Consider the following 115,343-nt stretch of genomic DNA (forward strand, 5'->3'; position numbering starts at 1 on the left):
GTTTTGTCGCCAAACAGCTGCCGGAGAATGATCGCGAAGCCATGCTGAACGAGGGTATTGCCTGCTACAAAACCTTTATTCGCGGTTTGTTGGATGTCACCGATAACCTTTCCAGCGGTGAAGTGATTCCGCCCTTGGATGTGGTGCGTCACGATGAAGACGACTATTACTTGGTTGTGGCGGCGGATAAAGGCACTGCGACGTTCAGTGACATCGCCAACTCCTTGTCGGAAGAGTACAACTTCTGGCTGGGCGATGCGTTTGCATCCGGCGGCAGCCAGGGTTACGACCACAAGAAGATGGGCATCACCGCTCGCGGCGGCTGGGTTTCTGTCGAGCGCCACTTCCGTGAAATGGGCGTGAATACAGCGACTGACGACTTTACCGTGGTGGGCGTGGGCGACATGTCCGGAGACGTGTTCGGCAACGGCATGTTGCGTTCTGAGCATATTCTCATGGTGGCCGCCTTCAACCACATGCACATCTTTATCGATCCTAATCCAGATGCCGCGTCCAGTTTCGTAGAGCGCAAGCGCCTGTTCGAGCTGCCGCGCTCCACGTGGATGGATTATGATAGCAAGTTGATCTCGGCGGGCGGCGGCGTGTTCTCGCGCAACGCCAAGTCGATTCCGATCAGCCCTGAAATGAAGGCGCGCTTCGGCATCAAGCAGGATCGCCTGCCTCCCAACATGCTGATCTCACAGTTGTTGAAAGCCTCGGTGGATCTGCTTTGGTTCGGCGGCATCGGCACCTATGTGAAATCCTCGGAAGAAACGCACGCAGACGTGGGCGATAAAGCCAACGACGCGCTGCGGGTCGACGCGAGCGATCTTCAGGTGAAAGTCATCGGTGAAGGCGGCAACCTGGGCATGACCCAGTTGGCTCGTATTGAATACGCCTTCAACTATGGCCGTCTGAATACCGACTTCATTGATAACGCCGGCGGCGTCGACTGTTCTGACCACGAAGTTAACATCAAGATCCTGCTGAATGAGATTGTCGCCGGCGGCGACATGACCATGAAGCAGCGTAATAAGTTGCTGGCGGACATGACTGAGTCCGTTGCTGATCTGGTGTTGATGAATAACTATCGTCAGACCCAGGCGTTGAGTATTGCGGAAACTGATGCGGCGACTCGCATTGAAGAATACCGCCGTCTGATTAATCATCTGGAATCTATCGGTAAGCTGAATCGCGGTCTGGAGTTTATTCCGGACGATGAAACCATCACCGAACGTAAATCCATGAAGCGCGGCCTGGTGAGACCGGAACTCTGTACGCTGATTTCCTACGTCAAAGGCTGGCTGAAGGAGACCCTGATCGACAGTGATCTGGTGGATCACGAGTATCTGGCCAACGAACTGCACACTGAATTCCCTCAGGTGCTGGTGGAGAAATTTGGTCGTCAGATGCGCGACCACCGCCTGCGTCGCGAGATTATCGCCACTCAGGTCGCCAATGACATGGTCAACCACATGGGCATCACCTTTGTGGACCGTCTGCGTCAGTCTACTGGCGCGCCAGTGGCGGCGATCGCTCAGGCGTACGTTATCGCCAGAAATGTATTCCAGGTGCAGAATCAATGGGCGGCGATTGAAGCCTTGGATTATAAGGTCGGCAGCGGCATGCAGATCGCAATGATGTCCGAACTGATCCGTTTGGTGCGTAGAGCGACCCGTTGGTTCCTGAGAAATCGTCGCAGCGAACTGAATGTCATGGAGAACATGGATAAATTCTCCACCGGCATTGACTACATCGCGCATCACTTCAAGGAGCTGCTCTCCGGCGACCAGCTCAAACTGTGGCAGGAGCGCTATGACGGTTATCGTCAGGCTGGCGTGCCGGATGAACTGGCTGCGACAGTGGCGGGAACGCCGTATCTGTACTCCGCTTTGGGCATCATTGAGGCGCAGGAACAGACTAACGCCAGCCTGGATTACGTGGCGCGTATGTTCTTCCGCATGGGCGAAAGACTGGATATGCAGTGGTTTGCGCATCAGCTCAATATCGCGCAGCCGGCGACGCATTGGCAGGCGCTGGCGAGAGAGAGTTTCCGCGAAGATCTTGACTGGCAGCAGCGTGCTCTGACGGTCGGTATCCTGCGCATGACGGACGCGCCGGAAGACATTGATCAGCGTATCGACGCCTGGTCAGAGTGCAATACGGACCTGATCGAGCGCTGGCGCGGTATGTTGACCGAGCTGAAAGCGACGAAAGATCCAGAGTTCCCTATGTACTCTGTGGCCCTGCGTGAGTTGTTGGATCTGGCGCAGAGCACTACGCACGCCACCACCAAGGTCTGATAATGTAACTTAACGCTGTCACAACCCTCCGTCCAACATAGGGGGGAGGGTTGTGATGGTTTGTTTTTATAGAGTTGATCAGTAACAGCAGAGTGTTCCAGAGATGCGGCAAATCATCGTCGACATCTATATATCCGCAGATGAGTACTTGAACGTTTACCGCGGTAGCGCAAAAAGCGTCAACGCCGTAAGCCGGGAAGGGCTCAGGGTTCAATTTCCCGCTAATATCCTGCAGCGCTTCGTAACCCGAGAGGGTATTCGGGGTTCATTTGTCATCACTTTCGATGACTCCAATAAATTTCAGTCCATTGAGCAACTGGCTTAACGCCGGTTTTATTCGCCTTGCGTCAGCCAATCTGGGTGTTGAAGCGCAATCTTCAGTAACGCCGCGACGCTGATGGCGTCCGTAATTGCGCCGCTCAGCGCCATGTCCACGGCTTCTTGCAGCGGCAAGCGTTGGACTTTTAACTCCTCTGTTTCATCTGGATTCCAACCGACTTGCGTAAGCTTGCGCGCAACATACACCACGCCCTGTTCGTCGGTGACGCAATTACTGGTGTGCAGGCGCATTAGCTCCGACAGCTCATCGGCAATCAACCCCGTTTCTTCTTGTAGCTCTCTGCGCGCGGCGTCCGCTGTCCATTCATCGTGAGGAGCGCCGCCCATAGGGATCTCCCAGGAGTAGCATTCGGTCGCATAGCGATATTGTCCCACCAGCCAGGTGTAGCCATGGTCGTCGACCGGCACGATGCCGACCGCTTTGTTCTTCATATGCACAACGCCATAAATGCCGGGCTTGCCGGTGGGGGCGATGACCTCTCGATGCTCCACTTGAATCCAGGGGTTAACATAAACCTGATTGCTGGAAAGAGTGCGCCAGGGATTGATTTCAGGAGAGTCGGACATAATGGATTCCTTGTGCGACGTAGCTCGATGGCTTGAAATGATAAGAATGAGTGGAAACTTATAACAAAAACGCCGGGGGAGAAAAGCTCCGCCGGCGTTCGGGAATGGTGTAGGTTGAGTCTGGCGTCGATATCAGGAGTGTTTGACGAACCAGTAACGTTCCCAGGCGACCAGAACCCGTTCCGGGTACCAGGTTTTGCCCAAGCTGCCGTTGTAGCGGGCCAGAGCTCGAATCAGGTTGCCTTTCTCTTTGTCCAGGTAGTGCTTGAGAATGGTGCAGCCATAGCGCAGGTTAGTGGCGACATCGTGGAGGTTATCATCCGGTCGCCCGATTTCGTTTATCCAAAACGGCATCACCTGCATCAGGCCGCGCGCGCCGGCGCTGGAAACTGCGTAGGGATCAAAGCGGCTTTCCACATGCATTACCGCCAGTACAATTTCCGGATTGAGGCCGGCGCGGGATGCTTCCAGATGCACCAGTTTCAGTAATTCAAGACGCTGATTGGTGTCTTTGATGTACTTTTCCATGCGGGTGGACATATCCACCAGCCATACTTCGGCGTCAAAGCGGTCAATAAAGCTTTGGGCCTCGTTAACCGTGCGCTTTAATACGGCGCGCAGCTCCGGATCCGGCTCTTGTTGGCCGGCGGCAAGGGCGGAGACCGGCGCAAGCGCCAGCAGCATGAAAATTCCGAATAACCAAGACAAGCCCTTGCCTCGAACAAGGGCGGGGCGCACTGAATAACTGTACTGCATGATTTAATTGACTATTTTTTCAACTTCTCTTTGATGAAGTTTACAACAGTATCCACTGCCATATCTGTGCTGTCGGTATCACGGCGGCCTTTGTATTCCACATTGCCTTCCGCCAGACCGCGATCACTGATGACGACTCGGTGTGGGATGCCGATGAGCTCCATTTCCGCAAATTTAACGCCGGGGCGTTCATTACGGTCGTCCAGCAGAACATCTACGCCGGCTTGCAACAGTTCTGCGTAAAGGCTTTCTGCTTTCTCGCGCACTACATCAGATTTATGCATATTCAAAGGAACCAGGGCGACCTGGAAAGGCGCCAGGGCGTCCGGCCAGATGATGCCTTTGTCGTCGTGGCCCTGCTCAATCGCGGCGGCGACCACCCGGGAGACGCCAATGCCGTAACAGCCCATTTGCATCACGGTAGCTTTGCCGTTTTCGTCCAATACGGTGGCGTTCATGGCGGAGCTGTATTTGTCGCCCAGTTTGAATACGTGTCCAACCTCGATGCCTTTTTTGAGCACCAGGATGCCTTTGCCATCGGGGCTGAGATCGCCTTCCACCACGTTACGCAGATCGGCGGTTTCCTTTATTTCGCAGTCACGTCCCCAGTTAACGCCGGTGAAGTGCTGGCCTTCTTCGTTGGCGCCGCAGACAAAATCCGCCAGCACGGCTGCGCTGTTGTCGACAATAGTGCGAAGAGACAGATTCACGGGGCCAATGGAGCCAGGCTTGCAGCCCACCGCCGCCTCAATGGCTTCGTCGCTGGCGAACGTCAACGGGGACGCCACGCCAGGCAGCTTCTCCGCTTTGATTTCATTGAGAACATGATCGCCGCGCAGCACCAGAGCGATTATCGGAGCAGTCTCTCCTTCTTCCGCTTCGCCCAGCACCAGCAGAGTTTTCACGGTTTGCTCCGCAGGCAGTTTCAAAAATGCGGAGACGCTTTCAATTGTGCGTTGATCAGGCGTCGCTACCTTGGTCATGTCTTTGGACGGCGCAGGCGCCTGCTTGAGAGTGGTCAGGGCTTCCGCTTTTTCTAAGTTGGCGGCGTAGTCGCTCTCAGTGCTGAACGCGATCAAGTCTTCCCCGGAGTTGGCCAGTACATGGAACTCATGGGAAGATGAACCGCCAATGCTGCCGCTATCCGCTTGCACAGGACGGAAGTCCAGGCCGAAGCGAGTGAATATGCGGGTGTAAGCGTCGTACATGACCATGTAGGTTTCGTCCAGTGATTCCTGACTCACGTGGAAGGAGTAGGCGTCCTTCATCAGGAACTCTCTGGCGCGCATGATGCCGAAGCGAGGGCGGCGCTCATCGCGGAACTTCATTTGAATCTGGTAAAAATTAGCCGGTAGTTGTTTGTAGCTTTTCAGCTCATTGCGAATCAGGTCGGTGATGACTTCTTCATGAGTCGGGCCGACGCAGAAATCGCGATTGTGACGGTCGTGAATGCGTAGCAGCTCGCAGCCGTATTGCTCCCAGCGGCCGGATTCGATCCATAGTTCTGCTGGCTGCACCGCCGGCATCAACACTTCCTGGGCGCCGGAACGGTCCATTTCCTCTCTGACGATATTTTCAACTTTTTTCAGAACCCTCAAGCCAAGGGGGAGCCAGGTATAGAGACCTGCGGCCAGCTTGCGAATCATGCCCGCGCGCAGCATCAACTGATGGCTGATGACTTCCGCGTCGGCAGGGGTTTCTTTCAGGGTGGCGATCAGGTATCGACTTGCGCGCATATATCTTCCCAGGAATACAAATAAATAAGGTTAACTACCGGTAATGGTTTATTTTTACTGCCGCACTATTGTAGAAGCGATGACTCCTTGCGTACAGGCGCGATTGTATTAATTGCGAATACGGCTCAGAGGGCGGCCCGACGGCCGCCATGACGATCGGATTTATCGCAGTTTTCCCCAAAACGGCCCATCCAAGCGGCCTTTTTCGCGTCATACAACAGTTTGTCATGAGAACGCAACCGGCCTCATGGTTTATGCCATATACCTGCTTGGCAACCCTGGGGCGATGAGGCAAACTCACCAGCGTCCGATGATACAGTTGAGCCTATGATGCTGACCGCGCACGAAATTCAAAACATCATCAGAACCGGCGTGCCGATGGCGGAGTCCATCGATTTCCGGGTTGATGAGGTCTCAGGCAAGAACGCTATCGCCCGAATCCCGTTTTCAGAAACCTTTGTGCGCCCCGGAGGGACTCTTTCCGGACCCATCATCATGTCGCTGGCGGATGCATCCATGTATGCAATTATCCTGGCGACTTTAGGGCGTGTGGAAATGGCTGTCACCAGCAATTTAAACATCAACTTTTTGCAACGGCCCAAGCCGGAAGACCTTTTGGCGGAGGCGACTCTGCTTAAACTTGGCTCCCGGATTGCATTTTGTGAAGTAAATCTGTACTCGCCGAACAGCGATGGTTTGGTCGCACACGCAACGGGAAGTTACGCGTTGCCGCGGTAAGGGGGGGAGGAGCCCGCCAGGCGCGTCGCAGCTAGTAGACTGCTGTACCGCAATAATAGCCGTACCCACAACAATAAAAACCAAATGAAATGACTTTGATCAGAGTACTAACTCAAGAACGATCAGTACTAACCTCGTGGAATAACTACAGGAAGTTATGACTATGAACATTACCGCCAGTAAAAACTCAGAAGCGCTGCAGGAGCTCGAACAGCGCAGGCAGCCCGTGCAAGAACGCAGCCGGGAAAGAGTCGAGCTGATATTAAACGAAGCTGCCATTCTTATCAGTGAAGTTGGCGTGCAGGGAGCGAAAACCTCGGAGATCGCCCGTCGCGCGGGTATTTCCCTAGCGTCTTTGTATCGCTATTTCCCCAACAAGGCCGCTATAGTCAAGGCCTTGGCTGAGCGTCATATCAAGACGTTGAGCACCGTCATGGAGGAGTTTGTAAACGAGTTTGATCTGGAGGAAGGGTTTGACAAGCTTATCGACACCTTCGCCCATTTCTACCGCTCTGAGCCAGGTTACAAAGAAATCTGGTCGGGCGTCGAGGCGATGCCTGAGCTTCAGCAATTGGATCTCGGCGAGTTGTTTGATAACGCCCAGGCTATTACCAATCGCGCCAAATTGCTGTATCCGCAAGTAGAACAAGAGCGTCTGTGGTTAATATGCGTGATGCTGCCCAGAGCCTGCGGCGCTATCCTGAGGCTGGCCATGACGATGGAAGAAAAGCCTGAGTCAATCATGCTGACGGAATTAAAGTTGATGGTGAAGTCGTACTTGCGTCAACGTTTAGGTGAGCTGGACGCGGCGGCGTAACGTCGTGTGATTGGTTACCCCGCATTGGGCCTGAGGTCAGGGAGTGCGGAAACATATAAATGAAGACGTACCGCAAATAAGCAAGCGTCATCCCTGTCGCCAATACTTGGCGGCGTCTTCTTACGGTGTATTACCGGAGGACTGAAAGCGAGTCAGTCAATGACGTCTTTCAGCGCCTCCTCAAGCATATCAAATTGAAAACTGAAGTTTTCTTCCAATAAACGGGCTGGTATCGCCTTTTGTCCCGTCAACAACATCCTCGATAGCTCCCCCATCGCTAGCCTCAATGCAAACGCTGGCGCTGTGCAGAATGCAGGGCGATGAAGCAGTTTCGCCAAGGTGGCGGTGAACTCAGCGTTAGTGACCGGCGTAGGGCTGACAGCATTGTAGGGGCCGCTGCATGTAGGCGTTTCGAGCAAATGCAGCAGAACTCTTAGCAGGTCTTGAATATGGATCCAGGGCATCCACTGGCTTCCGTCGCCGAATTTCCCCCCCAGACCAAGTTTAAAAACGGGTAGCATTTTCTGTAGGAAACCCTCTTTTCCCACCACCAGGCCGATACGGGCGATGGCGACGCGCATGCCAATACTCTCTGCACTTAGGGCGGCGGCTTCCCATTCGCTGCACAGTTCATGTGTGAACTCCTCGTGGGGCGGGTTATGCTCTGTCACTAATAGGTCTTGCTGGTCTCCGTAATAGCCCACGGCGGATGCGGAAACCATTGCTTTGGGGAGCGTTTCCATTTGCTTGCACATGTCAATCAGGTCGTGGGTCAGCGCAATACGGCTTTGCTTCAGCTTTTGCTTACGCGCTTGTGTCCAGTGTCTGTCTGCTACGGGCTCGCCAGCCAGATTGATGATGGCGTCAACCGGTGTTTCTATCAGGTCCGCGCGCAGCTCTCCGATACTGCGGCAGCGCTCTCCCACAAGATGAGATACCTGTTCAGGTCTTCTGCTGAACACAGTAGTGTCGTGTCCACTGGCCCATAGCGCCCGGCACAGTTGTTTGCCGATAAAACCTGTACCCCCGGTCACCAGGATGTGCATGCTTGGATCTCCTTAAACTCTTCCTTTCAACATGTGAGTCGTCGACTGTGCGTGAGTAGTGCGCAGTGGCGATTGGGCTATCTTGTGCCTAATCGGGCGTCTATACAATAAGTTGTTTAAAACTCGACTCTTAGCTCGCTCAGTTAAGGATTTAGCGGCGTAAGCATCTCGCTGCAGTAAGTATCTGAGGCGGCTTGTGGTCTCTCGCAATTATATGCGACCTTGGTCAGCGTGCGCTGGACTGTAGAAGGTCGCGAACAATTCCTTCAACGGCGGCGATGAATAGAGGGTGCTCCCCAAGGGGTGGCAGCAGAGTGATGTCGACGCCAGACTTTTTGGTCAGCGCGGCGGTCATGGCGGGGACATCCTCTCGCAAATGTTTCCCTGCGGCGAAAAAAAGAGGCAGGACCGCTATGGACTGCGCACCCTGATCTTTAGCTTTTATCACGGCTTGTTCCAGTGTGGGTTCCGCAAGCTCCATGAACGCCAGGGAAACCTGAGTGGCGCTTTGGGAAAGGCGTTCCGTCAGTGCGATAAAAGGCTGCAACCAGTTGTTGTCACGGCTGCCATGAGCGAGAAGTATTGTGTGGTCGAAAGTCATAATGAATTGTCGAATCTCCAAGTATGTGCATGGTACGCCGATTAGGCCGGTTTGGTTTGCTGCTTTCTTATTAAGAGGCCTATTTTCTTGACTTGGACGTCTATAATCGAGAGCTTACTCAGTTTTAGGCGGGAAACGAATATCCACTTTGGTTTTTGCGTTGCGTTTTGTGCTGATGGTTACGGAGGGGTGATGTGGTCGGACGGCGAAATTTTACGTTATTGGTTTGGCGAGCAGGATGAGAATGGGTTGCCGCCTCAGGAAAATCTCCGGCGTTGGTTTTCTGAGGCTAAGAGTTATGACCGTGAAATTCGTCGGCGCTTCTTAACGACGGTTGTCCTGGCTTCGGAGCAGGGGTTGCAGCATTGGCGTGATAGTTCCGAAGGCGTACTGGCCCTGATTCTTCTGCAGGATGTTTTACCTCGTTATATCTTCCGTGGCGGCGCCATGGCGTTTGACCAGGATAAGGAGGCCAGAAAAACGGCGCGGGAAGGGCTCAAAAAGGCGCTGGATGTCAGGCTTGAGCCGGTTCAGCGAATCTTTTTCTACATGCCGCTTTTACATTCGGAGAAAGTGTCCGATCAAGAGGAGTCAGTCGCGCTTTATCGACAGCTCGCTGCGACCTGTGAGGCGGGTCCGTTAAGGGACTTTGTCAGTGGCTTCGCAGGCAAGGCGGAAACGAACCGGGACGTCATTCGCCAGTTTGGGCGCTTCCCCCACAGAAACAAGGTATTGAGGCGCGCGAGTCGGCCGGAGGAGGTTGAGTTTTTGCTCTCTTATCCGGCCGTTTACGACTGATCTTGCCTGACGGCTAATTTCTTACTCTAACGCTGCCCACCTGTGAGGATTTTCTGTCTCCTGGGTCACAATGTTGACCTTTGCTGGCTGAGCCTTGTATCCCCCTTTGTTAACATGCGTGGTTCGTCACAGTTTCCTGGACTTTGCGTCAACGGCTCCTGAGTGACGTCTGGAGCCTGGAAGTAAAATAAGAGTTAGTTATGTCTAGTAGCCTTGAATTGGACTTTCCCGCTGTAGATCAGTCTTTATGTGAATCGATTCAATACCAGGGAAGAAAGGCCTCAAGGGTCAAGAGCGAGCAGCGACGCCGAGAGATATTGCAAGCCGCTTTACGTATCGTAGCGAAGGAGGGCGTGCAAGGCGTCAAACATCGCGCCGTGGCGAAAGAGGCGGGCGTCCCCTTGGCCTCCACCACTTATTACTTCAAAGACATCAATGAGTTAATTACTGACGCTTTCATGCTGTTCGCGGAAAAAAGCCGTGAGAAGCTGGAGTTCTTCTACTCTGAACTACGCCGTCTCGCCGAAGTGTATGACGCCGCCTCTGTAATGGAGGATGAGGGACGCAAGCGTGAATTCGCCAACGCGTTAGTGGAAATGGGGACCAACTATGTGCTGGGGCAGGTCCGGCACCACAAGTCTGAGCTTATGTCTGAGCAGGCTTTTTTAATGGAGTCTGTGCGGGATGAGAATCTGAGCGCGTTGGCGCGGCGATATAAAGACGCTTGGTTATCCGGTTTGGTGGAATTTATGCAGTCGCTCGGGTACGAGACCTATGTCGAGGATGCGGCCATTATTATGGGAATGGTGGGCAATCTGGAGCAGGAGGGCGCGCTGCAAGGCGGTCGTATAGACGAAGATAAGGTGCGCAGAGTCTGGCGACGCCTTCTTTATATGATGCTGGATATACGCTAGGCTTCGGTCCCCCGCTTTTGTTTTATGAAATGAAAAAAAATCAAAATAGGGGTTGCGCGCTTTCGGAACGCTAATTATAATGCGCCCACTTCTGTTGAGGAGCGCCTCGAAAGAAGCTGCAAAGCAAGCTAACATCATGATTAGCTTGATCTTTTAAGCGGGAATAGCTCAGTTGGTAGAGCACAACCTTGCCAAGGTTGGGGTCGCGAGTTCGAGTCTCGTTTCCCGCTCCAAATTTTCTCTTCAAGTTTCCATTTCAATCCTTTCAAATAATCCAGTACTTATTCCCAGTCTCCTATTGGTTTCTCTGGATTTTCGGCGTTTTCTTCAACCATCGTCTAAACTTAAAGCCAAGCAGGTCTGTATGGTCTGTAAGTTGGTATCTACCCTGGGGTATTAGGTTATGGCGAGTGTTTTGGACTCTGTTGATCAGCGCACCAAGCTGGTGGGTGAGAATCGCTTGGAGCTTCTCTTGTTCAAACTGGGGATGAGACAGATTTTCGCGATCAATGTGTTCAAAATCCAGGAAGTGCTAAAACTACCCAACTTGACGCAAATGCCGCATCGCCATCCTGTCGTATGTGGCGTTAGTCATATTCGCGATACCACTGTTCCAGTGATTAATCTGTCTCAGGCGATAGGGTTTCGGCCATTACAGCCGGATAAGGACTCCACTATCATCGTGACGGAATACAATCGCACAGTGCAGGCTTTTCTGGTGTCCAGCGTGGACCGTATCGTCAATATGACCTGGGAGCAGATTCTGCCTCCGCCTAAAGGGGCGGGCGGTTCTCATTACGTGACAGCGATAACCTATTATAACGACCAGATTGTTGAAATTATTGATGTGGAGCGCGTGCTGGCGGATATTCGTCCGTATTCCACTGACGTTTCCGACACGGCGCTGACGGAGAATATTCGAAAGGTTGCTCAAGGTAAGGAAGTGCTGTTGGTGGACGATTCGCCGGTAGCGATCAGTCAGGCGATTGGGACCTTGCAGAAAGTCGGGCTGAAAGTGATTACCGCCAGAAATGGTCTGGAAGCCTATAACCTCCTCAAGAAATGGGCTGATGAAGGCGTCAATGTACCTGAAAAGCTTCTAATGGTGGTGACCGACGCTGAGATGCCGGCGATGGATGGTTACAGGCTGACTACGGAAATTCGTAACGATCCCCGCCTGAAAGACCTGTATGTGGTGCTGCATACCTCTCTAAGCGGCAGCTTCAACAAGGCGATGGTGGAAAAGGTGGGGTGTAACAACTTTTTATCCAAGTTTCAGCCGGATGAACTGGCGGCGTTAGTGCAATCGCGGCTTAATTCATTGGCGGCTCGCTAGGGCGCTGCAAAGAGCTCTTCTCTCGACCCTTGTCCTCTGATGTAGACCTAATTAGACTGCCTGTTTCCGCCTGCTTAGAATAGGCTGTTTTATTTTTTCGCGTCGACAACCCACGCATTTTGTCCCTTCCCTGTATACCCAGTGCGCTATGCCTGCGTTGAGGCGAGAGCGCGCTTAGGAGAGAGTTATGACGGATATCCGAGTTACCGAGTTAAATATTTACCCCATTAAATCCTGTGCGGGCGTTAGTCTCAGCAAAGTGGCGATTACGAATTGGGGGGTGGATCGCGATCGACGTTTTATGCTGGTGGATGCGAATGGCAAATTCATCACGGCGAGAAAGCATCATCGGCTGGTATTGGTGAAGGCGGTTACTGCGGATAATGGTTTGATGTTGTCGGCGCCAGGAATGAGCGGCTTGTATATTGAGGCTCCAGATCGGCAAGATGCATCCATGGAGTCTGTGCAGGTATGGAAAGACGAGGTGTCTGCGGTGTTTGTCGATGCGCGCGCAGATGCTTGGTTTAGTGAGTTTTTGGGCGAGCAGGCGCGTCTTGTGTATATTCCTGAGCACAGTTTTCGGCAAGTGGATCGGGCTTATTACGACGCGCCGCAAAAAGTCAGTTTTGCTGATGGCTATCCTATTTTGGCCACCTCTGAGTCCTCTTTGGAGGACCTGAATGGCCGCTTAAATAATCCTGTTAAAATGACTCATTTTCGCCCGAATATTGTCGTGGCTGGCGCCGATAGCTTTGCGGAAGATCATTGGCGGCGATTGCGCATAGGCGAAGTGGAGTTTGCGGCGGTTAAGCCTTGTTCAAGATGTGTCTTTACGACGATTGATCCTGCTACGGGCCATAAATCTCCGGACACTGAGCCTTTGCGTACTCTTGCGTCTTATCGTAAAACTGAGCTTGGTGCGATATTCGGGCAAAACCTGGTGCAATTGAATCACGGGATTATTTGCGTTGGCGATAAAGTGGAGTTGCTCGACTAAGTGGTTGGGGCGCGGGTCTCTTTTCAAATAACGAATTCAGAAACTATTAGATTTTAGAAGGTTACGATGGCATTGCTACGGCTGAAAGATGTTTCCCTGGCGTTTGGAATGGCTCCGTTGCTGGATCATGCGGACTTGGTGATTGAGTCACAGGAACGGTTATGTCTGGTCGGCCGCAACGGAGCAGGTAAATCCACGCTTTTGAAAGTGTGCGCCGGTGAAATCAAGCCGGATGGCGGCGAAATAAATAGAGGCAGGGATCTGAAAATGGCCTATCTGCCGCAAGAACTACCGGAGCGAGGCGACGCCAGTGTGCGCTCTGTGGTGGCGGAAGGGCTGGCGGAAGTGGGGGAATGGCTTGCGGCCTATGACGCGCTGACTCAGCAAGGCGCAGAAGGTAATGTGGCGGAGCTTGAGCGCCTGCATAACAAGATCGAGACACATGACGGCTGGCGTTTGCGTCAGAAGGTCGAAGCGGTGATGCAACGCCTGGAGCTGCCGGGCGATAAGTCTATCTCTGAATTGTCAGGAGGCTGGCGTCGACGTGTATTTCTGGCGCGCGCTCTGGTGCAGGAGCCGAACCTGCTCATGCTGGACGAACCCACCAACCATCTGGATATCGACATGATCACCTGGTTGGAGGAAGAGCTGTTGCAGTTCGGCGGCAGCGTACTGTTTATCTCTCATGATCGTGCTTTCATCGACCGTCTGGCGACTCGCGTCATTGAGCTGGATCGCGGCAAATTGTCGAGCTGGCCGGCGCCCTATGACGCCTATCTGGCCAAAAAAGAGGAACAGCTTGCGGCGGAGGAAAAGGAGTGGGAGCGCTTCGATAAGAAACTGGCGGAAGAAGAAGTTTGGATTCGTCAAGGAATCAAGGCGCGTCGTACTCGTAATGAGGGGCGAGTCAGAGCGCTGAAAAAACTGCGGGAAGAGCGCAGGCAGCGACGCGACCGGGTAGGGCAGGTGAGTCTGAAGGTGGAATCCGAGGAGCGCTCAGGCAATTTGGTGGCGGAGCTGAAAAATGTCAGTTTTGGGTATGCGGACCAGCCCAATCTTGTGAAGGATCTGAGCTGGCAGTTGATGCGCAAAGATCGGGTGGGCTTACTGGGTCCTAACGGTTGTGGTAAATCGACGTTTATAAAGTTGATCCTGGGCGGCTTGGAGGCGACGGAGGGCGTTATTAAGCGCGGCTCTCGGCTGCAAGTGGCCTACTTTGACCAATTGCGCGGGCAAATCGACCCTGAAGCCAGCGTCTGGGATAACGTCGCCAAAGGAAAAGATTTTATCGAGGTTGGCGGTCGTAACGTTCATGTCACCGGCTACCTGAAAGACTTCTTGTTTTCCCCGGAAAGATTGCGTACTCCCGCCAAAGCGTTGTCCGGCGGTGAAATTAACCGGCTGTTGCTGGCCAAGCTGTTCACCATGCCGGCGAACTTTTTGGTGCTTGATGAACCTACCAACGACTTGGATATGGACACGCTTGATCTGTTGGAGAATCTGCTGGCGGAGTTTGACGGCACAATTCTGCTGGTGTCTCACGATCGTTTCTTCATCGACAACGTTGTGACCAGCACGCTGGTGTTCGAGGGGAATGGCAAGATATCCGAATATCCCGGCGGTTATAACGACTGGTTGACGCAGCGTCCAGTGGTCAAGGCCGAAGCCAGGTCTGCTGAACCCAGGGCTCAGGCCGCTAAGCCAAAAGCGGCGTCGGACGGCGGCAAGGCGGCCAAGCTCAGCTACAAGCTGCAGCGCGAACTGGATGCTTTGCCCAAGGAAATTGAGCGACTGGAAGCTGAAGTGGCTGCTATGCAGGAAGAGGTGTCCGCCGCTGATTTCTATAGTCGTCCCCATGAGGAGGTGAGCCATGCGCTTACGTCTCTGGCGGAGTTGGAGCAAACTCTGGAAAAGACCATGGAAAGGTGGATGGAGCTTGAAGAAATGGCGGGCGGGGGCTGATCGAGGGTTACAAATTTAAAAATATTGGCATCCGCAAATCCGCTACACTTGAAAATAAAAGGAGTAACTTCAGCAGCCGACGGACTCCGTTGAGAAAGTATTAGTCTTCTGTCGCCTTAATTGATTACGGAGAGATAAAGCTATATGCGGGTGCGTTACGAATTCCGTTTCGATGATAATCGAGTGTTGGACTACATCATCGAGACGGAGAGAGAAGACAAGAGCATGCACTCAGAGCCGCCCGCCGAGTGGACTGAGCTGAAGAATTGTCAGTGCTCGAACTGCCCTCTCAAGAAGGACGCTGAACGCTATTGTCCCGCCGCGCTCGACATGCAGAAGATTGTTGCGGACTTTCGTTCCGAACCGGCTTTTCAGAAAGTCGAGGTGACTGTTTTCACCAAGGAACGCAATTACCACAAGCGCACAGGCCTGGAAGAGGCGCTGCGCTCGTTGATGGGGTTGGTGATGGCGACCAGTCACTGCCCCATACTCGGTGAGTTAAGGCCCATGGCCATACACCACATGCCGTTTTCCAATGGCGAAGAATTTATTCTCCGGTCTGTCTCTATCTATCTCGTGCAGCAGTACTTTAAGTTTCGCGATGGGGAAAAGCCGGATTGGGAGCTTAAAGGGCTGGTGGAGCGCAACCGCCGTCTACAGCTGGTGAATCAGGCGTTGTGGCAACGCATTCACTCCGCCTGCGACGGCGATTCCAACTTGAAGGCGTTGTTGAGCTTTTTTTCGTTGGCGTCGAGCGTCACATTCTCACTGGAGACACAGTTACAGAAGCTGCGCAAGTCTTTTGAGTCTGGAGAGTGGGTGGCTCCGCTATAGCGGAGCGCGTTAGACCGGATTTATTTCATTGAATGCTCAGTCGCTGATGCGGATCGCCAAAACATCGCATTTCGCGCCGTGCAATACGCCATTCGCCGTGGAACCCAACAATAACTGCAATCCGTGGCGGCCGTGGCTGCCGACAATGACCAAATCAATGTCATTCTCTTCCGCGTAGCGGTGAATTTCCCCTTCCGGGCGTCCTACCAGCACCGCCGTAGCGCTATTGGTCAGCGCGTGCTCTTCTATCAGTTTTTGCAGTTTTTCTTCGCTGTGTTTTTGTAGTTGTTGCTGGATATCTCCCAGGTCCAACGGAATGTCGCCGCCATAGGCGTAACTGATGGGTTCGATAACGTGCGTCAGATGCAGGCGGGCCTGAGTCGCCTGTTGCATCTTCAGGGCCTTGGCGATGACTTGTTCGCCTTCATCGCTAAGGTCCAGGGCGACGAGAATATTCTTATACATGATGTGCTCCTTTTGGCTGTAATGGTCCGAAAGTATTTTCCAAGTGTGTAACTTTTCGGTAGTGTCCGCAAAACTGAAAACAGCTTAATGCTAATGAAACATGCGTTGAGATGACAGCGGACAAAATCAGGTGAAAAAGTGCTTCCTGGTTTCGTGGGAGCTGCGACGCGTTGAGTGGCCTTTGGACAGGATGAACGGCTAATGACAACAGCTTTGATAATCATTTTTTGTGTGGTGGGAATTGTCGGCGGCTCAATTTTCTGGGTGTTGCCAAGTCCGGAGGAACGACGACGCATGCGCTTGCGTCAGCAGGCCCTCGCGGCGGGGTTTAGAGTGCGACAGACTGCGCCGGAAAAGCTGGATGAAGCATTGAAAAACCTGGAAGCCGATGCGTGGCGCACCCACTTTTACTATAAGGCGATACCGGCGTCGCGAACTCCTCGCAGGGTGCTGTACGCCAATCAGGGTGGCGAGTTGAAGCAGCAGTCCATAAGCGGAAATTTTCCTCATGAACTGCTTTCAGATGATGATCTGCGTGAGCTGTCTTCCCAGGTTAAAGCAGTGCAAATTACGGGGCATGAAGTGGGTTTCCTGTGGGAGGAGAGGGGAGCGCCGGAAGACTTGGAGAAGGTGCTGCAACGCATTAATAAGGTAGCAGTGGCCGCTGGCGGACGCTGATAAAGCACGCCTGAGTCAAGGTTGTAAAGCAAGATTAATAGCGGCGTGTCTAAGCGCCGCTATAGGCTTTGGCGAGACTGTCCAGATCGCTGATGATCCTTTTTGAATACAGGTTCACGACGTAGGAAACGTTGTTCTCGTTGTAGTTGATATAAGAGTTCTTGATGAATTCCCATTTGGTCGAAATGTTGTCTAAAGTCTTGCGCGTGGCGTCGGTGTTTTGCTGTGACGCCAGGAGCCGGGCGATGTTTTTGTCAAAGCTGATCGCCTGAACATCCATGGGCTCCTCGCTTTTGGCTCCTTGGAATATTTGCGTCACGTTGGAGGCGCTGCGGGCGGAATACTTGGTCAACATGCTTTCCAGGATGATCTTGGAGTTGCGCACCAGCTCAATCACCTCCGGGGGGCGGTGGCCTGAAATTTCCATGGTTTTGTCGTAAGTCCTTTCCGTGGCGCCTACCAGGTCGATATTCACCTGCGCCATGTCGCCCACCAGCCGCAGGTCAGGGTAGCCCACCTTCACAATGTCGTTCATATTGGTGGTCAGCAGTTCCTTGTACTTGAGCCAGGTGGCGCTCATAACGCTCAACTCTCCCTGCACCTCAACGATGCCGTCCTGAGATTCCAGGGCTTTAAAGGTTGCGTTCATAAAATCGATTTCCTGGTTCACCTCGGATTGGATGTCTTTGTCGCCAGGATTCAAAGTGAAATTGTAATACGCATTGATGGTCTGATAAGAGTGCGTCTGCACGTCGTGCAAATGCTTGAGAATGGCTTCAGCTTGCGCATTGTTCAGCGCAAAGGAATGTGACGAATACAGGGCGAGAAGTGCAAGAAAACAACACCAGAGAGGATTCCGGTGTATACCCGATTGGCTCATAGACACGCTCTCCAGGAAATTTGGGCGCAGAAGGCCACCTGCTATTTTTATAATTATGTTTCCGACTTGCCGGTGCGGCTTTCCACTGTTTTTTTTAAATTATTTCCAACGACGCCTTCAATGGCCGGCCTGGCTACCAACCGCCGGTTTATAAATAGAAAAAATAGGGGAAATGCCTGCGCTAGTCAAAAAGTTATAAGCTTATTGTCCTATTATGTGGGGGCGCTCAGGGCGCATCCAAGGGACGCCTAACTTAAAAAGTAAGGTGAAATATACTGCATAATTTCATGAAAAATAAATCTTAAAAATTTTTAAAGCGGCTGAAAATGCCATAAGTGTAAGCAATTATTGACAAAAATCGCCGCCAAATTTTCGGGAAGAGATTGACAAACGAGCCAAAATTATCCATGTTGTTGCGACCTGATTCAAACGAGCGTATGAATTGTTGTTCGATGCATCGGCTTTGATTCCGAAGCTCCGGAGAAGGGCGGCCCGGCAAGGCGTCCGTTGGGGACCCGTAAATAGGGCAATAAACCAGTGCTAAACAATGCTTGGAGATCCGTTGATGATTTACGCAGGTAAAGCCATCACAGTCAAAGAGATCGAGGATGGTATCGCAGTACTAACTTTCGATTTGCAAGGCGAGTCTGTAAATAAATTTAACCGCTTGACGCTGACTGAGTTGGCGGAAGCGACCCAGAAACTACAAAGTCAACAAGGCATTACTGGCCTTGTCGTTACCAGCAACAAAGATTGTTTCATCGTTGGCGCTGATATCACTGAATTCCAGGAATTGTTTGCCGGCTCTGAAGAAGAGCTGGTCGCCAACAACCTGGAAGCCAATAAGATTTTCTCCGCTGTTGAAGATCTGCCATTCCCCACAGTGACCGCCATTAACGGCATCGCTTTGGGCGGTGGTTTTGAGATGTGTCTATCCACTGACTTCCGCGTCATGTCCACCAGCGCGAAAGTGGGTCTGCCGGAAGTAAAACTGGGTATCTTCCCAGGATTCGGCGGAACAGTGCGTTTATCCCGTCTGGTTGGCGCCGACTATGCGATCGAATGGATCTGCGCAGGCGGCGAAAAGAGAGCGGAGCAGGCGCAGAAAGAAGGCGCTGTAGACGCGGTGGTCGCTCCAGAGAAGTTGATGGATGCAGCCCTGTCTGTGTTGCGCCAGGCGATCGAAGGCAAGCTGGATTACAAAGCGCGTCGGGAAGAGAAAACCGGCAAGCTGAAGCTGAACCCGATGGAAAGCATGATGGCGTTTGAAACCGCCAAAGGCTATGTGGCGGGCCAGGCTGGACGTAACTATCCGTCGCCTGTTGAAGCCATCAAGGTGATGCAGAAGCACGCGGGCATGACTCGCGACAAGGCGATCGAAGTGGAGGCCAAAGGCTTCGCGAAAATGGCGAAAACCTCTGTGGCGCACAGCTTGATCGGTTTGTTCCTGAATGATCAGGAGCTGAAGAAAAAAGCGAAAGATCTGGAGCCTAAGGCCGGCGAAGTCAAACAGGCGGCGGTATTGGGCGCAGGCATCATGGGCGGCGGCGTAGCGTATCAGTCCGCGCTGAAAGGCACGCCTATCCTGATGAAAGACATCAATCAGTCCGGTATTGATCTGGGTCTGAAAGAAGCCAAGAAACTGCTGACCAAGCGCGTCGACAAAGGCCGCATGAATGCAGGGGAAATGGCGGATGTTCTGAACCGCATCACTCCGACGTTGAGCTACGGCGATTTCGGAACGGTGGATCTGGTGGTTGAAGCGGTTGTTGAAAACCCGAAGGTCAAAGACATCGTTTTGCGTGAAGTGGAAGATCTGGTGCGGGAGGATACAATCCTGACCTCCAATACTTCTACTATCTCCATCAATCGTTTGGCGCAGAATCTGAAGCGTCCGGAAAATTTCTGCGGCATGCACTTCTTCAATCCAGTGCACATGATGCCTCTGGTGGAAGTTATCCGTGGCGAGAAAACCAGTGAAAAAGCCATCGCCACCACTGTGGCGTACGCCAAGGCGATGGGTAAAACGCCTATCGTTGTGAACGACTGCCCTGGATTCCTGGTTAACCGTATCCTGTTCCCCTATTTTGGCGGCTTCATTGGTCTGGTGCGCGATGGCGCCGATTTCCAGCAAGTTGACAAGGTAATGGAGCGCTTCGGCTGGCCGATGGGTCCTGCTTACCTGCTCGACGTAGTAGGCATGGACACGGCGAAGCACGCCGGCGACGTGATGGCGGAAGGTTTCCCGGATCGCATGAGCTACTCCGAAACCACCATAATCGACGTCATGTTCGATAAAGGTCGTTACGGTCAGAAGAGCGACAAGGGCTTCTACGCTTACGAGCTGGATAAGAAAGGTAAGCAGAAGAAAATTGTCGACGACAGCGTTGATGCGCTGATCAAATCCGTGCAGAAGTCTCAGCGCGACTTCTCTGAAGAGGAAATCATCGAGCGCATGATGGTGCCTTTGTGCATCGAAACCGTTCGCTGCCTGGAAGACGGCATCGTCGAGACTGCGGCGGAAGCGGATATGGGCTTGATCTTCGGCATCGGTTTCCCTCCGTTCCGTGGGGGCGCGTTGCGTTATATTGACTCTCTGGGCGTGGAAGAGTTCTGCAAGATCGCTGATAAATATGCGGATCTGGGCGCTCTGTATCATCCGACCCAAGGGCTGCGCGACATGGCTAAGTCCGGCAAGAAGTTTTTCGGCTAATTGCTGATAGAGAATTCCCGACGGAGAAAATGATATGAGTCTGAATCCAAGAGACGTTGTCGTTATCGACTGTGTTCGCAGCCCGATGGGGCGCGCCAAGGCGGGTTGCTTCCGCAACGTGCGCGCAGAGACGCTGTCAGCGACGTTGATTGACGCATTATTCGATCGCAATGACAAAGTAGACCCTGCGGAAGTTGAAGATCTGATCTGGGGTTGTGTAAACCAGACCCTGGAGCAAGGTTTCAACGTGGCGCGGCAGATTTCCCTGCTGACCCGCATTCCGCATACTTCGTCAGCGCAAACGGTAAACCGCTTGTGCGGTTCCGCCATGTCCGCAATTCATACTGCGGCGCAGGCGATCATGACTGGCAATGGCGACGTGTTTGTAGTGGGCGGCGTTGAGCACATGGGGCACGTGCCTATGACTCAAGGCTTTGACCACAACCCTGCCGCAAGTAAGTATTCCGCTAAAGCATCCAACATGATGGGGCTGACGGCGGAAATGCTGGCGAAAATGCACGGCATCAGCCGTCAGCAACAGGATGAGTTTGGCGCTCGCTCCCACCGTTTGGCGCACGAAGCCACGCTGGAAGGACGCTTCCGTAATGAAATCATCTCTATTCAAGGGCATGACGACGATGGCTTCCCTGCGCTGATCGAGAATGATGAAACGATTCGTCCTGAAACCACGGCTGAAAGTCTGGCGCAGCTGCGTCCCGCTTTTGATCCTAAGAGCGGCACGGTTACGGCGGGTCAGTCTTCTCAGTTGACGGACGGCGCTTCCGCTATGTTGCTGATGTCCGCTGAGCGGGCTCAGGCATTGGGACTGACGCCAATGGCGAAAATTCGCTCTATGGCTACCGCCGGTTGCGATCCCGCCATCATGGGATATGGTCCTGTGCCGGCGACCAAGAAAGCGCTTAAGCGCGCAGGCCTGAAAGTGGAAGATATTGATTTCTGGGAGCTGAATGAGGCCTTTGCCGCGCAGTCTCTGCCAGTTATCAAAGATCTGAAACTCATGGACGTGGTCGACCAGAAAGTTAACCTGAATGGCGGCGCTATCGCTTTGGGTCACCCTCTGGGTTGCTCAGGCGCGCGTATCTCCACTACCTTGCTGAATATCATGGCCGCCAAAGGCGGTACGCTGGGTGTATCCACCATGTGTATCGGTCTGGGTCAGGGTATAGCGACCGTTTGGGAGCGCATCTAGCACGTTGAGGCTTCGGCTCGGGAGATTAGGGTCGGAAGCAATGAAATCCGGCGTTCCGTAAGGGGCTCCGGATTTTTTTATGAGTGGAGATGTTGGTCTGGAAAGCTGAGTAAGGTTTTTACTGAGTTTCCTGGGAGCGATTCTGGGGTTCGCCGTCTCGCATCAGGCTTTTGATCTTGTCGGATATCTCTTTGATCTGATCGTTCTTGTTGGGAATTTCCAGGCGTGTGCGCTTGAGCGCCTCGCGAGCGTGCTTGAAGTGCTTTTCGGCCCCGGCTTTATCGTTCTGCGCCACCAGATTTTCCGCCATTTGCAGTTGGCTGCCGACTTCTACATCCAGCGCCATTTCCCGCAGGTGATGGCTGTACTCTTCATAAAGAGGGACGGGTAGCGAGCCGCGCAGCTTGAAGCGTTGCAATTTTTGCAGGCACTCGGAAAGGGAGCGCTGGATGGCGGCGATTGCTGCGTCGCTGGTCACTATTTTTTCCGCCTGGGGTAGAAGAACGCCGGTTTTCAGATCACGCTCCCTTTGTTTCAGGTTATCCAGTAGGATGCGTAGCTCTTCGGACTTGCGATCCATTTTGGTCATGGATTGCGCGATCTCGATCATGGCGTGATTGAGGCTGATGGCGATGTTGGCGGAATCATCCACTCGCATGATGACCTGAAATAACGAATTAATTTCTTCGTATTTTTGTTTTAACGATTTAAGTTGGCTTTGACGATAAGCTAACGCCTGCTGTCGCGAGTACATAACGCCGCTAACGATGATCGAAGCAGTTATGAAAATAGCGAGTAAGACGATTAAAGTTGTCATATAAAAGGCGACGGAAGCATTTTTAAATTTATGTGTCGTTCTTATTAAGTGTTAACGACATTGCGGGGTAGGGCAAGTTATCGGGGTTAAATAGACGCCGACAAATCGGGCCTAGCCGGCTATTTTTACTTTAAATACCAGATTTTCTGGCAATCACTTGACCCGTCGACTACAACCTCTAATATATGACGGCTATTTCAACTAGGAGCAAAGAACCATCCGCTATGGGTAAATCGCTGGTAATCGTGGAGTCCCCTGCAAAGGCAAAAACCATAAACAAATATCTTGGTTCGGAATATGTAGTCAAATCCAGTGTGGGGCATATTCGTGATTTGCCGACCAGTGGAGGTAAGGAAACATCATCTCCGAAAGAGCGTGCGGCGGAAGCGGCGAAAATGCGCAAGCTGCCTGCTGAAGAGCGCGAAAGCATCAAGAAACGTAAAGCCCGGGATCAATTGATCTCTCGCATGGGAGTTGACCCTGAAAATGATTGGGCGGCCCGCTATGAAATCCTTCCAGGTAAAGAAAAAGTCGTTGAAGAACTGAAGCGTCTGGCGAAAAGCGCTGACCAGATCTATCTCGCAACGGACTTAGACCGCGAAGGAGAGGCGATCGCCTGGCATCTCAAAGAATCTATTGGCGGCGATGACTCCCGTTATCGTCGCGTGGTCTTTAACGAGATCACAAAATCCGCCATAACTGAGGCGTTCAAAAGCCCCAGTCAGCTTGATTACAACCGCGTAAACGCCCAGCAGGCGCGTCGCTTTCTCGATCGTGTGGTCGGCTACATGGTGTCGCCGCTGCTGTGGTCCAAGATTGCGCGAGGCTTGTCTGCGGGGCGGGTGCAATCTGTCGCGGTGCGGCTGATTGTCGAGCGTGAGCGTGAAATTCGCGCCTTTACGCCGGAAGAGTACTGGGAATTGCATGCGCTGCTTTCCAAGAGTAAGCAGCAGGCTAAATTCCAGGTCGCCAAGTACAAGGGCGAGAATTATCGTCCCACTAATAAAGAGCAGTCTGACAAGCTGACTGCGCTGCTGGAGTCGCAGGCGTTCAAGGTTGTCAATCGCGAAGATAAGCCCTCTGTCACCAAGACGCCGGCGCCATTTATCACTTCTACCTTGCAGCAGGCGGCCAGCACCCGTTTGGGGTTTAGCGTCAAGAAAACCATGGTGTTGGCGCAGCGCCTCTACGAGGCGGGTTACATCACTTATATGAGAACGGACTCTACCAACTTGTCCGCTGATGCAGTGAGCGCATGTCGTGAATTCATCGGCAAAAAGTTTGGCGATAAATATTTGCCTGACAACCCGAAAACTTACGTAAGTAAAGAGCGGGCGCAGGAGGCGCACGAGGCGATACGTCCTTCCGATATCAATGTGGGGGCCAATCAGATTTCCGGTCTCGAAAAAGACGCCGAGAAACTGTATGACCTTATTTGGCGTCAATTCGTAGCCTGTCAGATGGAAAGCGCGCGTTTCCTGAGCACCAGTATTCAGGTGCAGGCGGGGGATTTTGAATTAAGAACCCGTGGTCGACTTCTGCAGTTTGACGGCTTCCTTAAAGTGCTGCCTGCACAAGCGAAGAAGGATGATGAGGCCGAGTTGCCCGCGTTCGAAATTAACGATCAGTTGGATCTGGATAAACTGGAGCCGACTCAGCACTTTACCAAACCAGCGCCGCGTTATACGGAGGCGACCCTGGTTAAGGAGCTGGAGAAGCGGAGTATCGGGCGTCCTTCCACGTATGCGTCAATCATTTCCACTATTCAGGAGCGCGGCTATGTGAAACTGGCCAACCGGCGTTTCTATGCGGAGAAGATGGGCGATATCGTTACCGATCGTTTGACGGAAGCCTTTACGGATCTGATGGATTACGGTTTTACGGCGAAGATGGAAGGGCAGCTGGATGAAATTGCCTCTGGCAACGAGGGCTGGAAGCAAGTTCTCAATGCTTTCTACGCCGACTTCGCCAAAAAGCTGGAGAAGGCGGATATGGAAGGCGGTATGCGCGCGAATCAGGCTGTGCAGACAGAGATAACCTGTCCGACCTGCTCGCGTCCAATGCAGATTCGCACGGCTTCCACCGGCGTATTCCTTGGCTGTTCCGGTTATGCGCTGCCGCCGAAAGAGCGTTGCAAGACGACGATCAACCTGATACCTGGCGATGAGGTGATTCGTGCGGACGATGAAGAAGGTGAGGCGAATGCGCTGCGTGCGAAAAAGCGTTGCCCGATTTGCGATACCGCCATGGACAGCTATGTCATCGATGAAACCCGCAAGCTGCATGTATGTGGTAACAATCCGGATTGTGAAGGCTATGAAGTAGAAGGCGGCCAATTTAAAGTGGCTGGCTACGACGGGCCGACGCTGGAGTGTGATAAGTGCGGCGCCGAGATGCAGCTCAAAACCGGACGCTTTGGAAAGTACTTTGGCTGCACCAGCTCGACCTGTGGAAATACCCGTAAGTTGCTTAAGAATGGCGAACCTGCTCCGCCCAAGATGGAGCCTGTGGTGATGCCGGAGCTGGCGTGCGATAAGGTTGACGATATCTTCGTGTTGCGCGACGGCGCTTCTGGATTGTTTCTGGCGGCGAGTAAGTTTCCCAAGAATCGTGAAACCCGTGCGCCGCTGGTGGAGGAGTTGATCCCTCACAAGAAGGAAATCGATCCTAAGCATCACTACCTGCTGGAAGCGCCTACGCGCGATCCGGAAGGAAATCCGGCGATAATTCGCTTCAGTCGCAAGACCAAACAGCAATACGTCATGTCAGAGAAGGGCGGCAAGCCTACTGGCTGGTCGGCTTTCTATAAAGATGGAAAGTGGGTGGCTAAAGACAAATAGTCGGTAGGCAGTGAAAAGAAAAAGGGCGGTTTGATCACCGCCCTTTTTTGTTTGCCTGATATTTGGGTTAGCGCTTTGAGATAAATGTGTTGGTGTTGGTCTATCTCTTTAATCGCGCTAATAGGCTGGATGTGTCCCAGCGTCCTCCCCCCATGGATTGCACTTCGGCGTAAAATTGATCGACGAGGGCGGTGATGGGGAGGCGAGCTTTGTTGTTTGAGGCCTCACCTAAGCAGATGGAAAGGTCCTTGCGCATGAGGTCCACTGCGAAGCCGTGCTCGTAGTCTCCGGCAATCATGGTTTTGTGGCGGTTGTCCATTTGCCAGGATTGCGCGGCGCCTTTGGAGATGACGTTCACCACTTGCTGTGGATCCAGGTCGGCCTGCTCTGCAAAGTGCAGCGCTTCCGCCAATCCCTGCACCAATCCTGCGATGGCGATCTGGTTGGCCATTTTGGTCAACTGGCCGCTGCCAGCGTGTCCCATCAAGGTTGCTGCGCGACTGTAGTGTTTGAATAGGGGTTCCGCTCTCGCAAAGTCTTTCTCTTCGCCTCCGCACATGATGGTCAATGCGCCGTTCTCTGCGCCTTGTTGTCCCCCGGATACGGGGGCGTCAAGAAAGCCGATGTTGCGCTCCTGGGCGGCTTCAAACAGTTCTTTGGCGACACTGGCTGATGCAGTAGTGTGGTCGATGATCAGGGAGCCTTTGCGCAACTGATTGATTAGGCCTTCTTCGCCAAGATAGATGCTGCGCAGATCATTGTCGTCGCCGACGCAAGAGATAATGACGTCGCATTGGGCGGCGTCTCGCAGTTTGCGAATGAACTTGCCTGTGTGGGTCTTCAGCCAGCGTTCCGACTTCTCGACGTTGCGGTTGTAAACGGTGACTTGGTGGCCATTGTTGGCGAGGTGGCCGGCCATCGGGAATCCCATGACGCCGAGGCCGATGAAGCAAATTCTTCCTGTTGCGGCGGTTTCAGTTGATTCCATGTTTATCTTCCTGGAGTGGTTAAATCCGATGGGTTAATAGTGCGCGGGTTGCTCCAATAAAGAAAGGCCGCATAAGCGGCCTTTGCAAGTCAACCGGCAAACTAATTATTTGCTTGGGTAGTCTCTGGTGGTGTGTCCGGTGTACAGCTGGCGCGGACGACCGATCCGGTAAGAAGAGCTCACCATTTCATGCCAGTGAGAGAACCAGCCAATGGTTCTCGCCATGGCGAAGATGACGGTGAACATGGAAACCGGGATGCCGACGGCGCGCAGGATGATGCCGGAGTAGAAGTCCACGTTGGGGTAGAGTTTCTTCTCTACGAAGTATGGGTCTTCCAGGGCGATGCGCTCCAGTTCGCGTGCGATGCGGAACAATGGGTCGTTCTCGCAGCCAAGCTCTTTCAGTACGTCGTCGCAGGTCTGCTTCATGACTTTGGCGCGCGGGTCGAAGTTCTTGTAGACCCGGTGTCCAAAGCCCATCAGGCGGAAAGGATCGCTCTTGTCTTTGGCGCGCTGAATGAACTCTGGGATGCGGGACTCGTCGCCAATCTCCAGAAGCATATTCAACACAGCTTCGTTGGCGCCGCCATGTGCAGGTCCCCATAGCGCAGCAATGCCGGAAGCGATACAGGCGAAGGGGTTGGCGCCGGAAGAGCCGGCCAGGCGTACGGTTGATGTGGAGGCGTTTTGTTCATGGTCCGCATGTAAAACAAAGATGCGATCCATGGCCTTGGCGACCACTGGGTTAACTTGGTAAGGCTCGCAAGGAGTGCCGAACATCATATGCAGGAAATTGCCTGCGTAGTCCAGATCGTTTCTGGGATACATGAACGGCTGACCTGTGGAGTACTTGTAGCACATCGCCGCCAAAGTGGGCATTTTCGCCATCAGGCGGAATGCCGCAATTTCGCGGTGGTGCTCGTCAGAGAAGTCCATAGTGTCGTGATAGAACGCGGACAGGGCGCCGACAACGCCGCACATGATCGCCATTGGGTGAGCGTCGCGTCGGAAACCGTTGAAGAAGTTTCTCAGCTGCTCGTGGATCATGGTGTGATTTTTAACCGTGCTACGGAACTCTTCCGCCTGTTCCGCAGTAGGCAATTCGCCGTGTATCAGTAAGTAGCAGACTTCAAGATAGTCGGACTTTTCGGCCAACTGTTCTATAGGATACCCACGGTGTAGTAGTACGCCATTGGCGCCATCTATATAAGTGATTTGCGATTCGCAGGCGGCTGTTGATACGAAGCCTGGATCGTAGGTAAACAAACCTTCTTCAACCAATCCTCTGACATCTATGACGTCTGGGCCGGTGGTGCCGGAATAAACCGGAAGCTCGATTGTTTTACCATTGACCGATAACGTCGCTTTCTTGTCAGTCATGGTGCTCTCCTATATCGACTTAAAGTGATGCGTACGTGTTTACCGGGCATAGACGCCCGGTCGTGTTTACAGGCCGACTTCTAAGTAGGTCTGACGTTGATTGCGCAATGGCGTCGGTCGCTTCCAGCGCCGGTTAGGTCCGGCGGGTGGCGGCTGACGCTCGTCAGTGGCCTCTCAGCCTTTATTCTGGCTTTATACAAGGTCGGCTTAATAAAAAGCGAGGTCATAATAATGGTCTGACCGACTTTTTTTAAGCCCTTGTAATGAAAATACTGCCGAGGATGTTTAAAAAACACCAATTAAAATAGCTTATAAAGAGGAAGGGCGTTGCTTTATCAGTAAAGAATGCGGCGCCTGCGAATACGTAAAAAATACTTCCGGGTATTGAGCCGAGGGGCTTTACGCTGCGTATGGAAGATTAAATTGCCGGTTCAAATCCGAAAAGCTCATGTCCGGCGCTAAATTAAGTGGCTTATAAACGGTTGTTGCGTTTGTAATTTACCAGGTGGGAAACTATAATCTGCAACCCGTAAGCGGAGGCCTCATAAGGATTCCCGCCGCCAAATAGGTCCATTCTTAAATAATCCGCCTGTATGGCTATAATCGAGTGTGAAGCTGTGAATAGCAAAAGACCTGTTAATCTAGATCTGACGAAATTCCATTTTCCTCTACCCGCAATTACATCTATTCTGCATCGGATATCAGGTGTAATTATCTTCATTGCAATGGCGTTCCTGTTGTGGGGGCTCGACGCATCTCTGGCGAGCAAGGAAAGTTTCGCTTCCCTTCAGTCAGTCATGGACAGTTTTCTTGCAAAACTAATTCTGTGGGGCATTCTTGCCGCATTGTTCTATCACTTCGTCGCTGGCATCAAGCACCTCATCATGGATGCTGGGATCGGTGAAACCCTGAAGGGCGGGCAGATCGCAGCGAAGGTTGTGATAGCCGTGTCTGTTGTGCTCATTCTGTTGGCGGGAGTTTGGATATGGTAACCAGCGTCACCAATTTAGGCCGTAGCGGCGCATACGATTGGATGGTGCAGCGGGTCTCCGCTGTTGTGTTGGCTCTTTATACTGCATTTATGGTTGGCGTCCTGGTGTTTACGCCGGATCTGACCTATGAAGTATGGAGCGCGCTGTTCGCCAAGACTTGGATGAGAATTTTCTCCCTGGCCGCGCTGGTGGCGCTTGGCGCCCACGCGTGGATCGGTTTGTGGACGATTACCACCGACTACATGAAAAACGGCGTGATCCGTTTCGTTGCGCAAGCAGCGTGCGGAACCATCATGTTCGTTTACTTCATCTGGGGCGTGCAAATTTTGTGGGGGCTGTAATCCATGTCTAAACTTAGAACTCTTTCATACGATGCGATTGTAATCGGCGGCGGCGGCGCTGGGATGCGTGCGGCGCTGCAATTGACGCAGTCCGGCGTAAAAACCGCTTGTATCACCAAAGTATTCCCAACTCGTTCTCACACTGTGTCCGCTCAGGGCGGAATTACCTGCGCTATCGCCAGTTCGGATCCGAATGATGATTGGCGTTGGCACATGTACGACACCGTCAAGGGGTCGGACTACATCGGTGATCAGGATGCAATCGAATATATGTGTTCGGTCGGTCCTCAAGCCGTATTTGAGCTGGAGCACATGGGGCTGCCTTTCTCCCGTACGGAGACTGGACGTATCTATCAGCGTCCTTTTGGCGGTCAGTCCAAAGATTTCGGTAAGGGCGGTCAGGCTGCCCGTACCTGCGCGGCAGCGGACCGTACTGGTCATGCGCTGTTGCACACTCTTTATCAAGGCAACCTGCGCGGCGGCACAACCTTTTTAAATGAATGGTACGCAGTCGATCTGGTGAAAAACCAGTCGGGCGCGGTAGTCGGGGTGACGGCTATCTGCATCGAAACTGGTGAGACTGTATACGTTAAAGCCAAGGCGACAGTTCTGGCTACCGGTGGCGCAGGCAGAATCTATGCCTCCACCACTAACGCACTAATCAATACTGGCGATGGCGTCGGTATGGCTCTTCGCGCAGGCTTCCCGGCGCAAGACATGGAAATGTGGCAGTTCCATCCAACTGGCATCGCCGGAGCAGGCGTGTTGGTGACGGAAGGTTGTCGCGGAGAGGGCGGCTACCTGATCAATGGCGAAGGCGAGCGTTTCATGGAGCGCTATGCGCCCAACGCAAAAGACCTGGCTGGTCGTGACGTCGTCGCCCGCTCCATGATTATGGAGATCCTTGAAGGTCGTGGTTGCGGTCCTGATAAAGACCACGTATTGCTGAAGCTGGATCATTTGGGTGAAGAGACGCTGCATCTGCGTTTGCCTGGCATCGTGGAACTGTCAAAAACATTTGCGCACGTAGATCCTGCGAAGGAGCCTATTCCAGTTGTGCCGACCTGTCACTACATGATGGGTGGTATTCCGACTAACATCGGTGGTCAGGCGCTGACTCAAGATGCAAACGGCAACGACAAGGTTATAGACGGCCTGTTCGCCTGCGGCGAAGTCGCATGCGTATCCGTGCATGGCGCAAACCGTCTGGGCGGCAACTCGCTGTTGGATTTGGTTGTATTTGGTCGTGCAGCGGGACTTCACATCGAGAAGATGTTGAAAGACGGCTATGGCGTGGATGACGCATCCGAATCCGATATCGACGCGACCATGGCGCGACTGGACAGACTGAACAGCGGCTCTGGCTCCGAAAAAGTGGCGGAAGTACGTAAAGACCTGCAGAACACAATGCAGCTATATTTCGGTGTATTCCGTGATGGCGAAAGCATGCAGAAAGGTCTGAAACTGCTGGAAGAGTTGGGCGGTCGCGTGAAGAACACAGTGCTTGAAGATAAGAGCATGGCGTTCAATACCGCTCGTATCGAAGCTTTAGAGCTGGATAACCTGTACGAAGTCGCTTATGCGACAGCTGTTGCGGCTGAAGAAAGAAAGGAAAGCCGCGGAGCGCACGCCCGTAACGACTACACAGAACGGGATGACGACAATTGGTTGAAGCACTCTCTCTACTTCCCTCTGGACAAGCGGGTAAGCAAACGGGAAGTGAACTTTGCGCCTAAAATTGTGGAGCCATTTCCTCCGAAAGCTCGTAGTTACTAGTGTCGTTGGGGAGACAGAGTTATGTTGGTAAGCATCTATCGTTATAATCCGGAAGTTGACGAAGCTCCCTTCATGCAGGATGTGGAGCTGGAAGTTCCTGCGGGCAAGGACCTGATGGTTCTGGACGTGCTGGGACTGATGAAAGAAAAAGATCCGACCCTGGCGTATCGTCGCTCATGCCGTGAGGGCGTGTGCGGCTCTGACGGCATGAACATGAACGGCAAAAACGGCTTGGCGTGCATCACTCCTCTTTCTCAGGTGGTGAAGAACAACAAGCTGATTTTGCGTCCGTTGCCAGGGTTGCCGGTTATTCGCGACCTAGTTGTGGATATGGCGATTTTCTACAAGCAGTACGAGAAAATTAAGCCATTCCTGGTGAATGACAATCCGCCTCCGGCGATTGAGCGATTGCAGTCACCCGAAGAGCGTGAAAAGCTGGACGGCCTGTATGAATGTATTCTATGTGCGTGCTGTTCTACTTCATGCCCGTCGTTCTGGTGGAACCCAGATAAGTTCGTTGGTCCCGCAGGCTTGTTGCAGGCATACAGATTCCTGGTTGACAGTCGCGACACTTCTACCGAAGAAAGATTGGCGAATCTCGACGACCCGTTCAGCGTATTCCGCTGCCGGGGAATCATGAATTGCGTAAGTGTATGCCCGAAAGGTCTGAATCCAACCAGAGCCATCGGCCACATACGCAATATGCTCTTACAGCGTGCTACTTAAAACTATAATTTAAAAAATTACACTGTTACGGTCGTTGCTGAATTAGCTGTCTATACTAAGAAGCTAATAGCGCCCGCGTGTTGCAAAACATGCGTGCGACATAAACAAACTGAACTGGTAGGAAATCCACTCCCTCCTTCAATCGGACGGGGTGGTTTACTGTTGTAAACCTACGGGGTTATGCAGATGTCCTCTGCGCTATCTGTGGTTTGGCACGCCTTTGCGACGCTGGAACGAGCCGTAATCAGTGGCCTTAAGCAGATAGTTCCCTGATGCAACCAAGGCGAGCTATATGCACGAAAGCACGATGGAGCAGCTGTGGCGGACTTCCCATTTGGCAGGTGGGAACTTTGCCTATGTTGAGCAACTCTATGAGACCTATCTCACCGATCCTAACGGCATACCCCAGGCCTGGCGTGAGTATTTCGACAAACTGCCAAAAGAGGAAGGACTACCCAGTCAGGATATTCCTCACTCCGTCATTAAAGAACAGTTCCTGAAACTGTCACGCAGACGCGCAGCGGCTGTCGAAGCCAGCCCAACATCATTGGTCAGCACCGAGCACGAACGTAAGCAGGTCAAGGTGCTGCAGCTGATTAACACCTACCGTTTTCGTGGACATCAGAAAGCCAAACTGGATCCTCTCAACCTGATGGTGCGCGAGCATATCGCGGACATGGAGTTGGAATATCACGGCTTGACCCGAGCGGACCTGGATACTGTATTTCAGACCGGCTCATTGTGCTTCGGCGTAGAGACCATGACGTTCGGCGAGATTATTCGTGGTTTGGAGTTTACCTACTGCGATACCGTCGGCGCTGAATACATGCATATCGTTAACACTGAAGAAAAACGCTGGGTTCAGCAGCGTCTTGAATCAGTGCGCTCGCATCCTGTTTATGAGAAAGAGCGTCGCTATCACCTATTGGAAAGATTGAGTGCGGCGGAAGGTCTTGAAAAATACTTATCTTCGCGTTATCCAGGCACCAAGCGCTTTGGCCTTGAAGGCGGCGAGAGCTTGATTCCTTTGCTGGATGAATTGATTCAGAGAGCGGGAAGCTACGGCGCCAAAGAAATCGTTATCGGTATGGCGCACCGTGGCCGTCTCAACGTGTTGGTCAACACCTTGGGCAAAAACCCCAAAGCCTTGTTTGACGAATTCGAAGGCAAGCGTCTGTTGGATGAAGGCTCCGGCGACGTGAAGTATCACCAGGGCTTTTCTTCCAACGTTCTGACTCCGGGCGGCGAAGTTCACTTGGCGTTGGCGTTCAATCCTTCGCACCTGGAAATCGTTTCTCCGGTGGTGGAAGGCTCTGTAAGAGCGCGTCAGGATCGTCGTGACGATACCGGCGGTGATGCAGTTGTGCCTGTCATCATGCACGGCGACGCGGCGTTCGCTGGCCAGGGCGTCGTCATGGAAACGTTCCAGATGAGCCAAACCCGTGGCTACGGCGTTGGCGGCACTGTCCACATCATCATTAATAACCAGGTCGGTTTCACTACTCACCGCCGTGAAGACGCGCGCTCCACCGAGTATTGCACTGACGTTGCGAAAATGGTCCAAGCGCCAATTTTCCACGTTAACGGCGATGATCCGGAAGCGGTTCTGTTCGTTACACAGGTGGCGATGGATTACCGCAACACTTTCAAGAAAGATGTGGTTATCGACCTGTTGTGCTACCGCCGCCGCGGACACAACGAAGCGGATGAGCCTTCTGCGACTCAGCCGTTGATGTATCAGTGCATCAAAAGCCTGCCAACCACCCGCCAGATTTACGCTCAGCGGTTGATTAACGAAGGCGTTATCACCGAGGAAGAATCCGCTCGCCTGGAAAACGAATATCGTGATTTGCTGGATAAAGGCGAACACGTCGTTAAAAGCTTGGTGAAAGAGCCTAATAAAGAGTTGTTTGTTGACTGGTCTCCCTACCTGGGCCACCAATGGACAGCCAAGTGCAAGACTGGCATCAGTCTGAAAACGCTGCAGAAGCTCGGCCGAAAAATGGATGTGCTGCCCGACGGATTCGTGCCTCAGCGTCAGGTCTCCAAAATCTTGGAAGACCGCAAGAAAATGACCCAAAGCGCCATGCCGGTGAACTGGGGATATGCAGAAGTTATGGCGTATGCGACCTTGTTGCATGAAGGCCATAGCATACGTCTTACCGGTCAGGATGTTGGCCGCGGCACTTTCTCTCATCGACATGCGGTTCTTCACAATCAGAAGGACGGTGGTTTGCATATTCCGTTGCAGCATTTGGCGGAAGGGCAGCCCGTATTCGACATTTACGACTCCTACCTCTCTGAAGAGGCGGTGTTGGCGTTCGAATATGGCTACGCCACCACCAACCCGAAAACGCTGGTGATCTGGGAGGCTCAGTTCGGCGACTTCGCTAACGGCGCCCAGGTGGTTATCGACCAGTTCATCACCAGTGGCGAGCATAAGTGGGGCCGTCTATGCGGTCTGACCATGTTGCTGCCGCACGGCTATGAAGGGCAGGGACCGGAGCACTCCTCAGCGCGTCTGGAGCGTTACCTGCAGTTGTGCGCTGAGCACAATATCCAAGTCTGCGTGCCGACTACCCCTGCGCAGGTATTCCATATGCTGCGTCGTCAGGTTAAGCGTCCGCTGCGTAAGCCTCTGGTGGCGATGAGTCCGAAGAGTCTGCTGCGCCATAAAGACGCGGTCTCTACGGTTGAGGAGCTTGCCGAAGGTCACTTCCACACCGTCCTTGGCGAGATCGACGACCATATCGATCCGAAGCAGGTTCGTCGGGTCATTATGTGTAGCGGTAAGGTGTATTACGACTTGTTGGATAAGCGTCGTAATGAAAACATACAGGACGTGGCGATTATCCGCATAGAGCAGTTGTACCCGTTCCCCGAAGACGACTTGGAAGAAGTTTTGTCTGCGTACAAGAAGTTGACCAATATCGTCTGGTGTCAGGAAGAGCCAATGAACCAGGGCGCCTGGTACTGCAGTCAGCACCATATGCGTAACGTCCTCGCGAAGACGCACCCGAAACTCTACCTCGAGTACGCTGGACGTCCGGGCTCCGCCGCTCCTGCTGCGGGCTATGGCCATGTCCATGCGGAAGAGCAAGCTAAATTAGTTAACGATGCCTTTACTATTTAAACAGGCGCTTAGTTAGTACAAAGGATAAAAGATGGCGATCGAAATCAAAGCTCCTACTTTCCCAGAATCCGTTGCGGACGGCGTAGTGGCGACTTGGCATAAAAAACCTGGGGAATCCGTGGCTAGGGACGAGCTACTGGTCGATATCGAGACGGATAAAGTGGTGCTCGAGGTTGTAGCGCCTGCAGCCGGCGTCATTGAGAAAGTTCTCAAAGGCGAAGGCGAGACGGTGCTTAGCGAAGAAGTTATTGCAGTATTTAAAGAGGGCGCGGCTGGAACGGCGGCGCCTGCTACGGCGGAAGAAAAGCCACAGGCAGCTCCTGCGGCGACTGAAGCCAAGTCTGGTCAGGAAGCGATTCTGAGCCCATCCGCGCGTAAAATGGCGGAAGAGAACAATCTGAATCCTTCCGACATTCAAGGCACAGGTAAAGGCGGCAGAGTGACCAAGGAAGACGTGATTAACCACTTGTCTTCCAACACTACCAGCGTTACCGCTGAAGTGAAGTCCTCCGCTCAGCCTGCAGCGGCGCCGACTATGCCTGCTATCGAATCTCCAGCGGGAGCGCGCCCTGAGAAGCGTGTGCCGATGACTCGTCTGCGCGCAAGCATCGCGCGTCGTCTGCTGGAAGCTCAGCATAACTCTGCAATGCTGACTACCTTCAACGAAGTCAACATGAAGCCGATCATGGATCTGCGTAAGCAATATAAAGATCTGTTCGAGAAGCGTCATAACGGCGTGAAACTGGGCTTCATGTCCTTCTTCGTTAAAGCGGCATGCGAAGCGTTGAAGCGTTTCCCCGCTGTGAACGCTTCTATTGATGGCAACGACATCGTTTACCACGGTTATCAGGACGTTGGCGTAGCAGTATCCACTGAGCGTGGCCTGGTTGTGCCTATCCTGCGCGATGCGGATCAGATGGGTCTGGCGGAAATTGAGTCCACCATCGGCGACTTCGGCAAGAAGGCGCGCGACGGCAAGCTGGCTATCGAGGATATGACCGGCGGAACGTTCACCATTTCCAATGGCGGCGTTTTCGGTTCATTGATGTCCACGCCGATCCTGAACCCGCCGCAAACCGCCATTATGGGAATGCACAAGATCCAGGAGCGTCCGATGGCTGTAAACGGCCAAGTGGTGATTCTGCCGATGATGTACCTGGCGCTGTCATACGACCACCGCATGATCGATGGTAAGGAAGCGGTACAGTTTTTGGTGACTATCAAGGATCTGCTGGAAGATCCTGCGCGGATTCTGCTGGATCTTTAATTCAGCGCTTTCGCCGCCGAGTTTTCCGGCGCGTCATGCTCCCTCCGCGCGGTTGCGGAGGGGTATTGCCGGAAAACCTTTTATGTACCTATAACTAAGAATTGGAAAGTAATATGGCAGATAAATTCGACGTAATCGTCATCGGTGCGGGTCCCGGTGGATATGTCGCTGCGATTCGCGCGGCGCAGCTCGGATTGAAAACGGCGTGCGTGGAAAAATGGAGTAACGATGCAGGTAAGCCAGTATTTGGCGGCACCTGTCTGAACGTGGGATGTATTCCTTCCAAAGCGCTGCTGGAGTCTTCACACAAATTCGAAGAAGCCAAACACGACTTTGAAACCCATGGCATCATGGCGAAAGACGTCTCCGTTGACGTAGCCAAAATGCAAGATCGTAAAAACAATATCGTCAAGAACCTGACCCAGGGCATTGCTTCTCTGTTTAAGGCGAATGGCGTTACTTCCATTCATGGCGCAGGTAAGCTGCTGGCCAACAAGCAAGTGGAAGTCACTGACAATGCGGGCAATGTTACTGTGTATGACGCAGAAAACGTCATCATCGCAACAGGCTCCCGTCCAGTCGAAATTCCTCCTACCCCGCTTAATGAGCATGTTGTCGACTCCACCGGCGCGCTGGAATTCAGCGAAGTGCCCAAACGTCTGGGCGTGATCGGCGCTGGCGTTATCGGTTTGGAGCTGGGCAGCGTTTGGGCGCGTCTGGGCTCAGAGGTTGTGGTATTGGAAGCGCAGGATACCTTCCTGGGTTCAGTGGATCAGCAACTGGCAAAAGATGCGCTCAAGCAGTTCACCAAACAGGGCCTGGATATTCGTCTGCGCGCCCGGGTAACTGGTTCAGAAGTGAAACGTGGCGTGGTGAAAGTGTCTTACAGCGACACCAAAGGCGACCATGAACTGAAAGTGGACAAGCTGATTGTCGCCGTCGGCCGCGCGCCGAATACCGACAACCTGTTGGCTCCTGATTCTGGCGTAAATCTGGACGAGCGCGGTTTCATCTTCGTTGATGATCAGTGCAAGACCAACATGCCGGGCGTATGGGCGATCGGCGATGTTGTGCGTGGCCCCATGCTGGCGCACAAAGCGTCTGAAGAAGGCATCGTTGTGGCGGAGCGTATCGCTGGCCACAAAGGCCACGTCAACTATGACTGCATTCCCTGGGTTATCTACACTCATCCGGAAATCGCCTGGGTTGGTAAGACAGAAGAGCAGTTGAAGGCGGAAGGTGAAGAGTACAAGGTCGGCACATTCCCATTCGCCGCCAGCGGTCGCGCTATGGCCGCCAACGCGACAATGGGCATGGTGAAGATCCTGGCTCATAAGGACACTGACCGTATTCTTGGCGTGCATATTGTAGGTCCTCAGGCGTCGGAAATGATCGCTCAGGGCGTTATTGCGATGGAGTTCGGCTCCAGCTCAGAGGACTTGGCCATGACTGTATTCGCGCACCCCACGCTTTCCGAAGCGGTGCATGAAGCAGCTCTGGCGGTGGAAGGCAAAGCCATCCACATCGCCCAGCGCAAGAAGCGCTAAGGCTAAATAAGGAGGGGGTCGCCCCTCCTTTTGTTTTGAGAGCGTCGGGAAGGAGCGCGACCGCCCCTTCGGCGAGCGCGGCGTAAGTGAGACGTCAAAGCGTCTGGCTGGCCGCCGTTGAAGAGACAGGGCGCCGGACAGGGCTCTCGATATAAAGAGTGTGTTAGAGAGGTCACCTAAGCGGACATAGCGCAGTTTTGCGCGCAGGCTGAGAAGTTTGAGTCTCATGCTGGAAGCCTGCTCGCGAGAATATGAAACGTTGTGCTCGTTTGCACGGTGGTAAATAAGTCGAAAGCTGACTAAAAAGCGGAAAACGTTATGAATCTTCATGAGTATCAAGCTAAGCAACTCTTTGCGGACTATGGTCTGCCCGTCTCCAAGGGCTTTGCCTGTGAGTCTGCGCAAGAGGCCATGTCTGCCGCTGACTCCATTGGCGGAAGCCAGTGGGTGGTTAAAGCGCAGGTTCACGCAGGCGGCCGCGGTAAAGCGGGTGGCGTTAAGTTAGTATCTTCCAAGGAAGAGATTAAGGCATTTGCTGAGAAGTGGCTTGGTCATAACCTGGTAACCTATCAGACCGACGAGAAAGGTCAGCCTGTTAACAAGATTCTGGTTGAATCCTGCACGGACATCGATCAAGAACTGTACCTGGGCGCGGTAATGGATCGCGGCACGCGTCGCATCGTGTTCATGGCGTCTACCGAAGGCGGCGTTGAAATCGAGAAAGTTGCTGAAGAAACGCCAGAGAAAATCCTGAAAGCAGTTATCGATCCGCTGGTGGGCGCACAGCCTTACCAGGCGCGTGAACTGGCGTTCGCACTGGGTCTGAACAGTGATCAGGTCAAGCAGTTCACCAAAATTTTCCTGGGCTTGGCGAAACTGTTCCAAGACTTGGATTTGGCGCTTCTGGAAGTGAACCCGCTGGTTATCACGAAAGCCGGCAACCTGCACTGTCTGGACGCGAAAGTAGTTGTAGACGGCAACGCACTGTACCGTCAGCCGCGCATCCGCGACATGCATGACCCTTCGCAGGAAGATCCACGCGAAGCTCACGCAGCCAAGTGGGAACTGAACTACGTTGCGCTGGAAGGCAACATCGGCTGTATGGTGAACGGCGCAGGCTTGGCCATGGGCACCATGGACATCGTTAAGCTGCACGGCGGCGCGCCGGCTAACTTCCTGGACGTAGGCGGCGGCGCGACTAAAGAGCGCGTTACCGAAGCGTTCAAAATCATTCTCTCCGACGACAACGTAAAAGCGGTTCTGGTCAACATTTTCGGCGGCATCGTTCGTTGCGACCTGATTGCTGACGGCATTATCGGCGCTGTAGAAGAAGTTGGCGTCAAGATTCCTGTGGTCGTACGTCTGGAAGGCAACAACGCCGAGCTGGGCGCTAAGAAACTTGCCGACAGCGGGTTGAACATTATCGCAGCGGAAAGTCTGACTCATGCTGCTGAAGCCGTGGTTAAAGCAGCGGAGGGTAAATAATGAGTATTTTGATCGACAAAAATACCAAGGTCATCTGCCAGGGTTTCACTGGCTCCCAGGGCACATTCCATTCTGAACAGGCGATTGCGTACGGCACCAAAATGGTTGGCGGCGTGACTCCTGGTAAAGGCGGTCAGACTCACTTGGGTCTGCCTGTGTTCAACACAGTTAAAGAAGCTGTAGAACAAACTGGCGCGGAAGCGTCTGTTATCTACGTTCCTGCGCCTTTCTGTAAAGACTCCATCCTGGAAGCGGCTAACGCAGGCATCAAACTGATCGTGTGCATCACTGAAGGCATTCCTACTCTGGACATGCTGGATGCGAAAGTGAAGTGCGACGAGTTGGGCGTACGTCTGATCGGACCTAACTGCCCAGGCGTTATCACTCCTGGTGAATGCAAGATCGGCATCATGCCTGGTCACATTCACAAGCCAGGTAAAGTCGGCATCGTTTCCCGTTCCGGCACCCTGACTTATGAAGCCGTTAAGCAAACCACCGATTTCGGCTTTGGCCAGTCCACTTGCGTGGGCATCGGCGGCGACCCGATTCCTGGCTCCAACTTCATCGACATTCTGGAAATGTTCCAGAAAGACGCTCAGACTGAAGCGATCGTTATGATCGGTGAAATCGGCGGAACTGCGGAAGAAGAAGCGGCGGAGTTCATCAAGAACAACGTCACCAAGCCTGTTGTTTCTTACATTGCCGGCGTAACTGCGCCTGCTGGTAAGCGTATGGGCCACGCTGGCGCGATCATCGCGGGCGGCAAAGGCACTGCGGCTGAAAAGTTTGCTGCGCTGGAGCAAGCTGGCGTTAAAACAGTTAGAAGCCTGGCCGATATCGGCAAGGCGCTGGCTGAAGTGACTGGCTGGAAATAAGTTTTCCGTCTGTCTGAAAAGCCGCCTTATGGCGGCTTTTCTATTTTGAGTCGATGGTTTATCGCCTTCGCCCCAGTCGGTAGAAAGGCCGGCATTCCACTCCCAAATTTCACTCCCGCCCTTTTAACGCTATAATCCCACGCAATTAGGCTCATATTTGGCGTAATTTCTGACGCCGTCATAACTGGTACTTTAATAAAAACTTGGGGAAATAGCTTGGCCTCTGTGGATTCGCAGCGTCGTGTGTTGTCGGGAATGCGACCGACGGGAAAACTCCATCTGGGTCATTACCATGGAGTGCTGAAAAACTGGGTACAGTTACAGCATGAGTACGAATGCTTCTTCTTCGTCGCCGATTGGCATGCTCTGACCACTCACTACGAAACTCCTTACGACATTGAACAGTCCGTATGGGAAATGGTGATAGACTGGCTGGCCGCGGGCATTAATCCGGGTTCCGCCACTATGTTTGTACAGTCACGCGTGCCGGAGCACGCGGAGCTGCATCTTCTTCTATCCATGATCACGCCTTTAGGTTGGCTGGAGAGAGTGCCGACCTATAAAGATCAGCAGGAAAAACTCAAAGAAAGAGACTTGGCCACTTATGGGTTCCTGGGTTATCCGTTGTTGCAGAGTGCGGATATTCTGGTGTATCGCGCAGGCTGGGTGCCGGTAGGCGCGGATCAGGTGTCACATATTGAGATGACGCGCGAAGTGGCGCGCCGTTTCAACCACCTTTATGGTCGTGAGCCGGGCTTTGAAGAGCAGGCGGAAGCAGCGATCAAGAGAATGGGCAAAAAGACCGCCAAACTGTATGAGAGCTTGCGCAAGCGTTATCTGGAGCAGGGCGATAGCGAGGCCCTGGAGACTGCGCGGGCGCTGCTGAGAGAGCAACAAAATATCTCTCTGGGTGACAGAGAGCGTTTGTACGGATTTCTCGAAGGCGGGGGTAAAGTTATTCTGCCCGAGCCACAGGCCTTGCTGACTCCTGAGGCGAAAATGCCGGGTCTCGACGGCCAGAAAATGTCCAAGTCGTACGGCAATACGATTGGTTTGCGTGAAGACGCAGACAGCATATCGGAAAAAGTCCGCACCATGCAGACGGACCCACAGCGGGTGCGTCGTACGGACCCGGGCGATCCGGACAAATGCCCGGTGTGGCAGCTGCATCAAGTGTATTCCGACGAAGCCACTAAGTCCTGGGCGCAGCAAGGATGTCGCTCCGCTGGTATCGGCTGTATCGAATGTAAAAAGCCGGTGGCCGACGCCATCATTGAAGAACAGCGCCCGATGCGTGAGCGCGCCAAGCGCTATGAAGAAGACCCCGGGCTGGTGCGCAGTATCATCGCAGAAGGTTGCGATCACGCCAGAGACGCCGCCAAGGCGACCTTGGAAGAAGTTCGCAGCGCCATAGGTCTGGCGTACGACTGATAATGCAAAACGCCGACGCCCCCTCGGACAGCCAGGCAGAGCAGCTTCCCGTTCAGCAGGAACTGCCATTGGCGATGGTGGGGGGCAGTCCGTTTACCGAGCTGCCTTCTGATCTGTATATTCCACCGGACGCTCTGGAAGTTTTCCTGGAGTCGTTTGAAGGTCCGCTGGATCTGTTGCTGTATCTGATCCGTCGGCAGAATATGGATATCCTTGATATCAACGTAGCGGAAGTCACCCGTCAGTATATGGAATACATTCGGGTGATGGAGGATATGCGCTTCGAGCTGGCGGCGGAGTATCTGGTGATGGCGGCGATGCTGGCGGAAATAAAGTCCCGCTTTCTGCTGCCGCGACGCAAGGACGATGATGAGGAAGAGGATGATCCCCGTGCGGAATTGATTCGACGCTTGCAAGAGTACGAGCGTTTCAAAACAGCGGCGGAGCGTATTGATGAGCTGCCGCGCATGGATCGTGACTTCTACTCGGCGAATCCGGAGATACCCAAACTGCAGCGCGAAAAGAAGCACCCGGACGTGTCATTGACGGAAGTGTTGCTGGCGCTGCAGGAAGTACTGAAACGCTCAGAGCTGTTTGAGCATCATCAGATTGAAAAGGAAAGACTTTCCACTCGGGAGCGTATGACCCAGGTTTTGGAAAGAGTGTCGGCGGACCACTTCACCCTGTTTACGGATCTGTTTCCCTTCGATGAGGGCAAATTAGGCGTCGTAGTGACGTTTCTGGCGGTGCTGGAACTGGTGAAAGAATCATTGTTGGAATTGGTCCAAACCGAGATGTTTGGCGAAATTCATGTACGCGCCCGAGGGGAAGTGGAGAACGAACCTGAGGCGGAAGCGAGCGAAGGTGACGATGGCGGTTAATCTGACGCAGTTGATCGAAGCAATGTTGTTCGCCAGCGATAAGCCCCTGACGGTGGATCAGTTGATGACGATGTTCGTCGAGGATTTCACACCGCCACAACGGGATGAGATTAAGGCTGCGCTTAAAGAATTGACGGCGGCTTATGCGAATCGTGCGGTCAACTTGGTGGAAGTGGCCAGTGGTTATCGGTTCCAGGTGCGCGATGAGTTTGCGCCCTGGGTGGGGCGCCTGACGGAAGAGCGTCCGCAGCGTTATTCGCGCGCCATGCTGGAAACGTTGGCGATCATCGCCTATCGGCAGCCCATTACACGAGGCGACATCGAAGACATTCGCGGTGTGGCGGTCAGCAGCCAGATCATGAAAACGCTACAGGAAAGGGAGTGGGTGCGTGTCGTTGGTCATAAAGACGTGCCAGGCCGACCGGCGTTATTCGCCACCACGCGCCAATTTCTCGACTACTTTAATTTAAAGACATTGGATCAGTTGCCGCCATTGGCGGAAGTCAGAAGCCTGGAGGAAATCGGCCGGGCTCTGGAACTGGATCTGCAAGCAAATGCGGCGGACGCTTCCGAAACCATGGAAGCCGATCCGCCATCCTCCGACGCCACGTTGCATTGATGATGGCGTTGGTGATTACAGTTAAGGCGAAATAGATGATAGAACCTTCCGGTGAAAAAGCGCAGGGCGAGAAACTTCAGAAAGTGATCGCCCGGCAAGGGCTTGCCTCCCGTAGAGAGGCTGAAGAGTGGATCAGCGGCGGTCGCGTGCGCGTTAACGGCAAAGTGGCGCATTTAGGCGACCGCGTCACGACTGAGGACAAGATCTCGGTCGACGGCCACAAGATCGCCATGGTGGACGCTGAGGAAACCATGGTGCTGGTTTACAACAAGCCGGAAGGAGAGGTCACCAGCCGCAAGGACCCAGAAGGCCGTCCCACCGTATTCGCGCGCTTGCCCAAGCTGAAAAGCGGGCGCTGGGTGGCGGTCGGGCGCCTGGACATCAACACGACAGGTCTGTTGATCTTCACGACTGATGGCGAGCTCGCCAATAGATTGATGCACCCATCTTCACAAATAGACCGTGAGTATGCAGTGCGCGTGCATGGCGAAGTGACTGAAGAAATGTTGACCCACTTGCGGGATGGCGTGCTGTTGGAAGATGGCGTCGCCAAATTTTCGGATATCAAGGAGGCCGGCGGTAGTGGCAGCAACCGTTGGTTTCATGTCGTATTGCAGGAGGGGCGCAACCGCGAAGTGCGTCGCCTTTGGGAGTCTCAAGGCGTTACCGTCAGTCGTTTGAAGCGGGTGCGGTATGGCTACATGTTCCTTCCCAGCCGCGTGCGTTTGGGCAACTGGGAGATGGCGGGACAAAAAGACGTCAACGTGCTCTATGAAATGGCGGGCATGCAGCCGAAGACCGTTGCATCCCTGACGCCGCATACTCGGGAAAAATTGCAGCGCCAGCAAGGCAAGAGCGGCGCCTCCAAGCCCAAACCCTCCACCGGCCGTACGGGAGCCCGCGCCCCGGCGCGTAAGCCCGCTGCGGCGTCAGATGAGCGCAGAGCCAAGCCCTCGCGCACTCCCGCTGGCCGTAAACCTGGCCCAAGCAGACGTAAGCCTTAGTAAAGCTGGAAACCGCGGCGACCTCAGTTCGCCGCTTGGTTGAGCGCTTCTTCTTGATTCTGGGGCGCAATTTTGGTCCTGTTGCGACCCGCATGCTTGGCGTCATAAAGGGCCTGATCCGCCCGCTCCAGAAAGTCGTTCCGGTTCTCTACTCCATCATAGGTTGCTACGCCGATGCTGATCGTGAAGGAGATATCGTGGTCTTCATGTTGAAATGTGGTGTTCGCAACGGCCACGCGGAGACGCTCTGCAATAGCGTACGCGCCCTCTGTGTCAGTCTTGGCCAGCAGCATGGCGAATTCTTCGCCGCCGAAACGGAAGCATAGGTCTGAGTCGCGGCAGTTATCCCGAACTACTTTGGCCAACTGCTGCAGCAATGCGTCGCCAGCGGCGTGGCCATAGGTGTCGTTGACCTTCTTGAAGTAGTCTATATCGAAAAACAGCATCGACAGCTTGTATTTGTAACGGGTCGCCAGAGACACTTCTCTGTGTAACTGATAATCAAAAGCCCGTTTGTTGGCGACGCCGGTCAGGGAATCTGACAACGCGGCGTTCATGGCTTCCTGGTAGCGCAAGCCATTGCGCAGAGGGTACACCAGGCTGCCTAGTAGCGTTTCGATGATATGGATATCGCTGTCTGTAAAGCGGTCGCCCCGATAGAAAGTGATTTCCCCCAACGCTTCTTCCGCCAGCGTGAGGCGATAATTCAATTGATGCGGCGTTCCCCGTTTACGGGCCCCGCAAGTACGATTGTTGTAAACGTGAGAATAGCCGTCTATGGCGACCAGCGCCCTGGCTTCACCTACGAAAAGCTGCAGTAACTCTTCAACCTCAAGCGTCGTTTGCAGCTTGCGCAGCATTACCCCGGCGATCTGCTCCAGCCGCAGAGTCAGCGAGTCATTGGAGGTGGCGAGGGCAACAACCTTGTTATCAGCGCTCATTCGTTCTGTGGTCAGGTTGGACATGGAATGCTCCCGTCGATAGATACTACATGCGTGTTGCGTATGCCTGAGATATCCGCCGTCAGCGGCGAAAACGGCGCTTGCAAGGCTAACTCTGCCATTTCAATGCCAGCGGATTTTAATTCTTTGAAAAACAGCAATATGTAGTCAATTGAACCTAGGCAGAAACTTGCCGGTGTGACAGGGATTCGGCGTTAAGAAGTGGGCGGTCGGCAACAGGCGTCAAATTGTTGGCGGCCGCTGAAGAGTAAAAGACCCTAATTTTATTGAGGATTCGCTGCTGTATCTTTGTCTTGCTGATAGTAATGGTTCACTTTTGGATTCATAACCTTGCGCCAGAGGGGCGGCGCCAGCGCCAGCAACACCATGGTGGCGTAGCCGGCCGGGAGTTGCGGAGAATCTTCGTAATGCCGCAGCGCTTGATAGCGACGCTTGGCGTTGGCGTGATGATCTGAATGCCGCTGCAGCTGAAACAGCATTAGATTGGTTAGCAAGTAATTGGAATTCCATGAGTGCTGATGGGTGACGCGTTCAAAGCCGCCATCGTCGTTGACGCGTCGATGCAGGCCATAGTGCTCCAGATAATTGACGGTCTCCAACAACAAGATAGCGACCAACCCCTGACCGACAAAAAACAGCGTGCCCATCAGTCCCCAGGCCAATGCAAAACCCGCCAACAGGGCTGCGCTGACGCCATACCACCAGATCAGCTCGTTGTGAGGGGTGAGTGATGTCAGCCCTTTCCTGGCCAATCGCCGTTGTTCCAACGCCCACGCATTTTTGACATTGAAGAAGATGGCGCGAGGCAGGAAATGATAAAGGGACTGGTTGTAGCGGGATGAAGAGGCGTCCACTGGGGTGGCGACATTTACATGATGTCCCCGAATGTGCTCCACCTTAAACCCGCCATAACCTACCATAGCGAGCAGTAAGCCGCCCGCTGTTTGCTCCAGAAGGGAGTTTTTGTGGATCAGCTCATGAGCGACGGTAATAGCCAGGCCGCCGACGACTCCAATGGAAATCACCCATCCAGCCTTTCCCGCCCAGTGATAGAGATCGCTACTGAATATGGGCGCGCCCCAGATAATCAGGCATAGATACGCGGGGACGCAGGATAGGGTCAGCAGGGGATAGTACAGGCTTTTTTCCAAATGGGGCGTGTGAAGTTGTTCATCAGGGTTGCTGGCGTCTTTCCCAATGAGTGAGTCCAAAACCGGAACAACACCGAATACGAACAGAACCGTTATCCAGGCTCCTGCGTCGCCCAGGCCGAATTGAGAAGTCAGCACCCAGCTCAGGATGGGGAGGCTCAGTGGAATCATGAAAACCAGATACCCCCACTTTTTTATTTGCAGCATGAGTTGTGGACGAATAGATCCAGACATAGGAGGCTCCTTTTTCTTGTTATCTGAGGAGTGATTTTGTTTTATTGTTTGACAATCCAACAATTTGATCAAGCGATTTTTACTTTTACTCATCCGTTTTCATTGGGCGGGGGTATGCTAGAATCGTGTCTCTTACCGCAACTCTTTGCTTAAACTGAGTTTTTAGGAACACACCGATATGAAGTTTCAGGCGCCGGAAAGCTTGGCCGAACAAATTGCGCAACATTTGGGTAGATTGATTATTACCGGAGAGTTGCGGGCCAATGAGCGTATTCAGGAACTCAAGGTGGCTGGCGACTTGGAAGTCAGTCGCGGCTCAGTGCGCGAAGCGTTGTTGATTCTGGAGCGTCGGCATTTAATTGAAATTTATCCGCGCCGTGGCGCTGTGGTGTCAGACCTTACCGTCAACCAGGTGGAAAGTCTGTATGACGTGTATGCCTCATTGCTGGTGATGTTGGCCCGTAAAGTGGCGGAAAGCTGGCGGGAAAGCGATTTGGCTCCAGTTATGAATCAGGTGCAGCAAATCAACCGTGCAGTGATGAATGAGGAAGCGTCTTTCGAATCGGTCATCGACAGTGGCTTTTCGGTGATGAGTTATTGTCTGACGCTAGTGAGCAATCCTTATCTGGAGGAAATCCTGGAAAATCTGCGCCCGGCGATCAGTCGCACTTATCATTTGGCGATCAGGCGTAAGAAAGGGGAGCTCTATCAATCGATGAACTTCTACAACGGCTTATTGCAAGCCGTGCAGCAACGGGACTTCGCCGGCGTGAAGCTGGTTATCGAGAGTTTTGCGGAGCATCAAAAGAACCTGGTGATCAGTATCCTGCAGGAATCCTCCTGACTCCCGATACTAGGGCGAACTATTCCCTGCGTTCCGCTACATGCAGATAGCGAAGATAGGCGATCAGACCGTCTTCCGCCTCCTCCAGCGCCTCATAGGGCCCCAGATGGATTTTTTCCCGCGTGCGGTAGTACCACTTTCCTTCCACAGCGAAGAAGCGGTCTGAGCGGTGATGTTTGTTCGATTGCTTGTCGTTACTACGTTTGCTGATTTCCATTGCGTACAACTCCTGTTCGACTAAAGATTAATTTAGTGACATGTTGACTGATTTTCAATCAATAATTTTGGCGACGCTTTGTCCCATCATGGCTGCTGAGCCCTTGTCACATCACAACTTCAGCGGATACAAGCGCTTAGCCAAGAGCCGCGGGAGCACTGCGTTTCGCGCTGGTCCGCCCGGGTTTAATCCGTTAAACTCCCGCTCCATATCTGGACAAACCCTGTGACAGCTCCTGCAGCCTCCGCATCATGAGACTAAAATCCATCAAGCTTGCCGGTTTCAAGTCGTTCGTAGACCCGACAACCGTGCATTTCCCCAGCAATATGGCTGCGGTGGTGGGGCCTAATGGGTGCGGCAAATCTAATATTATTGACGCTGTGCGTTGGGTGATGGGGGAGAGCTCAGCCAAGCACCTGCGCGGCGAGTCCATGACGGACGTCATTTTCAATGGCTCCAACACCCGAAAGCCGGTGGGGCAGGCTTCCATCGAGCTGATCTTCGATAACGCCGGCGGCGTGCTGCAAGGTGAGTTCTCCCGCTACAACGAAATTTCCGTCAAGCGCAAAGTCACTCGTGACGCGCAGTCCCTCTACTTCCTTAATGGCAACAAATGTCGTCGTAAAGACATTACGGATCTGTTTCTCGGCACCGGTCTGGGGCCGCGTAGTTACGCCATTATCGAGCAGGGCATGATCTCCCGCCTGATTGAATCCAAGCCGGAAGAGTTGCGGGTTTTCATCGAGGAGGCGGCGGGAATCTCCAAATACAAGGAGCGCCGCAAGGAAACCGAGTCCCGGATGAAACGGACGCGGGAAAACCTGGAGCGGCTCTCTGATATCCGGGAAGAACTGGATCGACAGCTGCAACATCTGCATCGTCAGGCCAAGGCGGCGGAGCGCTACAAAGAGTTAAAGGCGGAAGAACGCGACAAGCGTGCGCTGTTGAATGCTCTGAAATGGCGAACGCTGGACAAAGAAGCCACTGGTGTGCAGGAAGAGTTGCGCGGTCAAGAGGTTGAGCTGGAGCGCCTGTTATACGAGCGCACCTCTCTCGACAGCCGTCTGGAAGGTTTTCGTGAGAAACGGGCGGACGCCAATGAAGCGGTGAATCGGGCGCAGGCGGATTATTACGGCAGCGGCGCTGAAATCGCCAAACTGGAACAGCAGATTCGCAACGCGAAAGAACGCGAGCAGCAATTACAGGTGGAAATGCAGCAGTTGCAGGAAACCAATCGCGAACTGAACGAAGAGTTGGAACGCGAGCAGCAACATCTTCAGGAGCTGGAAGAAGAGTTGATGATGATTGAGCCGGAGCTGGAAGAGCATCTGGCCAAATCGGAAGAATCCACGGAGTTGTTGGCTCAGGCTGAAGACGCCATGCAATTGTGGCAACAGGAATGGGATGACTTTTCTCGTAGCTCCGCGCATTTGCAGAAAACGGCGGAAGTGGAGCAGTCCCGCATTCAGCAGGCGGAAAAACTGGTTCAGCAGTTGATGGAGCGCAAACGCAAGTTGACGGATGAACAAAGCCTCATCGGCGGCGCTTACGATGACGAAGACTTAGAGATGTTGCGCGAACGTATGCAGGAACTGGAAATGCATGCGGATCAGCAGGCGCTGGCGCATCAAGAGATGAGAGCGCGAGAACAGAGCGAGCAGGAGAGTAAGGAATCGCTCAGCGCCAGAATCAATGACGCCCGTACCCGTGAGCAAACTCTGAAAGGGGAGCAGGCGTCGCTGTTGGCGCTGCAAAAGCACGATAGCCAGGCTTCCAGACAGGAAGCGCTGGAGTGGCTGGCGCTACATGAGATTGATAACGCTCCGACGCTGGGAGAGCGATTAAGCGTCGCGGTGCAATGGGAACCGGCGCTTGAAGCGGTGCTGGGCGCTCGCTTGTCCGCACGTGTGGTCAGTCGCCAATTTCTGGAAGACTTGCAAGACGCACCACCCAAAGGCGTGGCGCTGGTGTGTGAGGATGAAATCGCCAGCGAGGCATTGCGGTTCGCCAGCGCCAGCTCCGTCAGCAGCGCGGTGGCGGCGTGGCTGGATGGCGTCCGACCTGCGGACAGCTTTTCTGCAGCGATTGAGCGTCGTTCTGAACTGTCTGCCGGCGCTTTCTTCCTGACGCCGGATGGCATGCAGGTTGGTGAAGACTGGATATTGGCGCCGCCGGCGAAGCAGACCGGCGACGGACTGCTTGCACGCAATCGTCGGCTGGTGGAATTAGAGCAGGAGATGGAAGCGGTCGCGGCGCAGTTAGAGTCATTGTCGCTGGATAAAGAGACGATCGACGCGGCGTTAAGTCGATTCGATGAAGAAAGGGAGAGCCTGCAAAAAGAATCGGTTGAGATCAACAAGCAGTTGTTGCAGACCAAATCCGATTTGAGCGCTAAAGAGGCGCGACGCGAGCAGGTCCAGCGCAGGGTGGAGTCCATCGCCGCGGAGATTGCGGAGATACAGTTCCAGATCGACGAAGAACAGATGGGGCTGCAGGAAAGCAAGGGCGTGTGGAACGCCGCCTTGATGGACCTGGAAGGCAGCGTGGAAAAGAAAGAGCAGTTGCTCAATCGTCGCGATGACGTGCGCCAGAAGCTGGACGGCCTGCGCACGCAGGCGCGTCTTGATCGGGAGCATGCGCACCAGATGCAGCTGCGCGCCAGCGCGCTCAGCACGCGGAGAGAGTCGATACGGCAGGCGCTGGAAAAAAGCGACGCCAACTTGCGGCGCAACCGTGAACGCATGCAGTGGGTGGAGGAAAGCCTGCAGACCCTGCAGGATCCAGATGATGCACTGCAGGAGCGTCTGGAAGGCTATCTCGAGTTGCGCATGCAACAAGAGGACATCCTGACCCGCGAACGTAACCGCCTCGCGGATTTGGAGCAGTTGATGCAGGGCGATGAGTCGTCCCGGCAGCGTAATGAGATGGTGATCCAGAACATGCGCAGCCGGATTGAATCATTACGCATGCAGCATCGGGAAACGGATATCCGTAAAAACGCCTTACGGGACCAAATGGCGGAGGATCAATACGACCTTGAGAATGTGATCGGACTGCTGGCGGAAGATGCAGACGAAGGACAGTTGCAACGGGACATTGAGCAGATCGTCGGAAAAGTGGAGCGTCTCGGCGCTATCAACCTGGCGGCGATTGAGGAATATGAGGCCCAGTCCGAACGTAAAGTCTATCTCGATGGTCAGCATGAGGACTTGCAGGAAGCGTTGGAGACTTTGGAGAACGCGATCCGAAAAATCGATCGCGAAACCCGCAACAAGTTCAAGGAAACCTTCGATCAGGTCAACGAAGGGCTGCAGAATTTGTTTCCCCGCGTCTTCGGCGGCGGCAGCGCTTATCTGGAGCTAACCGGGGAAGACCTGCTGGAAACCGGCGTCGCTATTATGGCGCGGCCTCCGGGCAAGAAAAACAGCACCATTCATTTGTTGTCGGGTGGAGAGAAGGCGCTTACCGCCATTGCGCTGATCTTCTCTATCTTCCAGCTCAACCCCGCGCCATTCTGTATGTTGGACGAAGTGGATGCGCCATTGGACGACGCCAACGTGGGGCGCTATGCTCGAATGGTGAAAGAAATGTCGGATCAGGTGCAGTTCATCTACATTACCCACAACAAGATCGCCATGGAAATGGCGGATCACTTGATGGGGGTCACTATGCATGAGCCCGGCGTGTCGAGACTGGTTTCCGTGGATGTTGAAGAAGCGGCCGCAATGGCTGCGTTGTAAGGGCGCGCTGGATTGTAAAGCAGCGGCGAATTGAATAAATTAACTCGCCAATCGATAAGAAATACAGGCGGGATCAGGTTGGCGAATACCATGATGATGTTTAGTTGGGGATATTAGATTAATGGATATCAGTTTGCGTGAATGGCTGATCATGATAGGCCTGCTCATAATCCTGGGCGTGGTTATAGATGGTTTTCGCCGAGTCAGAAGAGCGCGCAAGGATTCATTGGAAATCTCCCAGGGTATGGGAGGCAACTTCGAAAATACGCCTATCGATGATGACTTTAATCCAGAACTGCCAGGCAGTGGCTTCAGGGTGATCAAAGACGGCAAGCCAGCTGCGGAGCAGAATTACACTCGGCCGATTAAGGAAGTCAAATACAAACCTACCTTCAAACCCTGCGAGAAGCTTAAAGAAAGAGAGCGCCTGCAGGACGAGGAGCATTACGACCAGGACATGGCGGAGCCGCCGATTCTGGAAGTGGATGAGGCGTTGGAAGCGTCCATGTCCAATCAGGGCTACGGGCGCAGAGAGCCGGAGTTTGTCGAAGAGGACGTGAGGGATGAGCGCCTGCCGGAAGAGCAGGAGAGTTTCTCGCCTTATCAACGCTTCGAGCAGGTTAGGGATGAACAATATGAAGAAGAGTCCGTCGAAGAGGACGCAGAAGCGGATGACGACGGGCGCTATGGAGACAGCCCCTATAAAGAGTTTCTGAAGCGGGATAATTTCCGCGTGCAGGGATATCAGGGCGGGTACGACAGTCTGCATGAACATGAGCCAGAGCCTGAGGTGGAGTTCGAGCAGGAAGAGCCACAGGATGAAGTTGAAAAGGAAGAGGATCTGCATGCGGAGCCGATAGACAGGCCGGTCGCCCATGATGAATCCCAACATGAACCTATGCTTGCGTTTAAAGACAAGTTTCTGAAGAAAATCAGTGCGATCCAGCAGCAAGCTGGACTCAACGCCAGCTCCCAGCGTAGTGAAGACGCGCCGAAAAACCGGGAAGAAAAGCCGAGCCGAACCGCTCCAACAGGGAAACAGCCGAAGACGCCGCAAGAGATTCTGGTGATCAATGTGCTGAGTAAGGATGAAGAGGGCTTCGATGGCGAGGCGCTGCGTAATCTGGTTGAAGCCTGCGGTATGCAGATGGGCGATATGGCGATCTTCCATCGTTACGAACATGACTTCGATGAAGGACCCGTTCAGTTCAGCATGGCGAACGCCATGGAGCCGGGCGTATTCGGAAAGGACATGGCGACACAGCGTTTTCCTGGCGTCTGCTTCTTTGTGCGTCTGCCTGGGCCGGATAACAGTATGCGCGCCTTTGACTATATGGTGGAAACCGCGCAATGCCTGGTGCGTAATCTGGGCGGCGAACTCAAGGATGAAAATCGCAGCGTCATGACGGCGCAGACTATCGAACACTGTCGTCAACGCGTCAGGGAGTTTGAGCGTCGCATGTTGTCGTCCCGGGTATAAACCCAGGGCGCCGCTTTCGGGAATGTCCCGGAGTATTGGCTTGTAACGAAAAATACTGTCGTTATATTCGCTATACTTTAATCCGAATCAAAGACTTAGCAATTCCGCCGCATTGGGGTTCCCGTGCGGCGGAGTCGTCTGATAATTATTCAATAATCTGCCTCGGAAGAATGAACTCATGTCGGAAGTCCCTGCCGCCATTCAGGAAGAGCTGAATACGCTTCGCGAAACCATCAACGATCATAATTACCGTTATTACACGCTGGATGATCCCTCGATTCCCGATGCGGAGTACGACCGTTTAATGCGTCGTCTGCGTGAAATCGAGACGGAGTTTCCCCAAACGATTACGCCGGACTCGCCGACTCAGCGCGTGGGCGCTGCGCCTGCGGATGGCTTCGAGACAGTGTCCCATCGCCTGCCCATGCTGTCCTTGGATAACGCGTTCGAAGAGCAGGATCTGCTGGACTTCGATCGTCGCGTGCGCGAGCGCCTTAAGGAAGCGGAAGACGTGCGCATTGATTACTGCTGCGAACCGAAACTGGACGGCATCGCTATCAGTTTGTTGTACCGCGATGGTTATCTGGTGCGCGGCGTTACGCGCGGCGACGGCTCCGCCGGCGAAGATATCACCGCCAACGTGAAGACGGTAAAGAATATCCCGCTTAAGTTGCGAGGGGAGGGATATCCCGCGGAATTGGAAGTTCGCGGTGAAATTTATCTGCCCAAGGCCGCCTTCGACGCCATCAACAAAGACGCGGCGGCGAAGGGCGAGAAAACGTTCGTTAACCCGCGCAACGCGGCGGCGGGAAGTCTGCGCCAGCTTGATCCGCGCATCACCGCCAGGCGGGCGTTGGAAATGTGTTGCTACAGCGTAGGCTATTTCGAAGGCGAATTGCCGGGGACCCAGCACGATATTCTCAATCAGCTGCAGCAGTGGGGCCTGAAGATCAATAGCCAGATGAAGTTGGCGTCAGGGGCGCAGGAGTGCCTGGATTACTACCGTCATATCATGAACGTTCGTAACCAATTGCCATACGAAATTGATGGCGTGGTGTTCAAGGTTAACCGTATTGATCTGCAGCAGGAGCTGGGGTTCGTTTCGCGGGCGCCGCGTTGGGCTATCGCGCATAAATTCCCCGCCCACGAGGAAATGACCGAGTTGCTGGCGGTGGACTTCCAGGTTGGCAGAACCGGCGCCGTGACGCCAGTGGCGCGCTTGAAGCCGGTATTCGTCGGCGGCGTCACGGTCAGCAACGCTACCTTGCATAACATGGATGAAATTCGCCGCTTGGACGTGCATGTGGGCGATACGGTCATCATTCGCCGCGCGGGAGATGTCATTCCGCAGGTGGTTAGCGTGGTGCAGGATCGTCGCCCGGAAAACGCTGTACCGGTGGAGCGTCCCGAGCACTGTCCAGTTTGCGGCTCCGATGTGCTGCAACTGGAGGGCGAAGCGGTGGCGCGTTGCTCCGGTGGGCTCTACTGCTCTGCGCAGCGTAAGGAGGCGATCAAGCACTTCGCATCCCGCAAAGCTATGGATATCGACGGCCTGGGCGACCGACTGGTTGAGCTGCTGGTGGAGAAAGAATTAATCGATTCTCCCGCCAGTTTGTATTCTCTAAAAGCGCCGGATGTGGCGGGGCTGGAGCGCATGGGCGAAAAGTCTGCGCAAAATCTCATTAATGCTATTGAGGTTTCCAAGCAAACCACTTTTGCTCGCTTTATCTATGCGTTGGGCATTCGGGAAGTGGGGGAAGCCACGGCCAAGGTGCTGGCGCAGCACTTCCCAACTCTGGATCTGCTGAAGCAGGCCACCGAAGAAGACTTGGTGGCGGCGCCGGATATCGGTCCTATCAGTGCGGGGCATATTCGCTCCTTCTTCCAGCAAGAGCACAATCTGGAAACCATTGATGCGCTATTGAGGCAGGGCGTGAGCTGGCCTGAAGTGGTCGTGCGCAATACAGAGACGCTGCCGCTATCCGGGCAAACCGCTGTAGTGACGGGCACGCTTGCGGATTACAGCCGCGATGAGGCGAAGGATCTATTGATCCGTCTCGGCGCCAAGGTGTCCGGCAGCGTGTCCGCCAAAACCGGTTTTGTGGTGGCGGGGGAAAAGGCGGGCTCCAAACTTACTAAGGCGCAGGATCTTGGTGTGAAAGTGCTGGATGAAGACGCATTCAAGCAACTGTTGGAAGAGCATCAAGCGCATTTGGGCGGCGACGCCTGATTGCACTGATCCCTTTTCTCCTTGTAACGGCCGCTTCTGCGGCCGTTTTGCATTGTGGGGTTTGACACGTACGGTCTGTCGTTTTCAGGTAAGTAGAAGGAAGTTAGTTGTCTGTCGGGTATAAATAAAAGGGCGGCAGTGTGATCCCGGTTGGGTTTCTGACCCCCTGCTGTGGTTACAAAAAACAAAGTTTTATAAAATTTTGTAAAACATAAATAATAAAGCGTGGAATGCACATCTATGGGTCACCTGGGTCTGGCCCAGCGCAGCGGAGTTAAGTTGGCGCTGAAAACGCCTGCGCTGGTTATCACTTCTCTACTACTCGCCTCCTGCGGCAGCGATACAGCGCCGCCCGAAGCCATTCGCATTTTGGGAAAACCACCGGGAACCGCTTATCTGGGCGTTGAATACACCTATGAGTTCGGTGTGGACGGCGGCGATGGTCTGGTGGACTTTTCCATGACCAACCAGCCGCGCTGGCTGGCGTTGGAGTACGTCGACAACACCTTCCGCAAAGGCATTATCATGCGCGGCATCCCTGGCGTTAACGGGGGCGGAACGGCGGAAGACGCGCTGACGCCTGGCGAGGCGCAGGAAGTCTCACTGACAGTGTCCGATGGATCCAGCGTGGGGGAAACCCGGTTTTCTTTGTTTGTCGACACGAACACCTATGAATCCGAGGCGCTGACGGTGGCGGAAAACGACGTTGGCGAACGCCCCTCGAAGTTGATCGACGCCAACAATAACGGCCAGGAAGACGAAGGCGAAGAGAAAGAAGTTATTCCGCTGTGCTTCACAGATGCGGAGGGTACGCCGCTGTTTTCTGAGGAAGACATCGCTTTCTTTGAGGAGCGTCAACAGGATGACTCGCTGGCGGTGCGTCCCAAGCTCCACTACTTGCCGGTCTTTCTGGAGCAACCCTCGGTTCAGCGCGTCATATTGCGCTACTCACTGACCAGCGGCTCCGGCGACGGCGCCACCCCGGGAAGCGATTTTCTTATCGAGACTGCGAGGAAAGACGGACAGGTTATTTCGGTCGCGGACGGCTTTCTGACTTATGATCCGGGCGTCCGTTATTGCCATATTCCGGTATTTATTAATGACGACCGCGATGCGGAAAAGACCGAGAACATTGCGGTGTCGATCACTCACTACGAAGGGGGACTGCTGGAGTTCGCTGATCCGGTCAATACCACCATCTCTATTACAGATAATGAGCCTGTCGCCAGCTTTAAGGTGTCCAAGGCGTCGGTGTCTGAAGGCAATTATCTGAATGTGGAAGTGACGCTGGATAAAGAGCCGGAACAAACAGTTTATGCAGAGTTTGTCGTGGATGCGGACAATAGCGATGGCGACTTTGAGGGCGCAGAGGCGGATTTGCGTCTCTACACCGGAGAAGGTGGGGCGGGCAGCCTGATCACGGATGGCGTCAGCGTGCCTTTCGAGGCGGGCGAAACCAGTAAAACCGTCAAACTGCAGGCGACGACGAATGGCGACGCCACGTTGCGGGACGAGAAAGTGACTTTCAACTGGCGACGTAGCGGAACCGTGAACCCTGGCGAGGAGCCCCTTTCCGTCTACATTAACCAGTGGTTGAACGCGGTGGAGCTGCCACTCAACGCCGGCGCAAGCGTCTCCGAGGCCATTTCGGGATCGCAATCGGAGCTGTTTCTCGCCCGGGTGAATGGGGAGGAAAGCGGCAAGCCGGTCAACTCAGATATCATGATCTATGATCGCTTTGGCGTCCTGCACCAGAGTATCAGACTGGAAGCGGCGACCTACGCAGTGCGCATCAAAGACATCTGGTTGTATGAGAAGATCAATCCGGCCAATGAGGATGAGATCACCCAGGATATCTACGCTTTGCTGGAAGTGGGTGGTTTGTTCGCGCCTCCGGCGGAGCCGCTGCAGGAAAGCGATTTGGGTGGTAAAGACGTAGTGGTGCAGAAATATCAGCGTATCAATAATGTCGGCGCCTTCGAGTTACAGTGGGCCAAGCAGATTGGCAGCGTATGGGATGACGAGCCCGGCGCGCTGTCTGTAGATCTCAGCCAGGAGGTGCTGGTGGTCGGCGCTACCTCAGGCCTGGTCGGCGAAGGGGAAAATTCCGGGCGTCGCGACGCCATGTTGATCAAGTTTGATAAAAACGGCGCACTTATGTTCGCTAAAACCTTCGGCTCCTCCGGTGATGATGTGTTGCTGGGAGCGTCTCCTGAATCCTCCTCCAATCATAATGTCGTTGGTTTCAGCGACGGAGCGGTGGAGGACAACGGCTCCAGCCTGGGCGGCTATGACGCCGTCATTGTGTCCTACAACGATGATGGCGATCCCCGTCGTGTGGCTCAGATCGGCTCCAGCTATAACGATGCGGCGCTTGATGTCAGCACTGTCAGCAAAGGCTTTGTCTCCGCCGGTTACACCAATGGCGTGCTGGTCAGTGGAGAGCGTAACCGCGGTGGTCAGGACGGCTACCTCGCCTATCATCAAAACGCCAGTGAGATTACGGCCTATGCGCAGGTTGGCGGAACTGCCGCAGATTCTGTGTTGGACGTTAAGTCGCTGGGCAATGAGGTATATCTGTCTGGCGTGACGGCGGGGGATATTTTTGACGCTGGCGCGGCCCAGGGCGGCGAAGATGGCTGGCTGGCGCGTTATGACATCGTGAAAGAAGAAGTGTTGGCTGACGGGGAAGAACCAGGCGAAGGCGAACAGGTGAGCAAGCTGAAGAATATTTGGCGTTTCCAGCGTGGCGCGGCGGCCAACGAAAAGCTTTCTAATCTGGCGACATTCGGCAGCGCTAAATTGATCTCGGTGGAAGAAGCCCAGACTGACAGCGGCGTGACGGTAACGCTGAAGCCGCTCTCCATCGTTGATGGTGTGGACTTGAACGCCGCCTGCCGGGCGGACCCTAACGGGGAATGTTGATGGGGCGTCTGGGTTAAGCCCAGGCTTCCACCTCAAAATGAGCGATAGCTTTCAGGATGTCTGTGGCGGTCAGTACGCCAATCACATCGCCCTGAACATTGCGCACCAAGGCGCCGTCCAGGTCTCTCTCCACCAAAACCAGGGAGATCCGGCGCAAATCGGCGTCGTCGCCGACCATCAGGTAAGGCGCGCACAGCGCAGCCAGCGTCGCCTCTGGCTGCTCCAGTTTCGCCTGCAACAGCTCGCGCTCAATCAGAAAACCCACGACTTCCTGGTCGTCCCGCACTGGCAAGTGTCTCACTTTATGCTCGCGCAAAAAGCTCAATCCTTCATCCAGGCTCCAGTCCTGCTTGCCGTAAAGCACTGGCGCTGACATAACGTCCTGGGCGCTGAGGCGGGAGATGTCGCCTTCTGCAGCGCTATCCTGTTCGCTTCCGGAATAGGGAAAGTCTTCTCGCATTCCTTGGTCCTGAGGACCAATAGGATGGATGGCGGATATGGATTTAAGTTCTTCCACTGATTTGACGCGAGGGTCCACGCTCAGTGGTGTGATGATACGGTGGCCGGCGTCGACTATGTAGATCGGCATGGATGAGGCTCCTTGCAACCGGGGCGCCGCGTTTGGCGCTCCCTATGCAATCCAGTCTACTCCTGGCTGAAGCGTGTTGGCAAAACGCGCTTGATCAGGCCGTCTTCGATCGGAGCGGGCGTTCCCTCCAGCATGTCCGCTATCATTTCGCCGGCGAGCGGCGCCAACGCCAGACCTTTGGAGCCCATTGCCGTCACAATCAGCAAGCCTGCTCCTTCTTGCTCCGGAATGAGCGAGCCGATAGCGGGTAAGTAATCCGGCAACGCGCTTCTGACGGAGGCGCGTCCTTGTAGGACAGGCGTGGTTTTGGCGAATTCGGCGCGCAGGGCGGGGGTGAGCTGGAACAGCTGTTCAAGATTGGCGTCGTTGTCCGTCTCAGTCACCTGCGAGTCAGCGCAATTGGGTTTAAATGTGGCGCCTGTGACCAGCCTGTCTTCAATAGGCGGCATCAGATAGCCTTCGCCACATAAAACGGTGTTTAGTTGCGGTAATGCGGTGGACTCCACCTGTAGCGTGGTGACTTGGCCGCGAATGGGTTTGAGAGGCAGAGTGGCCGCTTCAGCAGGCAGCATAGACTGGTTGTTGGCGGTTGCCAGTATCGCTGTAGCGCACTCAAGCACCCGGGCGGACTCGCCAGAGTCAGTATGGATACGCCAGCCGCCTTCATGGGTGCGTTCCAGTGCGCTAACTGTCGTATTCAAGCGGACCTCAATGTTAGGATGCTGCAGCAGGTGGGCGCACAGTTGCGGAGGAATCAGCCAGCCGCCGCCGGGCAGGTACGTGGCGCTTGCTGGCAGGCTGACGCCGGCGAGTTCCGACGCTTCTTGTTGGGTGAGAGAGCGGATAACCTCACCAGGGTAGCGATTGTGTTGGAAGAACTTCTGCTGTCTGACGGCTTCCTTGTTGTTATGCGCAAGTTGCAGCACGCCGCAGGGGTTCCATATGGGCGCAGGCAGGCTTGCGATCTGCGAGTAGAAGCGTTCGGCATACAAAAATGCATTGGCGTGAATGCGTGTGTTGATGCTCCACTCCACACCGGGTTTTATGTATAGCGCGCCTTGTGGGTTGCCTGACGCCTCCGGGGCGATTCGATCAGCCGCTTCCAGTACGGTTACTTTCCAGCCGCGAGAGGCGAGTGCATAGGCGGTATTTGCGCCAGACAGGCCCGACCCGATCACCACGGCTTCCTTGTGGGGAAGGGCGGTGGGCTGGCCCGGTTCTTCCGCTTGGAATACGCCGACGGTCATGTCCCTTTTATAGCCGAACCCGGGCGCTTTGCTGACGTTAAAGCCATGCTCTTTCAAGCCGCGACGGATGAAACCCGCCGCGGAGAATGTGGCGACGGTGCAGCCCGGGGCGGCGTGGCTGGCGATCAGTGGAAACAAAGACTCGCTCCACATCTCGGGATTCTGCTTGGGTGAGAACCCATCCAGAAACCAGGCGTCGGCTTTAAAGCTGCACTCGGTCAGCCAGTCTACGACGTCGCCCAGGTACAAGGTCAATGTGACGCCCTGGTCGATGAAGCGACAACGGTGCACGCCTCGCATGGGGGCGGGGTATTGCGCTTGTAACTGTCGTGCGAACTCCGCCAGTTGTGGCCAGGCCTGATGACTGCGTATCAGGTCTTCCAACGCCAGCGGACAAAACTCCACGGAAGTGAAGTGCAGTTGCCCATCCGCGGGACCGCATTCCCGCCAGAGCGCCCAGGCCATGAGGAAGTTGAGGCCGCTGCCGAAGCCGGTTTCCGCAATGGTGAATACGGAGCCCGGTGGCGCCTTGCTGAACCGCTCTCTCAGGCGATTGCCCGTGAGGAAGACATAATCCGTTTCCTCCGGGCCGCTTTCTTTGGAAAAATAAATATCGCCGTAAGCGTTGGAGATCGGCGCGCCGCTGTCGGACCAGGATAGATCTGCGTAATCAAGTTGCGGACCGTTCACTGCTGGCTTGCAACCTCATCCAGTTTGATGGAGTTGATGGTGACGGTTTTGACAGGCACATTCTGATAGGGGCCTGTATTTTGTGTGGGCGCGTTGGCGATCTTGTCCACCACTTCCATACCAGAGACGACTTCGCCGAACACCGCATAGCCTGGTCTGCCGTTGGCGCCATTCAGGTAAGCGTTATCGATGACGTTAATGAAGAACTGCGACGTCGCGGAGTTCGGGTCATTGGTTCTGGCCATGGCCAGGGTTCCGCGATTATTCGCGAGGCCGTTGTCGGATTCATTCTTGATCGGCGCTTTAGTGGCTTTTTTCTCCATGTTGGGCTTGAAGCCGCCGCCCTGGATCATGAAGTTGGGAATAGTGCGGTGAAAGATCAAGCCGTCGTAGTAACCGTCTTTGATATAGCTGATGAAATTTTCAACGGTGACTGGAGCCTTATCGCTGAACAACTTGATTTTGATGGCTCCCTCGGAAGTGTTGATGGTGGCTGTCGGCAGGTCGGCGGCTATCGCCGTCAAACTGATTGCCCAGAAAGCCAGGCCAAGTAATCCTCTTTTGCCCGCATTTACGCTGTGTCTCACTAGATTTCTCCGTTGCTTTTGGATTCGTCGTGGATGTCCGGTTCGCCTTCGCCCTCCGAGATGGCGGGTTCCGCTGTCTCAGAAGCCTCGTTGGCGGGAAAACCGTGGGCACGATTCTTACCTTTTCGTTTTGCCATGTAAAGCGCGCTGTCGGCCTGAGAAATCAATGTGTTGGGAGAGTCATCCTGAGAAGGGGCGAGGGCGCTGAATCCTACGCTGACGGTAAGGCGTTTCAACTCCGGCGAGCCTTCGTTCTCCATGTTGAGTTCGTAGATCTGACGCACAATCTGTTCCGCCACGCGTTGCGCCGATGTCTGGTCCGCATGAGGCAGAATAACGGCGAACTCTTCGCCGCCATAGCGGGCGACCAAGTCTGCGGCGCGACGAGACGTTTGCGTCAGGCAGTCGGCGACGTTAATAAGGCAGTCGTCGCCACGCTGATGTCCGTAGGCGTCGTTATAGGCTTTGAAAAAGTCCACATCCACCATCAATAGCGCCAGAGATTTATCGTCCCGCAGGCATCGATTCCATTCCGCCTCCAGGCTCCTGTTAAAGTGCCGGCGATTGGCGACCTGGGTCAGACTGTCCATCAATGAGAGCCGCTCCAGTTCTGCATGCGCGGCGCGCAACTCTTCCTGCTCATACAGCAGGAGCAACTGTTGCAGGAAGTTTTTGCGGGTTTCGTATTCCACCCGGTAGCACACCAATACTGAAATCAGCGTAACAAAGGTGTGTAGAAACAGCAGCTCGGTGAACTGTGAAGCATGCAGATGCATGAGAAAGTGCATCGCCAGCACCTGGGACAGCCACATTAGCAGGGCGAAGGGGAAAATGTAGTGGAACTGCAGGCGCAGCACCGTGCAGACGAATATGACGGAAATGATTGATCCGGTCTGGTAATGAAACTGATCAATGGCGGCGGCCTTCACGGCTATGGCGATCAGGCTCAGGTGAATGCATAACGCCCCCAGGCACAGGGTCATTTGATAACGATTGCGCACCCAGGCAAGTCGGCTGGCCAGCGTTACCAGGATGATGCCGAGAGCGTCCGCCGCCCTGATTTGCAGGGTTTGCTCAAATAGAGCGGGAATCACTAAATGATCGGCGAAAGTAAAGAAAACCAGCACCAGCGCCCCCAGTAGAGGGTAGACCCGGTTCAGGTGCAGATAACGGTTCAAGTGATAACGCTCAAACTCGCTTTCCAATTCGCCTTCGAATTGCAGTCCGTGCATGCCGTTGTCCAGCAGTCTGCGAACGTAGGTCGCAGTGTCTGCGGACATATCCTGGTGACTGTTCGGTAATGACAAATCCGCCCCCTGGGGTGTGGTTGCTGCAAGCGTCTCAGGTATTGAAAACCGGCTCTTCTATAAAAGTGTAACCAACCATGCTTTTACCGCCAGCGTTATAAGCGACAAATTATTAGAAATTCCTTAAAAGTTTCAGGCATCTAGGCGTCATAGCGAGAGAGGCTGCGGCGTTGGCCGCTAATACCCGGTAGTAAGTCATTAATACTTGGTTGTAGGCGATAGCAAAACCCATACAAAAATTAACCGATCTCGGGTGTACAAATTTTAAACGCCTTTCCATTATTAAAGAGCTACTACTCAATAAAAAAGGAGTTATAGTCATGGCGACTCAGCAGCAAGCTATTGAAAGATCCCGCCTAGGTCGCCTCCTGGTGAACCGGGGATACATTACCGAAGGTCAGCTTAACGAAGCATTAACGGCGCAGACGGTTAATGGTCAACGCCTTGGCGAATTGTTAGTAGATTTCGGCTGGATAACCAATAAGGAGCTACAGCGCACTCTCCGGCACCAAAGCCGGTATCGCTACGCCGCGGCGTTCGTCGCTATGGCCGTGGCTCCGTTCCAGCCCATGGTGGCGTTCGCCGCCTCCCAGACCGAAAATGAATCCTCACCAGTAGCCTCCGAAACCCTGTATCAAAATACCTCGGGGCTGCAGGCGCTGGATGACAATGCAATGAGCAATGTCGGCGCGCAAGGCTTCACTGAAGAGTTCCAGCAATTTTACAACATGGCCGCGAAGGCCCAATTGGAAGGTCAGAACTCTGCAAATCCTGATGAACTGCAAGGCCTGGACGGGGTTCAGGTGTTAGGGTCTCTCGGGAAACTATTGCTTCCTATTACTAATGTTTTGGACGCCGAAGTTGAAGTGGTCGGCGTGCAAATCGATCCCTCCCGCATCAAGCCTTTGTTTAATGAGGACGGGGGCATGAACGTGACGCTTCCGAATCATATCGAGCGGGTCAGTTTCAACAATATTCGGCCGATGGGGGTATCGGCGGATGGTCCCACCATGGGCAGTATTCATTTGGAAGGGATCGAGTTCAGCGATAACTCGTATATCGTGGTGAAACCCTACTGAGTAGACGGTTACTCCGCACGGCGGGCGAGGTAGTTAGAGCGCTCCGCCTGTTGCGGATCTTTCCCTTGGACGATGTTGTTTCAGGCCGCGTTGTTTGCGGCCTTTTTTTATGTCCGAGAATCTAAGCCTGCGCTATGGCCTGGCCTTCGCCAACGCTTTTCTCCGCGCCGTTTTTGCCATACAGCTGCATTTGCTGGGATTGGCCGCGGATGATCTGCATCATCTTGGTCGTGCGCTGTTGTGAACGGGCGATAATGCGTCCGTTGACCTCGTTCAGCTTGTGTATATTGGCGAGGCTGCTTTCGCACTGGCGGTACAGCTTCATCACGGGAGGCGCTTTTTCCTTCAGCAGGGAGAGAAAGCGGTCTATGGGCAGGCCTGTCTGGCTAACCCACTGCGTGCGAGTGCGTGCGTGGCTTTCGATTTGTTGCAAGAGGGGGAGTTTGTATTCGATGATGCGCTGCAGCGTTTCAATATCGCTTTGCTCCAGAGAGTCGCGTTCCTGCTGCAGCACATCTTCAAGTTGGGAGAGAGTTTGTAGATCCTGTTTAAGCAGATCAATAAATACTTTCAGATCGGCGGACATGATGCCCTCACAGTGTTATCAGAAGTCTTGCTCAAAATTAAGCAATTTTTCTGCCACACTGCGTGAATTGATCTGATAGGATCCGTCGGCCAGCGCTTTTTTGATCTTCTCCACCCGCTCGTTATCCACGTCGGGCAGTTTCGCCAGTTGCTGTTCGACTTTTCTGATGTTTTGAGCCTGCGAGCTGAGGACGAATTTGTCCCCGGAATCTCCGCTTTTTTCGGGAGCCGCCGCATTTTTCCCGGCGTCTACATCGACTTTCTCAGTCTTCTGCAGATTTTCCCGGGACTTGATATCGTTCACTGGCGGTGAACCGACACCCTTGATATTCATGGCCTTACTCTCTTAAAAACTTTAATTACCTAATTTATCGGCTCAATGCAGAGAAACTTTAGCGAGATTTTTAGAATTATTTTGTGAACATCGCCACTCTAATTGAAATAGTGCCGCCGGTACGTTCACAAGGGCGTTTTGACGTGGCCTGATCCTATGACTTCCGCCCGCACCATGCGGTTGCTGGAGCTGTTCTTGACCATGATCTGTTGACCGCGTCTGCCGTCCGCCATGGCGACTCCCGGCATCTTCACACTGAAATGGGAGGTGGCCGCTTCTATCACCACCATGTCGCCTTTATTAATAAGTTTAGGCGCTTCCAGCATATTTGGATAGGGCGCGGAGCCTGCTGTGACGGGACGTCGCGTGATCATGCCGACCACGTCTTCGGTATTGGTGTAGAAACCGTAGCGTAAGTCGATGATATTCAACTCTTTGGTTTCCAGGTCTTCCGGCGTCAGGGCGTAATCCCGAGGCACGGCGGACTTGATGGTCACAATTTGTCTGTAGCGCTCCATTTGTACGGGCACGTAGATTTGCCACGGACTCGGGGAGTCGCAGCTTACCTTCAGCGTCAGTCGTCCGCCGTTGGAGCTGGCTTCCTTGACGGCTGGCGTCTGTTCGCAAGGAGAGAAGTTAAGGCGGGAGTCAGGTTCGGAAACCTCGTAGACAACCCGTTCTTGAAGCTGTTCAGCCGCCGCTGCGGCGAATCGCATCATAAACTCTTCCACCGCAACGGAAGTTTGTTGCCGCCAGACCGGAATGGAATTGCATAAGGCCGGGGCTGAAAAAACGAGAATGCCGATATACATCAAGCCGGTTATGCGTATTTTCATTTTTTGTCCTATGCTTTACTTAGCTACCGGGTAGCCGCTTGCGCGTCGCCAATAAAATGACGGTGTGCGACAAGGCACGCAAAGTTTGTGCCGGGCTGGCGAGCTCATGCGGGGCGCCATCTCGTCAGCGCTCCGATCCGATAGTTCGGTAATCTACAACAAACAGCGGAGCGCCCTTTATGGCCGGGGTATTAGACAGCGTAAACCAACGTACTCAGTTAGTCGGACAGAACCGCCTGGAGTTGCTCCTGTTTCGGCTGCAGGGTGAGCAGATATACGGAATCAACGTTTTCAAGGTTAAGGAAGTTCTGCAATGCCCGAAGCTGACAATGATGCCTAAACGACATCCTGTGGTCAGGGGCGTGGCCCATATTCGCGGTGAAACTATCCCTATACTCGACATGGGAATGGCTACAGGACAGATGCCTGTTCCCGAAAAAGACGTCAATAACTGCTTTGTCATCATCACGGAATACAATCGCAAAACCCAGGGCTTTCTGGTGTCCGGGGTGGAGCGTATCGTCAATATGAATTGGGAAGATATGCATCCGCCGCCAAAAGGGGCGGGCAAAGACAATTATTTGACGGCGGTGACTCGCTTGGAAAATAAGCTGATTGAAGTCATTGATGTAGAGAAGATTCTCGCTGAGGTTTCTCCAACGCGGGATACCGTCGCGGATGAATTCATCGATAAGGAACTGGCCGCCAAAGCGATTGAACATAAAGTGCTGGTGGTGGACGACTCCACTGTGGCGCGACGCCAGATCGTGCATTGTATGGATGCGGTGGGCGTTGAGGTGGTCACAAAAAATGATGGCCGCCAGGCCTTGGATTATCTTCGCTCGCTGGTCGCCGACGGCAGCAACATCGACGACCATCTCAGCCTGATGATTTCAGATGTGGAGATGCCGGAGATGGATGGCTACACACTGACCACAAACTGTAAAAATGACCCTTCCCTGAAAAGCTTGTACATCATGTTGCACACGTCATTAAGCGGCGTATTTAACAAGGCGATGGTGGCGAAAGTCGGCGCGGATGATTTCATGGCCAAGTTCAACCCCGATGAGTTGGCGCAGAGAGTCACATCCGTGCTGAAAACGATAGAAGAAAGAAGACAATAACACCGGCTGGCGTACTTACCTTCAGCTGTCGACGCGCATAGCGCATAACTGGTCAGGGCGGGATTTTTTCTGGTTAATAACGCAGACTACGATAAGTTTCGGGATTTCCTCCAAAAAGCATGCGGCATTGTGCTTGGCGATAATAAGCAATACTTAGTGCAAAGCCGCCTGCGGCGGATCATGGCGGATGAGAAGATTGAGACCGTGGGCGAGCTGGTCGACAAAATGAGTCGATCCATGCGCTCACCCTTGCGGGAAGCGGTGGTTGACGCCATGACCACCAATGAAACTCTGTGGTTCAGGGATGTTCATCCATTCCGGATTCTGGAAGAAAAAATACTTCCAGAGCTGAGCGCCAACAAAAGCGTCACCCAGATTCGTATTTGGTCGGCGGCTTGTTCCACAGGGCAGGAGCCGTATTCCATTTCCATGGTGACGGATGAGTACCGCCGCAAAAACCTGGGCGGTATGCGCGCTTCCCTCAGCATTGTGGCGACGGACTTATCCGCCAGTGTGCTCAGCGCCGCGCGCAAGGGCGAATACGAAATGCTGGCGATTGGGCGAGGGCTCTCCAAGGAGCGTATGGCGAATTACTTCACCAAGACGCCCAACGGCTCCTGGAAAATCAAGCCTGAGATCGCTCGTTGCGTGGAGTTTCGATCGCTGAACCTGCTGGACTCCTACTCATTGCTAGGAAAATTTGACGTAGTTTTCTGTCGCAACGTGCTTATCTACTTCTCTGCGGAGCTGAAGAAGGACATCCTGTCTCGCATGCATTCCGCTTTGAAACCGGGCGGCTATCTGATACTCGGGGCCTCGGAGTCACTGGGCAATCTCCCTGATAAGTTTGAGATGGTGCACTGCAGCCCCGGCATCATTTATCGAGCGAAATAGCTTACCGCCAGACCGCTACAAAATATTTACGCAATCGGAAAGATTAGAGGTTGCCTTTCGGAAGGCATTCGTATACATTAGCGCACCTCAAAACAAGGGTTGCAATAATTCTGTTTTGGTTCTCTGGTGAGGTGTCCGAGCGGTTGAAGGAGCACGCCTGGAAAGCGTGTATACGGTCACCCCGTATCGAGGGTTCGAATCCCTCCCTCACCGCCATTGAATTCCCTTCTAATTCAATCACTTAGAAATTCATGTATACGGCTTGGGCTAATTCTGGGCTAATACAGCAGGTTTCTAGATCTCCTATGTCCCATATAACCTACTGATTACTAAGAAAAAATCTGATTTTTTTCTGGGCTATTTTTGGGCGAATCTGAGAGCTTTTCAGCTGTTCCTGTTTGATAATAACGACCACCATTAAGGCTCATGTGTTGAGCAAGGGGACATAACGCCCCCTTATCTCTGTAGGTTCAGTAAGGGGATAAGGCTAAAACCCTCCGCTATTACCTGAACTAAAGTTGGCGAAGAAGAACCCTGGCGTGCTCGCGTCGTCCGGCATGCCTAATCCTGAGGGGCCAGAAAAGCCTGGGCCTGATCCATTTGGGCCTGTGAAGCTTGGGCCAGAACCCATTGGTCCGCCAAAGCTGGGGGCTGAACTTAACCCCAGAGGGAGAAGCATTGTCGCTGGGGTATTCGGCAGCTTTGCCGCTGCTCGTATCGATTCAACCTGGTCTGGCGTTTCGACGCCAAAGTTCGCCTTTAAGCTCAACGAGTTACACATCGTATTGATGTCCGCGCCCGCCTGGGTTTTCATGTGTTTGGTCATCGCCCAGCCGGCAACGATGGTTCCCGTCCGGCCCTCTCCGTAGCCGCAATGCACGAGAGTGGCTCCTCTTTTCCTGTTTGCTTCAATGATTTCTGCTGCCTTTAGAAGTTGCGCAGGAGTGGCCGCTTTAAAGTCTGCGATTTTGAAATGGTAGTAAGAGATCCCGTAAGTCTTCAGAAGCGTCTTTGAGTGCTCCTCCAGTGCGTATTCGTTAGAGCTGATAATGCAGGTGACGCCTTTCTTCTTTAAAAAGTCGACTTGAACAAAGCTAAGCGTATGAGGTTGGTCATGCCCTGCATAATTCGGCTGAGATGAGCGTACCAGAACGCCAGGCAGAACCCACTGGAAATTCCGGAATCCAGACTGCGCTGTGTGGCCGTTACTGTGATAACTGTTTAAACCGTAAATCATGATCGTCTCCTAAATGGGCTTTCGTGCATCAATCTTTGTTACTTTCAAAGACGACAACGAAAGAGCATTTGGATGCGAGCTTCCTGATTTTTTTGGTAAACCAGCGGCGGGAGATGCTAGATTTTGGTGTTCAATATATTGGATATAGATGGAAAGCAATGAAGGGTCGTCAGAGTGTCAATATTTCAGCGGATAGTCGTTCAGGTTGGAGGGGCAATTTTTTCTGGCTTGCCCCTTCTTTCTAGTCCGTTGTTGCACCCGCCTAAAATCTTTAGGGATATCTGCATGCTGTATGCAATTCAATCTTAAATAATTATTCGTAATGACGGATGTGTTTGGCGCGAATGAAGTCTCTAAGTCGATACTTCAAGCATCCACTTATTTAATCCCAACCCGCCTGCCAGCAATACGATGAACAGAATCAGTGAGAGTGCGATGGGCTTTGCTCCGGCTTGGCGTATAGCGCTCCAGCGGGTTTTGACGCCCAGAGCGGTCATGGCCAGGGTGAGGGCGAGCTGGGAAGTCCATTTCAATGCTTCCAATACAAACTCAGGTAAGGTTATCAGGCTGTTGATGGCTGCGGCGGCGATAAAACCGAAGACAAACCAGGGGATGGCGATCCTTGTCTGAGTGTTGGCGCCGGCGGGTGCTCGGAATAGCAATACGCTGAGGGCGATGATGACTGGGGCCAACAACATCACTCTGATGAGCTTGGCGACTACCGCGAATTGCATGGCTTCTCCGCTGATGGATTGTCCTGCTGCTACAGCCTGGGCGACCTCGTGCACGGTGCTGCCGATATAAATCCCGAATTGCGATGGCTCCATCCAGGTAAAGCGGTATATGACGGGGTAGATAAACATCGCGAGCGTGCCGAAAACAACCACTGTCCCCACTGCGACCGCGACGTCCTGTTCTTTTGCGCGAACGACGGGCTCGGCGGCCATAATCGCGGCGGCTCCGCATACTGCGCTGCCTATGGCCGTAAGCGTTGCTATCTCCTTGGGCAGACGCAGAAGCTTGACGCCTAGATAGATGCCGATAGAGAGCACGGAAATGATAACGATGGCGTCCAGCAATATGGTGCGCCAGCCGATAGCGGCGATTTGCTGAAAGCTGAGGTTGAAGCCGAACAGGATGATGCCCAGCCGCAGTAGTTTCTGCTGACAGAGATTAAGGGTTGTGGAAGCGCCTTGGCTGCTGTGTGTATTAACAGCGCCGTAAAGCATGCCAAGCAGCGAGGCCAGGGGGAGGGCGCTGAGTCCCAGGGCGGCGATAAAGGGAATTTGAGCGAGTAGGATGGCGCATACGGTAAGCGCGATCAGGCGAATTAGCATGGTGTAAGCCCCTTTATATTTTCGTTAAGGGGACTTTAAGAGAGCGCATATGATAAGTATATTGGATGTTTCTTAAGTCATAGTTTAGAAAATCCGATGAATGTGAGTTTGCGGCAATTGCGAGTATTTGAGGCTACCGCCAGACTGGGGCGGCTAACCTTGGCGGCTGAAGAGCAGTGTCTCAGCCAATCGGCGGCAAGTCAGTCCATCCGGGAAATGGAGCGGACGCTGGGGTATGTCGTGCTTAACAAAGTAGGGCGGGAGCTGGAGCTGAGCGACGCTGGCAGGCGTGTACTGCCTCGCGTACGGCGAATTCTTAGCTTGGTGGATGGGTTGACGCTGCCTGACATTGAAAAAGTGGCCGGTCCTCTGCGTGTGGCGGCCAGCGTTACAATTGCATCCTATCTGCTTCCTTCACTGTTGGCGGAGTTCGTCAAACGCTATCCTGAAGTAGAGCCCGATTTGCAGATACAGAATACAGAGGCGGTGCTTTCTTTACTTGAAAAAGGGCGTGCGCACATTGGCATGATTGAGGGGCCAGCCCTGCATCCCTCATTGCACATCGCACCCTGGCTGTCTGATAGGTTGTCAATATTCTGCGCGGCGGGGCATCCTCTGACGCAGGTTGATCGCGTTGGGGCTGAGGCGCTGGAACAATTTCCGTGGATAGTTCGCGAGACGGGCTCTGGCACGCGCGCGGTGTTTGATGCGGCGATGCAAGCCATGGGTGTGCGGCCGCGCATTGCCTTGGCATTGTCCCGACAGGAGGCGATCAAACAATCTGTGCGGGCAGGGCTGGGAGTGGGCTGTCTATCGGGGCTTTCGATTGTGGACGAAGTGCGCGAGGGCCTGCTGGTTGAACTGAATACCCCCCTTAATCTGACGCGTCAGTTCTCCTGGGTATGTTCACCGGACAACAGAGAGTCGACCGTGGTAAAGGCGTTTATCGATTTATTGCAGGAGAGGGAGCGAGAGGCGAACCGTCGCCCCCTTGAGGAGAGAGAATGAGCATGAAAAAGCAGTATTACGACATTATCGGCGATATTCACGGCCATGCAGATGAATTAATCAAGCTGTTGCAGCTCCTTGGCTATGTGGATGCTGGCGATGGTTACGCGCATCCAGAGCGCAAAGTCATATTTCTCGGAGATTTTATTGACCGCGGCGAACACCTGCGGCAACACCGTAAACTGTTGGCGCTGGTCATGAAAATGGTGAGTAATGGTCATGCGTTGGCGGTGATGGGGAATCATGAATTTAATGCGCTGGCGTTCCACACTTTGCACCAGGGAGAGTATCTGCGCCGACGTACGGAAAAGAATATTCGCCAGCACCAGGCCTTTCTGAACGAATTTGAATCTGAGCCTGAATTGAAAAAAGACGTGCTGGCGTTTTTCCACAGCTTGCCACTTTGGTTGGAGTTGGACGGTCTACGGGTCATTCACGCCTGCTGGCATAATGATTATATCGACATCGTTCGCGCACGCTCGCCCTATGGATTGTTGGATTTGGACATGTTGATTGATGCGTCCACAGAGGGTCATCTGATGTTTACCGCCGTTGAAACTCTGATCAAGGGTGTGGAGATAGGATTGCCTGATGGAATCGTATTTCATGACAAAGATGGAACCGAAAGAGGCGCAATTCGCGTGCAGTGGTGGCGGCGAGACGCAAAGTCTTTAGGAGAGGTGGCGTTGCCTATGGGCTTGGATATTGGCGACGCTGCGCAGCTTCCGCCGCCGCAAACAATGCCCAGGTATGGACAAGAGCAGCCGCCTTGCTTTGTCGGCCATTATTGGCTGGCGGGCGAGCCGGAGCCGTTGGCTTCCAATGTGGCCTGCCTCGATTATTCTGTGGCCAAGCAGGGGAAATTAGTGGCGTACCGCTGGAGTGGCGAGTCGGTATTGCGGAAAGAAAACTTTGTTCACGCTTAAGTGTGAATTGTTCCCGGTCAGTTTTGGGGAAAGTGAAATACAGCAGAATGCGGCGTGAAGCCGGGTGGTCGTAATCTCCTTCCGGGACGTTGAAGGAGAGTTATCAGAAGGAGTGACGGTTAAAAGTATGATGAATGCAGAATCCATTAGATATTTACGGGAGCAGGGGCGTCATGAAGATGCGCGCAACCTTGCCGTGCAATTGACGGAAGATTTTCCTACCGACGCTGAGCTACAGTACGAGGCCGCCTGCGTTCATGACTATTTGGGATTGGAGGCGGAAGCTGTTCCGTACTACCTCAACGCAATCTCTGGAGAGTTATCAGAGCCACTGCTGCGAGGCGCATATTTGGGGTTGGGCAGCACTTATCGGGCACTGGGAGAATATATGCTGGCGCTGAATGCCTTTGATGAAGGGCTGGCGCAGTTTCCTGATGCGCATGAGTTGCAGGTGTTCAAAGCCATGGCTTTGTTCAATGTGGGGGAGTCCCAGCAGTCGGTTGAAGCGTTGCTGAAAGTGATCGCCGCCACTTCGCAAGACCCCTATGTGCAGGAATACCGGAGAGCCATCGCTCTTTATTCTGAAGATCTGACGAGAACCTGGCGGGAATGAAAGAGTATTTTCATACTGACTAAAAAAGGACGAAAAAATGAATGGAATAAATAAAGGCGTGAGTTTTTTCACTGGGGCGCGAGTGAATCTTAGGCATATGGCCGTCTGTTTGCCGCTGTTTTTGGCGGCGCCGGCGGAGGTTTGGGCGGATGGGGACGCCGCAGACCAAAGACAGTCCGCTGCAAAATCCATGGTATATCGGGTTGATAATGTCCAGGTGAATATACTGGAGAGTTATCCGCCTATGCTTGAGATCCGCGCTGAAGGCATGGTTCCCACTGCTGGATGGAATAATGCGGAACTGGTCGCTTTTCAATACATTCAGGCTCCGCCCGATGGGGTCTACGACTTTGGTTTTGTCGCCATGCCTCCAGACCAGCCAGCTGCGGAGGTCATCTCCTCCATGAGCGTGACCTATCGCATGGCGGTGATACCGGACGGGCTGAAAGGCGTTCGCGTTCATGCGGAAAGCAATTCGAAAGCCGCCATGCTGGGTGAGACTGACGTCTCGCAATCCAAGAAGGTCTGTCTCAAAGGGCGGCTTACTGAAGAAGGCGTGGAATGCCCTGCATTCCGGGATACGCAAGGACGTTTATATACCTTGGGAGGCGACTTGAGTGGGTATCGTCCGGGAGATGAGGTGTACGTCACAGGCGAAGCTGCGGAGTATTCATTCTGCATGCAGGGCGTCACTATCTCGGTCGACTATATCGGTGCTTCCGCTCCGAACTGCTATGACGTTACCCAGCAGCAGAACGCCGATTAATTCGCAAAGTTGGGTAAATGATCGCCGAGGCGCATTTCAGCAAGTCAAAACGCTATTACGAAGAAGAATATAGTCAGTGGCTCAAACACATTGACCGTTGGAGGAAGTACGCGCCCCTGTGGGCGGGCTTCCTGTTTGCGGCAGGGGCTGTGTTATGCGCTATTGGCGGCGTTTACCTTTTATCATTTGGCGTGGTTGCGCTGATATATGGCGCTGGCGCTTTCATTGTGATTCCCGCTCGGAAAAAGCGATGGCTCGCCCATCGAATGAAGAGCGGGAAACGCGTCGTTGATATCAAGATTCGCTTCTACAAAGACGGGATTGGCTTTGGCTCAGGCGATGAGAAAAGGTGGCCCGAGTCAGTGCTTATAACCGAAACGGGCATGTTTGTACGAATGGAAAGCTACGGCCAGTTTATTTATATCCCCGAACATGCAATACAACCCGCTCAGGCGGCTGAAATACTTGGCGGGATCTATACTTAACAAAAAACGCTGTTTCTGTTTATATTTGTCTAGTCGGTCAGGAAATAGAAATAATAGTTATTTGAACGGTGATCATTTTTTGTAATGGATAAAGCTATTTCTTGATGACTGCGAATGAATACTCTTCTGATCCTCAAGCTTTCATGTACGAATGTCAGGCAATCCAGATTGTACTCAATATGATCAGGGAATGAGTTGCTGCGCTCTATCGGTCAGGCAAGCGTTTATCCGGGTAAAAGTGAAGGGAATGCCGGGTTGCTTGCTATCAAAAGATCAAAAATAAGAAAACTTGGCCACGAAGACGAAAGGATATGTCTGTTCCATCTTGACAGGAATATCGCCCTGCATATACTTTGAGCAGTCTGTAAGTAAATCTGATATTTATGCAATACCATTTCGAAGTCCTGTCTATAGTCCTCGTCCTGTTTTCATAAGTAATAGAAAAACTTCCAGCAAAGCGGCCTTATGCAAGGCATTGATTTACCAAAGATTATTTTAGGATATGACTATGTCCAATACTGTTACCGGCACTGTAAAGTGGTTCAATGAATCCAAAGGTTTTGGTTTTATCGAGCAAGAATCCGGTCCTGACGTTTTTGCTCACTTCAGCGCCATCACTGGTTCTGGTTTCAAAACTCTGACCGAAGGCCAGAAAGTTGAGTTTACAATCACTCAGGGACAGAAAGGACCTCAGGCAGAGAACATCGTTCCGCTGTAAGCGGCGTATTTTTGGCGTACCTGAGCAAATTTTGCAAAGGAATCGCCGTCTGATCGACAGATGAGACACAAAGGGCAGGGCTTGTCGCCTTGCCCTTTTTTGTTGTTTGATACATCACATCGCGCGGCGAAGATCTTACGCCAGCGACACTTCGCAGTAATACCATCCAAAGGAATTTCACCTTGAGCGCCACCGCTTTTTCCTCTCTTTCATTGCATCCTGGGCTGTTGCAGAACCTTTCCACGCTTGGGTTTCACTCTATGACGCCCATTCAGGCGCAAAGCTTGCCTTCGATACTGGAGGGAAAGGATGTTATCGCTCAGGGCAAAACCGGATCTGGAAAGACTGCAGCCTTTGGCCTGGGGGTGTTGAATAAACTGGATGTAAAACGCTTTTGCGTGCAGGCGCTGGTTTTGTGCCCTACTCGGGAGCTGGCGGATCAGGTCGCCAAGGAAATCCGTCGCCTGGCGAGGGCGATTCATAACATCAAGGTGCTGACATTATGCGGCGGCATGCCTTTCGGCCCGCAGATCGGCTCATTGGAGCATGGCGCGCACATCGTCGTGGGGACGCCGGGGCGAGTGGAAGAGCACTTGCGTAAAGGGACGCTGGTCCTGGATCAATTGCACACTTTGGTGCTGGACGAGGCGGACCGCATGCTGGAGATGGGGTTTCAGGCGGCCCTGGACGCTATCGTTGAAAAGATGCCGGCGCAGCGGCAGACATTGCTGTTCAGCGCGACCTACCCGAAGCAGATTCAATCTATCGCTGAGCGGGTGATGCGCAATCCAGTGATGGTTAAGGTGGAGTCATCTCATGACAACACCAGTATTCAGCAGTATTTCTACAAGGTGGAAGGCGATGCGCATCGCTTGGAAGTATTGCGATTGTTACTGTTGCAGTACAGGCCGGAATCCACTGTCGTATTCTGCAACACCAAGCGCGAGACGCAAGAGGTGGCGGATATGCTGGTGAGCCACGGTTTTAGCGCCGTGGCGTTGCATGGCGATCTGGAGCAGAGAGAGCGGGATCAGACTCTGGTATGCTTCGCCAACAAAAGCGCTTCAATTCTGGTTGCGACCGATGTCGCGGCGCGAGGCCTGGATATTGACGCTCTGGACGCGGTCATCAATTTTCATATCGCCCGCGACCCGGAAGTGCATGTGCATCGTATTGGACGCACCGGCCGCGCGGGTGCGAGCGGAGTGGCGTGCACCCTCTACAGCGAATCCGAAATGCACAAAATCGCTCGCTTGGAAGAATACCAGGAGATTATTGTCAGCGCTGAACCTGCGCCCGCAACCAGTCTGCTGAAAAATCCCGCCTACAAGCCGCCGATGGAAACGTTGCAGATCGATGGCGGCAAGAAACAGAAAGTGCGTCCAGGAGACATACTCGGTGCGCTGACTGGCGAGAATGGGGTGGACGGCAAACTGGTGGGTAAAATCCAAATCTTTGACAACTGCGCCTATGTGGCGGTGGCGCGGAACGTTGTTAAGCTCGCTATGGATAAGCTGGGCAAAGGGAAAATGAAAGGACGCTCGTTTCGAGTCAGAAAAATCAGGAATTGATGAGTCGGGGCTTCCTCTGGAGAGTCAGCCCCAAAGCGCATAATCAAAGAGCAGGTTAGTTACTTCTGGCCTCTTTGCGTGGCGCAGGTTTCCCAGCGGTGGAGCCCCTTCTGCGTTGTCTGCGAGGCGCGTTCGCATTGTTTCTCGTCGCGCCCTCTTGCCGAGGGCCTTTTTTCTCGGTCTTTCTATCTTGACCGCGCTGCTCCCCATTCTTGGCTGCTTTAGGTTTCTTCGGCTTGCGCGCCTTCAAGGGTTGCGTCGGCAAGCGCGACTCCGGCAGTCGCTGTTCAGGCTCAAATCCTTCGATTTCTTCACGCGGCAGACGTTTTTGAATCAGTCTTTCGATATCGGCGAGTAACTTGAACTCATCCGCACTGACCAATGATACTGCTTGCCCTTCCGCGCCCGCGCGGCCAGTGCGCCCGATACGGTGTACATAATCTTCCGCCACTTGGGGCAGATCAAAGTTCACGACTTGTGGCAATTGGTCAATGTCGATGCCACGCGCAGCAATGTCCGTCGCCACTAAAATCTGTACGCTTCCGGCTTTGAAATCCGCCAGCGCTTTGGTTCTGGCGTTCTGGCTTTTGTCGCCGTGGATGGCGGCGGAATTGATGCCTTTGGCGCAGAGTTGTCGCGTCAGGCGGTTGGCTCCGTGTTTGGTGCGGCTAAACACCAGAGCTTGATCCCAGTTATTGTCGCGAATGAGCTGCGCCAATAAAGAGGACTTTTGCTTTTTATCAACCGGGTGAATCCACTGCTTGACCGTTTTGGCTGTTGTGTTGGGCGGACTAACGGAAATCTCCACTGGATTGTTAACCAGCTCCTTCGCCAATTTACGAATATCGTTGGAGAAGGTGGCGGAGAACATCAGGTTTTGCCGACGCTTTGGCAAAACATCCAGAATCTTGCGAATATCGTGAATGAACCCCATATCCAGCATGCGATCGGCTTCATCCAATACCAGCACTTCCAGATCCTGAAAGCGCACAGCGTTTTGATTGTACAGGTCGAGCAGGCGTCCAGGCGTCGCCACCAGTACGTCTACACCGCGACGTAAGCGCATCATTTGCGGATTGATTTTTACCCCGCCAAAAACCACGGTGGAGCGTAAAGGCAGTTTGCTGCTATAGGAAGACACACATTCGCCGACTTGAGCGGCGAGTTCCCGCGTTGGCGTGAGGATCAAGGCGCGTGCCTGATTTGAGCGCGCCCGGTCGCCTTTCGACAAACGCTCCAAAATAGGCAACGTGAAGGCGGCGGTTTTGCCGGTTCCCGTCTGTGCGGCCGCCATGACGTCTTTTCCTTCCAGAACGACAGGAATTGCTTGCAACTGGATAGGTGAGGGCGATGTATAGCCCTGTTCAGAAATAGCGTCGAGAATGGGGGCGGACAAGCCGAGGGAGGCAAAGCTCATATAGGATAACTTCTTCTTGCTGATTCATTGGGGCCAGCTGGCTGGCGGACGTGCAGCTTACAGTAAGCGTCTGTCCATGGCCATCATTTGAGCAGAGGACATGCCCCGATTGACAACGGTGTCGACAGGCTTTTTCAACGCGCTCCTGCGCCTTTTCGCCAGACAATGGTGGCTGGGCGTACGTAATTCACGTAGAGGGCGTAGGTAAAATACAGTAAGGGATGCCTGCTTGGCGTTAGGCTAGAATGCTGCGCCTAATGGACATTAGACCGCCAGGTCTTTGTATTTATTGTATTTTGATGTTGAGGATGTTTATGTCTAAATCCACATGCATGGTTTTCGCCGTGGTTATGTCTTTAAGCTCCGCCTGTGCAAATGCATATGAGCACCAGTTGGGCGCTTCTCTTGGTTTTGGCGATACCCGTGGCGAAAACTCTGATGTCGGCTTTCACGTGCAGCTGAACTATAGCTACTATTTTCATCCGTCCCTGGCGGTGGAAGCCACTTGGTTCGCCCAGCAAAATATCACTTCCGGCTTTACCTCTTATATTGGTAGCCTTGGTGAGTATACCGAGTCTACTGAATATGATGGTTTTGCACTGAGCATTAAAGGCGAGACTGCGCTTTCAGAGAGATTCAATGCGTTTGCGAAAGTGGGTGGCGCTTACACCGATTATGGCGTGAGCATCGACTATAAGGATCGCGATAGGCAGGATGAAGACAAGACATTCACTGGCCTGCGTCCGTATGGTGGTCTCGGTCTCAATTGGAAGAGAAAAGAGGGGGGGGTTAGGGGTGACGCTTTTGGAGTACCAATATATAGGTTTGCCTAAAGGCTCGCATTCTAACGTCCTTCTTACTGGCATTACCTACTCCTTCTAGCACTGTTCTTTTCCGTAGTCACCTTACTCACGTTCCAACGAGCGTGTCTGTCGTCTTGAGTCTACGGTGAGGTTTGGCCAGAACACGACGCTATATCAAAGGTAGAGTCTGGCGGCCGTTTTGAGCAGTATGTTGAGCGTGCAATTTCGCTCATGCTTTTAACGGCCGCGATTTATTTTTAATGTAAGTCTTACCGAATATAAATCGGCATTATGTGACGGTGGGCGACTGATTTATCCCGGAATTTCGTAGGGCGCGCGCCCGATGGGCTGAAAGCGCTAAAAAGAAAGGGATCGAACAGAAATGCTATTAACCGCTTAGCGACGGAAAGTCGCCTGGCTTTCGGCGTTGTGATCGCTTTCGTCTTTCGACTTCAGACAAAACTCGCCGCCGCCTTCGAATCTGATTTTTATTCTGGCGTTTTCACAACTGATATCTTTGATCGTTTTGGACTTGATATTGAAAAGCGACGCATAGTCTACTTCTCTTTCGCCTTCGCCGGGCTTGTCGTCAAAATCTTCCCACTCTTCCCAGAAGCCTTTGCCTTCATCCAGGAAAAAACGGAACCAAAGCTTGTGGTCTGTTTTCAGGTTGAGTAAAACCGGCGTATCGTCGGCGCTATCGGCTTCCAGTAAAGCCTTAAATTCTCGTACTTTATAACCATTCAGTTTTTTTACGCGGAAGTGGGTATCTTGGAATTCTCTTGCCATATAGGTGTGTTGTCCACGGTGGGTTAATGGGAGGGAGGGGGTACTGTACCCCTCATCGCAGCCCAGAGTCCAGTTATAACAGCCTTTGCACTGAGATTACCCACCGTGAACACCCTTATATTGCGGAGTTGTTCGCCCTATAAACCATTGATCGGCGAAGCGAAAACTGCGGAGCCTCTAGAGTGTGTATAAAAATGCCGTCAAATCCTGTTTTTCCTGCTTGTTCAATTTAACGCCGAGCACCAGGTTGAAAAACTCCACGGTGTCTTCCAATGTCAGCAGGCGGCCATCATGTAGATAGGTTGGTGAGTCTTTTATACCCCGAAGTGGAAAAGTCTTGATGGGGCCGTCTGCGCCGGCGAGCATGCCATTGATCATCTCTTCGTTATAAAAACGCTCTACTTTAAGATTGTGCATCAGATTGTCGGTGTAATATGGCGGAACATGGCAAGCCGCGCACTGGCCTTTGCCGAAGAAAATTTCCTGTCCTCGTATTTCGGATTCCGTGGCCTTATCAGGGTTGAGCTTACCAAAAAGGTCCAGTTTGGGCGCGGGTGGAAAGTCCAGTAGCGCCTGAAACTCGCCCATGAAATGAACTTGGCTGCCCCGCTCCAGAATATTGACGCCTTTCTTGGTGGCGATGACCGGGTCGCCATCGAAATAAGCAGCCCGCTGTTCGAATTCGGTGAAATCCTCGACAGTCTTTAATGCTCGTTGTGAGCCAAACAGGCGTTGTACGTTCACGCCCCGCAGGCTGGGGGTGTTGATGCGATGGCGACGCTCCTGCGGACGTATATCGCCTACCAGGTGAGTGGCGTCGTTGGTGTGGCCATTGGTGTGGCAATCGAAACAGGCCACGCCCATGCTGGGTAGGGCGGATCGTCGGTCAGTTGTGGCGTTAAACTGTTGTTGTGGAAAAGGCGTGACTAACAGGCGCAACCCTTCCAGTTGCTTGGGGTTCAGGACGCCAGAAAACATTTCGTAGTAATTCTGCAGGGTCACCTCTTTACCATGGGAGACATCGCCAAGGTCCGGGCGGGTGGTGAGATAGATTGGCGCGGGAAACTCTGGTAGAAAATGATCCGGCATGACAAAGTCCATATCAAAACGCGTCAGGTCCCGGCCTTCCTGCTTTTTGATTTCATCAATATGAAACTGCGGAAACAGCATGCCGCCTTCGCTGTGATTCGGATGCGGCAGCGGTAGAAATCCCTTCGGGAACACGCCTTTCTGCTTGATCTGCGCGGGCGTCATCGTGGCGAGCTGCTCCCAGGTCACGCCATTGGCCAGCTTCACCCGCACGCCTGTTTGCACTGGCTTACCCCTAGACATGGTTATCTCTGATGATGGCTTGTCCGCCAGATCGTAACGTTCTTCCAGTAATGTTTTATGACGTGCGATGATTTCATCCTTGGCGTCTTCCATGCGTTGCTTGACACTGTCGAAGGACTCTGAATCCACGACAGGCGCATATGAGTTTCCTACCGCGGCGTTTAACGGTGAGGCCAACCCTAAGGCTAAAAGGCTCGCGGCAAAGGCGAATCCATTGTGTTTTTTCATGACTTATCCCCTATCCAAACCATTGAAAGTCAGTCTACACATTGCCCTTAAATCGCGTGATTGATTGTCTAAATTACCGCGTTGCACGCAGGTCTCTAGACAGGCTGCGTATCTGTTCCGCCGCCGCTAACGCCTTTTGCGCCAGACGCACAATCTCTTTTCCTTCCGGTGTGATTTCCACTAAATGACGATTACGCCGGAATATCTGGACACCGAGATAGTCCTCACATTTTTTCAACTGAATACTGAGTGTGGACTGCGTGACATGGCAGCGCTCGGCTGCGCGATGAAAGTGTAATTCCTCTGCGACCGCTACGATGTAGGCCAGTTCCTTCAGCGTCATCAGGAGCTCCTTTTTTGTTATGAGATATGGCGACTTCCGCGTCGCTGGAGTGGCCGCGCCAGAATAAAAACACACGGCGGCTTATCAGGCACAAGATTAAAATCCTTAAAAAAGAGGCTCCAATTGATTGCGCAAAGCTTCAGAATAGGTTTTTTAAATGGAACTAAATTACGTTTATCCAATAGACATGAAGTTACACGCTGCAGATAACTTTATCGCTATGCATTATTTTTAGGGCTTGGTGTAAGGATAAGGTGAAGGTGAAGGGGCTGTGACTGGGGGAGGTCGGGTCTCTCAGCCCGACTGCATGACGCACGCCATGCAATCGGATAATAGAAGAACCGAGGGGGCCTTATCCGCCCTGTGCGGCGGAAAAATCGATATGCTCTTGCTTGAGCGCGGTGATGAAATCCTGGGTGCGCTTTTTAATTGACGCATAATCCAGATGATACTGCGTATCATAGAAGGCGGTTGTGGGATACAAGCCCAACTGTGGTTCGCCTATCATCTGTACGCCCAAGTTGGTGTAAAACTCCTTAATCTGCTTAAAGCCGGACGTTTTACGGTATTCGGGGAAATCAATGGTGTTCGGCCAGGTGGCGAAAACCTTGATGTTGTTGGCCTTGGCGTATTCAACGAACGCTTTGATGGCTTGCGCGCCCCTGGATTCGGCGTCAATACCTATGTTCACTGGCTGATACAGGGACAACCGGCGTTTTACTTTGTCCGAAACGGCGGGAAAGCTTTCCGGCAGTCTGTCGCCATGCTCATTGGAATCGAAGGTATTAAGCTGTTTGTTCTCTTTAGAGGCGAAGCGCCAGACGTCAACAATTCGAGAGAGGTCGGTCGCCATCAGTCCCTCGACAATATCCGGCAGCGGCTTTTGTTTGAACCAGGCCGCTGCGCAGCCCAAACCGTAGTTAAGTTCAATAGGATTCCAGCTGTCGTGCTTATACTGCGGGTACTCAAAGGCCAGTAATGCCGTATCTCCAGGTTTCAACGCGCGTTTGGCCTCACTTAAAGTCAAGTCTGGCCCCATGGATGCCTGCAGACCGAAGTTAAGCGCGTTCAGATGGAGTTCGTCGCTCAGCATCTGTGCGGAAAACCCGGCGCGCACGCCGGAGCCTCCGATAAGCAGCAGGTTGGGGCCCTGCATGCGCTCAGCCAGTTCTATGCGGGCGTTCACCTGATCGCACAGTGTTTGCGAGGACGCTGTCGGACGGCCGATAGTGCTGGCTGTAATCGCGGTGTTTATTGCCATCAGGGCGGCCGCGGTCGCCAGCGCGCCGATAATAAACTTAAGCGGATTGCCGCGCTCCTGTTGCGAATCAGTTTGAACGTGCGAGCGTGGTGTCTCGTTACTCATTTTGGTCATGATTTACGTCGTTTCCGTGTTACGAGTCCTGATGCTTTAAAACTGGAAGTAAAGGAATTCTGTTTCCGCCGCGGCGTTGATGGCGCGCAGGGAAATATACAGCAGCACGCCCACCGCGATGGAACTCCACGCCCGCATGCTGACCAGCGACGGCAGGTAGCGGCGTGGCGCCGGTAAGGATCTTTCTATCTCGTCGAAGTCCGCAGTGGGACGTTCCGAGCGCAGCAATTCCAGCGTGCTGGGCGCAAAAAACGCAATGATGGCGGCGCCAAGCGTCCAAATCAGTCCCATGTAGAAGTCCGTGCGGTAGTTTTCAGCGAACAGGTAGACGGAGTTCTGCAATCCCAATGCTTCGACCAGTGGGCGGAATTCCTCCGGTGCGGAGAGGCCGTGGAAGCCGAACATAGCGTTATAGAACGCCATGGCGGCGTCAAAACTTTCTGCGCGAAACACCACCCAGGCGATAACGACAGAGAAGAATGTGATCGGCAGAGAAAGGTTGCTGACCAGGCCTTTCAGAGGCCTCAGCATCGGTTTGTCTGCAATGGCCCGCCAGCCGTGGTTGATCATCAGGTAGGAGCCATGCAGGCCGCCCCAGATGACAAAAGTCCAGGAAGCGCCGTGCCAGAGTCCGCCCACCAGCATGACAATCATCAGGTTGATGTAACGGCGCCAGCGGGATACGCGCCCTCCGCCCAGCGGGAAGTAGAGATAATCCCGTAAAAACCGCGATAAGGTCATGTGCCAGCGACGCCAGAAATCGATGATGGAGCGCGATTTATAAGGCGAATTGAAGTTGGCGGGCAGTTTTACGCCGAATAGCATCGCCAGGCCTATCGCCATTTCTGAGTAGCCGCAGAAATCGAAGTAGATCTGGAATGTGTAGGCGAGGGCGGCGGCCCATGCGATAAAGAAGTGGATATCCCCGCCCTCGGTTGCCCGGGCAAAGAAAGGCGTCGCGAATGCGCCCAGAGGGTCTGCGATCATGGTTTTCTTCGCCAGTCCAATGGCGAAAATAGCCAGACCGACGGCGGCGAGTCGCATCAATTTGTCGTTGGAAGGCGGGGCCTCGAATTGGTTCATCATTTCCTTGTGATGAACAATGGGGCCGGCGATCAACTGCGGGAAGAAACTTACGAACAGGCCATAGCGGGCGGGGTCGGTGGCTTCGTCGCTGTCGCTGCGTGCGACGTCAACCAGAAAGGCGATCTGCTGGAAGGTATAGAAGGAAATGCCAATGGGTAACGCCAGTTTTGGCCAATCCAGTTCAATGCCGAACAGAGCTTCGATATTGCCTTCGATGAATCCGAGGTACTTGAAGACGGCCAACAACCCCAGGTTAAAACACAGGCCGACGACCAAGTCGCTGCGGCGCTTGCGGGTGCGAATACGTTCGGCGATCCACAAGTTAATCGCCAGGGAGCCGATCAGCAAAGGTAAATAGCGCCATTCCCACCAGCCGTAGAAACCGAGGGAGAGAATGAATAGAACAATAAACGCCGGGCGTTTCCCCAGCGCTCTGCGCGCCAGATAAAACAGCAACAACGACAGGGGCAGGAATACAAATAAAAATTCGTTTGAATTAAATAGCATACTTAAATAACGTCCCTGCATTATTTAATTGGGCGCAGGCAGAAACAATAGCAAATTCAATCCATAAGAAGCCGCCGTCAAAACAGGGTTTGATGGTTGCGGAAGTTGGATTAAATCCTGGTGTTGTTCTGATTGAGCAGAGCGCCGCCTGTTGCTCCGCGCCTTATGAAATTAATAACAAAGTGTCCGCTTTTCCTCTTGTACGGCGGCGTGAGGAATGCGTCACGGGCGTTAGTTTACGAGTAGATTGCTGCAATAAAAAGACCATTAGAGATAAAAGTCCTATCACTTATCAAAGAGTGAGAGGACTTTCATAATTAAAGGTACTATCAGGGCGCATTTTATATATTTAACGCCCTGTTTTGGTTCGCAAAACTTATATATTAAAAGTTGTTAATTTGTCATGTTAGTCCGCATATACAGATACAGGAATTGAATAACCGTCATCAAACTTGATAATGATGGCGCCGGCTCTGGAATCGGAGCCGCCCATCTTCTGGGAATCGATGCTGATCTCCAGCTCTTTGGTTCCGTCCCCGGATATCATTCCGTTGGAGGGCGATACTTTTATCCAGTCCGCATGCTGATTGATCAACACCTTGAAGTCAGTGTCCGAGCCGCTGTTGCTCAGCTTGATAGTCTTGGCTCCGGGAGACTGGGCGTCCAGCTCTACGCGATACGCGTCCGACGTGATTTTAATAGGGCGCACCGGGATCATCTTCGCCACACCGTATTCAAAGGCGCCTATATCCGGAGCGCTTCCGACGACCTCATTGGAGTAGTTGGCGATATAAGTCCCTTTATCAATGGCGGCGCTTTCTTCCAATAAATTGAATTTACCTGCAGGAGCATCTCGGAAGTGCGGTGTTTCATTGGTCAGGCCATTCGCCTCTGCGCCGCCGTAGGCCTGTACCACGCCCGCCGCCGCCTGCGTGCTATACAGCAGATCAAAGTCGAAGTCGGAACCAGGTTCCTGCGCAATATCGCGAATGCTGTATTGACGCTCTGACCATCCCGCGCTGCTGACCAACAGATTGTTGCGAGTGACGGCGTTGAAGGCGCGGTCGCCGGAGTAACCGGTGCCATGCAGGCTATTGGCCTTGGCGTAAACGGTATTGTGGAACAGGTAGGTTGTGCCTTCCGGTTTGACGGTCAGCCCGCCCGCTTTGAAGGCGGTCCAGGCCATACCGCGCTCGTCGCCCAAGTCATGGATCAGGTTACCGGCGATAAAACTGGGGCCGCGCATGTTCGGAGCGATACTGACGCCGTTATAGCCCGCTTCCAGGCGGTTGCCGAAAAAACGCACATTGTGTTGCCCGCCATCAAGCTCAACCAGGTCGTCATTGCTGAAAGCGAAATAGTTGCCGTAAATATCGCTATCGCGAATGAATCCGCCTTCCCGGGAACCGTTGGAGCGGCTTTCCACTACATCATTAAAGCGATGCTTGTCGCCGCCGACGAAATCGTTGTAACGCAGCACGACCTGTCCGCGGTAAGCCGGTTCGGAATGCTTGGTGGAGACCAGATATGCATTGGGACCGGAAGGGTGTCCGTACTCCCAGGTGTTGGCGCCGGTTCTCGGGTCGTGTACATAGCTGCGCTCGACGACGACAACGCCGGTTGATTCCAGCCAGAATGCAGAATCGTAATTGATGGGATCTTCGTCACTGGGTTTTTCGTAAGAGATGCCGTCGTTAACCGCCCCTGAAGTGCGACCCCAGCCAGAAACGTCGAGATTGCGGAAGCGCAGGTGATGAGCCTTCAGGCTGTGGATCGCATGCAGTCTGCCGCCTTTGACTTTCAGGTTTTCAAACATGATGTAGCTGGCGGCGCCGATTTTAATAGCGGTGTAATTATCGTAGCCGCCATCAATGACGGTTTTTCCGTCGCCGACAATCTTGGCCCATCCATCCTCTGCACCTGAGATGTTGAGCGCTTCCAGATCCAGCATGCCGCCATCGTAGATGTCAGCGATGGAATACACTTTATCCGGGTTGATGGGCGGGTCAGTAGGCCAGGTTTTGAACTCCGCCAGGAAAGACTGGATAACAGAGCCATTTTCCAGCAAGGATACCTTCACCTCATACTCGGTATTTTCCTCCAGACCGATAATGCCGCCAGCAAGCGCGTCATCGGTAGGGTCCGCAACAAGTGAGTAGGCGTCATGCCAGACGCCGTTGCCTTTCTTGCGGTAGTACACCTTGTTATTCATGTTCTGCAGGTCGGTGCTGCCGTCCAGAACCAGACTGACGGACTCCAGCAAGGGGGTTGCGGTAATGGTCGCATCCAGTCCGGCGGAGGGCGGCTCAAGGTCGTCAATGACGACAGGAGGGACGGTTTCCTTGTCCGTCGATTCATTCTGGAGTGGTGGCGATGCGCAGCTGGTGCAAATGGCTGCGATGTAAAACAGTTTCAACAACATACTTATACCGCGAAAACGATGTGAATTTATCGTTTGACGGAAGGAGCTGTTTACTCGATGTCTCATGATCAAATATCCCTTTGTGCCGAAGCAGGCGGTCGATATGACTGCCAGCTCCCTGGTGAATGTAGAAAGCCGGGTTTGAGCCCGGCTTTCATTGGCGGAACGATCAAACAGGAACCGGCTGGTTCCCGACTTATCTGCAAAAACAGAACCTTCAGTCAATATAGGACGCCAAAACCTGATTTTCCACGAGACAACATTAACAAGGAGTTTAATGCGCGACCTATCACGCCAGCCATGTGGCGGGCGTCAACCGATAGATACGGCGAGTACAACGAAAAAATCTCCGGCGCGGTGTCATGTATGGCGTTTTTATTGCTTCGGTAATTACTATAAGCCATTGATAAAAAGGCTTAAATTTCCCGCTTGGCATAGTCCTGGCCAGTAAGCCTAGGGTATAAGGCTTGTTGAAACTTAAATTTATGTAAGAGAATCTATGCGCATTTTGCTTAAGAGCCCTAAACCCGCCGCGTCAATGCTGGATTTTCTAATGTTTCACTTGTTAATAGACTCCACGTCGTCACTTTTTTACGTGAAATGAAACATTAGAAAATTATCGTTAATGCACTTAAAGTGTGCCCCATTCGACAAAACTGCATTCCGGTAAAGCATGAATTACGGAAACGAGAGAGCTGCATGAGTAAGGAAATATCCGCCGCTGATATCAGCGTTATTATTCCAATCTACAATAGAGCCGATAAGCTGAGAGAAGCTCTTAACTGCATATACAAGCAAACCGTCCTGCCTGGAGAAATTGTGGTGGTGGACGACGGTTCGAAAGATGACCCGGAAGCGGTCGTTAAAGAATTCAATGATCCGCGAATCAGGTTCAAACGTCAGGAGAACGGCGGCCCAGGCGCGGCCAGAAATGCCGCTATGGCGATGGCCACCGGCCGTATTCTGGCGTTTCTGGACTCCGACGACGATTGGCTTCCAGCCAAATTGGAGATGCAGATCGCCAAGTGGAATGAATTGGTGCGGGAAGGTAAAGATTGCGTGATGCTGGACACGTTCACGTCTTCTTCGTGTAACGGAGTTGTGAAGTGGCATAGAAAAATCGTGAAGGATGGCTCCAGCTTTGATGGCCTGATTCTGGAGAACACCATTAACGGCACTTCCAGTGTGATCTGTGAGAAAGACCCTGTGCTGCAGGTCGGTGGATTCCCCGAGACATATCGTTTCGCTGAAGACCGGTTTGTCTGGTTGGCGCTGGCGCGTGCGGGCGGCTGTTATACCGTCCCGGAAATCCTGGTTATCAAAAACCATGAAGGCGACAACCTGACTGACGACATGGAGAAAAACCTGCAGCATAAGCTTGAGTTTATTCGTCATGTTGAGCGCGAATTTAAGCTGCCCAAGAAAGACGTCGCCAAAATGAAGCTATGGATGTTCGCCGATTTTTTAATGGCGTACCGTCGTCGCGGCAACTATGTGAAGTCGGCGGAAATGGGCGGCAAGATGTGGGCTTGTGGAGATCTGCACCTATTAGCTTCGCATCCTAAGGCCCTGGCGGCCATGGCTCTCGTGATGGGGCGTCAGAAGCTACTGGCGATCACAGGTAAAAGATAAGCGCCTGCTGCTAAATACAGGCCCAAATAAAAAGCCGTTCCGGTATCCCCGGAACGGCTTTTTTAGTTTGCTCTATGCGCCCCTTATGATTTCATCAGGAAAGCCTTCAGGTCCGCGATCCAGGTTTTATGCAGCAGGGTGTACATCGCCAAATAGGTCACCATGCCGATGGCGATGATATTGGCGGACAATAACGCTGGATGCAGCGAGGAGTAGTAGGTGACGAAAGCGTATACCGCACCTACCATGCAGATAGCGGCGACGATACTTTTGTACACCGTGCGCAACCACTCGCTGGGTTCGATATGTAGCGCTTTTTTTAATCCAAGCACTTTCGCCGGCGAAGCGATCAGCGTATGCACGATAAAGGCGCAAGCCCCCGCCAAAGCGCCCATCTCCGCGCCCATCACGGCGGTGAAGGCCAGGGCGGAGCCGGCTGCGATCAATTCAGAAGGCAGCGTCAGCTTGTTCTTGGCCACCGCCGTCAATGCTGTGGGCACATAGATGAGAGTGTTGCCTACCGCCGCCACCAACGCCAGGATCTGAATCAACGGCGCCGCCGGCCGCCACTCTTCGCCGAACAGCGTGGGGATCAGGTAAGGCGCCACCAAAGCCAAGCCTACAAACATCGGCAATACGATGAAGCAGGTGGTCAGAGTGGTGAAACAGAACATTTTCTGTAAGTTGGGCAGGTCATGCTGGTTCCTTGAAAACGCAGGCAGGGCGTAGCTGAGCAAGCCGCCGTAAATAGCGCTTCGGGGCATATCTATCATTCTGCGCGCGAGGCCATAGACGCCCACAGCGGCGGGACCGGCGGTGACGCCCAGTATGATGGCGATGCCGCGATTCATGGCGTCCCAGCTGGCCCCGCGTAGCGCAAGCGGCCAGCCTATGGATAATAGCTCCCCGAACACGGACATGCGGAACCGCGAGCCGATGTGCAACTCACTGGACCGAACCATGATCACTAAGCTTACAAACGCCATGATGACGCTTTGCACGATAATGGCGAAGCTGCCGTATCCGGTCCAGGCGAGAGTCAGACCCACTGCCGCGCCGATGAGTTTTCCGCCCATGGTGCGTTTAGCCAGAGACTTGAATTTGCCCTTGCGACGTAAATCCGCGACATAAATATGACCGGTGGTCAGCAGGGGGATGTGCAGCACGGAGATGAACATCAGCCATTGGAAGCGTACATCGTCGGTGGCGAACAGACTTCCGGTCATGACCGCCGCGGCGGTGACCAGGCTCACCACTAATCCGCCCCAGAAGGCGGAGTCAAAGTGCGTGGCCTGAACATCGTTCTGACGCACCAACGGGTCTTCCAGAAAAGCTACGTAAATAACGCCGATGCCTTGCCCGATGGAAAGGGCGAACAGCGCCAAACCAAGCTCGCCGGGACCCAGCAGCTTGGCGTAGATGAAGAAAGTGAAAACGGAAATGAGTACGATGCTGAATTTTTCAACGAAAACCCACATCAACTTCCATGCCCGATGGTTTAACACACTATTGACTCCGTATTACAAACTGACGAAAACGCCATTACACCAGCCAACAACGCATGTAGCGGTCGATTTTGTTGTAACAGTTATCCGATAAAAGCACAGGTCTGCCCAACAGCAGAGCCAGTATTGCGCCGTGCAGGCGATCCGTATCGACCTGTCCATAATTCTGGTAAAAATCCACGGCCTTGTTGATCAGCGAATTGCTGAAGCGCACCCACAGTGGCGATGTGAACAGATTGACGTCGTGCTTACGTTCCAATCCTGATACGCGGTTGAACAGACGAAACTTCTTCATATCCATGGGCGTATAAAGAGAGTTCCAGTCGAAGGCGTCCGCAGCGGCTTCGGCGCCCGATACGGATTCGCAGTCCTTGCGGCGGAACATCAGCGTACGCTCGGGCATTTGTTGCGGCCAGGTCCATTCGTCGATCAGCATAGTGGCCATATCCGGGGCCATGAACAGTTGCTCCGGGGCCAATGCTTGCGACATAAAATTAAAGGATTCCTGGTCGCGCACGTACATCTTGAGGTTCTTATGCTCACGATACAGCGTGCAGTTTTGCAGAAACTTCTCCGGCTCATTGAAGTGCACGGACTGCGGCATGATCAGGATAGGGTTGTTGGGAAACTGCTTCATTACTTTTTCCCGCAACGCCTGGTGAATGGCGTAGATATCGCCAAAGTTGCCGCCGCCATGTAACAACAGCACCCAATCCTCTGGGATGCGCGTGCGGAAAAAGCGGTCTGCGTTGCTGGTGGAGAAGCTCATTTCCACTTGGGCGCCCAGCTCTTCCAGCAGCGTCAACGTGCCTTTGTAGATCAACAGGTCGCCCAGGTTCAGGTGCAACGGGTAATCCAGGTAAACAACCTTTTTACCGCGCAGCTCAGGACCGAAGGTTTCCAGTAACTGCGTCTTCAACTCGCGCCAGCGCGCCCGGTTGGGTTGCATTGAATTGACTCCGGTCGGCTCCATCATTTGTCCCATTATTTGCTCTCCGCTGCTTGCTGGCCCGGCGCCACGCCGGCCTTCTTGAACCGATGTCGAATACGACGCCATCTGGATACGCCCTGGTTCTGGGAACAGGAGGCGATATAGGCTTTGGACGCAGGCGTTGACGAAACGCCCGGGAGTTTCCAGGAGGCTATGGCCTGTGGCAGCATGCTCAGCCCTTGCATGAATCCGATGGTGGAGTCGAGAATCAGCCCGGCGCGGAAGCCTTTATACAACGTGAGCAATGTGCTCAGGCACAAAGAGGCGAAAGGCGTTCTGAATTTAACGTCCATATAGAAACGGTTGCGCACATGGAAACGCCAGCGTGGCCCGTTCCAATTGACCCGACGCTCCGCGGCGACCTTGTGGCCGATCACCACTTCTGGCGAATAGCGGATTTTGTAGCCGCAGTTGATCAGCTTGCGCGATAACTCTGCTTCTTCCTGCAGGAAAAACAGAGAGTCGTCGTAACCGTTTACCTGATCGAATACGCTACGGCGAATCATGTGTCCTGCGCCAACAAAATGCGTGGTGTAGAATGGTTTGTCGCCCCATTCATGGGCGTTCTGGGTGTAGCTCCAACTGCTCAGGTCCTCGCAGCGGGTGCCAAAGCGCAGAATACGAAATCCAATGGCGGCGAGATCTTTTTGCCGCTCCATGATTTCCACGGCGTTGGCGATCTGGCGCTCGTCGGTGAACTCCGCGTCGTTATCCAATGCGACGATATAGTCGCCGTTGCCCTGAAAGGCGGCCTGATTGCGTCCGCCTGGAACGCCCAGGTTGTTAACGTTGCATACGAGATCTACGTTCGGATATTGGCGGCAGAATGCGCGCAGTTGATTCAGGCTCTCTGGTTTCGAACCTTGATCCACAACGATTACGCGTAGCTCCACGCCGGTTTGCGTCAGTGCGCTGGCGATAGCGGCTTTGGTGTCTTCCAGCCGATCCCAGGATAGTATGGTTATGTCCACTGTCGTCATAAGTCGCCCAGCTCCATGGTGTGAGGTTGTCTAAAATGTTCAAGCGGAACAGCCCTTTTACAGGCATTCCGTATACCAGGTTTCTCTACGCTGATTTGCTTTTGTTGGCTTTGATGCGTCATATCCACGCTCAACTCAGCTGCGCCGAACGTCGCCCGCGTCTTGTCGTCAGACTTTGCAATGCAGTGACGCCAATACGCGCGGTCATTTTCCAATTGCGTTTGCTGGTCAGCCCTGGCAAACCGCTGTAAAAAGCTGATGCGGCCTCTTTCCAGCGTTGCTCTCGCAATCTGTTGCGGCACAGGGATAAGTAGTAATTGGCGTATCTTTCTTTCAGCGGCTCCATCGGCACCCCTAACTTCCTGGCGGCGGCCAGATGTTTGAACAATACATTGATGGTGTCGGTATAGAATCGATCGGATTTAACGCTGGTGATGTTGTCGCCATGATGTACATAGGTGTAGGCGATGCCTTTGGAGCACCCAACCCGGCCTTGCTCGGAGATGGTCATCCACAGATCGTTGTCCTCGGCGAACACCAGTTCGCTGTCGAAGCCGCCGACTCGCTCCAGTAGAGATCTGCGCACCAGCACCGCCTGAGTGGCGGCGAAACCCAGGCCATACAGAGCTTGCAGGAATGGACGCTGGCGATAAGTCCAACCGTCTGGAAAGGTTTGCTCGACAGCCGCTGCGAGACGCTGGTTAACGCTATAGGCTTTGAAGAAGGATGGATGTTTCAGGATGTCATTCTCCATGACCTCGTAGTCGCTGATCACCAGATCCAGACTGACGCCCTGCGCTGCGCATTGTTCCAGTAGCGCAATCTGACGCTCCAATTTGGTTGGCGTCCAGCGATCATCGGAGTCGAGAAACGCCACCCACTGTCCACGGGCTAACTTCAGGCCGCTGTTGCGGGCAAGGGAAGGGCGGCCGGAGTTTTCCTGCAGGTGGTAGCGCACGCGCGCATCCTGTGAAAATCCGTTGACGACTTCCGCTGAGCGGTCTGTAGAGCCGTCGTCGACGATAATTAACTCAAAGTCGGCGAAAGACTGCGTCAGCACGCTCTCTATCGCCTGAGCGACCGTTTTCTCCCGGTTATAAACGGGCATGATGACGGAGATCAGTGGCGCTTCTGCGGTCATGTCGGAGTTTGCTGTTGTCACGATAGTATTCCTGATTGCTGCCGTCGGCTCTTAAAACGTGTAGCCAAAGTACTCGATCTCGTCCTTGTATATCCGACTCACCAATTGTCTGGTTTCTTCGTCGTAATACTGTCGATAGTCTTCACCGTCGCCTTTGATTTTGTGGGGCAGCTCAATGTGCTGAACGCCCATACGCTGACAGGCTTCCTTGAAATCCGCTTCCAGATTTTCGAAGCGGCCGACGTAGTCGAGGGAAATGTCGCCGTTGTCGTCTTTGATCCAATAGGTTTGCGGACGCAGCATGCCTTTGCCGGCGAAGGCGTGCATGAAGTCTTTGAAAGACATGTCGCCTTCGATGCCGAAAGAGCGTTTGTGGGCCTCGTCGCGAATCACGTTCTTGTACATGGAGTAAGCCCGCGCCCAGGGGTTTCGAACGAAAGTAAACTTAAAGTAGTTTTTGTACTGCTCGTCGGAAACGGTAATTTTGTTCTTCGGGTTCATATCGCTGCGGCGCTGATGCCTCACACTGCGTGCGATATCCAGCAGGCGCGCTTTGGATGTCAGCATACGCAGACTAAGTCGCGGTTTCGCCATTAGCCTGATTGATCTGTGATCCTGGCCATTGCGTCCCTGGTATCCGTCAAGGTGCCCCAAAGCGCTCTCAATGCTGGTGCCGGCGCACTTGGGGATATGGATAAAAATGCATTTGAATTCATGTGAGACCATGACTAACTCCATTCTGGCGTCAAATCAAAAACGCGACTGCGCAAGCCTGCGCAGCTGTGGATGACGCGACTCATGCGCGCGCCTCCGCTGGGTCCGGCTGCACTTCGTACAGCGGAGTGGGCGAGAGTTCTCGCGAAAGCCCATACTTGCCCGCCACGATGACAATGATCGAGAACATGAACATGTCGAAGCTTACGTGGTTCGGGATAATGAAACCGATATAATTGACCGCCGCCTGAAGCAGCAGAATGCTCGCCATTAATGCGAATACGGATGACTCAGGGTGGAAGGTGAAGGCGCGGGCGATGCGCCAGAACGACATCACGAAAGTGGCGATCAGAATGACCAGTCCGACGTAACCGCCGTTGAGGCGCGTCTCAACGTAACCGCTGTGGGCGTTGCCGATGAAGCCCCAGACTTTGACGAACGATTCTACATAGACGCTGGCCCAGAATGCGCCGTATCCATAGCCGAAAGTGGGACGATCATCCAGGCTTGGCCCTAACAGTTCCCAGATGATGGTGCGGTTGGTCAGCGATGGGTCGCGTCCCAGAGACAACAGAATCAGTTCATAAAAATAATTAGCCAGTACGGCGCCGATCAACAGGCCTACCGTCACCACGATAAGGCGGTTGAAAGTCTTCTGAGAGTTGCCGATCACCCGGCTGCCGTTGAAGATGGTGGTCAGGCCTATGCCGCCGAACACCATAGCCAGTGCGGTGGCCGAATTACTCAGAATAATCGCCACCACCAGGCCGCCGATTAAAACCCTATCCTGCCGGCTTTCGTACATGCGTAAGCCATAGAAAGTCATCAGTGCGTAAACATAGCAGCGTGCGCCCGCGTTTTTGTCGCTGAATATTCCCAATAGCGCGCCTTCCCGCAGGCCGCCCTGAATAAAGCCGTTTTGGGGAGATATCACAGCGTATATCAACCCGGCTATGGCGGCGGCGCCCAGAATTCTCGCGATAAGGCTGAGCAGATATTCCGGCGTGTATTCCTGCAGCAGCGCCAGCGCCGCGACAAAGACGATCATAAGACTGATGATGCGGCGTACTGACACGCTGGGTTCGACTGACCATAGAATGGACAGCACGATATAGCCGACTAAAATCAGCCAGTAAATATGGCGTGACACGAAGGTGCCCAGGGAGCGGTCGCGCAGATTCAGTACGAAGTAACCGCCTATGCCCAGGATGCAGAGACCGACCAGCTGGCGCACCATGTTGCCGCTGGCGGACTCCGCAATCATTTCCGCGCCGCCGTGGCCGCTTCTGCCGCCTCCAGACACCAATCCGGTCAGAAACGACATAAAGCCCGAGTAATAAAACATGACCAGGCCGAGAAAAAAATCTCTTAACTGATTGCGCGTAATCGTCACAAGATACGCCCGTTTTCGCAGTTAACCGATGACATCCGAATTCAACGCCCCCAGACAGTGACAGAACCGTTTAATACCGCACTGTAGGCTTGAGCGGATAGGGCGTCGCGATAGCGATCAGCCCGTGCTTTCAATTCAGCATTGCCGCTGGGGTGCTCCATGCACTTGCGCAACGCTTGCGCCATGGCGTTGACGTCGTCAACCGGCACCAGTGGCGCCAAGCGTCCCTGATCCAGAATTTCATCCGGTCCAGAAGGGCAATTGGTCGCCAATACAGGAACGCCGGTGGCCATGGCCTCTACCAGGACGTTGGGGCTTCCTTCAAACCTTGAAGACAGCACGAACAGGTCCGCCGCTTTCATTTCCGCCAGAGGATTGGCGGCGTAACCGGGCAGATCGACTTTTTCGCTCAGTTGCAGCTGGTTGACAAGCGCGCTCAGCTCTTCACGTAGCTCGCCTTCGCCAAAGATGACCAGTTTCAGGTTGGCGATATCGGCGACTTGCGCAAAGGCGTGGATGAGCGTGTCGAAACCTTTTTGATGACTGAGCCTTCCAACCGCGACTACGACCCGCATGGAGGGATCTTTTAGCCACGGGTGGCTGGCGGGCTCGTCCATCATTGTAAGAACTTTGGCGGTCAATACCGGGTTGGGCGCGACGACTATGTCCTTGGGGCGCAGCGACTCGGTTTCAATCAGATCGCGTGCGACGCCGCCGGATACTGCGATGATCGGGTTCGGCAGGCGACGATAAATTTTGGGGGCAAGCCAGTAGGTGAATCTCATCACCGCGCCAGTGTTCACCTTTTTATCCAGGGAATAGGTGTTGCGCTCGCTTACAACCAGACGACGCAGCATGCCTGTCATGGCGCAGGCCAGGGCGGCCGCCACGTTCACGTGGGTCAGCGCGGATAGAATTCTGTCTGGTCGCGCTTCACGCAAGTAAGCCGCCAACCTGGGCACGGAACTCAAGGTGCGTGGTGAGCCAAGCTCCACCAGCTTCACGGCCGAGGATAGCTCAGCCTTGTTTACGCCGCCCTCCGTCAGCAGGACCATGGTCACCGCTGTATTTTGTTCCGCCAGAGCATTGGCGAGCCGCACCATCATTTTCTCTGCGCCGCCGCCCCGCAGGTCATGCAGGACGATGGCTACGCTTTGGGTTTTCATGCCATTCGCTCTCCGAACAGCTTGATGTAAGCGTCGGCGGCGTCGGCGTAACGGTATTTGCTCACCGCTTCCGCTTCGGGCGCTATAGGTGTCGTTAAGTTATCAACAATGGCTTGCGCCAAAGCAGCCGGGTTCTGGTTGGGCGCCAGGCCGCCATAACGACCGTTGTCCAGTAATTCACGGGGACCGGTCTCGCAGTCGCTGGAAACCACTGGCACGCCCAAGGCGATCGCTTCCACCAATGCCGTAGGCAGGCCTTCGTGGCGAGAAGACATGACGAATAGCTTGGCGTGTTTGATGATCGCGTAAGGATTAGGGGTGAAGCCGTAGAAAACCACTTTGTCGGTCAGGCCGAGATCCTCCGCCTGCTTTTCCAGTGCTGCGCGGTCATCGCCTTCACCCACAATAACCAGTTTGGGTAGCGCGGGCTGTATAGTCAGCGCCTGTTTGTAAGCGTCCAGAAGCAGGTCGAAGCCTTTCTGCTCACACAGTCTTCCCACTGCACAAAGATAGTCGCCCTGAATTGGCGCGGATTCTTCCGCCAAAGTAAAGATGCGCTCATCTATAATCGGGTTGGCTCGCGCTACGACCTTGTTGCGGTTATAAGGCAGAAACGCCTTGATTTGATGCGCGAGATCTTCTGAGACCGTTACGATGCGGCTGCGGGTCAGCGCATACATGCAATACAGTGCTTTGATGCTGCGCGGCGCCAGCTTCTGGTCTGAGACGTCAAAGGCGCAATGACGCGTGAACAGCTTCATGACCCGCGGCAAAAACATCAGTGCGATCAGGCTGATCAGGTTGGCGGTTTCCTTTGATGAGATAACGACGCCAATACGGTTGTTTTTCACATGGCGACGCAATCTCAAAAATTCGCTAATGAGTTTAAGAGGGCTCTTGCGACTTGGCTCCACTAACGTGACGGGCCAATCCTGGCGCAGTTGACTGATGTCTTCTTCTCTGGAGAAGAAAACATAAAATTCGGGGTCGTACCCTTGCGCTTTTAAACTGGTGGCGAGATTCGCCGATACGCGCTCCACACCGCCGCCTTTGGAGAAAGTCTTCAGCAAAAACAGCACTTTTTTACTTTCTGCATTACGTTCGCCGCGGTAGCGGTTTTTGTACGCCAAGTAAATCGTATGAGGGTTGGTGATCAGATAGCGCCAGAACAGTTTGCGTGGGTTGAGCAGCATGCGGTGCATCCACTCCAGGCCATTGTTCTGCACCCATTCCGGCGCTCTTTTATAGTGTCCGGTCAAGAAGTTGTAGCAACCGCCACAGCTGATCACCACTGGTATTTTCAATCTGTCTTTGTGGCGAATGCAGAACTCCTGCTCTTTGGGCTTGCCCAGCCCCACCCATAACACGTCTGCGCCAGACTGGTTGATTTCTTCCACAATGTTCAGTTCATCCGCCGCAGAGAAGTAACCATCGCGTACGCCTACGATTTCCGCGTTGGCGTAGGTGTTGCTATAGATGTTCGCCGCCTGCTCCACCACATCTTTGAGGCCGCCCAAAAAGAAATGCTTGAGGGTAGGGGCGTAGTGAACGGGGATGTCGTGAATCATGTCAGTGGTGGCTGAGCGTTCTGCGATAGGACGTTCGGAAAACCAGCGGGACAAAGTGACGACGCTTTGTCCGTCCGCATGCACCAGATCGACATTGTTCATCAGCTCAAGGTATGCGGGGTCGGAGCCCGCCAGTGAAATCGCCTGCCCATTAGAGGAGAAAATCAAAAACGCCGACTGGTCCGGAGTGTAGTTTTGGCAGATTTCCCCCACCAGCAACGCGAGTTGTTTGCGGTCGAGACAACTGGTCTTGATTCCGCCGACGTTGGTGGTTGTGGCTTCGTTAAGCATTCTGACAGTCCCTTAAACTTTGAGATCAATATCTGATGTTTGAATTAATAAAAAGCGGTGTCGCCAACAGGAAGCGAACCGCGCCGGCGCGCCCGTCAATGCAGGTGCGTCGGCGTATACGACTAGCGGGCGATACTGAGTCCGCGACCGATGCCGTAGTAATCCAGTCCGTGTTTTTTTACGGTTTCAGGATCGTATAAGTTTCTACCGTCGAAAATGACCGGGCTCTGCAATGTCTGCTTGATCATTGCAAAGTCCGCTGCGCGGAAAGACTTCCACTCGGTGCAGATGACCAGCGCGTCAGCGCCTTGCAGCGCGGACTCTTTAGTGCCCACTAAAGACAGGTCGTCGCGGACGCCGTAAATACGCTGGGTTTCTTCCATGGCTTCCGGGTCATATGCGCGGACTTTCGCTCCGGCCCGCCACAGTGCTTCCATCAGCACGCGGCTGGAGGCTTCGCGCATGTCGTCGGTGTTGGGCTTGAAAGACAATCCCCATAACGCGATGGTTTTGCCTTCCAGCTTGTGATCAAAATAGGCGCTGACTTTTTTGAACAACGTTTCTTTCTGACGGTAGTTAACCGACTCTACCGCCTTCAACAGCTGCGCGTCGAAATCAATGCTGTCTGCGGCGCGCACCATGGCCTGCACGTCTTTAGGGAAGCAGGAACCGCCATAGCCGCAGCCCGGGTAGATAAAGTGGTAGCCGATACGTGGGTCCGAACCAATGCCCTTACGTACGTTTTCTATATCCGCACCGAGCTTTTCCGCCAGATTGGCGATTTCATTCATGAAACTGATTTTCGTCGCCAGCATGCAGTTGGCGGCGTATTTTGTCAGTTCCGCCGAGCGTACGTCCATAACAATCATTCGGTCGTGGTTACGGTTGAAGGGCGCATAGAGCTCGCGCAGCTTTTCGACGGAGCCCGGATTCTCTGAGCCTACAACGATACGGTCGGGTTTCATGCAGTCAGTGACCGCCGCGCCTTCCTTCAGAAACTCAGGGTTGGAGGCGACGTCGAAGTCAATGCTTTCGCCACGTTCGTTCAATTTTGCGGCGATGGCGGCGCGCACTTTGTCCGCGGTGCCGACAGGAACGGTGCTTTTATTGATGACCAGCTTTGGCGAGGTCATGTGGCTGGCGATGGTGGCGGCGACGCCCAAAACATACTTGAGGTCCGCAGAGCCGTCTTCATCCGGCGGCGTGCCGACAGCGATGAATTGAATTTCAGCATGCTCGACGCCCAGTTTTGCGTCAGTTGTGAATTTTAGCCGGCCCGATTCAAAGTTAGCCTCTACGATAGGCGTGAGGCCAGGTTCGTAAATTGGAATGATCCCCTTCTTCAGGTTTTCAACTTTCGCCTCATCGACGTCGACGCACATTACATCGTGTCCGACATCGGCAAGCACGGCCGCCTGAACAAGGCCTACATAACCGATTCCAAATACTGTTACTTTCAATTCTCTTCTCCTTGAAGATTAATTCAGCAATTGGCTGTTTTTTGTATTCGGCGGCGCGCAAATAATATTCGACATTCCGCTTAAATGAAGACTTACAAAAAATACGCCAGATTTATTACAGGTTTTACTTACAGCATGAAATTGTTCATTAATCGCACCCCGGAATAGTGGAGTCGGGGTTGTATCAGGTTGAGGCCGCCATAAAATTGCTTAAAGAATTTGAGATGTAAACTCTTTTTGCATCAAAATGGAGCCCCGAAGAATACATTCTGTCGCGACCGCTCCTCTTTGGGGCGGCGCGGGGCCTGTAGCCGCCGTAACCAAGCTGTAATACGCGAAGATACATTAAATTCCTTTCATGAAATGAAATTGTCTTTCCGAAACATTATTGTGTTAAAAGCTGCTTCACGGACGAATACAGACGCCTATTACAATACCAGAAGTAATGCCATGTTATTTATAGAACTTTTTGGCTAGTACAAAGGAAATATATGTGTGCGTTTCCGGTATTTTATACGTATAGGAGTACATTCTTGCTGAATTTTATAAGGTTTCATCCGTATTAAACGATATAATGCGACCCACTCGCAGAAGTGGAACCTTATAAAATTTTTCATAATGAACTTAAGAATGGGCATGTTTTAATGCGCGCGGCGTTTTTTTGTCGCAGGCATGCTTCCTGCTTGGTCATCTGATGGCTGAGATGAAACGAACCATCATGTTTGTCTTAGGTGCTAACAATCTCAAGTAATGCTAAAGGACTATGAAGAATGACAGTTGGCGGTAGTACCAAATCTAAACTTCTTTTTAACTTTAACAAGCATATAAAAAAATCCGTCCGCGATCGTCGCGGCGAGCTTCGTATTCTGGCCGCCTGCATCGCCGCTCTGAGCGGCTCTTCGGCATGGGCGGCAGCGGAGCCTTTTTCTTTCTCCGCAGGGCCGATCAATGTGTACCCGCAGGTGAAGGTGGAAGAAAAGTATAACGACAACATCTACCTGCAGAAGGATGACAAGAAAGAATCCTTCGTCACTATCGTTTCCACAGGCGTAATGCTGGAGGCGCTCAAAGGCGATGATAGTTACTATCTTGGATATAAGATGAGTTCAGGCAGCTACGCCAGCGCTCACACTGACGACTATATCGACCACTTCGTCAACGGCAAAGCGTTCTGGACGCTGAACCACCGCAACACGCTGGAATTGCTGGGGCGTTTTGAAGCAGGACATGAAGATCGAGGCACTGGCATCAAGCAAGGCCCTGACGTCGCGCCGCTGGAAGATCTGATCGAATACGACCGTTCCGCCGCTGCGTTGACCTATACTTTCGGCTCCAAAACCTCAGACGGGCGTCTGACGCTGAAGCTGGCTGGCGCACAGACTGAATACACCAATCAACGGGACGAGACCCGTCTGCGTGATCGTCGGACTCTTGAAACCGGCGCAGGCTTTTATTGGCGCGTGGGCAACAAGACCGGTCTGGTGCTGGATGTGTCGCGGACGCATACGGATTATATGAATGATCCGTCTCCTTCGGATGGCGCCGGCGGGAGCAAAGACAGCGATTACTACAAGTTTTTGGCTGGGGTTTCCTGGGCGGCTACGGACATTACCAAAGCCACTTTTAAAGTCGGGCGCGCGGAAAAACGTTTTGAGGACGAGAATCGCGAAGACTTCTCCGGCGCCAGTTGGGAGACCATCGTCGACTGGGCGTTGAAGCCTTATTCAAAGCTGCGTTTCACAGTAGAGCGTAGCGCAGAGGAGTCATACGGAAGAGGCGACTTTATCGACGAGAAACAGGTCGGCGCCTCCTGGACGCACAACTGGAACGATCGGGTTACGAGCAAGGTCGCATACAACTGGACCCGCGATGTGTACGAAAATGATCCCGAGTCCCGTAAGGATGATACTTCCGAAGCAACGCTGGCGTTGGATTACGCGTTCAGGGAGTGGTTGAACGTTGGCGCGTCATGGAGCTTTAAAGACAGAGATTCAACATTGGACAGCTATTCCCATACACGCAATCTGGCGACCATATACGTTAATGCAGGGTTTTAAAGTTAAATGCGGATAAAGTATCTTGTTCGTATCGAAATTTATACAGGTGTGGTGTTTGGATGAATCATTACAGGAAGCATTGGGTAGCCATGGTCAGCGGTGTGTTTCTGTCCGCTTTGATGCTGCTGGCTTCAATATTGATTCCGGCGCAACGGAGTTTTGCGGAAGAGGGGTTGTCTGAGTATACGCTTGGCTCTGGGGATTATGTGCGTGTTCAAGTGTATGGCGAAAGTGATTTGACGCTGGAGGCGCGGCTCAGTGATGCGGGTACGGTCTCTTACCCCTTTTTGGGAGAGATCAAGGTGCTGGGTATGACAGTGAGCCAGTTGCAGGAGCTAATCGCAGAAGGTTTGAAGGATGGGTATTTGGTCGACCCCAAAGTCAGCGTCACCATATTGGAATACAGGAAGTTTTTCATTAACGGCGAAGTAAAGAATCCGGGCGGATTTTCCTATCAGCCTGGGTTGAACGTGCGTAAGGCTGCGTCGTTGGCTGGCGGTTTCACCAACCGCGCAAACAAGAACAAGATTTTTATCATTACCGAAAACGATCCGAATCAAACCCAGCGTCCTGCGGACCAGAGCACTCGCGTGCATCCAGGGGACATTATTATTGTGGAAGAGAGTTTCTTTTAAATGGATAACTTAAGATCAACGCCGCCGCGACATCTGGCGGACACGCCCGGCGACAAAGAGATCATCGATCTTCGACGTTATTGGAACGCTATTCTTGAATACAAATGGGGCATTGTGTTTTTGGTCTTGCTGGCGGGCGGCGCCGGCTATGTGGCGCTCAAGTACATCAAGCCAATGTACCAGGCGACCACGACGGTGCTGATCGAGAATAACCAACCCAAAGTTATTAACATTCAGGATGTTTATGGCCTGAACAGCAATAATCAGGAATATCTGCAAACCCAATACGAGATTCTGCGTTCCCGCAGTCTGGCTGAAGAAGTGGTGAAGCGGCTGGAGTTGGTCAATATGCCGGAGTTTGATCCGTTCCGGCAAAAAGCCTTCAACTGGAAAGAGTGGGTTCCGCTGGCGCAGATTGAATCCGTGTGGCCATTTGATCCAGAGATGCTCGACTTCATGCGCATCAATAAAAAGCCGTTGTCGGAAAAGGCCAAGTTTGAAGCGGTGGTCGGCATATTCATGTCGCGGTTAACGATTGACCCGGTGCGCAACACCCAGTTGGTTAAAGTCCGCTTTGACGCCAGGGACCCTAAAATAGCGGCGTTGATCTCCAATGCTACGGCGACGCAATTTATTGAAAGTCATCTGGCTGCGAAAATGGCGCTGACAGAGAAAGCGACCATGTGGCTGGGAGAGAGTCTGGAAGGGCTGCGCGATAAGCTGCGTGAATCTGAGAAGCGCTTGCAGGAATTCCGTGAAGCTGAGAAATTGGTGGATGTAAGAGGGGTTAAAACCCTGAACGCGGAAGAGTTGTCCAAATTAACCGAGCGTAATGTTGAGGCGCGCCGGGTGCGTATGGAAGCCGCCAACGTGTATCAACAGATGACTATCTTCGGCGAAACGCCTCCCCCCGAATACCTGTTGGAGCTGCCGGCGATTCTGGAAAACCCGTTGGTGCGTTCTTTGAAAGAAAGACAGGACGATGCGCAACGTAAAGTGGATGAGCTGAGTAAGCGTTATGGCGAGAAACACCCGAAAATGATTTCCGCGATGGCGGAGCTGAAGTCCGTCAAGTCAGAGTTGGAAACCCAGTTGCAGCGCGCTGCGCGGGGTATCGAGTCCGCCTATAAGATTTCGGTGGAGAATGAGCGTTCAATCGCGAGACAGCTGGATCAGGCCAAGAACAGTTTGCAGGGTGTAAACCGGAAGGAGTTCCAGTTGCGTGAACTGGAAAGAGAGGTGGAAACCAACCGCAAGCTATACGACTTGTTCATGTCCCGCGCCAAGGAAACCCACGAGGCGACAGGTTTGCAGGCGGCGCATGCGCGTATCATCGACTCGGCGATTCCGCCAGGGTCGCCCTATAAGCCTAACAAGAAAATGATCTTCCTTATGCTAGTCATGGCTGGTTTTGGCTTGGGTGTTGTGCGCGCTTTCATTCGTGACGCTCTGGATAACACTATTCGCAGCACCGCCGATATCGAGGAGAAATTCCGTCTGCCGGTATTGGGGTTGCTGCCGCTGGTAAAAAGTAAGAAGTCGAAAGCGGCGTTTGAAGGCTTTCTGTCCTCCATGCACAGTCACTTCGCGGAATCCATCCGCAGCTTGCGTACAAGCTTGATTCTCTCCCGTGTGGACCAGCCGTATAAGGTGATTCTGGTGACGTCTACGGTTCCGGGTGAGGGTAAGACCACCGTAGCGTTGAATCTGGCGGAAGCGCTGGGACAGACTGAAAAGGTGCTTTTGATAGATGGCGATATGCGCCGTTCTATGCTGGCCAAGTCGATTGGGTTGTCGCCAGACACTCCTGGATTGTCTGACCTTGTGGCCGGCACCGCGGAAGTGGAGCACTGTCTGCATCGTCTCAATGGCACCAAGGCAAGTGTATTAACGGCGGGGACGCAGCCCACTAATCCATTGGAGATGATTTCCAGCAACCGTTTCCACTTGGTCCTGGCTGTTCTCAAGAAGCGCTATGATCGCATTATCATCGATTCTGGACCCACTCAGGCGGTGAGCGACTCGTTAGTGTTGTCTTCTTATTCTGACGCGGTGGTTTATATCATCAGGTCTGAAGATACGCCGGCGCCGCTGATTCAGAAAGGCATTAAGCGTCTGCGTGAGGTTAACGCCAACCTTGTTGGTGCAGTATTGAATCAGATTGATGTGGCGAAGCGTAAGAATCAGCATGAATACATTCATTATTCTTCTTACAACACCTATCCGCTCAAGGAAACGAGCGTGACAGCGGCGAAAACCAAGCGTCGGGTTGAACCAACCGGAGTGTAGCTGTTCCAATAATCTGAATCACGAAGCCCGCTTGTACGCGGGCTTTTTTGTGCATGAGATGTGCATTCTATGCCGTGTAAGAGTGTTGTTCTTAATCGCCCCGCTCAATGTTGGAATGGAGGGGATGAGGGTTTTCGGAGCTAACGCCTTCGCTGCTCCTTCGTCATTTCTCCCTTCTTAATAGTGGTATTTATTGCCCGTCTTTTACTCGTCGTCAGAGCCTGACAGCGGGCGTTATAAACTTTGTTTGTATGTGGTTTTATATTGTTGTTTGTACCGCTGAGATGCGGGTTGGAGCAGGAATAAGAAGTAAGAGAGAAGTTGTTTAATGGTTGGCGGGGATGCTGAGATATGTGTGGGTTGACGTGGAAATAAGCTATGTGAGCTTAAGTGGCGGATAGTGTTTGTCCGTCCAATCCATCACCGGATCTGCAGAATGTGCGGTATGTCTGACTGGATGCTTATTTGTTGAAATTACAAAGCTTTTGCAGGAGTGAAAATAGTGTGTGGGGAGAGAGGGCGGCCTTTCCCGTGTTGGTGGGAAAGGCCTGAATTCGGTGCGGTTCTAGTAGGCTTTTTTACCCACGAAACCTTTGAAGACGGTCATAAATATAATCTTGAAGTCCATGCTCAGCGACCAGTGGCGAATGTACTCCAAGTCATACCAGATACGGCCGGACATGTCTTTCATTTCTGCTGTTTCGCCACGGAAACCGTTGACCTGAGCCAAACCGGTAATGCCAGGTTTGACCTTATGGCGCAGCATGTAGCCTTTGATATGCTGGCGATAATACTCATTATGCGCAACCGCATGTGGACGAGGGCCGACAATAGACATGCTGCCGCCAAGAACATTGAAAAACTGCGGCAATTCGTCCAGAGAAGTGCGGCGCAGGAAGCCGCCAATTTTAGTCAATCTAGAGTCATTCTTGGTGGCCTGTTGAATGTTATCTCCATCCTGACAGACCGTCATTGAGCGGAATTTCCAAACCTTGATAGGGCCGCCGCCAATGCCGTAGCGAGTCTGCTTGAAGAGGACGGGGCCAGGCGAAGTCAGCTTCACCGCTGCGGCGATAATCAGCATCGGAATCGCTGTCACCATTATAAAGAACAGGCCCAGAGCAATATCAGTCATACGCTTGGCGAAGCCGTGATCCACCAGCGGAGAATCATAAACGCTGATGGCGGGAATGCCGCGAATGGTGGTCAGGCGCGAGTACAGCAAGTTGAAGCTGAAGAAATCCGGAATAACGTAAGCGGTAACGGTGGTGTCCGCGAGTCTGTCCATCATGTCTTTGATTCTACGCTCAGCGCACATTGGCAGAGTGATGTAAATGGTGTCGACCTTGCCGCTATGGACATCCTCATAGAGTTTGTCAAAGCCGCCGCACAGCGCTTTTTCTTCAATAGTGACGCGTCGCGTCAAATCCGTCATATCTACACGGTCGTCGTAAAAGCCGGCGAGCTTATAGCCGAGCCAGGGCATATTGCTCAGAGAGTCGTAGAGTCTGACGCCCAGCGTTGTGGCCCCGACAATACCAACGCGTTTGGAGCTGACATTGCGTCTGCGGATGCTGAACAGCGCGAAGCGACGCAACAAGTGCAGACTGACCAAGCCTGTTGGTACAGCGATCGCCCAATACGCCAGCGCCTCCAAATTAATGTTCGGCAAAAGGCCCAGGATGGCGAAAGGCGAGATCAGCACCAATGCGAACATCCAGGATCTAACGACATACCATGCAAGCTTGCCGGTAGTCAGGCCGCGCATAAGATAATAAATCTGGCTAATTTCCGCACAAAAGCCGAACGTAATAACGAACATGATGCTCAGCCAGGAATAAGATTCATTCCAGGCCACATCAAAAAGCGCTAACGTTCCCAGCAAGCAAAAATGGATAGCCAAGCTATCTATTGCGCGAAATAGAGCGAGAATTTTTGAATATTGCGGCCGAATCAGTGGCGACATGCCAGAGCTTAGCTCCGGTTCAGTCTTCGAACCGCTAAATTGAAAGATTCCCATGATCAGTAACTCCTCCTGGACGCCGGCGAAACAGGATTCCGGCCTGCTAGACTCTCTTTATAAAGGCATTTTTCGGGCCACAACATAAACTGCGCTTATTTATATATATGCGTATATTCCACAGTGCTATAAATGCACTGATTTGGTGACTGCTTATTACGTTGTGACCCAACTCCGTACATGTTCGGCTAACTATACAGTGATCAGATTACATATTTTTTATTAAATAAAACTCAGAACGAGGATCGGCGACTAAACTAACGATTATTTTGTATTCCGTAAATCGGACATTTAGCCATATTTTCAATTAGATTGTTTATTTGCGACGGCAATACCAATCTCCGCCAAACTCTAAAATTCCCTGCGGCAAATGCGTTTGCTCCACCAGTTTATTAAAGTGGTATAAATTGATCGTTAACTTTGCATTCATCGTTTTCATGACAGGTTTGTCCGCCTTAAAAACGATAACTGACGGCATTTCCGAGTCGTAAAAATCTTTTAGGTCGGCTTTGGCGTGGAGCACAAGTTTATGCGTAAGTTTACTAAATTCAACTGTTATTTCACCTGAGCAGGCATCCAGAGTCTTGCGTACGCTCAATCCTTCGATTGATGGATAAAATGTCACGTTTTCTGTTGGTGACTTATACTTGCCCGCCCAGAGTTCTATTGGAACTCCTCCGTCTTCTCCGCCTGAAAACATCAGCCTGGCCTTATCCGACGTCGCCATAATATACGCGAAGCCTTTTCCTTGATTTATGGTCCATAGCTTATCGATATAGGCGAGAGCTTGTCCTTCATGAGAGACAGACTGATCGCTATATGCATAACGGGTCAGGGTGCCGAGGCTAAACACGAACCAGCGATTTTGTATAAATGGCAACTCGCCAATAAGCCCAAATGGGGTGGCTCCCGGGTTTGGCCAACCCCAGTAATGATCATGGGTTCCAAGCCTTTCTGATGCGAAATAGAGATCAGGAAGGGTCAGCTCAATACGATTTTGATTCGCTTCCACCACGCCTGGGATGCTATAGCTGAAGGCATAGGGATCATTTGGATCGCCGCCGGATAGCTGCACGTCGTCAAAAAAATAGTCATACACTCTGGTCGCGCCCGTCCGTGGCGTAAACACCACGTGAATATAGCCTTTCTCCTGCAGGCTGGGCGCGTCTTCCATGATGTAAGTCTGCAGGCTCACCTTTATATAACCTACGGCTGGATCGTTTATGTAATAAAACCACTGTTCATTCCAAGGGCTTTGGGTTGGCGAATGTGGCTTAATATCGTCCAAAGTAGTCGCTGCGGCATAATTAATGAACAAAGTCATTAATACGGTTAAGGCGCGTAATATCATTTTCAATCTCCGGATAAATTGCTATCCATAAAAAGATTTATATCTTTTGGTCTAGTTCTAAGCAGGATAAAAACCGCCGGCGTTCATATATTGTACTGATGCCCCCAGCGGTCTTATTGCCGAATTAATACATCGTTACATCGTTATATATGTTCCGTTATCGACATATATTGGCGTCGCCGTAATAGGCTCCCGTGGTGCAGGAGGTTCCGGCTGTGCAATGTTCATCCGATTGGCAATAACATTCGCCTCTTGCGTTGCAGCCGGGAGTTAAATAATTATCGAGCGGATCTTCTCCGCTGATTCTGCGCCAGAAAGGGTTTGTGAAAATATTGTAAGGATCCATTTCCGCTTTAAAGGCGAGAAAGTCATTCCATTTTGGATAACGAGTCGGCATATCCTCAAATATGGCTACGGAGTTTTTCCCCCAATGCGGTCGCGCGTGGTATTTACGGAGGGACATTTGTTCTATTTCAAGGTTAACGAAATAGTTTTTGGGAACTGCTGCGCCTTCCTGTCTCAGTGTGTATTCGATGCCCAGGTAGGCGGAGTCACGCCCTGCGTTCATGCCCAGGTAGCTGGGAGAAGCTTTCCCAAAACGAAAATAAATGCCGTTTAAAGGAAAGCAGGTACGCGGATGCGCGGCGAGTATTTTTCTGACGTCAGCGATCCAGGAAGGTAAGTCGTCAATGGGAATGGCGACTTCCTGTAAGGCGATAGGCAAGCGGTCCCAGATACATTTATTGGGATCTTTGCATTTGAAATACTGCATACGGTCGGAGTGGCCAATGGGGGACTCCAGCACTTTTCCCGTGTCCACATCGCGGTAATAAGAGGTGGAGCGACTGCTGAACCTCACCGCCGCCGCCAGGCACTGCAAGCCGGACCCAGGCGCTTCGTGCAGTGCGTCAAACAGCAGTCCGAAGAAGAATTCCTGGGCGTCGGAAACGTCAGCCTGTGCGTTGTAAGCGTTTCCGGGAGTATCCAAAGGAACGGGGTTGTAGGTAGTGACTGTGTATCTGCCGAGACCGGGGAACCAGGCGATATTGGCGGAATAGTTACTGCGGGCGATGTTGAGGATAACGTCTTCCAGCTTATCGTCGAAGCGAAAGCCTTGCACGCTGGCGGCGACTTTAAAGGCTTCTTCCAGTTGAATGGTTACTTCCACCACCACGCCAAGCACACCAAGATTTACTCTGGCGGCGTTAAGCTGTTCGCCCGTGAGAGTGCGCACATCGCCAAGGCCGTCGACGATTTTCAGCTCTGTTACATAATCGGCGATCATGTTGCTGGGTTTGCTCAGCGTGGAGCCATGGGTGCCGCTGCCTAGCATGCCGCCGATGGTGAACGTGCCGAGTTCGGTCACCATATTCACCGCCAGCTCCTGGCTGCGCAGGAACTCATTCAAGTCATTGAAGCGCATGCCTGCCTGTACGGTGATGGTTTTGGAACTGGCGTCGAAAGAGACGACCTTATCCATATTTTTCAAGGTGATCTGAACCTCGCCGTCCTGAGTGCAGGCGGCGTCAATCTGACTGGCGAACTTGCGGTTGCCCGTCATGACAGTGTGTCCATCAGCCAGTGCGTTACGGACGATGTCCTGTACTTCTTCTATGGAGGCGGGGTCATAAATGGCCCCGGGAGAGCACTCATAAGTGCCTTGATAGTTCTGTAGTTTTTCGGACTCCTGATTGCGGGAGTACAATGATACGGAAAAGCCGGAAACAAGAATTAGGATCAGCAATAAAAGACTGGTTTTTATACGCGTCATGTTCGTTCTCCAAAAAAGTTATGCTTATTTTTTTGTGGGCCGAACCAGCGCATTCATGAACTGCCTGATATGCGTCTAGCTGAATCTCGGAAGAATGTAGGTTTCAAGGACCTCCCTGACTTGTTGTGAGTGACATGGCATTTTTTCGCGGAAAAAGTCGGCGTAATTTGCTTTGTAGGCATCAGCCGGGCGGGGGCCGATTTCCGGTCGCCATAGGGCGTGGTTGGTGGTGGCGAAGTTCAGATCTTGATGTCCAAGTATGCAAAGGGGTCCCTGCGCCAGATTGCGCGCGTCGAACAGCCAGAACTCTTTGCCGTTGGACTGGGGGCCGCTGGGGTGTTTGCGTACGACGGCGGTGAAGATATAGCCGTCGTCCTGGGCCAGAGAGCCTGGTCGCGACATAAACTGCGGGGTGCGCATCACACAGTCTTCGGGGAACTGATAGGCGTCCGCAATGAGCATATTGCGGCAGTCCATGTGTATCAGCGCCGAAGGAATGGCGGTTTGCGGCAGGCTGTCGTTATTGAACAGACGGTTGGGGTATTTGCGATATGCATCCGCCACCCGTTTGACCAAATGTTCGGGTCGATAGCCTATCGCGGCCCAATAGATATGGTCGAAGGTTTCTGGAAACTGGAAATGCCCGCGGTAGGCCGGGTCGTTCATGTCCCACAACAGATGTTCGTCGCGGATAAGGCGGAAATCCTCTTTGATTTCCCAGGCGGCGTCAGCGCTGACTTTAATGCGCGCCTGCACCAGTCCGCCGACATCCACCGGCGCTGTAGGATACCCGGCTACGTCGGAAGGAACCCAGCCGCCAAAGTGCAACAGCTCCAGGTAAAACTGCTGTTCAGACTTATCCATCGCTCCCAGATACTGTCCGTATAGTGTGACTTCACCGTCGTAGTCGTCGTAGTTGCACATGATGTCGGAGGTATCGAAGTCCAGTTCGATATAGTCCGCCACGACCTGTTCTGCGCCGCTGGTCAGGTCCGCTTTGCGGATGATCCACACGGGAGTGCGGTGCTTCTGTGGAATGACGATGCGGGTTCCCATGATGCGGGTGGCTTCTACTCTGGCCGCGGTTTCGAAGATGAGAATATGGTTGCGGGTGACGCCAAGGGAGTGGGCGGTGGCGGTGAGAAAAGCGTTGGCGCCCTGGCGACTAACCACGTTCCAGGCTTCTAGCGCTCCCTGCAAGTTCCACCTGATCAGGCGTAGATAACCATCGGAGGTTCCCAGCTCGCCCATGACGCCGCCGTAATTGATGGTGAAGCACTCGCCGCGCTCCAGGTCAAAGAACGGATGCCCGGTGGTGCGTATTTGAGGGAACAGCCACTTGTCTGGAGTCAGAGCGTCTGCGATGGGCGGAAGACTGGTGCGCCATTCGCCTGGATTGCCGACAGGCGTGACCAAGTCCAGACTCATGGCGTCGAACTCATAGGGAGGGCCGCCTTCGTAACTCAGTGCGAAGCGGTTATCCCCCATGTAATTCGGCGCGGTGTTGCAATAGTTCATGAACCCCAGGTTGGGGCTGTAATAGACCGTGCCTCCCAGCAAATAAAATTTGTCGAACAGCCCACTGACATGCTCCTGCATGATGGACGAGTGGGTTTCGATCATTTTGCGCTTGAAGGCTGTCTGATTGGGGCCGAAGTCGAGGCGGGTAAGGGCTCCTTTGCCAGTGGGCGTCAGTTGATTGCGCTCCAGAGGAATTCCCTCCGCCATAAACACATGGCCATGTATGTCGCCAGGCAGGGCGCCGGCGATGATATCCAGCACCCCTTCTGATGAGGTCAGGTCTCCTTGCATAATCGAAGTCGGAAATGAGGACTCCGGCAAAGAGGGATAGTAAGCCAGCGCCGCATTAGGCATTAGTGAGACGGCTCCGGCGGTCTTGATGAAATCTCTCCGATTCATGCTCTTTCCCTGTGCGTTATAAATAGAAACGTTAAATATGAACGGCGTTAAATAAAAAGGGCTGGGCGCCCTATGAACAAGGCATAGTGTTCTCCGTAGTTAATAGACGGCGTGGTTACTCAATCCGGGCGAGGCGACATGAAGCGGGTATTGCGATGGGGCGATCCAACTTATCCATGTGCATATCCTTGGGCGGGGCAGGGCGCTGGTCCCTGTCCGGCCGGTCGTTCGATCCGGTCGTTTGGGATTACATCTGACTCACGCTTCTTCGAATGAAGAAAACATGACTGATAGTCGCATCATCAAATATAAGGGATAGCAGATGGCCATTAAATGTCCAATTAACGAAAGCAATAAGTTCGTTTTTGTTGGATAGGGCGATGAAATTAACGATTGTCCACAGTCCCTAGGGTAAACGGCCAATCGAGCTCAGCGCCGAAACTGATTAAGGTGTCGCCCTTGAAATAGCGTGCGGAGGAACGTCCCGCGACGCGTTGTCCAAGTTGTTGAAAGTAATGGTGATAATTTGTCGCTTATGGATGCGGATCCTAACTGCCCAGTCAATTTCCGTCGCCATGATTATCGCCGTATTAATTATGGGAGGGCTTTCAGGCGCAATGCTTCACGTTCTAAATTCTGTTTGTCATAATGCGGACATATCACCCTTGGCTGGGGTGCGGATCATCAGCGGCGCGCTTCGCGCCCGACATGCCCTGAAAATGCGTGCAGACGCGCTTTCTGAAGGAAAGGACTCAAGCTCCGTCTACGCCGGTATGCTTGAACATCGAATGACCGATATGTGACTAATGGACTGGAGCTGCAGCGTGATCACCGTGTCTCCTCAAATTCCCAACTATGAAATGCTTGATGAAGTCGCTGAAGGTGGGATGGCCAAAGTGTTCAAGGCCAGACAACTTCTCGCGGATCGTATCGTCGCCATCAAGATTATTTCTCCGGCTATCTGTCTCAACAAAGAGTTCCGTCAACGGTTTATTCAGGAAGCGCAAATCACCGCCAAGCTGAATCATCCGAATATCATTCAGATATACGACATTGCGCCTTTTGAAGATACCTTCTTTATTTCCATGGAGTTTATGGAAGGCGGCTCATTGACTGAGCGCATCCGCTCCGGTCGCCTGACTAGAGACGAGTCGACGCACATTATTCTGCAGTTGGCGGAGGCGATGAATTACGCCCACAAGCTGGGCTATATTCACCGCGATATCAAGCCGGGCAATATTTTGTTTCGCGCAGATGGTACGCCGGTGCTGTCGGATTACGGCATCGCCAAGTCCCTGTATCATCGCGGCGACCTCACCACGACAGGCTCGATACTGGGCTCGCCTCCTTATATGAGTCCTGAGCAGGCCATGGGGCGGCAGCTTGATCATCGCGCCGACTGGTATAGCCTGGGCATCGTGTTCTATCAGATGCTGACGGGGGCCGTTCCGTTTGAGGCTACCGATCCGATCAGCCTGGGCATCAAGCACAAACAGGAACCGCCGCCGCCGTTGCCGTCGCATCTGCGTATGTATCAACAGTTGATGGACTTGTTGCTGGCGAAAGAGCCAGAGCGTCGACTGTCGTCGCTGGACGAGTTTCGCGCCCATCTGGAAGCGATTAAAAATGTCCCGGTGGATACGGAAGCGACCTGTCTGTTTACCGTCGAGTCGCTAAAAACGGCCCATGGAGAAACGGCGGCGCAGGAGAGCCCTACGTCTACCCGCAGAACCGAACGGGGCGGCTCTGTGTCCTCCGGCGTCTGGCGCGCGTTAGGCGTTGCCTTGATGATCGCAGCAGTAGTGGGATATGGGGCGTATAAAAATATGACCCGGCCTGCGCCGACATTTCCTTTCGTCGTGGTGACGGAGCCGGTGGGGGCGACAGTGACGTTCGCCGGCGAGGAGAGCGCCTATACGCCTGGCGCGCCGTTACCGGAGGGCGACTATGAGGTAGAGGTGACCGCCAAAGGGTTCTGGCCGAAAACCTTTACTTTGAATCACAGCGCCGACCACCGCTCGCATTATGTTTCGCTGAAGCCGGCTAAAACCGCCTTTACGGTGGATGTGACGCCTGCGGACGCGAAAATTCGTATTCTTAATATTCAGCCCAAGTACGAAGAGGGCATACCGCTGGATCCAGGCCGCTATTTATTGGAAGTCAGCGCGCCAGGATATGAGAAGCTGACCCGATGGACGGAAATCAGCGGAGAGCAGTTTACCGAACAGGTGTTCTTGGTTGAAAAAGATGCGCTGGAATCTCTGAATATCGCCTTTGTTGATATTCCCGGCGGCAAATACCGCATGGGCTTTGATGACGGCGGCGTATTATGGGGCGGCGATCCAGGTCAGGAAGTGACGGTAGCGCCGTTCAAGATCATGGCGTATGAGGTGACCTTTGAGCAATGGGACGCCTGCGTCGCCGATGGCGGTTGTACGAACAAAGCGGATGATCGTGGATGGGGCCGTGGTCGTAATCCGGTGATCAGCGTGAGCTGGAATGATGCGGAAGAATTCGCCGCCTGGCTGTCCGCTAAAACCGGCAGAAGCTTTCAGTTACCCACCGAAGCACAGTGGGAATACGCTGCGCGTGCAGGCAGTCGCAAGCGTTTCTCTTGGGGGGATCAGGTCGGCCACAAATTCGCCAATTACGGCAAAGACGATTGTTGTGGCGGTTTGGTGAGCGGCGCCGATAAATGGCAATTCACATCGCCAGTTGGCTCGTTTCCCGCTAACCAATGGGGCGTGTATGACATGCATGGCAATGTGTGGGAGTGGGTGCAGGATTGTTGGAGTGAGTCTATGAAAGGCGTTCCGGCGGATGGTTCCGCGCGCACGGCGGGAGACTGCAGACGCCGCGTTCTGCGTGGCGGCTCTTGGTACAGTCCGCCCAAGTCAATGCAGTTGGTCAGTCGCGACGCCAATGGCGTTGATGTCCGCTATCAAGTAAACGGATTCCGGTTGGTGGAGACGCCGGCTCAAGCTCCCGCAGCGGGGGGCGCCGCTCAATAGGCGAGAGCATTTGCGGGTTGCTTTGGTCAACCAAGGCGGTACTCTAGCCGATCATAAAAATAGTTATGACCGGAGATTGTCGATGCCGCCTGAGATAACCATACTGCTCGCCGTTCTGCTTTACATGCCTTTGCATTTAACCCTGATGGCTGTGTGCGCGAGAGCCTTCGGCGTCAAAGTCAGGGAGATCAGCATTGGTTCCGGGCCTCTTCTGGCGCAGTTCGGCATTGTCAGCATTCGAGCAATTCTTCTCGCCGGTTACGTCAAACTTAAAGATACGCGGGAAGAGAGAGGTGAGAAGGGTGACGTTAAGCCGGCGCCTGACGCCTATGACAGCCAACCGGCCTGGATCAGGGCGGTAATTCCGCTTTCTGGATGCTTCTTTGTACTGGCTTTCGCATTGGGCATGTACGAAGACGGTTGGCGTAGTTTCGGCGCTGCCTTCGCGCAGATTTTTCTGGGGGCGCTCAGTCCTTTGTCCGTTGCGCAGGAATATTTGCGCGAAGGCGCCGCTTTCGCTGCCAGCAATAACTTTATCCTGCTATTCGCCCTGGTGGCGACCAAGCTATCCGCATGCAACTTACTACCTCTGCCCCATATGAACGGAGGGCAGGCGTTGATGGCGCTGTGCAAGCCGCGCCAAACCGATGCGCAGCCGAAATGGATGCTCTGGCTAATCCTACCGGGACTGCTGCTGCCGCTGAGTTGGATTGGCGCTTATGCCGTCTTTATCTGGAATGCAGTCACTGGCGGCTGAGTTCGTGCCGCCAGCGTATTATTTGTCAGCAAGGTTGTGATTGGTCTGCTGGGCTACTGCTTATCCGTTAAATTAATAGCCGGACAACGCATAGGCGGAGACTTCCCGCACGATTGCTTCGATATCGCAGGCATAGAAACCAGAGCTGTTGAAGCCGTTGATCTCCAATACATAGAGCTCCCCGGCGCAGACAGCGACGTCCATAACGAACACGGGAGCCGGACTCCATGTGGCCGCCATTTCTTCAGTGAAGCTGATTACCGTCTCAGGCGCGCCAGCAAAGACCTGCATTCTACCGTCAGCGCGGTAATGGCTGGCTGCGACGACCATTCCTGCGACGATAAACAAGCGCCACTCATGTTCAATGTCTTTCGGTTTCGCCGCCACCATGGGCAAAGACAAATCCACTGTGAAGCCGCCGGGTCTGAGTTTATCCGCCCAGTCCCTGAAGGCTTTGAAGGTAGTGATCGTCCCTGCAAACTCTTTCAAGTCTCCATTCGGTCGAATGAAAAAGACTTCCTCGTCGTTAGCGCCGCTTTGCGCAAATTGTTCCATGGTCAGAATCCGGGCGTCTGCGTTCAACAGGCGGTTGCCATAGTGGCGGAGAGCTTCGGAGAACAAAAACTGTCGTTCATCAAAGTAAGCGCAAGGGCTCCATTTGCCGGAGCGGTGCGCATGAGTGATGAAGTTGGAGGAGCCATAGAAAATAGTAGGTCTGTCGTTCGGGATATCAGGCAGATCCGTTGCGAACGGAATGACCCGAATCATGGCGCAGTCATAGCCCAGCCCGCGACAGGAGGATTCTATCTTCGCTGCGTCATCGCTGTCGCCAAGGTTGCTTTGCACGACCCAGAGCAGGTTCGCGGACGTATTTGATGTGC

General features: G+C 53.2%; 92 protein-coding genes and 2 tRNA genes (2 of these 94 only partly in view). 51 read left to right on the forward strand and 43 right to left on the reverse strand.

The window, feature by feature from the left end:
- Both O5O45_RS03845 and O5O45_RS03850 read left to right on the forward strand, forming a co-directional pair.
- Positions 1-2,303: the end of an NAD-glutamate dehydrogenase gene (locus tag O5O45_RS03845; RefSeq protein ID WP_305903961.1), read on the forward strand. Its footprint begins 2,560 nt before the window's first position; 2,303 of the gene's 4,863 nt are visible here — the last part of the coding sequence; its start codon lies off the left edge, out of view; the stop codon is at positions 2,301-2,303.
- A 103-nt stretch (positions 2,304-2,406) separates the two neighbouring features.
- The gene (locus O5O45_RS03850) at positions 2,407-2,628 is read left to right on the forward strand and encodes a DUF2835 domain-containing protein (RefSeq protein WP_305903962.1); all 222 of its coding nucleotides are present in this window, start codon (positions 2,407-2,409) and stop codon (positions 2,626-2,628) included.
- 8 nt (positions 2,629-2,636) lie between these two features.
- On the opposite strand, the gene O5O45_RS03855 is transcribed toward O5O45_RS03850, so the two are convergent.
- From O5O45_RS03855 to O5O45_RS03865, 3 genes are all read right to left on the reverse strand, one after another.
- Positions 2,637-3,209, reverse strand: coding sequence for an NUDIX domain-containing protein (locus tag O5O45_RS03855; protein ID WP_305903963.1), 573 nt, complete (start codon positions 3,207-3,209; stop codon positions 2,637-2,639).
- A 132-nt stretch (positions 3,210-3,341) separates the two neighbouring features.
- Entirely contained in the window at positions 3,342-3,893 is a 552-nt protein-coding gene (locus O5O45_RS03860) for a lytic transglycosylase domain-containing protein (protein WP_305903964.1), read from the reverse strand.
- A gap of 83 nt (positions 3,894-3,976) precedes the next feature.
- Positions 3,977-5,701: a proline--tRNA ligase gene (locus tag O5O45_RS03865; RefSeq protein ID WP_305903965.1), complete on the reverse strand. Its 1,725-nt coding sequence runs from the start codon at positions 5,699-5,701 to the stop codon at positions 3,977-3,979.
- A gap of 327 nt (positions 5,702-6,028) precedes the next feature.
- Between O5O45_RS03865 and O5O45_RS03870 the strand changes: the two genes are divergently transcribed.
- Positions 6,029-6,439: a PaaI family thioesterase gene (locus tag O5O45_RS03870; protein ID WP_011398530.1), complete on the forward strand. Its 411-nt coding sequence runs from the start codon at positions 6,029-6,031 to the stop codon at positions 6,437-6,439.
- Positions 6,440-6,602: 163 nt separating this feature from the next.
- Positions 6,603-7,256, forward strand: coding sequence for a TetR/AcrR family transcriptional regulator (locus tag O5O45_RS03875; RefSeq protein WP_253938430.1), 654 nt, complete (start codon positions 6,603-6,605; stop codon positions 7,254-7,256).
- Between the two features lie 152 nt (positions 7,257-7,408).
- Here O5O45_RS03875 and O5O45_RS03880 read toward each other — a convergent pair whose 3' ends face one another.
- Positions 7,409-8,302 carry a TIGR01777 family oxidoreductase gene (locus tag O5O45_RS03880; RefSeq protein ID WP_305903966.1) on the reverse strand — a complete coding sequence of 298 codons (894 nt, stop codon included), beginning with the start codon at positions 8,300-8,302 and terminating at the stop codon, positions 7,409-7,411.
- A 226-nt stretch (positions 8,303-8,528) separates the two neighbouring features.
- Positions 8,529-8,903: a sirohydrochlorin chelatase gene (locus O5O45_RS03885; protein ID WP_305903967.1), complete on the reverse strand. Its 375-nt coding sequence runs from the start codon at positions 8,901-8,903 to the stop codon at positions 8,529-8,531.
- Between the two features lie 192 nt (positions 8,904-9,095).
- Between O5O45_RS03885 and O5O45_RS03890 the strand changes: the two genes are divergently transcribed.
- The 7 genes from O5O45_RS03890 to O5O45_RS03920 all read left to right on the forward strand — a co-directional run bounded on the left by O5O45_RS03890 (position 9,096) and on the right by O5O45_RS03920 (position 15,744).
- Positions 9,096-9,701, forward strand: a complete 606-nt coding sequence (locus O5O45_RS03890; RefSeq protein ID WP_305903968.1) for a DUF924 family protein — start codon at positions 9,096-9,098, stop codon at positions 9,699-9,701.
- A gap of 200 nt (positions 9,702-9,901) precedes the next feature.
- Positions 9,902-10,615, forward strand: coding sequence for a TetR/AcrR family transcriptional regulator (locus O5O45_RS03895; protein ID WP_305903969.1), 714 nt, complete (start codon positions 9,902-9,904; stop codon positions 10,613-10,615).
- Positions 10,616-10,772: 157 nt separating this feature from the next.
- A tRNA-Gly gene (locus O5O45_RS03900) sits at positions 10,773-10,848 on the forward strand.
- 170 nt (positions 10,849-11,018) lie between these two features.
- Positions 11,019-11,951 (forward strand): chemotaxis protein CheV, encoded by a 933-nt coding sequence (locus tag O5O45_RS03905; protein ID WP_305903970.1) that lies wholly within the window; start codon positions 11,019-11,021, stop codon positions 11,949-11,951.
- Between the two features lie 187 nt (positions 11,952-12,138).
- On the forward strand, positions 12,139-12,948 hold the full coding sequence (locus O5O45_RS03910) for an MOSC domain-containing protein (RefSeq protein ID WP_305903971.1): 810 nt from the start codon (positions 12,139-12,141) through the stop codon (positions 12,946-12,948).
- A 66-nt stretch (positions 12,949-13,014) separates the two neighbouring features.
- The gene (locus O5O45_RS03915; RefSeq protein WP_305903972.1) at positions 13,015-14,910 is read left to right on the forward strand and encodes an ATP-binding cassette domain-containing protein; all 1,896 of its coding nucleotides are present in this window, start codon (positions 13,015-13,017) and stop codon (positions 14,908-14,910) included.
- A gap of 144 nt (positions 14,911-15,054) precedes the next feature.
- Positions 15,055-15,744, forward strand: coding sequence for a DUF6901 family protein (locus tag O5O45_RS03920; RefSeq protein WP_011398521.1), 690 nt, complete (start codon positions 15,055-15,057; stop codon positions 15,742-15,744).
- Positions 15,745-15,780: 36 nt separating this feature from the next.
- Here the strand turns inward: O5O45_RS03920 and O5O45_RS03925 are convergent, their stop codons facing one another.
- Positions 15,781-16,209: a universal stress protein gene (locus tag O5O45_RS03925; protein ID WP_305903973.1), complete on the reverse strand. Its 429-nt coding sequence runs from the start codon at positions 16,207-16,209 to the stop codon at positions 15,781-15,783.
- Positions 16,210-16,410: 201 nt separating this feature from the next.
- Between O5O45_RS03925 and O5O45_RS03930 the strand changes: the two genes are divergently transcribed.
- Positions 16,411-16,887: a hypothetical protein gene (locus tag O5O45_RS03930; RefSeq protein WP_305903974.1), complete on the forward strand. Its 477-nt coding sequence runs from the start codon at positions 16,411-16,413 to the stop codon at positions 16,885-16,887.
- Between the two features lie 49 nt (positions 16,888-16,936).
- Here O5O45_RS03930 and O5O45_RS03935 read toward each other — a convergent pair whose 3' ends face one another.
- The gene (locus O5O45_RS03935) at positions 16,937-17,767 is read right to left on the reverse strand and encodes a hypothetical protein (RefSeq protein ID WP_305903975.1); all 831 of its coding nucleotides are present in this window, start codon (positions 17,765-17,767) and stop codon (positions 16,937-16,939) included.
- Positions 17,768-18,332: 565 nt separating this feature from the next.
- Between O5O45_RS03935 and fadB the strand changes: the two genes are divergently transcribed.
- A complete protein-coding gene (fadB, locus tag O5O45_RS03940; RefSeq protein WP_305903976.1) occupies positions 18,333-20,480 on the forward strand; it encodes a fatty acid oxidation complex subunit alpha FadB in 2,148 nt (715 codons plus the stop codon).
- A 34-nt stretch (positions 20,481-20,514) separates the two neighbouring features.
- On the forward strand, positions 20,515-21,690 hold the full coding sequence (gene fadA / locus O5O45_RS03945; RefSeq protein ID WP_305903977.1) for an acetyl-CoA C-acyltransferase FadA: 1,176 nt from the start codon (positions 20,515-20,517) through the stop codon (positions 21,688-21,690).
- 118 nt (positions 21,691-21,808) lie between these two features.
- Here the strand turns inward: fadA and O5O45_RS03950 are convergent, their stop codons facing one another.
- Positions 21,809-22,444, reverse strand: a complete 636-nt coding sequence (locus tag O5O45_RS03950) for a hypothetical protein (RefSeq protein WP_305903978.1) — start codon at positions 22,442-22,444, stop codon at positions 21,809-21,811.
- A 287-nt stretch (positions 22,445-22,731) separates the two neighbouring features.
- On the opposite strand from O5O45_RS03950, the gene topA reads away from it, so the two are divergent.
- Positions 22,732-25,347 (forward strand): type I DNA topoisomerase, encoded by a 2,616-nt coding sequence (gene topA, locus O5O45_RS03955; RefSeq protein WP_305903979.1) that lies wholly within the window; start codon positions 22,732-22,734, stop codon positions 25,345-25,347.
- 100 nt (positions 25,348-25,447) lie between these two features.
- Here topA and O5O45_RS03960 read toward each other — a convergent pair whose 3' ends face one another.
- On the reverse strand, positions 25,448-26,335 hold the full coding sequence (locus O5O45_RS03960; protein WP_305903980.1) for an NAD(P)-dependent oxidoreductase: 888 nt from the start codon (positions 26,333-26,335) through the stop codon (positions 25,448-25,450).
- A 105-nt stretch (positions 26,336-26,440) separates the two neighbouring features.
- On the reverse strand, positions 26,441-27,715 hold the full coding sequence (gene gltA, locus O5O45_RS03965; RefSeq protein WP_305903981.1) for a citrate synthase: 1,275 nt from the start codon (positions 27,713-27,715) through the stop codon (positions 26,441-26,443).
- A 617-nt stretch (positions 27,716-28,332) separates the two neighbouring features.
- Between gltA and sdhC the strand changes: the two genes are divergently transcribed.
- From sdhC to rluB, 13 genes are all read left to right on the forward strand, one after another.
- Positions 28,333-28,707 carry a succinate dehydrogenase, cytochrome b556 subunit gene (sdhC, locus tag O5O45_RS03970; protein WP_041599819.1) on the forward strand — a complete coding sequence of 125 codons (375 nt, stop codon included), beginning with the start codon at positions 28,333-28,335 and terminating at the stop codon, positions 28,705-28,707.
- Positions 28,701-29,048 carry a succinate dehydrogenase, hydrophobic membrane anchor protein gene (sdhD, locus tag O5O45_RS03975; protein ID WP_011398510.1) on the forward strand — a complete coding sequence of 116 codons (348 nt, stop codon included), beginning with the start codon at positions 28,701-28,703 and terminating at the stop codon, positions 29,046-29,048. Before sdhC ends, sdhD begins: the two co-directional genes overlap by 7 nt.
- Before the next feature lie 3 nt (positions 29,049-29,051).
- Positions 29,052-30,824 (forward strand): succinate dehydrogenase flavoprotein subunit, encoded by a 1,773-nt coding sequence (gene sdhA / locus O5O45_RS03980; protein ID WP_305903982.1) that lies wholly within the window; start codon positions 29,052-29,054, stop codon positions 30,822-30,824.
- 21 nt (positions 30,825-30,845) lie between these two features.
- The gene (locus O5O45_RS03985) at positions 30,846-31,550 is read left to right on the forward strand and encodes a succinate dehydrogenase iron-sulfur subunit (protein WP_305903983.1); all 705 of its coding nucleotides are present in this window, start codon (positions 30,846-30,848) and stop codon (positions 31,548-31,550) included.
- A gap of 292 nt (positions 31,551-31,842) precedes the next feature.
- Positions 31,843-34,683 (forward strand): 2-oxoglutarate dehydrogenase E1 component, encoded by a 2,841-nt coding sequence (locus tag O5O45_RS03990; protein WP_305903984.1) that lies wholly within the window; start codon positions 31,843-31,845, stop codon positions 34,681-34,683.
- Positions 34,684-34,714: 31 nt separating this feature from the next.
- Positions 34,715-35,950, forward strand: a complete 1,236-nt coding sequence (gene odhB / locus O5O45_RS03995) for a 2-oxoglutarate dehydrogenase complex dihydrolipoyllysine-residue succinyltransferase (protein ID WP_305903985.1) — start codon at positions 34,715-34,717, stop codon at positions 35,948-35,950.
- 113 nt (positions 35,951-36,063) lie between these two features.
- Positions 36,064-37,497: a dihydrolipoyl dehydrogenase gene (lpdA, locus tag O5O45_RS04000; RefSeq protein WP_305903986.1), complete on the forward strand. Its 1,434-nt coding sequence runs from the start codon at positions 36,064-36,066 to the stop codon at positions 37,495-37,497.
- A 318-nt stretch (positions 37,498-37,815) separates the two neighbouring features.
- A complete protein-coding gene (gene sucC, locus O5O45_RS04005; protein WP_305903987.1) occupies positions 37,816-38,982 on the forward strand; it encodes an ADP-forming succinate--CoA ligase subunit beta in 1,167 nt (388 codons plus the stop codon).
- Complete coding sequence (sucD, locus tag O5O45_RS04010) at positions 38,982-39,857, forward strand: succinate--CoA ligase subunit alpha (RefSeq protein WP_011398503.1); 876 nt, start codon at positions 38,982-38,984, stop codon at positions 39,855-39,857. Before sucC ends, sucD begins: the two co-directional genes overlap by 1 nt.
- Positions 39,858-40,112: 255 nt before the next feature.
- A complete protein-coding gene (locus O5O45_RS04015; protein ID WP_371747995.1) occupies positions 40,113-41,288 on the forward strand; it encodes a tryptophan--tRNA ligase in 1,176 nt (391 codons plus the stop codon).
- 2 nt (positions 41,289-41,290) lie between these two features.
- Positions 41,291-42,169 (forward strand): segregation and condensation protein A, encoded by an 879-nt coding sequence (locus O5O45_RS04020; RefSeq protein WP_305903989.1) that lies wholly within the window; start codon positions 41,291-41,293, stop codon positions 42,167-42,169.
- Positions 42,159-42,788 carry an SMC-Scp complex subunit ScpB gene (scpB, locus tag O5O45_RS04025; protein ID WP_305903990.1) on the forward strand — a complete coding sequence of 210 codons (630 nt, stop codon included), beginning with the start codon at positions 42,159-42,161 and terminating at the stop codon, positions 42,786-42,788. The genes O5O45_RS04020 and scpB overlap by 11 nt, the downstream gene beginning before the upstream one ends.
- A gap of 35 nt (positions 42,789-42,823) precedes the next feature.
- Positions 42,824-43,792 carry a 23S rRNA pseudouridine(2605) synthase RluB gene (rluB, locus tag O5O45_RS04030; protein ID WP_305903991.1) on the forward strand — a complete coding sequence of 323 codons (969 nt, stop codon included), beginning with the start codon at positions 42,824-42,826 and terminating at the stop codon, positions 43,790-43,792.
- Between the two features lie 23 nt (positions 43,793-43,815).
- Here rluB and O5O45_RS04035 read toward each other — a convergent pair whose 3' ends face one another.
- Together O5O45_RS04035 and O5O45_RS04040 are read right to left on the reverse strand one after the other, a co-directional pair.
- Positions 43,816-44,757, reverse strand: a complete 942-nt coding sequence (locus tag O5O45_RS04035; RefSeq protein ID WP_305903992.1) for a GGDEF domain-containing protein — start codon at positions 44,755-44,757, stop codon at positions 43,816-43,818.
- A gap of 260 nt (positions 44,758-45,017) precedes the next feature.
- Positions 45,018-46,139: an alkane 1-monooxygenase gene (locus O5O45_RS04040; RefSeq protein ID WP_305903993.1), complete on the reverse strand. Its 1,122-nt coding sequence runs from the start codon at positions 46,137-46,139 to the stop codon at positions 45,018-45,020.
- A 178-nt stretch (positions 46,140-46,317) separates the two neighbouring features.
- Between O5O45_RS04040 and O5O45_RS04045 the strand changes: the two genes are divergently transcribed.
- Positions 46,318-46,983, forward strand: a complete 666-nt coding sequence (locus O5O45_RS04045; protein ID WP_011398496.1) for a GntR family transcriptional regulator — start codon at positions 46,318-46,320, stop codon at positions 46,981-46,983.
- A gap of 19 nt (positions 46,984-47,002) precedes the next feature.
- On the opposite strand, the gene O5O45_RS04050 is transcribed toward O5O45_RS04045, so the two are convergent.
- Entirely contained in the window at positions 47,003-47,200 is a 198-nt protein-coding gene (locus tag O5O45_RS04050; RefSeq protein ID WP_305903994.1) for a DUF6316 family protein, read from the reverse strand.
- 251 nt (positions 47,201-47,451) lie between these two features.
- Between O5O45_RS04050 and smc the strand changes: the two genes are divergently transcribed.
- The 4 genes from smc (at position 47,452) to O5O45_RS04070 (ending at position 57,575) form a co-directional block, all read left to right on the forward strand.
- Positions 47,452-50,940: a chromosome segregation protein SMC gene (gene smc / locus O5O45_RS04055; protein WP_305903995.1), complete on the forward strand. Its 3,489-nt coding sequence runs from the start codon at positions 47,452-47,454 to the stop codon at positions 50,938-50,940.
- 121 nt (positions 50,941-51,061) lie between these two features.
- Positions 51,062-52,420, forward strand: a complete 1,359-nt coding sequence (gene zipA / locus O5O45_RS04060; protein ID WP_305903996.1) for a cell division protein ZipA — start codon at positions 51,062-51,064, stop codon at positions 52,418-52,420.
- Between the two features lie 178 nt (positions 52,421-52,598).
- Complete coding sequence (gene ligA / locus O5O45_RS04065) at positions 52,599-54,650, forward strand: NAD-dependent DNA ligase LigA (protein ID WP_305903997.1); 2,052 nt, start codon at positions 52,599-52,601, stop codon at positions 54,648-54,650.
- Between the two features lie 240 nt (positions 54,651-54,890).
- On the forward strand, positions 54,891-57,575 hold the full coding sequence (locus tag O5O45_RS04070; protein WP_305903998.1) for a hypothetical protein: 2,685 nt from the start codon (positions 54,891-54,893) through the stop codon (positions 57,573-57,575).
- Positions 57,576-57,588: 13 nt separating this feature from the next.
- On the opposite strand, the gene O5O45_RS04075 is transcribed toward O5O45_RS04070, so the two are convergent.
- From O5O45_RS04075 to O5O45_RS04090, 4 genes are read right to left on the reverse strand one after another with little or no spacing between them, the layout of a single operon-like run.
- Positions 57,589-58,164 carry a CBS domain-containing protein gene (locus O5O45_RS04075; protein WP_305903999.1) on the reverse strand — a complete coding sequence of 192 codons (576 nt, stop codon included), beginning with the start codon at positions 58,162-58,164 and terminating at the stop codon, positions 57,589-57,591.
- A gap of 56 nt (positions 58,165-58,220) precedes the next feature.
- Positions 58,221-60,101, reverse strand: coding sequence for a bifunctional tRNA (5-methylaminomethyl-2-thiouridine)(34)-methyltransferase MnmD/FAD-dependent 5-carboxymethylaminomethyl-2-thiouridine(34) oxidoreductase MnmC (gene mnmC / locus O5O45_RS04080; RefSeq protein ID WP_305904000.1), 1,881 nt, complete (start codon positions 60,099-60,101; stop codon positions 58,221-58,223).
- Entirely contained in the window at positions 60,098-60,688 is a 591-nt protein-coding gene (locus O5O45_RS04085; protein WP_305904001.1) for a peptidylprolyl isomerase, read from the reverse strand. The genes mnmC and O5O45_RS04085 overlap by 4 nt, the downstream gene beginning before the upstream one ends.
- Positions 60,688-61,995: a GGDEF domain-containing protein gene (locus tag O5O45_RS04090; RefSeq protein ID WP_305904002.1), complete on the reverse strand. Its 1,308-nt coding sequence runs from the start codon at positions 61,993-61,995 to the stop codon at positions 60,688-60,690. The genes O5O45_RS04085 and O5O45_RS04090 overlap by 1 nt, the downstream gene beginning before the upstream one ends.
- A gap of 320 nt (positions 61,996-62,315) precedes the next feature.
- Here O5O45_RS04090 and O5O45_RS04095 point away from each other — a divergent pair, with 320 nt between their 5' ends.
- Entirely contained in the window at positions 62,316-63,074 is a 759-nt protein-coding gene (locus tag O5O45_RS04095; protein WP_305904003.1) for a type II secretion protein ATPase, read from the forward strand.
- Positions 63,075-63,195: 121 nt separating this feature from the next.
- Here the strand turns inward: O5O45_RS04095 and O5O45_RS04100 are convergent, their stop codons facing one another.
- From O5O45_RS04100 to flgA, 3 genes are all read right to left on the reverse strand, one after another.
- Positions 63,196-63,660, reverse strand: coding sequence for a flagella synthesis protein FlgN (locus O5O45_RS04100; RefSeq protein ID WP_305904004.1), 465 nt, complete (start codon positions 63,658-63,660; stop codon positions 63,196-63,198).
- An 18-nt stretch (positions 63,661-63,678) separates the two neighbouring features.
- Positions 63,679-63,993: a flagellar biosynthesis anti-sigma factor FlgM gene (gene flgM / locus O5O45_RS04105; protein WP_305904005.1), complete on the reverse strand. Its 315-nt coding sequence runs from the start codon at positions 63,991-63,993 to the stop codon at positions 63,679-63,681.
- A 125-nt stretch (positions 63,994-64,118) separates the two neighbouring features.
- A complete protein-coding gene (gene flgA, locus O5O45_RS04110) occupies positions 64,119-64,829 on the reverse strand; it encodes a flagellar basal body P-ring formation chaperone FlgA (RefSeq protein WP_305904006.1) in 711 nt (236 codons plus the stop codon).
- Between the two features lie 179 nt (positions 64,830-65,008).
- Between flgA and O5O45_RS04115 the strand changes: the two genes are divergently transcribed.
- The 3 genes from O5O45_RS04115 to O5O45_RS04125 all read left to right on the forward strand — a co-directional run bounded on the left by O5O45_RS04115 (position 65,009) and on the right by O5O45_RS04125 (position 67,063).
- Complete coding sequence (locus O5O45_RS04115) at positions 65,009-65,953, forward strand: chemotaxis protein CheV (protein ID WP_305904007.1); 945 nt, start codon at positions 65,009-65,011, stop codon at positions 65,951-65,953.
- A gap of 69 nt (positions 65,954-66,022) precedes the next feature.
- Complete coding sequence (locus tag O5O45_RS04120) at positions 66,023-66,847, forward strand: CheR family methyltransferase (RefSeq protein ID WP_305906187.1); 825 nt, start codon at positions 66,023-66,025, stop codon at positions 66,845-66,847.
- Positions 66,848-66,972: 125 nt separating this feature from the next.
- A tRNA-Ser gene (locus O5O45_RS04125) sits at positions 66,973-67,063 on the forward strand.
- Positions 67,064-67,334: 271 nt separating this feature from the next.
- Here O5O45_RS04125 and O5O45_RS04130 read toward each other — a convergent pair.
- The gene (locus O5O45_RS04130) at positions 67,335-68,084 is read right to left on the reverse strand and encodes a phosphatase domain-containing putative toxin (protein ID WP_305904008.1); all 750 of its coding nucleotides are present in this window, start codon (positions 68,082-68,084) and stop codon (positions 67,335-67,337) included.
- 353 nt (positions 68,085-68,437) lie between these two features.
- Positions 68,438-69,421 (reverse strand): YeiH family protein, encoded by a 984-nt coding sequence (locus tag O5O45_RS04135; protein ID WP_305904009.1) that lies wholly within the window; start codon positions 69,419-69,421, stop codon positions 68,438-68,440.
- Between the two features lie 96 nt (positions 69,422-69,517).
- Between O5O45_RS04135 and O5O45_RS04140 the strand changes: the two genes are divergently transcribed.
- From O5O45_RS04140 to dbpA, 7 genes are all read left to right on the forward strand, one after another.
- Positions 69,518-70,429, forward strand: coding sequence for a LysR family transcriptional regulator (locus tag O5O45_RS04140; RefSeq protein ID WP_305904010.1), 912 nt, complete (start codon positions 69,518-69,520; stop codon positions 70,427-70,429).
- Positions 70,426-71,355 (forward strand): metallophosphoesterase, encoded by a 930-nt coding sequence (locus tag O5O45_RS04145; RefSeq protein WP_305904011.1) that lies wholly within the window; start codon positions 70,426-70,428, stop codon positions 71,353-71,355. Before O5O45_RS04140 ends, O5O45_RS04145 begins: the two co-directional genes overlap by 4 nt.
- A gap of 127 nt (positions 71,356-71,482) precedes the next feature.
- Complete coding sequence (locus O5O45_RS04150; protein ID WP_305904012.1) at positions 71,483-71,968, forward strand: tetratricopeptide repeat protein; 486 nt, start codon at positions 71,483-71,485, stop codon at positions 71,966-71,968.
- Positions 71,969-72,005: 37 nt separating this feature from the next.
- On the forward strand, positions 72,006-72,734 hold the full coding sequence (locus O5O45_RS04155; RefSeq protein ID WP_305904013.1) for a DUF5818 domain-containing protein: 729 nt from the start codon (positions 72,006-72,008) through the stop codon (positions 72,732-72,734).
- A gap of 17 nt (positions 72,735-72,751) precedes the next feature.
- The gene (locus O5O45_RS04160; protein WP_305904014.1) at positions 72,752-73,219 is read left to right on the forward strand and encodes a hypothetical protein; all 468 of its coding nucleotides are present in this window, start codon (positions 72,752-72,754) and stop codon (positions 73,217-73,219) included.
- Between the two features lie 508 nt (positions 73,220-73,727).
- Positions 73,728-73,937 carry a cold-shock protein gene (locus tag O5O45_RS04165; protein WP_011398470.1) on the forward strand — a complete coding sequence of 70 codons (210 nt, stop codon included), beginning with the start codon at positions 73,728-73,730 and terminating at the stop codon, positions 73,935-73,937.
- A 182-nt stretch (positions 73,938-74,119) separates the two neighbouring features.
- Complete coding sequence (dbpA, locus tag O5O45_RS04170; protein WP_305904015.1) at positions 74,120-75,508, forward strand: ATP-dependent RNA helicase DbpA; 1,389 nt, start codon at positions 74,120-74,122, stop codon at positions 75,506-75,508.
- A gap of 55 nt (positions 75,509-75,563) precedes the next feature.
- Here the strand turns inward: dbpA and O5O45_RS04175 are convergent, their stop codons facing one another.
- Entirely contained in the window at positions 75,564-76,925 is a 1,362-nt protein-coding gene (locus O5O45_RS04175) for a DEAD/DEAH box helicase (protein ID WP_305904016.1), read from the reverse strand.
- 314 nt (positions 76,926-77,239) lie between these two features.
- On the opposite strand from O5O45_RS04175, the gene O5O45_RS04180 reads away from it, so the two are divergent.
- Positions 77,240-77,758 (forward strand): outer membrane beta-barrel protein, encoded by a 519-nt coding sequence (locus O5O45_RS04180; RefSeq protein WP_305904017.1) that lies wholly within the window; start codon positions 77,240-77,242, stop codon positions 77,756-77,758.
- A 366-nt stretch (positions 77,759-78,124) separates the two neighbouring features.
- On the opposite strand, the gene O5O45_RS04185 is transcribed toward O5O45_RS04180, so the two are convergent.
- From O5O45_RS04185 to O5O45_RS04210, 6 genes are all read right to left on the reverse strand, one after another.
- Positions 78,125-78,517, reverse strand: a complete 393-nt coding sequence (locus O5O45_RS04185; RefSeq protein ID WP_011398465.1) for a hypothetical protein — start codon at positions 78,515-78,517, stop codon at positions 78,125-78,127.
- A gap of 177 nt (positions 78,518-78,694) precedes the next feature.
- Entirely contained in the window at positions 78,695-80,077 is a 1,383-nt protein-coding gene (locus tag O5O45_RS04190; protein ID WP_305904018.1) for a cytochrome B6, read from the reverse strand.
- Positions 80,078-80,150: 73 nt separating this feature from the next.
- Positions 80,151-80,420 (reverse strand): LysR family transcriptional regulator, encoded by a 270-nt coding sequence (locus tag O5O45_RS04195; RefSeq protein ID WP_305904019.1) that lies wholly within the window; start codon positions 80,418-80,420, stop codon positions 80,151-80,153.
- A 352-nt stretch (positions 80,421-80,772) separates the two neighbouring features.
- Positions 80,773-81,795 carry a hypothetical protein gene (locus O5O45_RS04200; protein ID WP_305904020.1) on the reverse strand — a complete coding sequence of 341 codons (1,023 nt, stop codon included), beginning with the start codon at positions 81,793-81,795 and terminating at the stop codon, positions 80,773-80,775.
- 36 nt (positions 81,796-81,831) lie between these two features.
- On the reverse strand, positions 81,832-83,388 hold the full coding sequence (locus O5O45_RS04205) for an MBOAT family O-acyltransferase (protein ID WP_305904021.1): 1,557 nt from the start codon (positions 83,386-83,388) through the stop codon (positions 81,832-81,834).
- A gap of 406 nt (positions 83,389-83,794) precedes the next feature.
- Complete coding sequence (locus O5O45_RS04210; RefSeq protein ID WP_305904022.1) at positions 83,795-85,810, reverse strand: BACON domain-containing protein; 2,016 nt, start codon at positions 85,808-85,810, stop codon at positions 83,795-83,797.
- 699 nt (positions 85,811-86,509) lie between these two features.
- Between O5O45_RS04210 and O5O45_RS04215 the strand changes: the two genes are divergently transcribed.
- A complete protein-coding gene (locus O5O45_RS04215) occupies positions 86,510-87,442 on the forward strand; it encodes a glycosyltransferase family 2 protein (RefSeq protein ID WP_305904023.1) in 933 nt (310 codons plus the stop codon).
- A gap of 83 nt (positions 87,443-87,525) precedes the next feature.
- Here the strand turns inward: O5O45_RS04215 and O5O45_RS04220 are convergent, their stop codons facing one another.
- From O5O45_RS04220 to O5O45_RS04260, 9 genes are all read right to left on the reverse strand, one after another.
- Entirely contained in the window at positions 87,526-88,947 is a 1,422-nt protein-coding gene (locus O5O45_RS04220; RefSeq protein WP_305904024.1) for an oligosaccharide flippase family protein, read from the reverse strand.
- Between the two features lie 37 nt (positions 88,948-88,984).
- A complete protein-coding gene (locus tag O5O45_RS04225) occupies positions 88,985-89,932 on the reverse strand; it encodes a polysaccharide pyruvyl transferase family protein (RefSeq protein WP_305904025.1) in 948 nt (315 codons plus the stop codon).
- On the reverse strand, positions 89,932-90,918 hold the full coding sequence (locus O5O45_RS04230) for a glycosyltransferase family 2 protein (protein WP_305904026.1): 987 nt from the start codon (positions 90,916-90,918) through the stop codon (positions 89,932-89,934). Before O5O45_RS04230 ends, O5O45_RS04225 begins: the two co-directional genes overlap by 1 nt.
- A gap of 130 nt (positions 90,919-91,048) precedes the next feature.
- Complete coding sequence (locus O5O45_RS04235) at positions 91,049-92,080, reverse strand: glycosyltransferase family 2 protein (protein WP_305904027.1); 1,032 nt, start codon at positions 92,078-92,080, stop codon at positions 91,049-91,051.
- 30 nt (positions 92,081-92,110) lie between these two features.
- A complete protein-coding gene (locus tag O5O45_RS04240) occupies positions 92,111-92,785 on the reverse strand; it encodes a sulfotransferase family protein (RefSeq protein ID WP_305904028.1) in 675 nt (224 codons plus the stop codon).
- Between the two features lie 70 nt (positions 92,786-92,855).
- Positions 92,856-94,166, reverse strand: coding sequence for an O-antigen ligase family protein (locus O5O45_RS04245; protein WP_305904029.1), 1,311 nt, complete (start codon positions 94,164-94,166; stop codon positions 92,856-92,858).
- Positions 94,167-94,207: 41 nt separating this feature from the next.
- Positions 94,208-95,332: a glycosyltransferase gene (locus O5O45_RS04250; protein ID WP_305904030.1), complete on the reverse strand. Its 1,125-nt coding sequence runs from the start codon at positions 95,330-95,332 to the stop codon at positions 94,208-94,210.
- The gene (locus tag O5O45_RS04255) at positions 95,329-97,191 is read right to left on the reverse strand and encodes a WecB/TagA/CpsF family glycosyltransferase (protein ID WP_305904031.1); all 1,863 of its coding nucleotides are present in this window, start codon (positions 97,189-97,191) and stop codon (positions 95,329-95,331) included. Before O5O45_RS04255 ends, O5O45_RS04250 begins: the two co-directional genes overlap by 4 nt.
- Before the next feature lie 122 nt (positions 97,192-97,313).
- The gene (locus O5O45_RS04260; RefSeq protein WP_305904032.1) at positions 97,314-98,651 is read right to left on the reverse strand and encodes a UDP-glucose dehydrogenase family protein; all 1,338 of its coding nucleotides are present in this window, start codon (positions 98,649-98,651) and stop codon (positions 97,314-97,316) included.
- Positions 98,652-99,421: 770 nt separating this feature from the next.
- Here O5O45_RS04260 and O5O45_RS04265 point away from each other — a divergent pair.
- The 3 genes from O5O45_RS04265 to O5O45_RS04275 are packed head-to-tail and all read left to right on the forward strand — an operon-like array spanning position 99,422 to position 103,632.
- Positions 99,422-100,708: an outer membrane beta-barrel protein gene (locus O5O45_RS04265; protein WP_305904033.1), complete on the forward strand. Its 1,287-nt coding sequence runs from the start codon at positions 99,422-99,424 to the stop codon at positions 100,706-100,708.
- 59 nt (positions 100,709-100,767) lie between these two features.
- Complete coding sequence (locus O5O45_RS04270; protein ID WP_305904034.1) at positions 100,768-101,343, forward strand: polysaccharide biosynthesis/export family protein; 576 nt, start codon at positions 100,768-100,770, stop codon at positions 101,341-101,343.
- Entirely contained in the window at positions 101,344-103,632 is a 2,289-nt protein-coding gene (locus O5O45_RS04275; protein ID WP_305904035.1) for a GumC family protein, read from the forward strand.
- A gap of 565 nt (positions 103,633-104,197) precedes the next feature.
- Here the strand turns inward: O5O45_RS04275 and O5O45_RS04280 are convergent.
- The 4 genes from O5O45_RS04280 to O5O45_RS04295 all read right to left on the reverse strand — a co-directional run bounded on the left by O5O45_RS04280 (position 104,198) and on the right by O5O45_RS04295 (position 110,694).
- The gene (locus O5O45_RS04280) at positions 104,198-105,652 is read right to left on the reverse strand and encodes an undecaprenyl-phosphate glucose phosphotransferase (RefSeq protein WP_305904036.1); all 1,455 of its coding nucleotides are present in this window, start codon (positions 105,650-105,652) and stop codon (positions 104,198-104,200) included.
- A gap of 316 nt (positions 105,653-105,968) precedes the next feature.
- Positions 105,969-107,003 carry a hypothetical protein gene (locus tag O5O45_RS04285; protein ID WP_305904037.1) on the reverse strand — a complete coding sequence of 345 codons (1,035 nt, stop codon included), beginning with the start codon at positions 107,001-107,003 and terminating at the stop codon, positions 105,969-105,971.
- Between the two features lie 157 nt (positions 107,004-107,160).
- Positions 107,161-108,774, reverse strand: coding sequence for a D-arabinono-1,4-lactone oxidase (locus O5O45_RS04290; protein WP_305904038.1), 1,614 nt, complete (start codon positions 108,772-108,774; stop codon positions 107,161-107,163).
- 75 nt (positions 108,775-108,849) lie between these two features.
- Positions 108,850-110,694 carry a carotenoid oxygenase family protein gene (locus O5O45_RS04295; RefSeq protein WP_305904039.1) on the reverse strand — a complete coding sequence of 615 codons (1,845 nt, stop codon included), beginning with the start codon at positions 110,692-110,694 and terminating at the stop codon, positions 108,850-108,852.
- Positions 110,695-111,518: 824 nt separating this feature from the next.
- Between O5O45_RS04295 and O5O45_RS04300 the strand changes: the two genes are divergently transcribed.
- Positions 111,519-113,705, forward strand: a complete 2,187-nt coding sequence (locus tag O5O45_RS04300) for a bifunctional serine/threonine-protein kinase/formylglycine-generating enzyme family protein (protein WP_305904040.1) — start codon at positions 111,519-111,521, stop codon at positions 113,703-113,705.
- 82 nt (positions 113,706-113,787) lie between these two features.
- Positions 113,788-114,462 carry a site-2 protease family protein gene (locus tag O5O45_RS04305; RefSeq protein ID WP_305904041.1) on the forward strand — a complete coding sequence of 225 codons (675 nt, stop codon included), beginning with the start codon at positions 113,788-113,790 and terminating at the stop codon, positions 114,460-114,462.
- A gap of 72 nt (positions 114,463-114,534) precedes the next feature.
- Here the strand turns inward: O5O45_RS04305 and O5O45_RS04310 are convergent, their stop codons facing one another.
- Positions 114,535-115,343, reverse strand: partial view of an ATP-grasp domain-containing protein gene (locus O5O45_RS04310; protein ID WP_305904042.1) — the 3' portion only. The gene runs 22 nt beyond the window's last position; the window shows 809 of its 831 coding nt (coding positions 23-831); its start codon lies off the right edge, out of view; it ends in the stop codon at positions 114,535-114,537.

The sequence above is a fragment of the Hahella sp. HNIBRBA332 genome (assembly GCF_030719035.1).
Taxonomy (GTDB): Bacteria; Pseudomonadota; Gammaproteobacteria; order Pseudomonadales; family Oleiphilaceae; genus Hahella.

Bases quoted from the DNA above. Each gene is read 5' to 3' on its own strand.
- O5O45_RS04195 (WP_305904019.1), bottom strand. From the start codon at position 80,420: ATGACGCTGAAGGAACTGGCCTACATCGTAGCGGTCGCAGAGGAATTA.
- sdhA (WP_305903982.1), top strand. From the start codon at position 29,052: ATGTCTAAACTTAGAACTCTTTCATACGATGCGATTGTAATCGGCGGC.
- O5O45_RS03865 (WP_305903965.1), bottom strand. From the start codon at position 5,701: ATGCGCGCAAGTCGATACCTGATCGCCACCCTGAAAGAAACCCCTGCC.
- O5O45_RS04255 (WP_305904031.1), bottom strand. From the start codon at position 97,191: ATGCTTAACGAAGCCACAACCACCAACGTCGGCGGAATCAAGACCAGT.
- O5O45_RS03905 (WP_305903970.1), top strand. From the start codon at position 11,019: ATGGCGAGTGTTTTGGACTCTGTTGATCAGCGCACCAAGCTGGTGGGT.
- O5O45_RS04215 (WP_305904023.1), top strand. From the start codon at position 86,510: ATGAGTAAGGAAATATCCGCCGCTGATATCAGCGTTATTATTCCAATC.
- O5O45_RS03985 (WP_305903983.1), top strand. From the start codon at position 30,846: ATGTTGGTAAGCATCTATCGTTATAATCCGGAAGTTGACGAAGCTCCC.
- O5O45_RS04295 (WP_305904039.1), bottom strand. From the start codon at position 110,694: ATGAATCGGAGAGATTTCATCAAGACCGCCGGAGCCGTCTCACTAATG.
- O5O45_RS04045 (WP_011398496.1), top strand. From the start codon at position 46,318: ATGAAGTTTCAGGCGCCGGAAAGCTTGGCCGAACAAATTGCGCAACAT.
- O5O45_RS04050 (WP_305903994.1), bottom strand. From the start codon at position 47,200: ATGGAAATCAGCAAACGTAGTAACGACAAGCAATCGAACAAACATCAC.
- O5O45_RS04275 (WP_305904035.1), top strand. From the start codon at position 101,344: ATGGATAACTTAAGATCAACGCCGCCGCGACATCTGGCGGACACGCCC.
- O5O45_RS04095 (WP_305904003.1), top strand. From the start codon at position 62,316: ATGGCGACTCAGCAGCAAGCTATTGAAAGATCCCGCCTAGGTCGCCTC.
- odhB (WP_305903985.1), top strand. From the start codon at position 34,715: ATGGCGATCGAAATCAAAGCTCCTACTTTCCCAGAATCCGTTGCGGAC.
- sucD (WP_011398503.1), top strand. From the start codon at position 38,982: ATGAGTATTTTGATCGACAAAAATACCAAGGTCATCTGCCAGGGTTTC.
- topA (WP_305903979.1), top strand. From the start codon at position 22,732: ATGGGTAAATCGCTGGTAATCGTGGAGTCCCCTGCAAAGGCAAAAACC.
- O5O45_RS04200 (WP_305904020.1), bottom strand. From the start codon at position 81,795: ATGACCAAAATGAGTAACGAGACACCACGCTCGCACGTTCAAACTGAT.
- smc (WP_305903995.1), top strand. From the start codon at position 47,452: ATGAGACTAAAATCCATCAAGCTTGCCGGTTTCAAGTCGTTCGTAGAC.
- O5O45_RS04205 (WP_305904021.1), bottom strand. From the start codon at position 83,388: ATGCTATTTAATTCAAACGAATTTTTATTTGTATTCCTGCCCCTGTCG.
- O5O45_RS03990 (WP_305903984.1), top strand. From the start codon at position 31,843: ATGCACGAAAGCACGATGGAGCAGCTGTGGCGGACTTCCCATTTGGCA.
- O5O45_RS03915 (WP_305903972.1), top strand. From the start codon at position 13,015: ATGGCATTGCTACGGCTGAAAGATGTTTCCCTGGCGTTTGGAATGGCT.
- fadB (WP_305903976.1), top strand. From the start codon at position 18,333: ATGATTTACGCAGGTAAAGCCATCACAGTCAAAGAGATCGAGGATGGT.
- O5O45_RS04265 (WP_305904033.1), top strand. From the start codon at position 99,422: ATGACAGTTGGCGGTAGTACCAAATCTAAACTTCTTTTTAACTTTAAC.
- flgA (WP_305904006.1), bottom strand. From the start codon at position 64,829: ATGAAAATACGCATAACCGGCTTGATGTATATCGGCATTCTCGTTTTT.
- sdhD (WP_011398510.1), top strand. From the start codon at position 28,701: ATGGTAACCAGCGTCACCAATTTAGGCCGTAGCGGCGCATACGATTGG.
- ligA (WP_305903997.1), top strand. From the start codon at position 52,599: ATGTCGGAAGTCCCTGCCGCCATTCAGGAAGAGCTGAATACGCTTCGC.
- O5O45_RS04175 (WP_305904016.1), bottom strand. From the start codon at position 76,925: ATGAGCTTTGCCTCCCTCGGCTTGTCCGCCCCCATTCTCGACGCTATT.
- O5O45_RS04115 (WP_305904007.1), top strand. From the start codon at position 65,009: ATGGCCGGGGTATTAGACAGCGTAAACCAACGTACTCAGTTAGTCGGA.
- O5O45_RS04150 (WP_305904012.1), top strand. From the start codon at position 71,483: ATGATGAATGCAGAATCCATTAGATATTTACGGGAGCAGGGGCGTCAT.
- O5O45_RS03880 (WP_305903966.1), bottom strand. From the start codon at position 8,302: ATGCACATCCTGGTGACCGGGGGTACAGGTTTTATCGGCAAACAACTG.
- O5O45_RS04165 (WP_011398470.1), top strand. From the start codon at position 73,728: ATGTCCAATACTGTTACCGGCACTGTAAAGTGGTTCAATGAATCCAAA.
- O5O45_RS04020 (WP_305903989.1), top strand. From the start codon at position 41,291: ATGCAAAACGCCGACGCCCCCTCGGACAGCCAGGCAGAGCAGCTTCCC.
- sucC (WP_305903987.1), top strand. From the start codon at position 37,816: ATGAATCTTCATGAGTATCAAGCTAAGCAACTCTTTGCGGACTATGGT.
- zipA (WP_305903996.1), top strand. From the start codon at position 51,062: ATGGATATCAGTTTGCGTGAATGGCTGATCATGATAGGCCTGCTCATA.
- O5O45_RS03935 (WP_305903975.1), bottom strand. From the start codon at position 17,767: ATGAGCCAATCGGGTATACACCGGAATCCTCTCTGGTGTTGTTTTCTT.
- O5O45_RS04130 (WP_305904008.1), bottom strand. From the start codon at position 68,084: ATGATTTACGGTTTAAACAGTTATCACAGTAACGGCCACACAGCGCAG.
- O5O45_RS04290 (WP_305904038.1), bottom strand. From the start codon at position 108,774: ATGACGCGTATAAAAACCAGTCTTTTATTGCTGATCCTAATTCTTGTT.
- O5O45_RS03925 (WP_305903973.1), bottom strand. From the start codon at position 16,209: ATGTATAAGAATATTCTCGTCGCCCTGGACCTTAGCGATGAAGGCGAA.
- O5O45_RS04225 (WP_305904025.1), bottom strand. From the start codon at position 89,932: ATGGGACAAATGATGGAGCCGACCGGAGTCAATTCAATGCAACCCAAC.
- O5O45_RS04145 (WP_305904011.1), top strand. From the start codon at position 70,426: ATGAGCATGAAAAAGCAGTATTACGACATTATCGGCGATATTCACGGC.
- O5O45_RS04180 (WP_305904017.1), top strand. From the start codon at position 77,240: ATGTCTAAATCCACATGCATGGTTTTCGCCGTGGTTATGTCTTTAAGC.
- O5O45_RS03875 (WP_253938430.1), top strand. From the start codon at position 6,603: ATGAACATTACCGCCAGTAAAAACTCAGAAGCGCTGCAGGAGCTCGAA.
- O5O45_RS03950 (WP_305903978.1), bottom strand. From the start codon at position 22,444: ATGTACTCGCGACAGCAGGCGTTAGCTTATCGTCAAAGCCAACTTAAA.
- O5O45_RS04280 (WP_305904036.1), bottom strand. From the start codon at position 105,652: ATGGGAATCTTTCAATTTAGCGGTTCGAAGACTGAACCGGAGCTAAGC.
- fadA (WP_305903977.1), top strand. From the start codon at position 20,515: ATGAGTCTGAATCCAAGAGACGTTGTCGTTATCGACTGTGTTCGCAGC.
- O5O45_RS03930 (WP_305903974.1), top strand. From the start codon at position 16,411: ATGACAACAGCTTTGATAATCATTTTTTGTGTGGTGGGAATTGTCGGC.
- O5O45_RS04070 (WP_305903998.1), top strand. From the start codon at position 54,891: ATGGGTCACCTGGGTCTGGCCCAGCGCAGCGGAGTTAAGTTGGCGCTG.
- O5O45_RS04270 (WP_305904034.1), top strand. From the start codon at position 100,768: ATGAATCATTACAGGAAGCATTGGGTAGCCATGGTCAGCGGTGTGTTT.
- O5O45_RS04015 (WP_371747995.1), top strand. From the start codon at position 40,113: ATGCGACCGACGGGAAAACTCCATCTGGGTCATTACCATGGAGTGCTG.
- O5O45_RS04240 (WP_305904028.1), bottom strand. From the start codon at position 92,785: ATGGTCTCACATGAATTCAAATGCATTTTTATCCATATCCCCAAGTGC.
- O5O45_RS04075 (WP_305903999.1), bottom strand. From the start codon at position 58,164: ATGCCGATCTACATAGTCGACGCCGGCCACCGTATCATCACACCACTG.
- O5O45_RS03895 (WP_305903969.1), top strand. From the start codon at position 9,902: ATGTCTAGTAGCCTTGAATTGGACTTTCCCGCTGTAGATCAGTCTTTA.
- O5O45_RS03860 (WP_305903964.1), bottom strand. From the start codon at position 3,893: ATGCTGCTGGCGCTTGCGCCGGTCTCCGCCCTTGCCGCCGGCCAACAA.
- rluB (WP_305903991.1), top strand. From the start codon at position 42,824: ATGATAGAACCTTCCGGTGAAAAAGCGCAGGGCGAGAAACTTCAGAAA.
- O5O45_RS03910 (WP_305903971.1), top strand. From the start codon at position 12,139: ATGACGGATATCCGAGTTACCGAGTTAAATATTTACCCCATTAAATCC.
- O5O45_RS04210 (WP_305904022.1), bottom strand. From the start codon at position 85,810: ATGTTGTTGAAACTGTTTTACATCGCAGCCATTTGCACCAGCTGCGCA.
- O5O45_RS04190 (WP_305904018.1), bottom strand. From the start codon at position 80,077: ATGAAAAAACACAATGGATTCGCCTTTGCCGCGAGCCTTTTAGCCTTA.
- O5O45_RS04035 (WP_305903992.1), bottom strand. From the start codon at position 44,757: ATGTCCAACCTGACCACAGAACGAATGAGCGCTGATAACAAGGTTGTT.
- gltA (WP_305903981.1), bottom strand. From the start codon at position 27,715: ATGACTGACAAGAAAGCGACGTTATCGGTCAATGGTAAAACAATCGAG.
- O5O45_RS04285 (WP_305904037.1), bottom strand. From the start codon at position 107,003: ATGATATTACGCGCCTTAACCGTATTAATGACTTTGTTCATTAATTAT.
- O5O45_RS03920 (WP_011398521.1), top strand. From the start codon at position 15,055: ATGCGGGTGCGTTACGAATTCCGTTTCGATGATAATCGAGTGTTGGAC.
- O5O45_RS03960 (WP_305903980.1), bottom strand. From the start codon at position 26,335: ATGGAATCAACTGAAACCGCCGCAACAGGAAGAATTTGCTTCATCGGC.
- O5O45_RS03855 (WP_305903963.1), bottom strand. From the start codon at position 3,209: ATGTCCGACTCTCCTGAAATCAATCCCTGGCGCACTCTTTCCAGCAAT.
- O5O45_RS04140 (WP_305904010.1), top strand. From the start codon at position 69,518: ATGAATGTGAGTTTGCGGCAATTGCGAGTATTTGAGGCTACCGCCAGA.
- O5O45_RS03890 (WP_305903968.1), top strand. From the start codon at position 9,096: ATGTGGTCGGACGGCGAAATTTTACGTTATTGGTTTGGCGAGCAGGAT.
- O5O45_RS04100 (WP_305904004.1), bottom strand. From the start codon at position 63,660: ATGTCCGCCGATCTGAAAGTATTTATTGATCTGCTTAAACAGGATCTA.
- O5O45_RS04305 (WP_305904041.1), top strand. From the start codon at position 113,788: ATGCCGCCTGAGATAACCATACTGCTCGCCGTTCTGCTTTACATGCCT.
- O5O45_RS03885 (WP_305903967.1), bottom strand. From the start codon at position 8,903: ATGACTTTCGACCACACAATACTTCTCGCTCATGGCAGCCGTGACAAC.
- scpB (WP_305903990.1), top strand. From the start codon at position 42,159: ATGGCGGTTAATCTGACGCAGTTGATCGAAGCAATGTTGTTCGCCAGC.
- O5O45_RS04230 (WP_305904026.1), bottom strand. From the start codon at position 90,918: ATGACGACAGTGGACATAACCATACTATCCTGGGATCGGCTGGAAGAC.
- O5O45_RS03850 (WP_305903962.1), top strand. From the start codon at position 2,407: ATGCGGCAAATCATCGTCGACATCTATATATCCGCAGATGAGTACTTG.
- O5O45_RS04135 (WP_305904009.1), bottom strand. From the start codon at position 69,421: ATGCTAATTCGCCTGATCGCGCTTACCGTATGCGCCATCCTACTCGCT.
- O5O45_RS04185 (WP_011398465.1), bottom strand. From the start codon at position 78,517: ATGGCAAGAGAATTCCAAGATACCCACTTCCGCGTAAAAAAACTGAAT.
- flgM (WP_305904005.1), bottom strand. From the start codon at position 63,993: ATGAATATCAAGGGTGTCGGTTCACCGCCAGTGAACGATATCAAGTCC.
- O5O45_RS03870 (WP_011398530.1), top strand. From the start codon at position 6,029: ATGATGCTGACCGCGCACGAAATTCAAAACATCATCAGAACCGGCGTG.
- lpdA (WP_305903986.1), top strand. From the start codon at position 36,064: ATGGCAGATAAATTCGACGTAATCGTCATCGGTGCGGGTCCCGGTGGA.
- O5O45_RS04250 (WP_305904030.1), bottom strand. From the start codon at position 95,332: ATGAAAACCCAAAGCGTAGCCATCGTCCTGCATGACCTGCGGGGCGGC.
- O5O45_RS04155 (WP_305904013.1), top strand. From the start codon at position 72,006: ATGAATGGAATAAATAAAGGCGTGAGTTTTTTCACTGGGGCGCGAGTG.
- O5O45_RS04160 (WP_305904014.1), top strand. From the start codon at position 72,752: ATGATCGCCGAGGCGCATTTCAGCAAGTCAAAACGCTATTACGAAGAA.
- O5O45_RS04040 (WP_305903993.1), bottom strand. From the start codon at position 46,139: ATGTCTGGATCTATTCGTCCACAACTCATGCTGCAAATAAAAAAGTGG.